This is a genomic window from Sphaerisporangium sp. TRM90804, from assembly GCF_029846175.1.
Classification (GTDB): Bacteria; Actinomycetota; Actinomycetes; order Streptosporangiales; family Streptosporangiaceae; genus Sphaerisporangium.
Genome location: NZ_JARWAC010000037.1, coordinates 1 through 105,542 on the forward strand (window position 1 = coordinate 1; position 105,542 = coordinate 105,542).

The window sequence follows — 105,542 nt, forward strand, 5'->3', positions numbered from 1 at the left end:
GACTTGAAGTCGCGGACCATGTTGTACACGCCCTGGGTCTTGGCCCAGGTCCAGTTGTCGATGTTGTAGTCGTTGTAGCAGAGCTTGGCGGCCGGGTCGGCGGCGCGCGCGGTGCGGAAGGCGACCTCGATCCAGTCGTTGCCGGTGCGCTGCAGGTTGGAGTCGCGCCGCCCACCGGAGTTGCCGTCGGCGAAGGCCTCGTTGACCACGTCCCAGGCGTAGATCTTGCCGCGGTAGTGGGCCATGACGCCGTTGATGTGGTCGTTCATCGCCTGGCGCAGCGAGCTGCCCGACAGCGACTGCATCCACCCGGGCTGCTGGGAGTGCCAGGCCAGGGTGTGGCCGCGTACCCGCTTGCCGTTCTGGACGGCCCAGTTGTAGACCCGGTCGGCGTTGGTGAAGTTGAACTGCCCGCGGTTGGGCTCGGTGGCGTCGATCTTCATCTCGTTCTCGGCCGTCACCATGTTGAACTCGCGGTTCGCGATGGTGGTGTACTGCGAGTCGCCGAGCTTGCCGGCGCTGATGGCGGTGCCGAAGTACCGCCCGCTCTGCGCGGCCGCCGCGCCGAGCGTGCTCGCCGCGGCGTTGACGGAGGTCGGGACCGTCAGCACCGAGATCACGCCCACCACGCCGACGGCGCCGGCGATCAGGGCCCGCCGGAAGACGTTGGGGGGCCGCCTGGTGCCGGGCGGGGGTATGTCGTTCGTGCCCATGTCTGAGCCTCCATAGGTGCAGCAACGGGAAAGACGGAAGCGGAGAGATGCCGGGACGCCTCGCAGGACCGATGCCGCGCCCCGTCGTCGGGGAACGCGCATCGCCGAGGTGTCGCGGACGGCGGCCCCTGCCCGGACCACCGACCTGACACGGCGACCGCCTAGGGCTCAGTGTGGAAATCATTACGAAACATGTCAAGCAGATCCGGAAACTTTCACCCCATCCACTGCCGTAACCCCCGCCCACCTGCTCCCATGTCGCTGAACACCCTCCGAAAGTTTCGGCCTCTTCTCCTTTCCATGGAACATTTCATTGAAATTTTCATTTCATCTCCATCACCGGCGGATGGCGGCACCCCATGAACCCAGGTGAGCCACTCGCCGCCGGCGGCCCCCCGCGCCGCCGGGCGTTCCGCTCTTGACGGCCCCTCGTCGCCTCATGTTTGCTCCGCTCTACCACCGCGACATTCGGCAGACTTCGGCAGAGGAGGAGAGCACCGACGAGGAGACTCAGGCCGGCCGTCATCAGAGCGAGCGGGCTCGTGATGACAGGCGCGGCAAAGGAATGAGGCGCGCCGATGAAGCAGTTCTCCCATTCCGGGATGAACCCGCCACCTCGCCGGCGACCCCTGGCCGTGAAGGCCGAACAGGCCGCCGTCGACACCGGCCCCCGCTACGCGGGGCCGGCACCTGCGCCTGTCGAGACGGCGGCCCCTCTCCGTCCGCGCCTCACCCGCGCTCGCCCCGGAGAACCCCGCTGACATGCCCGTCGACCGTGGAAAGCATCGCGCCGAAGGCGCCGCCGCCCAGCTCGACGACCCGCCCGGGGCCCTGGGCGCCGAAACCGACCTCGACGAGGTACCTCCCGTAGCGCGCGCGGAACGTCCACCGGGAGCACCCTGTGCTGAGGTCGAGCGGTGACCGGAGGCAGGCGACGTTGAAGGCGTCCGCCCGCAGCGGCGGCCTTTCGTACGGTTCGGGCGTGAGCCTGCCCATGTCGGGGTCGTTGTACGTCCTGCCATGGGGGGCGAGGCCGTACTCTCGCCTCGCCGTCTCGGTGGAGGGGTAGTCGAGGACCATCTGCGCGAAGGCCGGCCCGCTCTCCGACGGCCCCCAGGTTCTGAGGGCGAAGCCCTCCGCCCCGAAGAGGCGGGGAAACGGCGGCACGGTGACGTCCTTCTGCACCGCCGTGTACCCGGTGCTCGTCACGGAGCTCGGCAGGCCGGCCCCGCCGACGAGCAGCGAGACCGGAGGCACGTCCCTCGGCCTGCCGCGCCGGCGCCCTCCGTCCACAGGCGAGTGACGCCGAACGCGCCCAGCGCGACGGCCAGGATGGCCCCGGCCGAGGCGGCCAGGGCGGTACGTGACGTCACTGCTTCCTCACCCCGTCGCGCGTTGAACAGAACGCGGATCGATCGACCTGCCGCGGCGCCTCCTTGTAGGCGTCCGCCTTCGCGAGACTGCCGGAGACCGCTCGACATGTGAAGACGCGGAACCTCGCGCCGGTGGCCGCCGCCGCGGCGGGTACACGTCAGGCCGCTGCGTCGTAGGGTGAACGTCGTACGCGGTGGAAGGGGTACAGGGTGGCCGGGACGGCGCTGAGCGGGACGACGGTGGCCGAGGTGATGGCCGAGCTGGCCGGGCTCCAGGACCCCAAGGTGCGCGCGGTGAACGAGAGACACGGTGACGATCACGGTGTGAACCTCGGCAACCTGCGCGCTCTCGCGAAGCGGCTCAAGACGCGGCAGGAGCTCGCGTGCGGGCTCTGGGAGACGGGTGACACGGCGGCGAGACTGCTGGCGATGCTCATCTGCCGCCCCAAGGCGTTCGAGCGTGACGAGTTGGACGTCATGGTGCGCGAGGCGCGCGCACCCAAGGTGCACGACTGGCTCGTGAACTACGTGGTGAAGAAGAGCCCGCACTCCGAAGAGCTGCGCCTGGCCTGGGCCGCCGATTCCGATCCGGTGGTCGCGAGCGCCGGATGGGCGCTGACCACCGAGCGCGTGACGAAGAAGCCCGAGGTCCTCGACCTCGCGGGGCTGCTCGACGTCATCGAGGCGGAGATGAAGGACGCCCCTGATCGCCTGCAGTGGGCGATGAACCACTGCCTGGCCCAGATCGGGATCGAGCACCCCGGGCACCGCGCCCGCGCGATCGACATCGGCGAGCGCCTGGGGGTGCTCAAGGACTACCCGACCTCCCCCGGCTGCACGTCTCCGTTCGCGCCCGTCTGGATCACCGAGATGGTGCGCCGGCGGCACGACTAGCCGCCGTCGTGCGGTCCGCGCCCGGCGGGCAGGCGCGTGGAGCACGCGCGGCGGGCTCTGCTCAGCGGCCGGCCGAGGTGGCCACGAGCGTGGGATTCCATGACCAGGCGCACCTGACCCGGCGTCGGCACCGCACCCGCCCGCTACGCCTCCCGCGCCTGACGGGAGGAACCTGGTATCTCGGCGCCCGGGAGCGGGCGGCGTCGGGGGAGCCACGCGGGCGGGGCGACGTGGGGGACACGCGCCGCGTGAAGCCGGTCGGCGGCGCTGAACGATTCATCCGCCGGCCGCCAGGCGCGCCCTTCCCGGACCTCGAATGTGAGCGCCAACATTCGCGGGCGGGAGCCGGCCCGGACGAAGGGCGAGGGGCGCGACGCGCTGTTCGCGACCCTGACGAAGTGGCGGGGGAGTGGTGCTCGCGATCAGTGTGAGCGATCACATCCGACAGGTCAATGCTCCCGGGGCTCGGCGGAGTCGCGGTCGGATTTCTGGTGTCCCCTGTTGACATCGCTGATGGCTACGTAAACACTCGCTGGAAACATGGCGGAAACATCACCACGACGCTCGTCCTGGCTCGCGGAGGATTCCGTCCGGCTTGCCCCTGACCGACCGGCATAGTTGTTAGCGTTAACAATAGCGTCAGATGTGGAGGGCCGGCCCCGGCTGAAGTCGTACGACCCCCGACCGTCACATCGCGCGCGCACCACGTGCCGCGCGTCGGCTCCGGCTCCCCGGGCCGGCGGGGCGCCACCTCCCACCTCACGTACCAGGAGGCCGACAGACGATGAGAACCCTCTTGTGCCGGGTCGCCGCCGCCCTGCTGATCGCCGGCGCCCTCGTCGCCCAGCCCGCGGCGCCCGCCCAGGCCGCTCCGGGCACGATCACCAACGGGACGCAGTTCCGCGACACGGCCGGGAACGTGTTGCACGCGCACGGCGGCGGGGTCCTGAAGGTGGGCGCCTACTACTACTGGTTCGGCGAGAACCGCAACGCCGACAACACGTTCCGCGCCGTCTCCGTCTACCGGTCGACCGACCTGCTGAACTGGGAGTTCCGGCGGGACGTCCTCACGCGTACGTCCAGCGCCGAGCTGAACCTCTCCAACATCGAACGGCCGAAGGTCATCTACAACAGCTCCACCGGCCGCTACGTGATGTGGATGCACAAGGAGAACGGGCGGGACTACGGCGAGGCGCGTGCCGCCGTCGCCTCGTCGGCGACCGTCGACGGCGACTACGCCTACCACGGCAGCTTCCGCCCGCTGGGCCACATGTCGCGTGACATCACACTCTTCAACGACGCGGGCACGGCGTACATGATCTCGGCGGCGGACGAGAACTACGACCTGCACATCTACCGGCTCACCGCCGACTACCTGAACGTCGCCTCGCTGGTCGGCAACTTCTGGAACGACGCCCACCGCGAGGCCCCCGCGATGTTCAAGCGGGGCTCGACGTACTTCCTGCTGACGTCCGGGGCCACCGGCTGGAACCCGAACCAGGCGAAGTACGCGACGGCCACCGGCGTCTCCGGCCCGTGGAGCGGATGGACCAACGTCGGCGACGGCACGACCTTCGGCTCCCAACCGGCCTACGTCCTGCCGGTGCAGGGCACCTCGACGACGAGCTACCTGTACATGGGCGACCGGTGGGCGGGCGCGTGGGGCGGCCCCGTGGGCGACTCCCAGTACGTGTGGCTGCCGATCACGTTCCCGTCCGCGACGAGCATGAGCCTGAGCTGGCACCCGCAGGTCACGATCGACGCCGCCACCGGCGTGGTCACGGGCTCCGGCGCGGCGCCGTCGTACCGGGTCACGGCCCGGCACAGCGGCAAGGTGATGGACGTCGTCAGCGCGTCCATGGCCGACAACGCCGAGGTGAAGCAGTACCCGTGGAACGGCGGCGGCAACCAGAAGTGGCAGTTCCAGGACGCGGGCGGCGGCTACCTCCGGCTGGTGAGCCAGAACAGCGGCAAATGCCTGGACGTCGCCGGAGGCTCGACCGCCGACGGCGCGAACGTCATCCAGTACACGTGCGGCGGGGGCGCCAACCAGCAGTGGCAGTGGGCCGCGACCGGCGACCACTTCCTCTTGAGAGCACGCCACAGCGGAAAGTGTCTCGACGTCGTCAACGCCTCGAGCGCCGACGGAGCCGACATCCAGCAGTACACCTGCGGCGGCGGCGCCAACCAGCAGTGGACCCGCACCTCATCCTGACCATCCGCACACCGCTACGCGCAGCCGGCGGACGCCGGAACCCGCAAGGAGACCCTTTGATGAGTCATCAGCCGCCGTCGCGAGGAGACCGCCTGCCCGCCGCCGTGCGCGGGCCCGCCCCCGGCGGCGTCGCACGCGTGCTCGGCGTGCTCGGCCTGCTCGTCGCCGCGCTGCTCGGCGTGCTCGCCGTCCCCGCCCAGGCGAGCCCCGCCGTGCAGTACACCAACCCGATCGCCGCCCAGCGCGCCGACCCGCACGTCTTCCGGCACACCGACGGCTACTACTACCTCACCGCCACGGTCCCGGCCTACGACCGGATCGTGCTGCGCCGGGCCACCACCCTGCAGGGGCTGGCGAGCGCGCCGGAGACCACCATCTGGCAGCGGCACACCAGCGGCGACATGGGCGCGCACATCTGGGCTCCGGAGATCCACTTCATCAACGGCCGGTGGTACGTGTACTTCGCCGCGGCGCCCGCGAACGACGTGTGGCGGATCCGCATGTGGGTGCTGGAGAGCACGGCGGCCAACCCGCTCACCGGCTCCTGGACCGAGCGCGGCCGGATCGTCACCCCGTGGGACACCTTCTCGCTGGACGCCACCACGTTCGTCGCCAACGGCGTGCGCTACCTGCTGTGGGCGCAGGCCGAGCCGGGCATCGCCACGAACACCAACCTGTACATCGCGCGCATGGGCGCCGATCCGTGGACCATCACCGGCGCGACCACCCGGCTGACCGTGCCGACGCTGGCCTGGGAGACGCGAGGGCACGCGGTGGCCGAGGGCCCGGCGGTGATCCAGCGGAACGGGCGCATCTTCCTCACGTACTCGGCGAGCGCCACCGACGCCAACTACTGCCTGGGCATGCTCACCGCGTCGGCGTCGGCCAACCCGCTCAGCGCGTCGTCGTGGACCAAGAGCCAGACGCCGGTGTTCGCCAGCAACGCGGCGACCAGCCAGTACGGGCCCGGCCACAACTCGTTCACGGTGTCGGAGGACGGGCAGAGCGACATCCTCGTCTACCACGACCGCAGCTACCAGAACATCTCCGGCGACCCGCTCAACGACCCCAACCGGCGCACCCGCTTCCAGAAGCTGTACTGGAAGAGCGACGGCACCCCCGACTTCGGCATCCCGGTGCCCGACGGCGTGACGCCGGTCCGGCTGAAGTCGTACAACGTGCCGACCAGGTTCGTCCGGCACTACGACTACAAGGCCCGGCTCGACGCGGACGTGGCCCCGCTCGCCGACTCGCAGTTCCGGATCGTGCCCGGCCTGGCCGGCGGCGGCACCGTCTCGCTGGAGTCGACCAACTACCCCGGCTACTACCTGCGGCACAGCTACTACCTCGCCCGGGTCGACCGCAACGACGGCAGCGCGCTGTTCGCCGCCGACGCCAGCTTCACCCGGCGCGCCGGGCTGGCCTCCGCGAGCGGCGTCTCGTTCGAGTCCGCCAACCTGCCCGGTTACTACCTGCGGCACAGCGACTACCAGCTCCGGGTGGATCCCACCGGAACCGGCACCTTCGCGGCCGACGCCACCTTCATCCTGGAATGAGGTGGGCGCCCGGCGGGCTCGGATCGAGGTCGGCTTCTCGTCTCCCTCATCCCCGTTCGGGCGCCCACGACGGTGATCCCCGGCAAGGGTGGCCCCGTCCGGACGTCGCCTGGATACCGGGGAGTAACTTAGGTGGGGACAGAGTCCGTGCCCGCGCCGTGGTGGCCGGTCGTCCGATGGCCGACCGGCGGCCGCCGTCGTGCAGGCGGATGGCGCGGCCGGATCCCAAGCATGGGGAACAGTCGGGAGCCGTAGTCATGGCCGAATCGCACAGCCCCGCCGACGACATCGTCTACGACCTGGTCAGCATCCAGTACCACGCGCTCAAGGGCGCTCAGGTGTACGGGCAGTACCGCAAGGACGCCGAGGGCCACGACGACGTCGTGGCGTTCATCGAGCAGGTGCACGAGGAGGACACCCGCCGAGCCGAGCGCGCCCACGAGCTGCTGGGCAAGCTCACCGCGCAACGCGGCGGCCGCATCGGCTGACCCGTTCGCCGAGCCGGCCCGCGGCCCACGCGGCCTCGCCTGGGCTCGGGCGCCTGGGCCGGCGCCTGGGCCGGCTCCTGGGTTGGGCGGGGGCCTGGTGGGTAGATGCGGCCGGCATGACGGAGTATGGAATCCACGCCTCCCATGAGCAGATCCCGCCCGACGGGCTTCTCGCCGCGATGATCGCGGCCGAACGCGCCGGCTTCGAGACCGCCATGTGTTCCGACCACTTCTCCCCGTGGAGCGAGCGGCAGGGGCAGTCCGCCTTCGCCTGGTCCTGGCTCGGCGCTGCCCTGCAGGCGACCGGGCTCACCTTCGGGGTCGTGAACGCGCCGGGGCAGCGGTACCACCCGGCGATCATCGCCCAGGCGATCGGGACTCTCGGTGCGATGTTCCCGGGGCGGTTCTGGGCCGCGCTGGGCAGCGGTGAGTACAGCAACGAGCACATCACCGGCGGGCCGTGGCCGCGCAAGGAGGTGCGCGACGCCCGGCTGCTGGAGTGCGTCGACGTCATCCGCAGGCTGCTCGACGGCGAGGAGGTCACCCGCGACGGCCTGGTGACCGTGGACCGCGCCCGGCTGTGGACCCGCCCGGCGACGCCGCCGCCCCTGATCGGCGCGGCGGTGAGCACCACCACGGCGGCCCGGTGCGCGCAGTGGGCGGACGGCATGGTCACGGTCAACGCCCCCGAGGACCACCTGCGCCAGATGATCGCGGCCTACCGTGACGCGGGGGGACGCGGACCGGTCTGCCTGCAGGTCCACCTGAGCTGGGCGCCGACGGAGCGGGAGGCGGAGACCATCGCCCACGACCAGTGGCGCAGCAACGTCTTCCGCCCGCCGATCTGCTGGGACCTGGAGATGGTGGAGCACTTCGACGTGGTCTCCGAGCACGTGACCGTGGAGCAGGTGCGCGGCGTCGTCAACGTCTCCGCCGACCTCGACCGGCACGTCGAATGGCTGCGCGGCTACGCGGCCCTGGGCTTCGACCGCATCTACCTGCACCACGTCGGCCAGGACCTGTCGCCGTTCATCGACACCTTCGGCGCCAAGGTGCTGCCCGCGCTGCGCTAGGCGCGCTGATCCGGCCGCGCCGCGGGCATCATCGCGGCGCGGCCCGCCACGGGGAGGCGCGGCCGGCGCCGGGTGGCTTTGCGTCGCCGGGGGCGGCGGCCTACGGTGCGACTATGGCCACTGAAGCGGAACACCGGCGGGTCGGGCCCGAGTGCGGGAGGTTGCTGCTGCGGACGTCGCGGGCCGGGGTGGCCGCTCAGGCCGGGCACGACCTCACGCTTGAGGTGACGCGGTGGTCGGGCGACGTCGTGCTCGCCGGCGACTCCGCGGCCGGCACGGTGACGGTCACGGCCTTCACCGGCTCGCTGCGCGTGCTGGAGGGCACCGGCGGCGTCAAGCCGCTGTCCGAGCGCGACCGGCGCGACATCGTGCAGAACGCGCGGCGGCTGCTGGACGCCGACCGCCGGCCCGAGGCCGAGTTCACCGGCACCGGGATCGTCACCGACGACGACGGCGGCGGGGTCGTGGACGGCACCCTGACCCTGCTCGGCCGGCGGCACCCGCTGCGGCTGCGGGTGACCCGGCTGGAGGACGGCCGCTACCGGGCCACCGGCACCATCGTGCAGTCGCAGTACGGCGTGCGGCCGTACACCGCCTTCTTCGGCGCGCTCAAGCTGGCCGACCCTGTGGCGGTGGAGGCCGAGGTCGACCTGCCCGAGCCCCTGGGGCCGGGCGCCTGACCCCGCCCGCCCGGGGTGCCGGGACGGCCGCGCGGGCGGTTGGGACCATGCCGTGACCACTTGGGCGGTGAAACGACTTCGCGGGACGCTACCGTTTGCGGAGTGGAGGAGATCGACCGCCGGATCGTCACGCTGCTGGCCGCTGACGGGCGCATGAGCTTCACCGACCTGGCCAAGGAGACCGGCCTGTCGGTGTCCGCGGTCCACCAGAGGGTGCGGCGCCTGGAGAAGCGCGGCGTCATCCGGGGATACGCCGCGCTGGTCGACCACGACGCCATCGGCCTCGCGCTCACCGCCTTCGTCTCCATCAAGCCGATCGACCCCTCCGCGCCCGACGACGCCCCCGAGAAGCTCCAGCACCTGACCGCCATCGAGGCGTGCCACAGCGTCGCCGGCGACGAGAGCTACATCCTGAAGGTGCGCGTGCGCAACCCGAACGCGCTGGAGCACCTGCTCCAGCAGATCCGTGCCCTGGCGAACGTCTCCACCCGCACCACCATCGTGCTGAGCACCCCGTACGAGCACCGCACCCCCGACCTCACGACCGGCACCCCGTAGCCCGGCGGGCCGGTCAGGCGGGGGAGACGGCCCCGGCGAAGGTCGCGCGCAGGCGGGCGGTGGCGGCGGGGCCGGCGCCCAGGTGGTCCAGCCCGAGCAGGGCGGCGCCGACGACGGGCGGCACGTCGGCGATCACCAGCTCGGCGTGCGGGGCCAGTTCCGCGTAGCGCTTCTCCACCAGGGAGGTGAGCAGCGGGTGGCGGGCGGTGAGCACGCCGCCGCCGAGCACGACCTCGCACGAACTCTCCACCAGCCGCAGGCGGCGCAGCGCGACCACGCCCATGAGGGCCACCTCCTCGGCCTGGCGTTCCACCAGGGAGCGGGCGACGGCGTCCCCGTCGGCCGCCGTCGCGAGCAGGGCGGGGACCAGGGCGTGCAGCCGTTCGCCCGGCAGCTCGCCGAAGTGCAGGCCGAGGACGACCTCCTCGGCCAGGCGGGTGCCGAAGCACCGGCGCACGACGTCCAGCAGGGCGGTGGCCGGGCCCCGGCCGTCCTCGGCGCGCACCGCGTGCCAGAGCACCTCCTCGCCGAGCCCGCCGCCGCCGCCCCAGTCGCCGCTGAGTCTGCCCAGCGCGGGGAACCGGGCGACCTCGCCGGTGGGGGACACCCCGACCGCGTTGATCCCCGCCCCGCACACGACGGCGACGCCCCACGGCCGCGAGGCCCCGGCGCGCAGCAGCGCGAAGGTGTCGTTGCCCACCACGGCCTCCCGGCCGTACCGGCGGGCCATGATCTCCTCGCGGAGCCGGTCCTCCTCGATCGGCAGGTCGGCGCCGGCCACGTACGCCGCGACGCGGTCGGCGAACGGCGGCCCGGCCGCGGGGCCGAGCGCGCGCCGCGCGGTCTCGCCGATGACGTCGACGGCCGCGCCCACCCCCAGGCTCTGCGGCAGGAACGGCCCGCCCCGGCCGCGGGCCAGGACGGTGCCGTCCTCGGCGACCAGGGCGACGTCGGTCTTGCTGTTCCCCCCGTCGACGGCGAGGACCGTTCTCACGCCTCCACCGCCCCGTCGCCGGCCCAGGGGAGGTACCGGCGGTTGGCGGCCACCAGCCGCTCGGCCAGCTCCCTGGAGACCGACGCCTGGCCGATCAGCGGGTGGGCCAGCAGCGCGTCGGCGACCCGGTCGGCGCCGCCGTGCAGCGCCGCCTGTAGGGCCAGGTCCTCGTAGGCGGAGACGTGCGCGATGAGCCCGGCGTACAGGGGGTGCACCGGGTCGACCGGCAGCGGCGCGGCGCCGGAGGCGCCGATCCGCGCCGGCACCTCGATCACCGCGTCGTCGGCCAGGAACGGCAGGGTGCCGTCGTTGCGCACGTTGACGACCTGGGTGTCGCCCCGGTCGCCCGCCAGGGACGCGATCAGCGCGACCGCCGCCTCCGAGTAGTACGCGCCGCCCCGCCTTTCCAGCAGCTTCGGCTTGGTGTCGACCGACGGGTCGGCGTACAGGGTGAGCAGCGACTCCTCCATGGCGGCGACCTCGGCGGCCCGGGAGGGCTTGGTGCGCTGCTCGGCCACCACGGCGTCGTGCTCGTAGAAGTAGCGCAGGTAGTACGAGGGCACGACGCCCAGGCGGCGCACCAGGGCCGCCGGCAGGCCGATGTCGGCGGCGATCTTCTCGCCGTGCTCGGCCAGCAGCCGGGGCAGCACGTCTTCGCCGTCGAGGTACACGGCCCGCTCCCAGGTGAGGTGGTTGAGCCCGACGTGGCCGAGCGAGATCCGGCCCGGGTCCACGCCCAGGTGGCGGGCGAAGCGCCGCTGGAAGCCGATGGCCACGTTGCACAGGCCGATCGCGCGGTGCCCCGCCCGCAGCAGCGCCCGGGTGACGATGCCGACCGGGTTGGTGAAGTCGACGATCCAGGCGTCCGGCGCGACCTTCGCCGCGCGCTCGGCGATGTCCAGGACGACCGGCACGGTGCGCAGCGCCTTTGCCAGCCCGCCCGCCCCGGTCGTCTCCTGGCCGACGCAGCCGCAGGCCAGCGGCAGGGTCTCGTCGACGTTGCGTGCGGCCTGCCCGCCCACCCGCAGCTGCAGCAGCACGGCCTGCGCGCCGGCCGCCCCCTCCTCGATGGTGGTGGCCGTGCTCACCGCCGCGGGATGCCCGGCGCGGGCGAACATGCGCGAGGCCATCGCCGACACCAGCGACAGGCGCCGCTCGTCGGGATCGATCAGCGTGAGCTCCGACAGCGGCAGCTCCTCGCGCAATCGGGCGAAACCGTCGACCAGCTCCGGCGTGTAGGTGGAGCCGCCCCCCACAACGGCCAGCTTCATCACTTGACTCCCGTCAGCTTGACGCCCTCGATGAACGCCTTCTGGGCGAAGAAGAACACGACGATCACCGGTGCCATGGCCAGCAGGGTGGCGGCCATGGTGAGGTTCCACTGGACCCGGTGCACGGTTTTGAAGGATGCCAGGCCCAGCGACAGCGTCCAGTGGGAGGGGTCGGTTCCCGCGTACAGCAGAGGCCCGTAGTAGTCGTTCCAGCAGTAGAAGAACTGGAACAGCGCGACGGCGGCGATGGCGGGCCTGGCCATCGGCAGGATCACCCGCAGCAGTGTGCGCAGCTCGCCGCAGCCGTCCACGCGCGCGGCGTCGGAGTACTCCCGGGGGATGGTGACCAGGAACTGCCGCAGCAGGAAGATCGAGAACGCGTCGCCGAGCAGCATGGGCAGGATCAGCGGCCACAGGGTGCCGGTCAGGTCGAACCGGGCCCAGACGAGGTAGACCGGCACGGCCACGACCTGCGGCGGCAGCATCATGGTGGTGACCACGAGCAGGAACGCCGGCCCGCGGCCGCGAAAGCGCAGGCGCGCCAGCGCGTAGGCCACCGGCACGGACGACAGCAGCATGAACACCGTGGCCAGCCCGGCGTACATCAGCGAGTTGACGATCCAGGTGAGCAGCGGCGCCCGCTGGAAGATGTCGGCGAAGTTGCCCCACTCCCACCGCCGGGGCCACAGCTCGGAGGTGAGCGCCTGCTGGTCGGTCATCACGGCGGTCAGCGCGATGAACGCCAGCGGCCCGAGGAACATGAGGGCGGCGGCGACGGCGAGGGCGTGGGTGGCGATCCACGTCAGCGCGGTGCGGCGGCGGCGTGCGCGGGCACTCGCCGTGCGTGCTCCGGGCCGGGTGAGGGTCAGGGTCATGCCTCCTCCTCGGTGAGGCCGCGGAACTGCCGCAGGAGTATCAGGGTGAACACCATCGACACCGCGAACAGGATGAGCGCCAGCACGCAGGCGTATCCCATGGCGAAGTCGCGGAACCCCTGGTGGAAGAGCCATTCGGGGAAGGTGAGCGTCGACCCGTCGGGGTAGCCCGGGACGAACACCGTGCCGGCGGAGTCGGTGGCTCCCGAGGCCACCCGAGAGGCGACCATCGCCTGGGTGAAGTACTGGAGTGTCTGGATGACGCCGGTCACCGCCGCGAACATGACCACCGGCCGGATGACCGGCAGCGTGACGAGGAAGAACTGCTGCCAGGGGCCGGCGCCGTCCAGGGCCGCGGCCTCGTACAGCTGTTTGGGCACGTCGAGCAGCGCGGCCAGGAAGATGACCATCAGGTCGCCGACCGACCACAGCGCGAGCAGGGTGAGCCCGGGCTTGGCCCACGACGGGTCGCCGAACCAGTCGGGGGAGGGCAGGCCAAGGCCCGACAGGATGGCCGGCACCGGCCCGGTCCCGGGGTTGAGCAGGAACACGAACCCCAGCGTCCCGGCGACCAGCGGCACCAGCGACGGCAGGTAGAAGATCGTGCGGAAGAACCCGGTGCCGGCCTTCAGGCGGGTGACGAGCTGGGCCACGCCCAGGCCGAACGCCACCCGCAGCGGCACCATGACCACGACCAGCCACAGCGTGTTCCTGATCGCCGTCCACGCGGCCTCGTCCCGCAGGAGGTAGCGGTAGTTCAGCAGGCCCACCCATTCCAGGGTGAACAGGTCGTAGCGGTGGAAGGAGAAGTAGACCGTCGCGAGCAGCGGGTAGGCGAAGAAGACCGAGAACCCGATCAGCCAGGGGGACAGGAAGAGCAGCGCCGTGAGGCCGCCGCGGTTCCGGCCCCGCAGGCGGGCCGGCGCCGCGCCGCCGCGGCGCCCGAGCGCCGTGGTCGCCATGTGATCAGCCGCCCGCGGTCAGCTTGAGCTTCTCGTTGATGGTCGTGTCGACCTCGGCGAGCAGCTCGTCCAGGTCGGCGGCGCGTCCGGACTCCCACTTGATCTGCGCGTCCGACAGCGTCTGCTGGTTGAACACCGAGTTCAGGTGCGCGGGCAGGGTGCTGCTGGCGGGGTTGGCGAAGATGTCGAGGAAGGTCTGGAAGTTGGGGTCCTTCTTCAGCTTCGGCGACTTCAGCGCCGGCAGCGTGCTGGGCACGTTGCGCAGGGCGTTGGAGAGCGTCACCAGGGCGTCGGTGTCGGTGGTGAGGTACTTCACGAGCTGCCAGGCCGCGTCGGGGTGCTCGGCGCCGCGCGGTATGCCGATGACCGTGCCGGCGATGAACCCGGCCCCGTAGAGCTGGGGCTTGTCGTCGGCGACCGGGAGCGGCGCGGTGCCGTAGTCGAGGCCGGGCGCGTCGTGGGCGATCATCGCGTTGCGCCATTCGCCGTCGACGGCCATGGCGACCTTGCCCTTCATGAAGGGGTTGTCGGCCGACCACTCGTCGCCCAGGCTCTTGCGGAACTTCTCCAGCTTCTCGTGGCCGAACCAGCCGACGAGGTCCTTCTGCCAGTTCATGAGCTGCTTCCACGCCGGGTCGGCGCCGATGGCGGAGGTCCCGTCGGGGTTGATCCACTTGGCGCCGACCATGACGCCGGTGTGGATGGGGGCGTTCTCGTACATCTGGGTCGACGGGACGAAGCCCGCGACCTCGATGTTCCCGTCCTCGTCGCGCACGGTGAGCTTCTTGGCCAGCTCGGCGAGCTCGGAGAGCGTCTTGGGCGGCTGGGCGCCGTCCATCAGCTTCTTGTTGTAGTACAGCCCGTAGGCGTCGGCGAGCATGGGCATGACGCACCGCTTGCCCTCGTACTGCGTGTACTCCGCCACCACCTTGGGGAAGATCGCCTCGTCGACGCCGGAGGCCGCCAGGTAGGGCTTGAGGTCCTGGAAGAGCCCGGTCTTGCAGAAGGTCGCGACGTTGTCGGTGGTGAACGACAGCGCCACGTCCGGCGGGTTGCCGCCGCGGACCGACTGGATGATCTGGTCGTCCTGGATCGCCTTGGTGGTCTTGACGGTGATCCAGGGGTGCGCGGCCCGGAAGCCGGCCAGGGCGTCGTCGAACGCCTTGATCTCGCTGTCGGCGCTGAAACCGTGCCACATGGTGATGGTGACCGGTGTCCGGTCGGGTGTGCTTCCCGCCTGGGGGGCGGCGGGCCGGTTCTCGGTCCCTGCGGTGCAGGCGGCGGCGAGCAGGGCGAGGGCGGCGACGGCCACGGGCAGCAGACGTGATCTCACGGGGTTCCTCCTTCGGGCGGGCGGGGAAGGCGAGGAGCAGTAAAGGGATAAATGGGGATAAAAGGGGCACGGAATGGCGCGGTGAGCCGCCGCGGGGCGCTCACCGTGGTCAGGAGGGCGGAGGCGCGGCGGAGGCCGGGCGGTGCGCGGGCGTCGCCGGCGAGACGGTGGAGCTGAAGACCTCGTCGCGGGCGGTGGCGAGGGCCAGGCCCAGGGCGCCGGTCAGCACCGGGTTGCCGCCGACGGTGGAGACGCGCACGGGCGGCCGGGGGATGGTCAGGGCGTGCAGCTCCTTCTCCACCAGCCGGGCCAGCAGGTCGCCGCCGGCCAGCAGCGTGCCGCCGGTCAGCACCACGATCTCGGGGTCCACGACGGCGGTGATCGGGGCGACGCCCATGGCCACCCGGGCGGCGACCTCGCGCAGCGCCTCGGACGCGCGCTCGGCCCTGACCCCGCCGAGCCCGGCCTCGCGCACGGCCTCCCGCACGGCTTCGGCGGGGCCGCCGCCGCGCAGGCCGTGGGCGCGCAGCACCTTCAGCACGGCGGGGCCGCCGGCCAGGGCCTGGAAGCCGTGGTCGCCCCGCTTGCCGGTCTCCCTGGTGGTGGGGGCGCCGACGGTGGGCATGTACCCGACCTCGCCGGCGCCGCCGGTCGCTCCCCGGTGCAGGCGCCCGCCGAGCACGAGCGCGGCCCCGATGCCGTCCTCGGCCCACAGCAGCACGAAGTCGGCGTGTCCCCGGGCGATGCCGTGGGCCTGCTCGGCCAGGGCGACCAGGTTCACGTCGTTCTCCACGTCCACCGGCACGCCCCCCAGGCCGTCCCGCAGCGTCGCGACCAGGTCGGGGACGTGCCAGCCGGGGATGTGCGCGGCGTAGCCCAGGCGGGCGGTGGCCGGGTTGACCGCGCCCTGGATGCCGATGACCACCCGGTGCAGCGCCGCGGGGTCGACGCCCGCCTGCAGGCACGCGCCGCCGACCGCGGCGCGGACCCGCTCCACCACGTCGCCGGCCGCGCGGCCGGGGGTGGGGAGCCGGAACTCGCCGAGCGTGGCGCCGGTGATGTCGGCGGCCGTGGCCGCGATGCGCGCCGGGGTGACGTCCAGCGCCACGATGTGGGCGGCCGAGGGGTTGATCCGGTACAGCTCCGCGGTGCGGCCGGGCAGCCCCTCGCGGATGCCGTCCAGCACCACCAGCCCGGCCTGCTGCAGCCGCATGAGCAGCTGGGAGGCCGTCGGCTTGGACAGGCCGGTGAGCGCGCCCAGCTCAGGACGCGTCAGGGGGCCGCGCTCCAGCAGGACCCGCAGGGCGGCCTTGTCGTTGATCGCCCGTAGCAGGCTCGGCGTCCCGGGCTGGGTGTTGGCTGTCATGGCTCCCGCCGTCCACGGCGCTGGCACGGCCCGCGGCCGGGACGGGGCGTGTGCCGCACCGTGCCGTTCCCGCGAGAGTTAGGAAAGCTTCCTAACTTAAGGGCAAGGTACAAGGGCCGTCCGGGGTCGGGTCAAGAGGCGCGACCAAGCTGTGACCAGGCCGAGCCTGGCCGGTGCCGGGCTCTGGGACGCGATCGGCGCCCGGTCCTTCCCGAGGTGCTCCTCGGAGGAGAACGGTTGGGCGACGCGGGAGGGGAAGAAGACCCGTGAACTAATGTGCCCGGAAAGCCGGAACGCCGCCTCGTGAGGCGGCGTACAGCGCGGGCGACGCGCTAGTTGTCTGCTATTCTGGGACCTTGTCGTCACATTTCTCATAAAGGTAAAAGGTCCCGGAGTTTCACATTACTACCAATAATAATGAAGCAGGGCCTACCCGTCAAATCGAGCTCGCCAGGGAGCAGGAATACGTCACCCGGCTCTACGAAAGGCTCGACTTTCTGCGGGGCCGCACGCGGGCGCAGCTCGACGACGTGCTCGCCCAGGGCGGCGGAGGCACCCACCAGAACCGCTCCGAACGCGACACCTTCGCCGTCATGTACGCCGAACGGCTCGCGCAGCTCTGGGCCGTCGAGAGCGGCCTGTGCTTCGGGCGGCTCGACCTGGCCGAGGAGAAGCCGCTCTACATCGGCCGCCTGGGGCTGTCCGACGACGACCAGGCGCGGATGCTCATCGACTGGCGCGCGCCGGTCGCGCAGCCGTTCTACCGCGCCACGCCCCGCACCCCCATGGGCGTCACCCGCAGGCGCCACCTGCAGACCCGGGGGCGCCGCGTCATCGGCGTCGACGACGACCTGCTCGACTTCGACCGCCTGACCGACGCCGACCGCGCCACGCTCAACGGCGAGGCCGCCCTGCTGGCCTCCCTCGGCGAGAAGCGCACCGGGCGCATGCGCGACATCGTCGCCACCATCCAGGCCGAGCAGGACCGCATCATCCGCGCCGACCTCGGCGGCGTCCTGGTCGTCCAGGGCGGCCCGGGCACCGGCAAGACCGTCGTCGCCCTGCACCGCGCGGCCTACCTGCTCTACACCCACCGCGAACGCCTCGCGCGCAGGGGCGTGCTGATCATCGGCCCCAACCTCACCTTCCTGCGCTACATCGAGCAGGTGCTGCCCTCCCTCGGCGAGACCGACGTCCTGCTGTCCACCATCGCCGAGATGTACCCCGGCGTCAGGGCCCGGGCCCGCGAGTCCGCCGAGGCGGCCGCGATCAAGGGGGCCGTCCGCATGGGCGACGTGCTCGCGCGCGCCCTGCAGGAGTGGCAGCGCATGCCCCGTCAGGCCATCGACATCAACCTCGGCCGCTACACCCTCAGGCTCGACCAGGGCACCACCGAGGCCGCGAGAAGCCGGGCCCTGCGCAGCAGGCGCCCGCACAACCAGGCCCGCGCCGTGTTCGTCCGCCACATCCTGAACGTCCTGTCCAAGCAGGCCGCCAAGCAGCTCGGCCGCGGCATGCTCGACGAGGACGACATGGCCGACCTGCGCGAGGACCTTCGCACCGAGCCCGCCGTCAAGAGCGCGCTCAACCGGCTGTGGCCCTACCTCACCCCGCAGCGGCTGCTCACCGGCCTGTTCGCCTCCCACGAGCGCATGGGCCGCGCCGGGCTGTCCGCGGCCGAGAGCCGGGCCCTGTACCGCGAGGCGCCCCGCTCCGGCGCGCCCGCCTGGACCGAGGCCGACGTCCCGCTGCTGGACGAGGCCGCCGAACTGCTCGGCGACATCGACCCGGCCGTGGTGCGCGCCGCCGCGCTGCAGGCCGAGGAGGACCTCGCCGCCGCCCGCCGCGCCGAGGAGGACGAGCGCAGCTCCGAGCTCGCCTACGCCCGCGAGGTGCTGGAGCTCACCGGCATGTCGGAGATCGTGGACGCCGAGCGGTTCGCCGCCCGCCACCGCGACGACGGCCTCGACCTGACCACCGCCGAGCGCGCCGCCGCCGACCGCACCTGGGCCTACGGCCACATCATCGTCGACGAGGCCCAGGAGCTCTCGGCGATGGCCTGGCGGATGCTGATGCGGCGCAGCCCCAACCGTTCGATGACCGTCGTCGGCGACATCGCCCAGACCGGGTCGGCCGCCGGAGCCGCCTCCTGGGCCGAGGTGCTCGACCCCTACGCGCGGGGCCGGTGGCGCGAGGAGTCGCTGACCGTCAACTACCGGACCCCCGTGGAGCTGATGACGGTCGCCGCCGACGTCCTGGCCCTGGTCGGCCCCTCGCTCAAGGCGCCGGAGTCGGTGCGCGAGACCGGCGTGCGGCCGTGGGCGCGCCAGATCTCCGGGCCGCGCGAGATCGGCGGCGTCGTCACCGGGGAGATCGTGCCCGACGGGCGGCTCGTCGTGATCGTGCCCGCCTCCCGCGCCGAGGAGCTCGGCGCGGCGGTCACCTCCACGGTGCCCGGCGCGGTGGCCGGGCCCGGCGCCGGCGCGCTGGAGGCCCCGGTGGCCGTGCTCACCGTCGCCGAGGCCAAGGGCCTGGAGTTCGACGCGGTGATCGTGGCCGAACCGGGAGAGATCCTCGCCGAGTCGCCACGCGGAGCCGGAGACCTTTACGTGGCGCTGACCCGCGCGACCCGCAGGCTTGGTATCGTCCACACCGGCGAACTGCCCGCCGTCCTGTCGCGTTGCGAGCGGGTGCCGGCGGGCTGAACGGCCGCCCAGGCCGTCGCCGAGTGCCGCTTCGGGGCTGCTTGACCGCATTGCGGGCACTCACGTCACCTGTCCTAGCTGCGAAAACTTGGTGTTTCCGCTGATCGGGACACGGTTGACATCTGCCCGGAGGTCGGTAATTTGCTGGACAGTCCAGCACGGGACTGCCGGTTGGCCGTCTTCAGACATCGCCCAGTTCTGCGTCACGACGGAGCGCGACTCCGTCAGCCAAGCCAGTCGCAGGCCGGCGACCCGTCGAGACGGGGCACCCCAGCCGGATGGGGGGTTGGACCCGGGAGGGGCCCGGACACCCAGTAGACAACGGAATTCCGCGCCCGCCGCCGACGGGACGGATCCGGTCCGAAGGGTGCCCCGGGCCCTCTTCCCGCCCGCCCCCCGGCGGGCGGGCGCCGTCCCCCGTCGAGAAGACCAACGTCCCCCCGCGCCGAGAAGACCACCGTGGGGCCGCCGGGAGGGCCCCCGCCCGTGCCTCCGAAGGGTGCCCCGAGTCCTCTTCCCGCCCGCCCCCCGGCGGGCGGGCGCCGTCCCCGCCGAGAAGACCACCGTCCCCCCGCCGGGAGGACCACCGTGGCGCTGCCGGGAGGACCACCGTCCTCCGCCGCGCCGGGAGGGCCACCGTCCCCCCGCGCCGAGAAGACAACCGCGGCGCCACCGGGAGGACCACCGCCCCGCCGCGCCGGGAGGGCCACCGTCCTCGCGCCGAGAAGACCACCGTGGGGGCCGCCGACGGCTCGCCCGGGGCGCCGGAGGGGGCGACCCCGAGCCGCGTAACGTTCATCGGAGGCCGCCGCGCCGGTTCGCCCGCGGGGCGCACGCCAGGCCCGCCTGGCCAGGGCGCTCGCCGCCCGCGGCGTCGCGGGCGGGCATGCCGGGCGGCGGCGCGCTCGCGCGGCGGTTGGAGCCTGCTCCGGCGGGCGGTAGCGTTCTGGGGTCACCGAAGCGCTTCGGTGGCCGCCTCACGCACGCATCCCGTCGAGAAGAGACCCGCCCTGTGGCCCAGCGAACGGTGCAGGACACCCACCGGCCGGCACCGGCCGGCACCGGTGCCCGTTCCCGTCACGCCCTGCCACGCGCGGCCGCCTGCGTCGCCGGCGCGATCCTGCTCTACTTCGCCTTCCCGCCGGCCGGCCTGTGGTTCCTGGCCCCGCCCGGCGTCGCGCTGCTCACCCTGGCGGTGTACCGCCTGCCGGCGCGCCGGGCCGCCTGGCTCGGCTACCTCGGCGGCGCCGCGTTCCTGCTGCCCGCCCTGGCCTGGGTGCGCCCGATCGGCGTGGACGCCTGGCTCGTCCTGGTCGCCGTCGAGAGCCTGTTCTACGCCGCCATGGCCGCCGGGGCCGCCCTGGTCACCCGGCTGCGCGGCTGGCCGGTGTGGGTGGCCGCCCTGTGGGTGCTCCAGGAGTCGGCGCGCGGCGCGTTCCCGCTGGGCGGGTTCCCCTGGGTGCGGGTCGCGTTCAGCCAGGGCGACTCGGCGTTCACGCCCTACGCCGCGCTGGGCGGCGCCCCGCTGGTGACCTTCGCGGCCGCCCTCAGCGGCACGCTTCTGGCCCTGGCCGCCGTCCGCCTGGCGCCCCGCCGCCCGCCGGACGCGCCGTCCCCCCGAGGAGACGCGCCGGTCCCCCCAGGACAGGCCGGCCCCCGGTGGGTCGCGGCGGGCCGGGAAGCCCTGTGGTGGCCGCCGCGCGTCCCGGCCGGGGGCGCCCCGGCCTCCCCGTCGCGCCGGCGGGCGGCGGGGCTCGCCTGCCTGCTGGCCGGCGCCGTCGTGGTGCCGCTGCTCGGCCTCGCCGTGCCCCGCCCGGCCCCGGCCGTCGCCGGCGACCGCATGGTGCGCATCGGGGTCGTCCAGGGCGACGTGCCCGGCGAGGGCCTGGGTTTCCTGGGCGACCAGCCCGCCGTCGTGCTGCGCAACCACGCCGGCAAGACCCACGAGCTCGCCGCCGCCGTGCGCGCCGGCAGGGCCGCCCGGCCCGACCTTGTCGTCTGGCCCGAGAACTCCACCGACATCGACCCCTACCGCAGCGAGTACGCGCGCGGCGTCATCGACGCCGCGGTGCGCGACATCGGGGTGCCCGTGCTGGTCGGCGCCGTGGTGCGCACCCCCGACGGCGAGCACCGCCACACGCGCGCCATCGTGTGGGACCCCGAGGGCGGCCCGGGCGCCTACTACGACAAGCGCAAGCTCGTGCCGTTCGGCGAGTTCGTCCCGTTCAAGGAACTGCTGGAGAAGTTCTTCTCCCGCGTCGACCTGGTGGGCCTGCAGTCGCTGCCCGGCACGCGCGACGGCGCCCTGACGATGGGCCCGGTGACGGTGGGCGCGATCTCCTGCTACGAGGTGGCCTTCGACGGCATTGTGCGCAGCAACGTGGTGGCGGGCGGCACCCCGCTGGTGGTGCAGACCAACAACGCCACCTACGCCCACACCGGCCTGCCGCCACAGCAGCTCGCCATGACCCGCCTGCGGGCGGTCGAGCACGGCCGCGCGGTGGTCGCCGCCGCGACCACCGGCATCTCGGCCTACGTCGACCCCGCCGGCGAGCTGCGCTGGAGCACCGCCGAGGGGGTCGCCGACATGGCGGTCGTGGAGGTTCCCGTCCGCACCGGCCAGACCCTCGCGACCCGGCTGGGGGCGCTGCCGGAGTGGGCGCTGATGCTCATCGGTGCCGGCGCCCTGGCCGTCGCCCTCCTGCGCGGGCGCCGGGCGGCGCCGGCGGCCGTACGTCATGACACCACCGGAGAAGAGGACGGGTGATGGAGCGGTTGCTCGGGCGGGTTCTCGTCATCGTGCCGACGTACAACGAGCGCGAGAACCTGCCGATGATCGCCGGCCGGCTGCGGGCGGCGGTGCCCGAGGCCCACCTGCTGGTGGCCGACGACAACAGCCCCGACGGCACCGGCGCCGTCGCCGACGAGCTGGCCGCGGCCGACGACCACATCCACGTCCTGCACCGCCCGGGCAAGCAGGGCCTGGGCACCGCCTACATCGCCGGCTTCCGCTGGGGCCTGGCCGAGGGCTTCGACGTGCTGGTCGAGATGGACGCCGACGGCTCCCACCGGCCCGAGGAGCTGCCCGCCCTGCTGGAGGCGCTGGGCGCCGGCGCCGACCTGGTCATCGGGTCGCGCTGGGTGCCGGGCGGCAAGCTGGTCAACTGGCCGGTCCAGCGGGAGTTCCTGTCGCGCGGCGCCAACACCTACGCCCGCATCATCCTCGGCGTTCCGGTGCGCGACACCACGGCCGGCTTCCGGGCCTACCGGGCCTCGACCCTGGAGAAGATCGGCCTGGACGACGTCCAGTCGGAGGGGTACTGCTTCCAGGTCGACCTCACCCTGCGCACCGCCCGTCAGGGCCTGCGCGTGGCCGAGGTCCCCATCACCTTCGTCGAGCGCACGGCCGGGGCCAGCAAGATGAACCGCGCCATCGTCGCCGAGGCCCTGTGGCGGGTGACCGTATGGGGCGTGACCGGCCTCCCGCGCCGCCTGCGCACCCGCCTCCGCACCCGCCGCTGACCCGCCCACCGCCAGGCTGGTCGCCCACCGCCAGGCTGGTCGCCCACCGCCAGGCTGGTCGTCCATCGGGCCGCTCCACCATCGGGCCGGCCGCCCCCCAGGCCCCCCGGCCCCCCGGCCCCCCGGGCCGCCCCCCGTCCCCCGGGTCGGCCGTCGCCCGGGCCCCCGGGCCCCCGGGCCGGCCGTCCATCCGGCCTTGTCCGTCCATCCGGCCTTGCCCGTCTACTCGGTGTTGCCCGGGCACCCGGCCGGCCCACCTGATCCAGTGCCGTCCCGCGGGCGCCGGCCCGATCCGGAGGCGCTGGAACCCCGCCGCCCGTCCGGAAGCCGTCCGCCGCCCCCGGCCGTCCCCCGGTGCGCGCCTTCGGTGACCGGTAGGGCGGGGAGGGCGGGAACCCCCGGCGCGGTCCGGGCGTTGTACGTCGCGAGGTGATGGTGAAGCCATGCTGCGTGTGCTGCTCTTTCTGGCGTTCCTGGTCGTGCCCGTCCTGGAGATCTGGCTGCTGATCCAGATCGGTCAGGTGATCGGTGGCTGGCAGACCGTGGGCCTGCTCATACTCGACAGCCTGCTCGGCGCCTGGCTGGTGCGGGCGGAGGGCCGCAGGGCCTGGCGCGCGCTGCGTGAGGCGCTCCAGTCGGGCCGCATGCCCGAGCGCGAGCTGGCCGACGCCGCGATGATCGTCGCGGGCGGCACCCTGCTGCTCACCCCCGGCTTCCTCACCGACGTGCTGGGGTTCTTCCTGATCCTCCCGTTCACCCGGCCGCTCGCCCGGCGCGCCCTCGGCTGGTTCCTCGGCCGCCGCGTCCGCGTCCTGGCCGGCGGAACGCCCTTCGGCGTGATGTTCCCGCCGGGACAGGGCGGCCCCGGCTCTCCCACGGCCAGGTCGCCGTTCGTCCCCGGCCAGGTCATCCACGACGACGGCCCCGCCGCCCGCCGTCCCCGGAACGACGACCCCGCGGCCCCGCCGCCCATCCGTCCCCCCGGCGACGCCTAGGATCCCCGCTTCGGGCGTCGACGGCCGTGGGCGGGAAAGAACCCCGCCGGAACTGCGACCGGGCGCCCAGGAGGGCGCTGGGGCCCGAGGCGGCCCCGGTGATCGTGAGCCGTCCCGCGATGGGGTGCTCATGAGAACCGCTGAGGCTTGAGGCGGTCCCCGCTGCTCGTGATCGATCCCGCGGCGGGGCGCGGCGCCGCTCACCGCGCCCCGCGGGCGCGTCAGTGGTGGTAGGCGTGGACGACCGCGTGCCCCCGGCCCCTGCCGATGATCCACTTGTTGACCGGGGTGGTCACCAGGAAGGCCACCAGCAGCGCGAAGGCCAGGGCCCCCCAGAACAGTCCGCTGGTCAGGCCGGCGTTCATGGCGCCGGGCACGGCGAGCATCACGCCGTTGTCGACGATCTCCATCACCAGGATGGACACGGTGTCGGCGGCCAGCGCCAGCCGCACCGCGCGGCTCCAGCTCACCCCCGCCCTGCGCAGCGGCAGCAGGGTGAGCAGGTAGCCGAAGAAGAAGGCGAGCACGACGGCAAGGGCGATGGACGGCGCGGTCGCCCAGCCGAGGATCGTCGCGATCACCAGGCCGAGGACCTCGCCGATGGCGCATCCGGTGAGGCAGTGCAGGGTGGCCGACGCCGCGATGCCCCAGGTGGCGCCCCCGGCCCGCGCGCCGGCGGCCAGGTGCTCGGCATGGCCCGCGCCGGCGGCGTCCGGTGAGGCGTGGCCGTGGTGCTGCTCGGTCATGATCGACTCTCCATGGTCGTCGGCCGCGAGGCCGGTGGCGACGAGGGGGCCGGCGGGTGAGCGCCCGGGCCGCCCCTTCTGAGGTGAACGCGCTGGACCAGCCGGTCAGCTGAAGCGGCGCAGCCGGAGGCTGTTGCCGACGACGAAGACCGAGGAGAACGCCATGGCGGCCCCGGCGATCATGGGGTTGAGCAGGCCGGCCGCGGCCAGGGGCAGGGCGGCCACGTTGTAGGCGAAGGCCCAGAACAGGTTGCCCTTGATGGTGCGCAGGGTGCGGCGCGCCAGGCGGATGGCGTCGGCCGCCACGCGCAGGTCGCCGCGCACCAGGGTGAGGTCGGAGGCCTCGATGGCGGCGTCGGTGCCGGTGCCCATGGCCAGGCCCAGGTCGGCCTGGGCGAGCGCGGCGGCGTCGTTGACCCCGTCGCCGACCATGGCGACGACCCGGCCCTGCGCCTGCAGGCCCTTGACCACCTCGACCTTGCCTGCGGGAAGCACCCCCGCCACGACCTCCTCGATGCCGACCTCCGCGGCCACCGTGCGCGCCACCGCCTCGTTGTCACCGGTCAGCAGCACCGGGCGCAGCCCCAGCGCGCGCAGCGCGCGCACGGCCTCGGCGGAGGTGGGCTTGACGGTGTCGGCGACCACCAGCACGGCGCGGGCGGCGCCGTCCCAGCCGACCGCCACCGCCGTCCGCCCGCCGGCCTGGGCCGCCGCGAAGGCGCGCTCCAGCTCCGGGGGGAGGTGCTGGGACCACTCGGCCAGCAGCTCGGGCCGCCCGACGAGCACCGCGTGCCCGTCCACGACCCCCTGCACCCCCAGGCCCTCGACGTTGGCGAAGTCCTCCGGGACGGGCAGGGCGCCCACCCGCTCGGCCGCGCCCCGGGCGACCGCCTGGGCGACGGGGTGCTCGGAGGCGTGCTCCAGCCCTCCGGCCAGGCGCAGCACCCGCGCCTCGTCCTCGCCGTCGGCGGCGTGCACCCCCAGCAGGGTCATCCGGCCCTCGGTGACGGTGCCGGTCTTGTCCAGCACCACGGTGTCGATCTCGCGGGTGGCCTCCAGCACCTCCGGGCCTTTGATCAGGATGCCGAGCTGGGCGCCGCGGCCGGTGCCCACCAGCAGTGCGGTGGGCGTGGCCAGGCCGAGGGCGCACGGGCAGGCGATGATGAGCACCGCGACCGCCGCGGTGAACGCGGCCCCCGCGCCGTCGCCGGTGCCCAGCCAGAAGCCGAGCGTGCCCACCGCCAGGGCGATCACGATCGGGACGAACACGCCGGAGACGCGGTCGGCCAGCCGCTGCACCTCGGCCTTGCCGTTCTGGGCGTCCTCGACCAGCTTGGCCATCTGGGCCAGGCGGGTGCCGGCGCCGACCCGGGTGGCGCGCACCACCAGGCGGCCTCCCGCGTTGACCGTGGCGCCGGTCACCGGGTCGCCGGGCCGCACCTCGACGGGCACCGACTCGCCGGTCAGCATGGAGGCGTCCACCGCCGAGCTGCCGTCCTCGACCACCCCGTCGGTGGCGATCTTCTCGCCCGGCCGCACGACGAACCGGTCGCCGACGGCGAGCCGGTCGGCCGGGACGCGGGTCTCCACGCCGTCGCGCAGCACGGCGACGTCCTTGGCGCCCAGCTCCAGCAGGGCACGCAGCGCGGCGCCGGCGCGCCGCTTGGAGCGGGCCTCGAAGTAGCGCCCGGCCAGGATGAACGCCGTCACGCCGGCGGCGGCCTCCAGGTAGATGTTGCCCGAGCCGTCGGTGCGCTCGATGGTGAGCGCGAACGGGTGGGTCATCCCGGGGGTGCCGGCGGTGCCGAAGAAGAGCGCCCACAGCGACCAGCCCAGGGCCGCCAGGGTGCCCAGCGACACCAGGGTGTCCATGGTCGCCGCGCCGTGGCGCAGGTTGGTCCAGGCGGCCCGGTGGAACGGCCACCCGGCGTAGACGACTACCGGGGCGGCCAGGGTGAGCGACAGCCACTGCCAGTTGGTGAACTGCAGCGCCGGGACCATCGCCATCGCGACCACCGGCACCGACAGCACCACCGCCGTGACCAGCCGGTCACGCAGTGCCCGGACCTCGTCGGGGCCGCGCGGCGCCGCGCCCTCGCCGTCCTCGGGCGGGGCGGGGAGCGCCGCGGTGTAGCCGGCCTTCTCCACCTCGGCCACCAGGGCCTGCGGATCGGTGCCCCGGGGGAAGGTGACCCGGGCCTTCTCGGTGGCGTAGTTGACCGTGGCGGTCACGCCGTCGAGCTTGTTGAGCTTGCGCTCGATGCGGTTGGCACAGGACGCGCAGGTCATGCCGCCGATCGAGAGCTCGACCGAGCCTTCGGCGGCGGCCGGGGTCCTGTCATCGGTGACGGGGGACATCGTCTCTCCTCTCACGGGTCATGCCTGGCGTCAGTGGCCGTGGCCGCCGGGCGCGCCGGTGGCGACGGGGCTCGGCCGCGGGCCGGCCGCCGCGCCAGCGGTGGCGGTGAACTCGGCGGTCCGGACGACGCCGTCGTGCTGGAAGTCCAGGAACAGCCGGTGGTCGCCGGGGGCGGGCACCTCGGCCTGGAAGGTGATCTCCGGGCCGGAGGCGGTCGTGCCGTCGCCGGGTTCGCCTTCGGGATGCACGTGCAGGTAGGCCAGGTCGCCGGCCCGCAGGACCACCAGGTGGCCGTAGGCGCCGAGGTAGGGCTGCAGGTCGGTCACGGGCCTGCCGCCCCTGGTCACCTTCAGGGTAAGCCCGCTGGAGCGGCCGGGGAGCAGCTCGCCCTCCAGGGTGACGGTGTAGCCGTCCACGGTGGCGGTGCGGCTCGCGGCGGGCGGGGGCTGCGGGGCGTAGTCGCCGGCCGCGTGCAGGTCGGCGCCCAGCGTAACGCCGGCGCCGCCCTCGGGGGTGAAGTCGGCGAACATGCGGTACGCGCCCGCCCGCGGCACGGTGAGCCGGACCTCCCAGACGCCGCCGGGGGACAGCTCCGGGTGCAGGTGCTGGTAGCCGGACAGGTCGCGGGCGACCACGATGAGGTGCAGCTTCTTGTCGTGCTCCACCCTGTAGCGCGTCACCGGCGCGCCGTCGGGCCCGGTGACGGTGAAGCGGAGGCCGGTGGCCTTTCCCGGGGTCAGGCCCGTGGTGAGCGGGTTCAGCGTGTAGCCGTCCTGCGAGATCTGCAGCCCACCGGGCACCTGCTGGCCGGCGGCCGGCTCGCCGGGGGCGGCGTGGGGTGCCGGCTCGCCGGAGGAGGGGTGCTCGCCGGAGGCGGGGCCACCCACCGCGGAGCCCGCGGCGAGGGTCGCGCCGAAGAGCGCCGCCAGCGCCAGGACGTAGGCGCCGAGCCTCGCGGGAGTGTTCACGGATGCCCCACGACTTCGTACCCGGCCTCGCGGACGGCCGCCGCGACCGCGTCGCCGTCGGCGGGCCCGGCGACGGTCACCCGCCCGGTCGCCAGGTCGACCTCGACCCCGGTGACCCCGTCGACGGCGCCGACCTCCTCGGTGACGGAGCTGACGCAGTGACCGCAGGTCATGCCCTTGACGGTGTAGGTGGTGGTGATCACGTGACCACTCCTGTCTGGTGCGGTGTCTAAGGAAGGCACGGTGACGGGCGGGGCGATGACCTCGAAGAACTCCATGGTCGCGCCTCCCCGGCGGCGTGCCCCGGCCGGGGTCGTCCGCCCGTCCTCGCCTTCCGGGCCCTTGCCGTTGTCATACTACCCTACCCCCCTAGGGTACCTCCAGGCGCGGCGGGGGCGGGGCGCAGGGGGATCGCCGGCGTGACGCCGGGTCTGTTCGTGGAAACCGGAGCCGGGGGAGTGCCGCGTGATCGCGCGAGCCGCCCGGCCGGCGGCGCTCCCGCCCGCGCCGCCGCCACCAGAGCCGGGGCGGGTGTCCCCGCTCGCCCGCCACCGGCCGCCCGTCGTCCCGTGTGTCTCCGAGACCACGCGTTACCGGGAATCCGGACGAGATCCGGTAGCTCGATACTCCCACAAGAGGGGCATATACCTAGAAAAGGGTGCTGTCCTTATCCGGCCAGCTTTCCGCTTTTCCCTGGCAGACCGGCATATACCGACATGGGGTGCTGAAGCAGGTGGCGGGGGATCCCCTTCCGGCTTCTTTCCGTCCAGCGGGGGACGGGGTGGTCTACCGCTGGCGGAAAATCCGTAGGGTCTGAAATAGCGCTCAGGTGATTATGATCCCGGCGAAGGGAACATAAGGCGCGGTTGGCTGCGGCACCGGACTAGGCCGGGCCACCGGACCGGGGGAGTGGACGTGGAGAGGTTGGCGAGGCGCCTGGCGTGGGGCGCCGCGGGCGCGCTGGGGCTCGGGCTGGCGGGCTGGGTCGCGTGGCAGTCGTCGGGCACCGACCTCACGGGCCTGGCCCCGCAGCGGGTCGTGTCGGTCGACCCGGCGACGCGCGACTCCCTGCTGAACGCGGTCGACCAGTACCTGGAGACCGACCCCGAGCGGTCCCGGGGCATGCTCGACGCGCGGCCCTCCATGGAGTCCCAGATGTTCTGCCACGAGGAGCTCGTCGAGGTGCGGCAGAGCGGCCCCGACCGGCTGGTGGGCGTGGTGGCGCACTGCCAGGAGCTGGCGCCCTCCGGCGGCGACCTGGTCGCCGGCACCGGTTACGTCGCCCCGATGCTGCTGACCCTGGAGCCGCGCGGCGGCCGGTTCGCCGTCCGCGAGTTCCGCCAGGCGGGGGACGGCGCCGCGTACACCGACTCGGTGCGGGAGATGTTCTCGGCCGAGGGCGCGCCCCGGGCGTTCGACGTCCTGGCCACCGGGTCGCGCATGGAGGAGCGGATCCGCAGCGCGGCCCGCACCGCCTTCGGGCTGTCCCCGGAGGCCGAGGTCGTCCGCGAGTGACGCCCACTTCCTGATCTACTTTGTAAAGGCGCCGGCTCGGTGCCCTGCCGGCGGACCTCCGGCCGGAGCCGGCCGCGTCGACGCGACCGTGACGTCAGCCGTCGTCCGTGCCCGGGGCGGTGGCGGGCGGCGGGACGTGCGGGACGGCCCCGGGCAGCGCGGCCGCCATGACGCCGTGGACGGCCTGGCCGACGCGTTCGGCGGCCTGGCCGGGGTCGGGCTGCCCGGCGTCCAGCCAGGCGATGACGGCCTCGATGGTGAGCGCGGGGACCAGGCGCGAGGCCCAGTCGAGCCACGGCCCCGGCGGGATGGTCCTGGCGAGGCTGCGATGGGCGATGTCCCGGGAGGCGGCGGTGAGCTCGTCGACCAGGTCGCGGAAGTCGGGCTCGCGGACGGCGTGGCGGAACAGCAGGCGGAAGCCGTCGGGGTCGGCCGCGGCGGCGCGCACCAGGGCCGGGATGGCCCCGTCGTCGAAGTCGTCGGCGCCGGTGGCCTCCGTCAGCCGCACGCAGGCGCGGTCGAGCACGGCGCGGTACATGTCGGCCTTGGAGTCGAAGTGGCGGTAGAGCATGGCGCGGGTCAGGCCGGCCTCGGCGGCCACGTCGTCCAGGCCGGTGGCGGGGTAGCCGGTGCGCGCGAAGGCGCGGGTGGCGGCGTCCAGGAGCTGCTCGCGCCGCTCGGTGCGGCGCAGCCGGCGCACCCGGACCACGCTTTCCGTCGCCGGGGGCTCGGCCTGGCCCAGACCGGTCATGTGCTCATCCTTCCTCTGGTATCCGCCGAAGTCTATAATCCCGTTTATATACATCGAAGTGTACAAATCGGCGAGTACCGAGGAGGATGCCATGACCGCCCCAGTCGAGCTGCCGTTCGAGCAGGCCAATCCGATGGAGCCCGCGCCCGGGCTGCGCCGGCTCCAGGCGCAAGGGCCGATCCACCCCGTCCGCACCGCCGTCGGCGACCCCGCCTGGCTGGTGACCGGCTACGAGCAGGTACGCCGGCTGCTGGACGACAACCGGCTCGGCCGCGCCCACGCCGAGCCCGAGACCGCCTCGCGCACCGGGCTGTCGGCGCTCTTCGGCGGCCCGATGGGCGACTTCGCCACCGAGGAGGTCGACCATCGCCGGATGCGCTCGCTGATGCAGCCGTACTTCACGCCGAAACGCATGCGCGCGCTGAGCGGCCGGGTCGCGGAGATCACCGGCGGCCTGCTGGACGAGCTGGCCGACAAGGGGCCGCCCGCCGACCTGCACCAGGCACTCGCGCTGCCGCTGCCGATCACGGTGATCTGCGAGCTGCTGGGCGTGCCGTACGCCGACCGCGCCCAGTTCCGCGACTGGACGCAGGCCGCCGCCGACGTCACCGACCAGGCCCGCTCCGAGCAGGGGCTGGCCGCCCTGTTCGAGTACGGGCGCGGCCTGGTGGCCGGCAAGCGGAGCAAGGACCCCGCCGACGACGGGGACGACGTGATCACCGGCTACGCGCGGATGGCGGACGTCGACGACGACGAGGCCGCCTTGCTCAGCATGGGGCTGCTGTTCGCCGGGCACGAGACCACGGTGGTCGCGATCGGCCTGGGGACGCTGTGGCTGCTGCACAACCGCGACCAGTGGGAGGCGCTGGTCGCCGACCCCGCCCGGGTCGACACGGCGGTGGAGGAGATCCTGCGCTCGCCGGGCCTGGGTGGCGGCGGCACCGGGGGGATCACCCGGTACGCCCGCGTCGACCTGGAGATCGAGGGGGTGAAGGTGCGCGCCGGAGACCTGGTCGTGCTGGACCTCAACGCGGCCAACCACGACTCCGCCGTCTTCGCCGACCCCGACCGCTTCGACGTCGCCCGCCAGGGCGCCGGGCACCTGAGCTTCGGATACGGCGCGCGCTACTGCATCGGCGCCCCGCTGGCGCGGGTCGAGCTGCAGGTGGTGCTCAAGCAGCTCGTCGGCCGCTTCCCGACGATGCGGCTGGCCGTCCCCGCCGAGAGCCTGAGCATCAACCGGCACGTGCTGGCCGGCGGCCTGACCTCGCTCCCGGTCACCTGGTGATCGCCACCCCCGCCGCGCGAACCGGCGCGGCCGGGCCGTCCCGGAAGTGGCCGCACGGTGTGACCTGAATCACACCCGCGTGGTCATCGCTGCGTCAGCCCGACGTCAGCTCGCGCTCAGACCGGCGTCAGCGGCGGGACGACTCCGGGGCCGTGCCCGTCCGACCCGCCGGGCCGCGCCGCCCGGCCGCCGCGCACGGCCTCTGGCCCCCCGGCGGCATGGTCGGGGAACGCGACGGGCCGCCGCTCCCGGTGGGAGCGGCGGCCCGGCCGGCCTGGAAGGGAGGAGGTCAGCGAACGGGCGCGGCCTCCTCTTCGGCGGCCTGGCGCTCAAGGGCCTCGATGGCCTCCACCGACTCGTTGGCCTTGTCCTTGCGGTACTCGCGGACCGAGTACGCGATGGCGGCGGCCCACACGAGGGCGATGAGGATGTAGGCGGCGGTCTGCACACCGCTGGAGGCGTCGATCCAGTCGCTGCGCAGCAGGGTCCTGATGTTGGTCAGGACGATGAGCCCGCCCACGGCCGAGCCGAGGATGCGCGGCGGGATGTGCCTGACCAGCCACGCGGCGATCGGCGCCGCGATCACGCCGCCGACCAGCAGCACGGCGACCCACGCGAAGTTGATGTTCTCCGAGCCGATGCCGACGAAGAATCCGACGCTGGCGGCGATGGCGACGATGAACTCGCTGGCGTCGATCGAGCCGATCACCTTGCGGGGCGCCAGGCGGCCGCTGGCCAGGATCGCGGGGGTGCCGACCGGGCCCCAGCCGCCGCCGCCGGTGGCGTCGACGAAGCCGCCGACCAGGCCGAGCGGGGCGAGGAACCGCTTGCGCAACGGCTTGCCCAGGTTGCCCTTCGGCAGGCCGTAGGCGGTGAAGCGCACCAGGATGTACAGGCCGAGCGTCAGCAGGATGATCGACATGATCGGGGCCGCGGTCTCGGTGGAGAGACTCGACAGGAAGGTGGCGCCGGCGAAGGCGCCGACACCGCCGGGTATGCCGATCTTGGCGACGACTTTCCAGTCGATGTTCCCGAAGCGCCAGTGAGAGACGCCCGAGGCCAGCGTGGTGCCGATCTCGGCGAGGTGGACGGTGGCGGAGGCGGCGGCGGGGTTGGTGCCGACGGCCAGGAGGAGCGTCGTCGACGTCACTCCATAGGCCATCCCCAGGCTGCCGTCGACGAGCTGGGCGGCGAAGCCGACCAGTCCCAGCAAGATGAGCGCACGCACGGCATCAGCCTTTCCTGTTTTCCCTACTATGTCGAGTGGGAATATGGTTGAACAGGGGCTGGGATCCGTCAAGTCACGTTTCAGCTACCGAGAGCGCCCGAATCGTCCGGGCATGAAAAAAGGCGCTCGCGGGCCACTGTGAGGTGGCCCGCAGGCGCCGTCGGTCGGGTCGGCTCAGGCGCTCTTGCGCCGTTGGGCCCGAAGGATCGCCAGCCGCTCGTTGAGCACCTCTTCGAGATCCTCGATCGTGCGGCGTTCGAGCAACATGTCCCAGTGGGTGCGCGGCGGCTTGGCCTTCTTCTGCTGAGGCTGCTCGGCATCCACCCTCAGCGCTGTCGCGCCGCAGCTGCGGCACTCCCAGGTCGCCGGGATCTCCGCCTCGGCGGCGAGGGGCACGTCGAAGCGATGGCCCTTCGGGCAGGTGTAAGGCACCTCCTGGCGCGGGGCCAGATCGGTGTTGCGGTCGTTCTCGTAGCTGGTGGCTCCGAGCCGGGTACCGCGAAGTGCACGCTCGCCCATGTTCTAATGCCTCCTGAGGGCCCCGTTGAGAGGGGTGGGTCTCCACGGCTTACAACGCTTGATACCGTGGATGGATTCCCACCCTTGGGGTGATCCAATCGCGCTTTTCGCGTCGGTCCCTTCCCGTCACAAAGATGATCTTCGTGACGTTCCGGGCGAAAGGCGCCGCGGCGGCTAGATGTGGCGGGGCACCTCGTTGCCCGCCTCGCGCACGGCGCGGGGCATGTCGATCGTCAGCAGGATCACGAAGCCGATCACGAAGAAGATCACCAGGGACAGGATCGCCGTCCGGTAGCTGTCGGTGACCTGCAGGGCGAGCGTCAGCGTCAGCGAGCCGAGGAACGCCGACCCCTTGTCGCTCACCTCGAACAGGCTGAAGTACTCGGCCTCCTTGCCGGGCGGGATCACCAGCGAGAACAGCGACCGCGACAGCGCCTGCGTGCCGCCGAGCACGATCGCGATCGCGAACGCGATGGCGTAGAACTGAACCTCCGCGCCCTCCTGCAGGAAGTACGCCACGCTCACCACGGCCGTCCAGATCACCAGGCTGACCAGCACGGTGCGCTTTGTGCCGAACCGGAACGCCAGCCGACCGAGAAGCAGGGCGCCGCCGAAGGCCACGAACTGCACCATCAGGATCGCCGTGATCTGCACGCTCTTGCCCAGCCCGAGCTCCTGGTCGGCGTAGACGGCCGAGAAGGAGATCACCGTCTGCACGCCGTCGTTGTACACGAGGTAGCCCAGCAGGAACAGCAGGCTGCGCGGGTAGCGGCGCAGCTCGGCGATGGTGCGGCCGAGCTGGCGGAAGCTGCCGCTCACCGCCCGCCCGGCGGAGGCGTCGTGCGCGGCCCCCGGGCGGTTGCGCAGCCGCAGCATGGGGATCACGGTGAACACGCCCCACCACAGACCGGCCGAGGCCAGGCTGATGCGCACCGCCAGGCCCTCCTCGATGCCGCTGGCCTGGTACAGGAACAGGTTGATCGCCAGCAGGACGAAGCCGCCCAGGTAGCCGAATCCCCAGCCGTGCGAGGAGACCTTGTCGCGCTCTTCGGCGCCGGCGATCTGCGGCAGGAACGAGTGGTAGACGACCATCGCCGCGCCGAAGGCCACGTTGGCGACGATGAACAGCACCCCGCCCAGCACGTACGCCTGGCCGGAGACGAAGTAGAAGCCCAGCGTCGCGATCGCGCCGAGGTAGGCGAAGAAGCCCAGGATCTCCTTCTTGCGGCCGGTGTGGTCGGCCAGGGCGCCGACGATCGGCATGACGATGATCTGCAGGACCACCGAGATCGTCACGATCGCCGAGAAGTAGGCCTTGGCCCGGAAGTCGAACCCGAGGAAGCCGACGAAGCCGTTCTCCCCGCCGGCCGCGTTCTCGGCCAGCGTGGTCAGGTACGGGCCGAGGAAGACCGTGATGACCGTCGTGTAGAAGCCGGAGTTGGCGAAGTCGTACCAGTACCAGCCGCGCTGCTCGCGCCTGCGCGCCTGGGGAGGGTCCTCGGCGACGGTCGGGGTGATCATGGTTCTCCTGGCGATGAGGGGTGCCGCCGCCGGAGGCGGCAGGGGGAGCGGGGGGAGGCCGCCGGGGGTGCCCGGCGCGTGCGGAGGGGGTCCGGTGCGATGGGCTGGGAGTGCTCCTGCGTCATGTCTGATGGTTCGGGGGGCTGGGCCGGCGCGTGCGGTGCCTGTGGGTCAGGCGTGCGCGACGGGACGGCGGGGGTGCCACTGGCCCCGGGCGTCCAGGACGTCGCGCAGCCCGGAGATGTTGTCGGTCATGATGCCGTCCACCCCGAGGTCGAGCAGCGCCTCCATCGTGCGCTGGTCGTCGACCGTCCACACGTGCACCTGCATGCCCAGGGCGTGGGCGGTGCGGACCAGGGCCCGCGTGGTGACCCGCACGCCGCGGAACCCGAGCGGCACCTGGGCGCACGGCACGCCCTCGCGCGCCAGCCCGCCGAGCAGCCGCCCGTACCCCGACCCCATGGCCGCGGCCCGCAGCCGCGCCACGCCGCGCGGCCCGAGGGCCGAGCAGACGGGCCGGCCCATCGCCATGCGCGCCCTGGCCAGCCGCGTGTCGGAGAAGGAGGTCAGGCAGACCCTGTCGTAGGCGTCGGTGCGCCGGATCGCCTCGGCGAGCGGCGCGATCGCCGGCGCCTCCTTGACGTCGATGTTCACCCGCACGTCGGGCCAGGTGCCCAGCAGGTCCTCCAGCAGCGGGATCTCGTCCACGCCCCCGATGCGCGCCTGCCGCACCTGCCGGTAGGGCAGCGCGGCCACCCGCCCGTGCCGGTCGGTCACCCGATCGAGCGTGTGGTCGTGGAACGCGAGCAGCACGCCGTCGGCCGTGGCGTGGGCGTCGGTCTCCAGGTAGGTGTACCCGAGATCGACCGCCCGCGAGAACGCGGCCATGGTGTTCTCGCGACCCTCGGCCGCCCCCCCACGGTGCGCGAAGGCCAACGGACCAGGATGATCGAGAAACGCGAAGCGGTGCTGCACGACCAGGAGTATCCCCTGTCCACCCCCACCCCGTCAGCTCACCCCGACGAACATTTTCCCCCCGAACCCACCCACCCGGCACCCCGCCGACCACCATGCCCGCCGCCCGGCGCGGGTGGGCGCCGCCTTGGCACGGAACCGCCACCGTTCGCCGTACTCGGCCCTGCGCGCCTACAGCGCCGGCGACATCGTTTCCCACCAGGAACACGACTGGCAGGCGCTCCAGAGCACACCGTTCGTCGTTCCCGGCTCCGACGCCACGCGGTGGCGGGAGCGACATGGCGAGCGTGACCGACGCTGCGGGGACGGTGAAAGCCAAGTACTCGCCTGGAAGCGCGGCGGCAAGGGCGGTTCCACCAAGTCGCCGACGCGGAAGAAGAACGACACGTTGCAGGAGCTGATCGATCAGAGCAGGGGCGTGGATCCCTTGCACTCGGTCGGCGGTTCCACCCCTGACGGCTTCACCCGGGACGCCACCCCCGACTTGTGCGGCAGCCTGGCGGCGCGCGCCCGCGACGTGGTGGAGGACCTGGCCGAGGACGTGCAGGCAACTGAGCCGAACCGAACGGCATCTTGCGAAACGCGAATCGACGATCACAATTTGTGCGCAAGCGATGCCCAACGGTCAACAAACGGCGACGATACCCAGTGTGAACCGAAGCCGGATCCGCTGGATCGTCCCGGTCGCCGCGGTCATCCTCGCGCTGGCCGCGTTGGTGGCCGTGGTCGTGCGCGCGCTCGACCTGAGCGCCGAGATCAACGTCGCTGAGGCAGCCTCAGTCACACTCGCTGCACTGACCGCCGGTACCGCAGCGGTAATCTGGTTCCGCCGCAGAGCGACTGCGGCCACCCCACGCCGCGCCGAGGTGGACGCCGCTGCTGAGGTGCTGGCCGGTCTGGTCGCCAAGCAATGGCGCGACGAGCCCCGTGACCGGTTGCTGGACAACCCCGAGCCGATCCCGGTGCGCTGGCAGCTCACCGTCGATAAGTCCGTGATGAGCCCGCCCCGTCTGATCACCAACCAGGCCGAGTTGGTCTTCACCGGTCGCAGCGACGAAATCGCCTCCCTGGCGGCCGATTTTCGTGCTCTGGCCCGGCGGCGGCTGGTCATCACCGGCGGGCCCGGGATGGGCAAGACCACCCTGGCGGTGCAATTGCTGCTGCGTCTGCTGTCCACCCGCCAGGCTGACAGGGCCGGTGCCGTCCCGGGTGAGGTAGTGCCGGTGCCGGTGATGCTGCCGGTCTCCAGCTGGGATACCGGCGCCCACCCTCGGCTGCAGGACTGGCTCACCGTCCGGCTGACCGCCGACTACCCGGGGCTGTCCGCGCCCGAGCTCGGCGCGGGTGCCGCCGCGGCGCTGGTCGACGGCGGCCATATCCTTCCCGTCCTGGATGGCCTGGACGAAATCGGCGCACCGGCCCGCGCCGCGGTGATTCAGGCGGTCAACGCCTCGCTCACCGACCGGGACCAGCTCATCCTCACCAGCCGCACCACCGAGTTCACCTCGGCCATGAGCGATATCGGCCGGCCGGTGACCGCCGCCGCCGTCATCACCCCCAAACTGCTGTCCCCGCAGGCGGCCGCCGACTACCTGACCGCCTGCCTGGCCGCCACCCCCTCACTCGCATGGCAAACGGTCCTGGCCGCAGTAGGAACCCGCACCGCCCCCGGCTTGACCACCCTGGCAACCACCCCGCTGGGCCTGTGGCTGATCCGCACCGTCTATCTCACCGCCGACCCCACCCCGCTTATCGGACCACTCGGATCCGACACCGATACGTTGCGCGCCCACCTGCTCGACCGGCTCATCCCCGCCCTGATCACTGCCCGCCCACCCAGCACCGACCCTGCCGACCACTTCCGGCCCCGCCACCAGCTCAATCCGGACGCCACCCGGCGCTACCTGACCTACCTCGCCCGCACCTTTCCCCCCACCACCACCCGCGACATCGCCTGGTGGCACATCGCCCGCACGACACCTCACATCTGGTCGACGATCGGGCTCATGGGCGGCCTTGCTATGGCACTTGGTATTGGGTTTCTGGGACTGGTGCTTGGGGCGGGGCTCCTGTTCGGGCTCCTGCTCGGGCTCGCGGGCGGGATCATGGCCGGGCTCATGTTCCGGCTCGAGGTGCGCGAATCCTGGGCTGACGAAACACCTGGCTATGCCGACCTCCGGTTACGCGGACGAACGCTTCTGCTCCTCCGCAACAACAAGGTCGGGTTTGTGCTCACGGTTGGAACACCGCTCCTGGTCGTGCTTGTGACCGGCTTCGCGGGCGGGTACACAGGCAGGCTCGCGGGCGTCCTCGCCGAAGGGCTCGCGACGGCGCTCGCGCTTACAATGGCATTCGCGCTGATCGACTGGGCGCAACAACCTACCCTTACATCGATCAGCACGCCCCGCTCCAGTTGGAAGGCCGACAGAGCCCTCACCTTCGTCCGAATGATCACGTTCGGGCTCTTGTGGGGGCTCACATCCGGCCTCTGGCTCGCGTTCATGGCCGGGCCCGACTTCCAGCTCACTGAGCTCACGCTCAGACTCATAGTCGGGCTCGGAAGCGGGCTCCTCGCAGGGCCCGCGTTCGCCCTCGTGGGAGACCATCGTGCATGGCCGATCTACACCATTGCGGTGGCCGTGCTAACCCTCCAGCGCCGGCTTCCCTGGCGGCTCATGGACTTCCTCGACGACGCCCACCGCCTAGGGCTGCTGCGCACCGTGGGGCCGTTCTACCAGTTCCGGCACGCCGCCCTGCACGACTACCTCGCCGCCACCCACACACCCTCCTGGCCAGGCCGGAAAGAGGATGAGCGGTGAAGTCGTCATGAGGTGACCTCGATCAGTGCGTTTTGCCCGGAGGGCTGCGTAAAGTGCCGTGGAGAAGTCTTGCGACGTCGCGGCGAAAGGGCTGTGGCGCGTTCGCAGGGGCACTTGCACACCCACCGGCAGGGCCTCTGCCGTGGGAGATGCACGATCAGGGCGACCACGTAGCCGCTCTTGTCGGACCGCTCCGGCGTTGTTGTCGATTCGCGGCGGGTGTTGCCGGTGGACGCACAGGTCACAGCGGTGCGCCAGGCAGTTCCAGCAGGTGCCTCGCTGGCAGTCGCACCACCGGTGGAACCCGTAGGAGGCCGGGAGAAGCCGTGGGAAGTCAGGCCGCGAGCTCGACTTGTTGATCGTGGCTGTTGAGCCTTGGGTACCAGCGGGCAAAGTCGTTGGCGAGGTCGTTGTTGAGGACGCGGGTGCGGATCTGGAGGAGTAGGTGGGCGCCGCGTGGTGACCAGCGCATCTGTTGCTTCTTGACCATGCGGCGGCTGATGACGTGGTTGACGGTGGCTTCGGCAGTGGCACTAGAGATGGGCTCGCCGCAGCGGTGGCGTTCGCCGTAGTTGGGGATCTCGTCGCGGTTGCCTGCGATGTAGCCGCGGAACTCGCTGATCCGGGAGAAGAACGCGCGCTGCTTGTCGTCGGGCTGGTCGGCGCAGAGGAGTTCGAGGTCGTCGACAAGATCGTTCAGCAGGTCGAGGGCGCGGAAGGTGTTGCCGTGCCACAGGAAGTGCTTGATCCGCTCCAGGGTCTGGTCGGTTCGGTCAGGGCTGGCGGTGAAGGTCTCGAGGTCCTGGTCGTCGCCTGGGGTGGGCAGGGAGCGGATCATCTGGCGGAGCACGGTGAGGCGCATGGTGATGTGGAACCAGTCGAGGTAGTGCTCGGCTTGGGGGTTGAGGTAGCGGGGCAGGTCGCGGATGTCCTCTCCGCCGTCGGTGAGGAAGACGATCTGCTGGTTGTCGGGCAGGCCCTAAGACCGCAGGAACTCATACAGACGTCGTTTGGGTTTGTGATCGTAGGTCTGGACGAAGGCGAAGCATTTGGCGGGGCCGCCGCCGGTGGGGGTGCTCTTTCCGGTGACGGCCTCGAACCAGCCGTCACGGCGGGTGGTCTGGTTGCTGGAGTGGACGTAGCCGCCGTCCAGGGCGACGACCAGGGGCAGGTCCGGGCGGGGCATGGTCTCCAGGTCACGGGGGCAGGTGTCGATGAAGCTGAACCGCTCCTCACCGAGCTCATCTTCCAGCCGGGTCGCGGTGCGCTCGACGCGCTGGCGGACCGCGGTTGGCTGGAGCCGGCGTCCGAGGGGGAAGGTGTCGCTGAGCAGGGTGGCGGCCGCTCCGTAGGAGGTGAGCGCGGCGTACTTGGCCTCCCACAGCAGCAGCTCGGGAGGGGTCCGCTCAGGCAGCAGCGCGGCCACCGGGCTGAACGTCGCGGCATTGCCGTCCTGGTCGGCGGCGCACGGGCAGGATCTGAAGCGGGGGCTGTCCAAGCTCCGAGCGCCGCCGGTGCAGACGGGGTAGGGACGGTTCGGCACCCGGGCGGTGATCTTCTCCACCCGGATGTCGAGGCGCCAGCCGGCGAAGAAGTCGTAGTGGTAGGTGAACCGTTCACCGGCCCGCAGTTCGAACCGCGACAACCGCACTACGAAAGCACCGCAACACCGCAGATTAAGCCAGGCCTAACCGCCCATTCCCACGGTTTCTCCCGGTCTCGAAGTTTCACTACCATGAGGAAACTTGGTCAACAGATCCGTCTGGCCAATATTATGTAGATAATCGTGTCGTTCGAGTGCCTCTTCCAAAGAAATGAAGATAAGCGTAACAGAGACGTGGCTGCAAGGCGCGCTGACGTTAGTTCGGTTCCGGTGTAGCTACGGGCAGGGGTACGGGTTCTGGAGGGCCGAAGTCCACCCGGGCTCAACCACATATCATGTGGAACTGGATGTGGAGGAAGAACTAAGTTGGGGTGGTAGTCTCATTCCGGCGGGCCGCCCTGATCCCTCTGTCGAGGAGTGCGAAAGTGGCGTTCTCATCACCGGGGCCATTGTGGCTTTATATGAGGACAGAGTGGCCGGGTTTCGTGTCGGTGATTCAAGGTTCTTGGTCGAAGTGGATGCAAGCGTTTTGCCCGCATATATAGGGTTGCCGGTCACGCTGACCACCTCGCGACTATTCGTTTCCCCTTACTTCTTATAACGCGCCAATTCGAGTTCGCTTGCGATAGCGGGCACTGCTCCGGTCGGCGAAGATCACCGAACGGTGGGGAACCTGTCCGGCCACTCCTGACAGCGGGCCTCTCTCGGGGATTCCCCCGGCATGGACGACGCCTGTCCCGAGCGTCCGGATATCGACTGGACACCTGAAAGTCGGAGAGTGTGGGCTGCTTACGGGGAGCTTGAGAACCACGTCGTGGTGCAAGGCAGCTCTTTGAGGCATCGAAGTACGTGGTTCCCGTTCTCGTCTTCGCATTAGAGGAGGATCTTTCGCCTCCCTGCCTGGAAAGCCGTGCTCGAGTTGCTCTTTCAGTGCGTGTTCGGCGAGTCTGATCATGAGGAGATCGCAAATGGGGGCCCGATCTGGGGCCTGAGTGCAGAAAGTCGGCTCGCGAAGGGGTATGGACTCTCTACCCAGAGTTGTGCTCGGGTATCTATGAGCCGACTCGTGACATTTTTGAGGTAGTAGAGGATGACAAGGAGCGGTACGCGGCATTTCTTCAGGCGGTTCCACGTGTCGCCAGGAAGAGGCAGCGTGGAAGGCTCGGTTGGTGTTCCCCGGGCGGCACGATCTTGGGGGATACGCCGTCTCACCCGGAGGGCCGCTGGGTTCACGTTTCCGGGGTGGGGGTGTCCATGATCGGGCGTACCTCCACCGCGGCGAAGCGGGCGTCGGGGATGCGGGACGCGATCTCGTTCGCTCGTTCCGGGGTTTCGCAGTCGACCACGAGGTAGCCCGCCAGGTGCTCCTTGGTCTCGCCGTAGGGGCCGTCTGTTACGGCTGGGACGCCTTCGCGGACCTGGACGCTTCTGGTGGTCGACGGGGCGGCGAGTCCCTCACCCGTGATCAGCTCGCCTGACTCGGTGATCTCCCGGTGCAGGGCCTTGGACAGGGTGATCAGTTCGGCGCGGTCATCCGCCGGCATCGCCAGGAACTCCGGGTCGCGCAGGAACAGCGGGTGCTCCCAGTTCTCCGCGTTGCTGTAGATCAAGAGCAGGTATCTCATATCGACTCTCTCTTCGCGCACGATGTCCGGGACGGGTGAGACCCCGGCCCCCGCGCGTCCTGGCGATGCGCGGCGCCCCGATCAGGCCGACGGGCCGGCGACGCCGACGACGTTGCCCTCGGGGTCGGTGAAGCGGCCGACCGTGAAGTCCCCCGACTGTGGCTCGGGGCCCATCAGGCGCTTGCCGCCGAGGTCCTCGGCCTGGCGGAGCGCCGATGCGACGTCGGGAACGGCAACGTAGAACAGGACCCGCGGCTCGTGGTCCCGTCCGCCGCCGACGCCGCCGTTGATGCCGTCCCCCTCCCCGGTCGTGCTTCCGTCCACGAAGCCGTACGAACCCGGCTGCGAGACCTTGTCGGAGATCGCGTCGCCCACCTGGAACCGCCAGCCGAACAGCTCACCGTAGTAGCCGCGGAGCTTGGCGGGATCGCTTCCGATGATCTCAAAGTGCACCACGGGCAAACCCATGATCAGTCCTCTCCTCGCCGGCGTCCCGGCGCCTCGTCGGGCACCGCGGACGGGTGCCTCACAGGCTGGTCGGAGGAGAGGGCCCGATCTCTACATGCCGCCCCGGGGCTTCGCGGGACGAACCGACCCCGTCCGAGCCGCGCCGGACGTTCACCCGGCTCCGGGAGCCCGCGTCAGGCGTGGGCGCGCAGGGCGGCGATCGTCCAGGTGAAGGCCGGGATGACGGTGGGGGACGGGGGGCGGTCGTCGAGGGTGGACAGCAGGTGCCAGTAGCGCTCGGCCCGGGGGTCGGCGAGCAGTTCCAGGCGGTCGCGGAGGTGGTCGCGGGCCTGGGCGGAGGTTCGGGGGTCGACGACGCGGTCCAGGACGGGTCTGGCCTCGGGGGAGGCGGGGGCGATCTGGTCGGTCAGGGCCTGGCCGGCGTGGCGCAGGACTCGGGAGCGCAGGTCGAAGCCGGCGTCCGGGAGCGGGTCCGTCGTGCCGGTCAGGACGATGCGGCGCAGGCGGTCGCGGAAGTCTTCGTCGGCGACCAGCTCGGCCAGCTCCACCCAGGCGTCGACCTGGGCGGGGGACGGGTCGTCGGGGAGTTCGGCGGGCAGCTCGCGCATCCACCCGGCGACGGTCAGTGCGTCGTCGTCGGGGGTGACGCCCGCGAAGACGTCGTCGACGAAGCGGTTGATGATCTGCTGCCGCTCGGTGGCGGACAGGCGGGCGAGTCTGTGCATGATCAGGGTCTCCTCGGGTGTGCCGCCGCGTTCGGCGATCGTGCGCAGCACGGCGCGGCGCAGCTTCAGGGTGCGGATCTCCGCGTCCAAGGCCTGGGCGTGCGCGTCGGCCACCTCGGCGACCGTGACGTGCCGCGCCAGGACGTCCTGCACGGTGTCCAGGGGGATGCCGAGCTCGCGCAGGCTCTGGACCAGCTCCAACCGGGCGACGGCCGCCGCGTCGTACAGCCGGTATCCGCCCGCCGAGCGGCCGGCGGGCGGCACCAGGCCGCTGTCGGACCAGAAGCGGATCGTGTGCACCGACAGGCCGGTGCGGCGGGCGAGCCGTCCGATCGTGTAGAGCTCCGCGCTTTCACTCACGGGGACGAATCTGCACCCTCGAGCCACTCGAAAGTCAAGCCGCGATCGGGCCCGGTGCGTCCGTCAGGCGGAGGATGGGGCGGCGGTGGTGCCGGCCGTCGGGCCCGGTGCGTCCGTCAGGGGGAGGAGGGCGCGGAGGGGGTCGTCGTGCGGGTGGCCCGGAGCGGCTCCGGATTCGCGGTCCCGCCGGTCTTCCTGCCGGGCAGCGCGCCCCGGGCCACGAGTACGGCGATGACGGCGAGCATGACCAGCCAGCCGGGCCAGCCGCTGAGGCCGATGGTCCACGGGTTGGACCGCGCGATGAGGTCGCCGGAGCCGAACACGGCGTTGACGAAGCCGGTGATCAGCGTGTTGTTGACCGCGTGGGCGATCACACCTGGCCAGATGAGCCCGGAGGCCAGGCGCAGCCAGCCGAGCAGAACGCCGAAGAACACGGCGGTGATCATGAAGGGGATCGTCCGGGGAGCGGCCTGCGACCCGATGAAGCCGGGCAGGTGCCACAGGCCCCAGATCAGACCGCTGAGCAGGAGCGCGGGCCACAGGCCGAACGGGCGGAGCACGGGTAGCAGGTAGCCGCGCCAGGCCCACTCCTCGCAGAAGGCCAGGGGCAGCAGGATGAGTAACAGGCCGACGTTGATTGCCAGCGCGGACAGGATCAGGCCGATCGGCATGCCCTGCTCGTCGACCGTTCCGGGGGCGAACGTGCTGCGAAGGGCGCCGAAGCCGGTCAGGTCGAGTGGGTAGACGCCCGCCAGGGCGCCGATGCCGATCGAGGCGAAGCCGAACGCGAGCGGCAGCAGCAGCCCGATCAGGCAGTAACGCAGCAGCGGGCGGGCCGGCCTTAAGGGCGCCATGGCGGTCTCGCGCCGGATGTCACGGGAACGGCGCACCCAGCGGACGGCGACGAAGGTGGCCAGGCCAGCCGCGAGCATGCCGCCGGGGGCGATGGCGTCGACGCCGGTCAGCCGGCGCAGCACCCACAGCAGCCAGGGGATCCCGAAGGCGAGGATCACGAAGACCGCGATCTCGCGGCGGCGAGGTACGACGGCTGTCTCGGGGAGCATGATGAAGTCCTCTCTGTCATCTGTTCTATTACTTATATATCAGATAGAGTAGGTCTGTGCTTCTGACGATCGACCTAGACAGCGACGTGCCGATCTACCAGCAAATCCGTGACCGGGTGGTCGAGGCCATCGCCGACGGCGAGCTGCGGGAGGGGTCGGCGCTGCCGTCCACCCGGCAGCTCGCCGCCGACCTGGCGATCAACTTCCACACCGTGAACAAGGCTTACGACCTGCTGCGACGACAGAACGTCATTCGCATCAACCGCAAGAGCGGAGCCGTGGTCCGCCGTGACGCCGCCTCGGGCCCTCCCGGGCCCGGCTTCGCCGACGACTGGGAGCCCCGGCTGCGCACGCTGTTCGCCGAGGCGGCCGTGCACGGCATGGATCCGCAGGAGGTGCTGCGACGCAGCGCCGGAGTGCTCGACTCGTTCGCCCCACGAAGGGAGACCCCCGTATGATCACCGACCTGCCGCTGGTCGCGCTGGTCACCGTCGCGGCATGGGCGCTGCCGGTGCTGAGCCGCCCGACGCTGCCGTTCGGCGTGCGCGTGCCCGGCGACCGGGTGACCGCACCGGAGATCACCGCGCAGCGCCGCCGCCACGCCCGAGGGGTGCTCGTGCTCGGCGCGATCGCCGCCCTCGCGGTGGTGCTCGGCGCCCCCTCCGGCGCCCTCCTGATCTTGGGCGCGGCCGACATGGCGCTCTACTACACCGCCCACCGCGCGGTCGCGGCGGCCAAGCGGCGCGGCGACTGGTACGCCGGCACCAAGCAGGCCACCAGCACCGACACCGCGTTCCGCACCGATCCGGTACGGGTGCCGTGGCCGTTGCTGCTTCCCTCGCTGCTGCTGGTGGCCGTCACCGCCACGATCGGGGTCTGGCGGTACAGCGACCTGCCCGCCAACCTGGCGACCCTGCGCGGCCTCGGCGTCGACGCCGCTACCCGGGTGCCCACCACGCCCGCCTCCGCCTTCGCGACCGTCGCCGCCCAGGTGGCCGTCACGCTGGTGGCGCCGGTCGTGATCGCGGCGCTGCTGCGGTCCCGGCCCGACCTCGACGCGGAGTACCCGGAGGCCTCCGCCTACCGCTACCGCGTCTACCTGCGGGGCATGTCGCGCCTGCTGCTGCTGGTCGCGGCCTGCCTCAACCTCACCCTGCTCCTGCTCGCCCTGCGGCAGTGGCAGGTCCTCGCGCCGTCGGCGGGAGTGACCGTCGCCACGTGGCTGCCGCCGATCGCCGCCGGGATCGCCATGCTCGTCTTCGGTGTCCGGGTCGGCGAGGCGGGTCACCGGCTGCCCGTCGCCGGCCCGGAAGCGGGCTCCGGCTACGTCCAGCGCGACGACGACCGCTACTGGCGCCTGGCCGGGATGGTCTACGCCAACCGGGACGACCCCGCGATCATGGTCCACCAGCGGGTCGGCGGCCGGTGGACGCTCAACCTCGGCAACCCGGTCGTCTGGATGGGCATCGCCGTCGTCGCCTTCGTCGCCGGGCTGGCCATGACACCGTGGCCGCACTGACCCCCGGGCGCACGATCGCCGGGAGACGGCCTCGGGACAGCCGCGAGGCCGAGTGACCGCCGAGGTGCGGCGCCGGGGGTCGCCGCGAGGTCAGGTGACCGATCGTCGCGTGCGGGGCCGGGTCAGGGCTGGGGGTCGCCGGTGGGGGTGGGCTTGGCCGACCATTCCTGGCGGCGGGCCTCGGCCAGGACGATGGCGGCGGCCACGCCGACGTTGAAGGAGCCGACGCGGCCGACCTGGGGGATGTAGAGGACCTCGTCGGCGGCTTCCAGCAGGGCGGGGGAGCAGCCGTGGTCCTCGCTGCCGACGACCAGGCACACGTCGCGGTCGAGGCGGGACTCGTGCAGGGGGACGGCGTCGCCGGTCAGCTCGATGGCGATCACGGTGTAGCCGTCGTCCTTGGCGGCCTGGACGGCCTCCAGGGCGGGGACGGCCGGGTGCCAGGTGACCAGGCGGTCGGTGCCCAGGGCGGTCTTCTGCACCTTGGGGTTGGTGGGCGGGGTCGCGTTGCCGGCCAGCCAGAGCTGGTCGGCGCCGAACGCGGCGGCGGTGCGGAAGATGGACCCGACGTTGAAGGGGCCGGTCACCGACTCCAGGATCAGCGACAGCCGGTTCTCTGTGCCCCGGCGCCAGGTGCGGTTCAGCCGCTTGACGTCGGTGGGGCGGAGCTGCCTGCGAGTGCCTGTGCTCATCGGGTCCTCAGCGGATGTCGTCGGTGCGGGTGGAAGTCGGTGCGGGAAGGCGGGCCGTCCCCGGAGCCGCCGGGGTGTCCGTGACGGGTCACTGCGTGCGGCCGGAGGCGTCGGTGCCCCGCGGGCCCCGGGCGGGCGGCGCCTCCGGCGTGCCGCCGGCGGGGTGCGGGGTGGGGCGGGCGGCGACGCGCAGGACGCGGTAGGCCGAGCGCGCGGCCTCGCGGGTGGTGGGCCAGCCCTGGTCGTTCAGCCAGCGCTGCAGGGAGTCGGAGCCCAGGTGCTTCTGGACGACCAGGTAGGCGGCGCCGTCGGGGGTGAGGCGGTCGAGCCAGCGGGTGAGCATGGCGTGCAGGGCCGGCTTGCCGATGCGGATCGCGGGATTGGACCAGATGGCCGAGAACCGCACGTCGCTCGGCACCTCGTCGGCGTGCGCGGTTCTTACTTTGTAAAGGCCGGCGGTTCGCGCATTCTCGGCGCACAGCTCCAGCGAGCGCCGGTTCACGTCCACCGCCCACACCGTGGCGTCGGGCGCCCGGGAAGCCATGGTCAGCGCGATCGGCCCGTACCCGCAGCCGAGGTCGAGAAGCTCGCCTCGCGGCGGGGGCGCCGGGACGGCCTCCAGCAGCACGCGGGTGCCGGCGTCCAGGCGGCCGGGGGAGAAGACGCCGCTGTCGGTGGCCAGGCGCAGGTGCAGGTCGGGCAGGATCACGTCGACCGTGCCCGGCCGGGCGGCCGCGCCGGGCCGCTCCTCGAAGTAGTGCCCCCCCTTGGACGTCACGACGGAAGACGTTACCAACCGCACGGCGGTGCTCGTGATCCGGCGCGTCCCGCACCCCTCACTCGCGGGGGGCGTGGGACGCCGGGAAGGTCAGATCGTCCGGCGGGCCGGGGACCGGACGTCGGAGGGCCGGGCTCCCGGCGCCTCCATCTCGTGAGGCCCCGGGAACCCGGTGTGCCGGGCCCGGACGTGAGCGGGCGGGCCGATCGGGACCCTGTGGCGGGCCCGGGGGCCGGACGTCAGAGACCGGAACCGGCACCTTTCCTCGGGGCGGCGGCACGCGTGAGAAGTCCGGGCCGTTCAGGCGCTCCGAGGCCCGCCCGGCGGGTGGTCAGGGGATGCGGGTGCCCAGCAGCATGGCGGCGCCGGCGACCAGCAGGCCTATCAGGACGCCGGCGACGGTGAACCACTGGCCGATCTCCTGGTGGACGACGCGGTAGCCCAGGGAGCTGCCGATCTGGCTGTAGACCTCGCGGAGCTGGTCGCCGGACTCGGCGCTGTAGGCCCGGCCGCCGGTGCCGTCGGCCAGCGACTGCAGGGTGGCCTTGTTGACCGGCACCTGCACGTCGCGCCCGTCGATGCTGACCGTGCCCTCGGGCGTGCCGTAGGCGATGGTGGAGACGGGCACGCGTGAGCCCACGGCCGCCTGGACGGCCTCGTTCACCGACCGGCCCGAGGTGTTGTCGCCGTCGGACAGCAGCACGATCGCCGACGGCGGCGGGTCGGTGACGGCGCGCTGGTCGAACGAGCGCAGCGAGTCCAGCGAGCTGAACACCGCCTCGCCGATCGCGGTGCCCGGGCGGGTGGCCAGGCTGCCGATCGCGGTCGCGGCGGCCAGGTGGTCGGTGGTGGGCGACACCACCACGGCGGCCGACCGGGCGAAGGCGACCAGCCCGACGTTGAAGCGCTCGGGCAGGTCGCGGACGAACTGCTGGGCGGCCTGCTGGGCGGCGACCAGCCGGGTGGGGGAGACGTCGCCGGCCTCCATGGACAGCGAGACGTCGACCGCCACGATGATCGTCGCCCGGTCGCGCGGCACGCGGGTGGCGTCGGCGGGCCGGGACGCGCCCACCACGAGCAGGCTCATCATCACCAGGAACAGCGCCGCCGGGATGTGCCGCCGCCAGCCGGGCCGTTCGGGGGCCACGTAGCTCAGCAGCGCCAGGTTGGTGAAGCGCATGGCGTAGCGGCGCCGGGTGAACTGCACGGCGACGTACGCCGCGACGACCAGCGCGAGCGCGGCGAACAGCCAGAGCCACCCGGGAGAAAGGAAGATCACGTGCCCGCCCTCCAGCGCCGTGACGAGGACGGACGGACGGCCGGCCGGGCCAGACGGCCGGCGCGCCCCGGGGGCCGGGGGTGACCCGGGCGCGGCGCGCGGGACGGCCGGCGGGCGTGTGGCGGGCGCGGCGGGTGGACGGCGTGCCGCCGGCGAGCCTGACGGTGGGCGTGCCGGCGGCGAGACGGAGCGGTGCCCGAGCGCGTTCGCCGGGGTGGCCGATGGGCCCGGTGCGGTGGGTGGCCGGCCTCCGGCGCCGGTGGAGACGACAGGTGGTTCACGCGCCCGCCCTTCTGGTGGGATGCCGGCCGGCGAGGTGGGCCGTGCGGCGGTGCCGGAGAGTGAACTGGGCGATGTCGTACACCCAGTCGCGGTCGGTGCGCAGCACCAGGTGGGCGGCGCCGGAGCGGCGCAGCGCCACGCGGGTGGCCTCGCGCTGGCGCGCCGCCGCCTCGGCGTAGTCGCGGCGGATCTTGGCGGACAGGTGGATGAGCCGGGTGCGCCCGGTCTCGGGGTCGGTCAGGGCGACCGTCCCGACGTCGGGCAGCTCCAGCTCGCGCGGGTCGATGACCTCCACGGCCAGCACCTGGTGGCGGGCCGCCAGGCGGCGCAGCGGACGCTCCCACTCGCGCCGGCTCTCGGGGTCGCCGCCGGCGCCAAGGTCGAGGAAGTCGGAGACCACCACGCGCAGCCCGCGCTTGCGCCGGGCGGACGCCAGCAGGGCGATCGCCTCGCCCAGCCGGGTGGGCCCGGTGGCGGGCGTGCCGCGGGGGGCGTCCAGCAGGGTGTGCAGCAGCGCGTACATGGCGGGCCGGCCGGTGCGGGCGGCCAGGCGGTGCACCTGGTCGCCGTGGATGACGTAGGCGCCGAAGCGGTCGCCGACGCGGCTGCTGAGGAACCCGACGGCGCCGACGGCGGCGATCACCAGGTCGCGTTTCTCCATGTCGGCGGTGCCGAAGTCCATGCTGGGCGACAGGTCGGCCAGCACCCAGGTCTCCAGCTCGCGGTCGGCGATCAGGTCGCGCACGTGCGGCACCTGGGTGCGTGCGGTGACCGCCCAGTCCATGCGCCGCACGTCGTCCTCGCCCGGGACGTACACCCGGCTGTCGCCGATCTCGCTGCCGGCGCCGGGCAGCAGGCCCTGGTGCCGGCCGTGCAGCAGGCCGTCCAGGCGGTGCAGGACGGTGAGCTCCAGGCGGCGCAGGGCGTGCTCGGGGCCGCGCTCGGGTGCGGGTTCGTCCACGGCGGGGGCGGCGTTCACCGCTGGGCCTGGTTCCAGACGACCAGCGGCGGCGGCACCGAGGCCAGGATGCGCCGCACCACGTCCTCGGGGTCCACCCCGTCGGCCAGGGCGTCGAAGGTGAGCATGAGGCGGTGGCCCATGACGTCCACGGCGACGTCGCGCACGTCGTCGGGCAGCAGGTAGTCGCGGCCGCGCAGCAGCGCCAGGGCCCGCCCGGCGGCGACCAGGCCGAGGGTGGCGCGCGGGCTGACGCCGATCTCGACGGCCTCCTCCAGGTCGCGCAGCCCGTACTCGGCGGGGGAGCGGGTGGCCATGACCAGCCGCACCACGTAGTCGGCGACGAGCTGGTGCACCGAGACCTGGTCGGCGAGCTTCTGCAGGGCCATCAGCCGCTCGGGGTCAAGGACGCGGCCGGGCAGCGGCGGGGAGACGCTCATGCGGTGCAGGATCTCCAGCTCCTCCCCGGCGGTGGGGTGGATGACGCGCACCTTGAACAGGAACCGGTCGCGCTGCACCTCCGGCAGCGGGTACACCCCCTCGGACTCGATGGGGTTCTGGGTGGCCAGCACGATGAAGGGCCGGGGCAGCGGGTGGGTGCGCCCGGCCAGGGTGACCTGCCGTTCGGCCATGACCTCCAGCAGCGCCGACTGCACCTTGGCCGGGGCGCGGTTGATCTCGTCGGCGAGCAGGAAGTTGACGAACACCGGCCCCAGCTCGATGTCGAAGCTCTCGCTGGAGGGGTGGTAGACCCGCGTGCCGACGATGTCGCTCGGCACCAGGTCGGGGGTGAACTGGATGCGCGCGAAGGTGCCGCCGACCACGGTGGCCAGCGTGGAGGCCGCCAGGGTCTTGGCGACGCCCGGCACTCCCTCCAGCAGGCAGTGGCCGCGGGCCAGCAGGGCCACCAGCAGTCGCTCGATCATGTGGTCCTGCCCGACGATCACGCGCCGGACCTCCGACAAGGCCTGCTGGAGCAGGCCGAGGTCGGCGTCGACGCCCTCGCCCGGTCCGGGGCCGTCACTGCGTTCTTCGGCAACGGTCATGCGGCCATTTCATCAAACAGCACGCAATGGTGCACGGCACCGTCGCGGTGAGCCGAAGGTCAAGGTGTGCTTTCATGTCACGGTGGCAACTCCGCTGCAGTACGGCGACCCACCCCGGCTGGGGCCCTACGCCGTGCAGGCGCGGTTGCGGGCACTGCCCACGGGGTTCGTCTACCTGGCGCAGGACGCCGGCGGACGCCCGGTGTCGGTCGCGCTGCTGACCCGCGGCGCGGCCCTGGACGCCGCGGCGCGCGAGCGGTTCCTGGACGCCGCCAGGCAGGCGGCGCCCGCGCGCGGCGGCGTGCGCGGCTGGGTGGCGCGGGCGCGTGGACGCGCCCCGGCCGGGGCGCCGCAGGTCATCGCGCTGGACGACGGTCCGGCGCCGTGGGTGGCGGTGCCGTACGCGCCGGGCGGGCCGGGCGCCGAGTGGTTCCTGACCTCGGTGCTGATCACCGGCACGCTGATCGGCGAGATCCACGGGCCCGACTTCGTGCCGTACTGGCTGGGCGACCGCGTCCCGGCGATCCCGCTGCCGCCGCCGCCCGCGCCGCCGCCGACCGAGACCCGGCGCGCCGTGCTGGTGGCCATGTCGGCGCTGGTGGTGCTGGTCGTGCTGACCGGCGTCATCGCGTGGCTGCTGCTGGGCCGGGGCGAGGAGCTGCCGCCGCCCACGCGCCCGCTGCCGCCGACGATGTTCGTGCCGACCCCGCCGCCGCAGCCCTCGCCCAACGACACGCTGAAGCCCTCGCCGTCCCCCTCGCCGGGCGACAGCGGCACGGCGCCGCCGCGGCCGACCCTGCCCGGCGACGAGGACTCCGGCGATCCCATCTGAGCACTCGCGTCACCGCGGCGCGGGGGCGGGCAGCGGCGCGGGGGAGGGGACGCGCAGCGCCGTGGCCGTGAGGGCGACGAACAGCGCGAGCACGGCCGGGATGGCCAGGGCGCGGGGCAGGCCGATCAGCTCCGAGACCGCGCCGATCAGCACGGGGCCGAGCAGCATGCCCAGGTACCCGGTGCTGGCGACCCGGGCCAGCGCGCGCCCGGCCCGGGCAGGGTCGCGGTTGCCGGCGGCGGAGAACACCTGGGGCACCGTGCACGACAGCCCGGCGCCGAAGCAGGCGAAGCCGATCACCCCGGCCACGGGGTGGTGGACGAGCAGCGCGGCGCCCAGGCCCGCGCCGGCCAGGACGCCGCACCAGCGGACCAGCCGGACGGGCCCCAACCGGGCCGCCAGGCGGTCGCCGACCAGGCGCCCGGCGGTCATGGTGATCGAGAAGGCGGCGTAGGCGGCCGCGGCGAACCCGTCGGAGCTGCCCAGGTCGCCGCGCAGGTACACCGAGCTCCAGTCGGCGGCGGCGCCCTCGCCGACGAAGCAGCAGAAGGCGAGCGCGCCCAGCAGCAGCACGCCGCGGTTGCGGTCCCACTCGCCGCGCAGGGAGCGGCGGCGCCCGCCGTCCCGGGGTCCGGGCGCGGCCGGGACGCCGTCGCGCGGCGCGGGCCCGGGGGTGGCGGCGGCCGGGAGCGGCGGCCTCGCCCACAGGCCGGCCCACGCCGACAGGACGATCAGGGCGGCGCCGGCGGCGGCGAACGTGGGCAGCGGGCCGGCCCCGGCCCAGGCGAACAGGCCGCCGGTGGCCGCGCCCAGGAAGCCGCCGATGCTGAACACCGCGTGGAAGGAGGACATCAGCGGGCGCCGGTAGGCGCGCTCGACCTCCACCGCGTTGGCGTTCATGGACACGTCCATCACGCCGTGCACGATCCCGAACAGGGTGAGCGAGACGACCAGGGAGGCCAGGGTGGGCATGGCGGCGGGCAGCACCAGGACCGCGCCCTGGGCGAGCCCGGCGGGGATCATGACGCGGACGGTGCCGTACCGGTCGACCAGGCGGCCGACGAACTGCATGCCGGTGAACGCGCCCGCGGCGATGGCCAGCAGGGCGATGCTCAGCTCTCCCTCGCCGAGCTGCAGCCGGTGCTGGATCGCGGGGATCCGGGCGGTCCACACGCCGATGGAGACCCCGGCGACCAGGAAGAGTAAGGAGACGGCGACACGGGCGCGGCGCGGGCCGCCTTCGCGGCTCATCCGGCGACTCGGACGGCGACGCCGGCGGCGGTGAACGCCTCGTGCTGGTCGCGCGGGATGCCGGAGTCGGTGACCAGCACGTCGATGCGGCCGGGCGGGCACACGGTGGCGAAGGCGGTCTGGCGGAACTTGGCGGAGTCGGCGGCCACGACGACCCGGCGGGCCGAGGCGATGGCCGCCTGCTTGACGGCCACGTCGTCCAGGCCGTGGGCGGTCATGCCGTGCTCGGCCGACAGGCCGCAGCAGCCGATGACCGCGGTGTCGAAGCGCAGCGTCCCGATGGTGCTGACGGCCAGGGGGCCGGCGATGTTCTGCTCGCCGTGGCGCACCTCGCCGCCGGGCAGCACGACGCGGACGCGGGGCGCGTCGGCGAGGGCGTTGAGGGTCTGCAGCGACAGCGGCAGGACGGTGAGCCTGCGGTCGCGGACGGCGCGGGCGACCTCCAGCGCCGTGGTGCCGCCGTCGAGCACGACCGCCTCGCCGTCGGCGAGCAGCGCGGCCACCTCGGCGGCGATGAGGCGCTTCTGCTCGGCGGCCTCGTGCTCGCGCACCCCGAACGGCGGCTCCTCGCCGCGCAGCAGCAGGCTCTGCGCGCCGCCGCGGATGCGCCGGGCGACGCCCTGCTGGGCCAGCTCGTCCAGGTCGCGGCGGATGGTCATCTCCGAGACGCCGTGCTGGGCGGCGAGCTCGGCGACCGACACGCTGTCGGCGGCCATCAGCGCGTCGATGATTGATTTCAATCGATCCATGCGTTCATATGAACATTTGTGGTGTTCGTTTGGCAAGTCGGACACACTAGGGGGCATGCGTGCGAGCCGTCTGCTGTCCCTGCTGCTGATGTTGCAGGCGCGTGGCCACATGACGGCCACCGAGCTGGCGCGGGAGCTGGAGGTCTCGGTGCGCACGGTGTACCGCGACGTGGAGGCGCTGTCGTCCTCCGGCGTGCCGGTCTACGCCGACCGGGGCCCGGCCGGCGGGTACCGGCTGCTGGACGGCTATCGCACCCGCCTGACCGGCCTGACCGCCGAGGAGGCGTCCTCGCTGTTCCTGGCCGGACTGCCCGGCCCGGCGGCGGAGCTGGGCCTGGGCGAGGTGGCCGCCGCCGCGGAGCTGAAGCTGCTGGCGGCCCTGCCGCCCGAGCCGCGCTCGCAGGCCTCGCGCATGCGCGAGCGGTTCCTGCTGGACGTGCCCGGCTGGTACCGGGAGGCCGACGACGTGCCGCACCTGGGGCAGGTGGCCGACGCGGTGTGGGAGGCGCGGCGCATCCGCATGGTCTACCGCCGCTGGGGGCCGGCCGAGGTGGAGCGGCGGGTGTGCCCGTACGGGCTGGTGCTCAAGGGCGGCTCCTGGTACATGGTGGCCGCGCCCGACGGGGAGCGGCCGCGCACCTACCGGGTCGCGCGCATCGTCTCGCTGGAGGTGCTGCCCGGCCGCTTCGCCCGGCCGGACGGGTTCGACCTGCACGCTTTCTGGCGCGAGTACGCCGCCGGCTTCCGTGAGCGCATGTACACCGCCCACGCGACGGTGCGGCTGGCGCCGGGGGGCGAGGAGCGGCTGCGGCTGGCGATGGGCGTCCGCCCGGCCGACGAGGCCCTGGCGGCGGGGGGTCCGCCGGAGCCGGACGGGTGGCGGACGCTGCGCGTGCCGGTGGAGTCGGTCAGGCACGCCTGCTGGCTGCTGCTGCGCATGGGCCCCTGCGTCGAGGTGCTGGAGCCGCCCGAGCTGCGCGAGATGATGGTCGCCGCCGTGGCGGGGCTGTCGGCCATCTACGGCACCGGCGCGCCCTCCGCCTGACAGGCCGGCGCGTCACCGGGTGGGCGCCCCGGTGAGGGTGACGTCGTAGGAGGGGAACGCGGCGGCGGCGGGCACCTCGTGGGGGGAGATGACCACGACGGGGCAGCGCGCCCCGGTGATGCAGGCGGCCAGCACCGGGTTGGCGGCCGGGGCGCCGGTGTCGCTCCTGCGGACCCCCAGGACGAGCATCTCGGCCTCCTCGCAGTGCGCCAGCAGCACCTGGGCCGGGGGGCCGTGGGCCACGACGGGCGCCAGCGTGCGGGAGACCTGGGCGACCAGGCGCCGCGTCCGCTCCCTGATCGCCTCGTACTCCTCCTCGTGGGAGCGCCAGCTGCCCATGGGGGCGTACGAGGCCCGGTGCTGGCCCGACCACTGCCAGGCGTGCACGGGCTGGACCACCGCCTCGCGCAGCCGGGCCTCGGCGATGGCCCAGCGCAGCGCGGCGACGGAGACGGGGGAGTGGTTGACGCCGACGACGATGCGCGGCCGGATGCTTTTGCGGGTCACGGAAACCTCCTCCACCGAGCATCGCTCCCGGGTGGTGAGGCGGCGTCAAAGCCCCTGGAAAAAAATCACACTAAATGTCGTATAGCGCGTACGGGTGGTAACCCGTCCCGGTGAACGGCCGGTGGACGCGGCACCGGGCGGGGGTCACGCCGTGCCGCACCGGTACTCCTGATCTACAATGTAAAGCCGGTGGCTGTGGACACCATTCCCGTCCGCACACCTGTCACAACCCACACCGACCGGGGAGGCCTCCGGGTCAGTGGACGGAGAAGCCGCCGTCGACGTACATGACCTGGCCGGTGATGTAGGCGGCGGCGTCGCTCGCCAGCAGGACGGCGGCGCCGGCGAAGTCGCCGGGCAGGCCGTTGCGGCCGGTCATGGAGCGGGCCGCCATCGCCTCGACGCGGCCGGGGATGGCCTGCGCGGGGGCGGTGAGCGGGGTGAGCACGAAGCCGGGCAGGATCGTGTTGCAGCTCACGCCGCGGGCCGACCAGGCCTCGGCCTGTGAGCGGGTGAGGCCGGCGAGGGCGGCCTTGCTGACGCCGTAGGCGCCGCTGTCGCCGAAGGCGCTGATCGACTGCTGGGAGCCGACGTTGATGACGCGGCCCCAGCCGCGCGCGGCCATGCGCGGCCCGAAGTGCTGACCCAGGCGGTAGGGGGCGGTGATGTTGACCCGCATGGTGGTCTCGTAGTCGTCGTCGGTGAGCTCGGCCATCGGGCGGCGGATGTTGTTGGCGGCGACGTTGGCCAGGATGTCGATCTCGCCGAGCGGGCCGGCGGCCCGCGCGCAGACGTCGCCGACGGCGGCGGGGTCGCCCAGGTCGGCGCTGATCGTCGCCACGCGCACGCCGTGCCCGCGCAGCCGCTCGGCGGCGGCGTCGAGTTCCGGGCGCCTGCGGGCGACCAGGACGACGGCCGCTCCGGCGCGTCCGAGGGCCTCGGCGACGGCGTAGCCGATGCCGGAGCTGCCGCCGGTGACCAGGGCGGTGCGCCCGGCGAGGGAGAACAGCTCGCGCAGGTAGGCGTCGGGGGAGGCGGGCGCCGGGCCGCCGTGTTCGTCCGGGGCGTGCATGGGGGTGGAGGTTATCACCGCGCCCCGGTGCCGCGATCAGCGGCGGGCGCCGGGCGGGCGGCGCGGGGCGGCGGGGTCAGCAGGCGTCGTAGAGCTCGTCGGCGGCGACCAGCAGCGCGCGCATGACGTGGTCGGCCTGGCGCAGGGTGTCCAGGTCGAGGCGGCCGAGCAGCTCGCGGAACCTGCTCAGGCCGGCGTCGGCGAACTCCTCGGTCATGTGCCGGCCGGCGTCGGTGAGCTCGACCCTGCGGATGCGGCGGTCGTCGGGGTCCTCGCGGCGGGCGACCAGGCCCTGGGCGACGAGGCGGTCGACGATGCCGGTGACGGTGCCGAGCCCGGTGCCCAGGGCGTGCGCGAGCTCCTGGCCGGAGACCGAGCCGCGGTGGGCGAGGATGAGGGCGACCTTCAGCTGCTGCATGGTGAGGCTCAGGGCGAGCAGCGGCATGGAACGGTCGTGGGCGAAAAAACGCCCCAGGGCGTGCTGTGCCTGGGTGATGTTTCCGACCAGCGCGTCTCTCTCGTCCACATCCGCCTTTCGACTGCCCTGATCAGGTTACCAGGAGTTCATACGCTCACTAAATATTCGTATCATGCGAAGTGTTAGCATTGCCGGAAAGTCTCCGCGTCGCGCACATCCCCCGACGCAACGATCCCCCTTGGAAGGTCACGTCTATGACCGCATTGGCCAGGCTGAGCCTCGCCAACCGGAGCCTCGTCATCATGATCGCGCTGGTGATCAGCGCGTTCGGCGCCTATGCGATTCCCTCGCTCAAGCAGCAGCTGCTGCCGTCGCTGTCGTTCCCGGGGGCCTTCGTGATCGCCCCCTACGCGGGGGCCTCGCCGGACATCGTCGAGGAGCAGGTCGCCGAGCCGATCGAGAGCAGCTTCCAGGGCATCGCCGGCGTGACGGAGATCACCTCCACCTCCCGCGAGGGCGGCGCCCAGATCCAGGTGTCGTTCGAGTACGGCACCGACGTCGAGGGAGCGGTCGCCAAGCTGCAGCAGGCGGTCGGCCGGCTGCAACTGCCCGGCGGGGTGGAACCGACGGTGGTGGCGGGCAACACCGACGACATCCCGGTGATGGTGCTGGCGGTGGGCGACGGCGGCGACGCGCGCGCGATGTACGAGAAGCTGCGGCGCATCGCGGTGCCGGAGCTGCAGGGCATCACCGGGGTGCGCGAGGCGGCCGTGACCGGCGCCCGCGAGGAGACGCTGGTCATCACCCCCGACCTGGGCAAGATGCTGAGGCTGGGCGTGTCGCCGGCGGCCATCCCCGACCTGTTGCGCGCCAACGGAACGCCGGTGCCCGCGGGCACGCTCGTCGAGGACGGCAGGTCGCTGACCGTGCAGGTCGGCCGGCGCGTCGACTCGGTGGAGGACCTGAAGAACCTGTACCTCACCCCGCAGGCCCCGGCGCAACCGGCGCAGCCGGCGCGCCCGCAGGGCCAGCAGGGCCAGCAGCCCGGCCAGGGCGGGGCGGCCGCGCCGCAGAGCCCGGCGGGCCCGGCCCAGCAGGCGGCTCCGCGGCCGGTGAAGCTCGGTGACGTCGTCACCGTCGAGCAGCGGCAGGCCGAGGCCACCACGGTCACCCGCACCAACGGCCAGGCGAGCCTGGGCGTGTCGGTGACGATGACCCCCGACGGCAACGCCGTGCAGATCTCCCACGACGTGCGCGACAAGCTGGCGGGCCTGACCCGCGCGCTGGGCGACGCCTCGGAGATCACCGTGGTGTTCGACCAGGCCCCCTACGTCGAGCGCTCCATCGAGGACCTGACGACCGAGGGCCTGCTGGGCCTGGCGTTCGCGGTGATCGTCATCCTGGTGTTCCTGCTGTCGATCCGCTCGACGATCGTCACGGCGGTGTCCATCCCGCTGTCGGTCGTCATCGCGCTGATCGCGCTGTGGATCGGGGACTACTCGCTCAACCTGCTCACGCTGGGCGCGATGACGATCGCGATCGGCCGGGTTGTGGACGACTCGATCGTCGTGCTGGAGAACATCAAACGCCACCTGGGGTATGGCGAGGCCAAACGCGACGCGGTGCTGACCGGCGTGCGCGAGGTGAGCGGCGCGGTGACCGCCTCGACGCTGACCACGGTGGCGGTGTTCCTGCCGATCGCGTTCGTGGGCGGCCTGGTGGGCCAGCTGTTCGCGCCGTTCGCGATCACGGTGACGGTGGCGCTGCTGGCGTCGCTGCTGGTGTCGCTGACGGTGATCCCGGTGCTGGCGTACTGGTTCCTCAAGGCTCCCAGGCTGTCGCCCGAGCAGACGCGGGCGGTGCGCGAGGAGGCCGAGGCCAAGGAGCTGCGCAGCCCGCTGCAGCGGGCGTACCTGCCGGTGCTGCGGTTCGCGACCCGGCGGCGCCTGGTGACGCTGCTGGCCGGGGTCCTGGTGTTCGTCGGCACGCTGGCGCTGGCGCCGGGCCTGAAGACCAACTTCATCGACTCCTCGGGCAACGACTCGATCTCGGTGACCCAGAAGATGCCCCCGGGCACCGACCTGGCGACCACCGACGAGGCGGCCAAGAAGGTCGAGCAGGTGCTCGCCTCCACCACCGAGGTCGCGTCCTACCAGGTAAACGTGGGCTCCGGCGGCACCTTCGCCGGCGGGGTCGGCGGGTCGGCCGACCGGGCGTCGTTCTCGGTGACGGTCGCCGAGGGCGTCGACACCCCGGTGCTGGAGCAGTCCCTGCGCGACCGGCTGGGCGCGCTGCAGGGCGCCGGACAGGTGACCGTCGGCGGTCAGGGCGGCGGCGGGTTCGCCTCCGACCGCGCCGAGGTGATCCTGCAGGGCGCCGACCAGGACGCGCTGGAGTCGGGCGCCGACACCGTGCTGGCCGCGCTCAAGCAGATCGACGGCCTTCGGGACGTCACCTCCAACCTGCAGGCCAGCGCGCCGCGCATCGACGTGCGGGTCGACCGCCGCAAGGCGGCGGCCAAGGGCCTGACCGAGGCGGGCATCGGGCAGCTGGTGGCGCAGTCGTTCCGCGGCGCGCCGATCGGGCAGATCACCCTGGACGGGCAGGCCAGCGACATCATCCTGCGGACCGGCGGGGGCGCCCCGGCCGACCTGGGCGAGGTACGCGACCTGACGCTGCCCACGGCGGCCGGCGCGGTCAAGCTGTCCAGCGTGGCCGAGGTGCGCCAGGTGGACGGCCCGTCGCAGATCACCCGCAAGGACGGCGACCGCACGGCGTCGGTGTCGGCCGCGGCCACCGCCAGCGACCTGGGCACCGTCACCGCCAAGATGACCGAGAAGATGGAGTCGCTGACCCTGCCCGCCGGGGTGAGCTACAGCATCGGCGGCGTCAGCGCCGACCAGGACGAGGCGTTCGGACAGCTGGGCCTGGCCATGCTGGCGGCCATCGCCATCGTCTTCATGATCATGGTGGCGACGTTCCGCAGCTTCGTGCAGCCGCTGATCCTGCTGGTGTCCATCCCGTTCGCCGCCACCGGCGCGATCGGCCTGCTGCGCCTCACCGACACCCCGCTGGGCGTGCCGGCGATGATCGGCATGCTGATGCTCATCGGCATCGTGGTGACCAACGCGATCGTGCTGATCGACCTGATCAACCAGTATCGCGAGCAGGGGCTCGGCGTGGTGGAGGCCGTGCTGGAGGGCGGCAGGCGGCGCCTGCGGCCCATCCTGATGACCGCCATCGCCACGATCTGCGCCCTGACGCCGATGGCGGTCGGGCTCACCGGGTCGGGCGGGTTCATCTCCCAGCCGCTGGCCATCGTGGTGATCGGCGGCCTGGTGTCCTCGACGCTGCTGACGCTGGTGCTGGTGCCCACCCTGTACACGCTCGTCGAGCGCGCCAAGGAGCGGTTGCGCCCCCGCCCGAAGCCGCCGGCCGAGCCGGAGGACGTCACCGTGTACGACACCGAGGCGATGGCCGCGCGCTGACGGCGCGCCGCCCCGCGGACCGGGCCGCCTCGACGGCGGCCCGGTCAGCGGCGCGCCGGGCGCGTGGGCGGGTTCGCGGGGTGCGAGGCCGGGGTGTGCGCGCGGCGGGGCGGCCCTTCTACACTGGGGCAACGTGACCGCCAAGCCTCGCATCCCCAACGTCCTCGCCGCCCGTTACGCCTCTCCGGAGCTGGCCCGCGTGTGGTCGCCCGAGCACAAGGTGGTGGCCGAACGGCGGCTGTGGCTGGCCGTGCTGCGCGCCCAGGCCGAGCTGGGCGTGCCCGTGCCGCCCGGCGTGGCCGACGACTACGAGCGGGTCGTCGACAAGGTCGACCTGTCCTCCATCGCCGCGCGCGAGCGGCTGACCCGCCACGACGTCAAGGCCCGCATCGAGGAGTTCAACGACCTGGCCGGGCACGAGCACGTCCACAAGGGCATGACCTCGCGCGACCTGACCGAGAACGTCGAGCAGCTTCAGATCCGCGACAGCCTGCTGCTGGTGCGCGACCGCACCGTGGCGCTGCTGGCCCACCTGGCCGACCTCGCCGAGCGCCACTCGGGCACGGTGATGGCCGGGCGGTCGCACAACGTCGCCGCGCAGGCCACCACGCTGGGCAAGCGGTTCGCCACCGCGGCCGACGAGCTGCTGGTGGCGTTCACGCGCCTGGAGGAGCTGATCGGCCGCTACCCGCTGCGCGGCGTCAAGGGGCCGGTGGGCACCGCGCAGGACATGCTCGACCTGCTGGGCGGCGACCGCGCGGCGCTGGCCGACCTGGAGGGGCGGGTGGCGCGGCACCTGGGCTTCTCTGCGGGGCTGACCAGCGTGGGGCAGGTGTACCCGAGGTCGCTGGACTACGACGTGCTGACGACCCTGGTGCAGCTGGCCGCCGCGCCGTCCAGCCTGGCCAAGACGATCCGGCTGATGGCCGGGCACGAGCTGGTCACCGAGGGCTTCAAGGAGGGCCAGGTCGGCTCCAGCGCCATGCCGCACAAGATGAACACCCGCTCCTGCGAGCGGGTCAACGGCCTGACGGTCGTGCTGCGGGGCTACGCCTCGATGGCCGGGGAGCTGGCCGGCGACCAGTGGAACGAGGGCGACGTGTCGTGCTCGGTGGTGCGCCGGGTGGCGCTGCCCGACGCGTTCTTCGCCTTCGACGGGCTGGTGGAGACCATGCTCACCGTGCTGGCGGAGTTCGGCGCCTTCCCCGCGGTCATCGCCGCCGAGCTCGACCGCTACCTGCCGTTCCTGGCCACCACCAAGATGCTGATGGCGGCGGTGCGGGCCGGGGTGGGCCGGGAGACCGCCCACGAGCTGATCAAGGAGCACGCGGTCGCCTCGGCGCTGGCGATGCGCGAGAGCGGCGCGCCCAACCGGCTGCTGGAGCGCCTGGCCGCCGACGAGCGGTTCCCGCTGGACGCCGCCGCGCTGGAGGGCCTGCTGGCCGACCCCGCGCCGTTCACCGGCGCCGCGGCCGCCCAGGTGGACGAGGTGGTGGCGCGGGTCGGCGCCGTGGTGGCGCGCCACCCGAGGGCGGCGGCCTACCGCCCGGGCGCCATCCTGTGATCCGCGAGCTGAGCACCCTGGGCGACGTCCTCACGGCGGCCGGGGACGATCTGACGATCGTGTGGGCGGCGCAGGACATGCGGCCGGGCACCCGCGCGTTCGCCCTGGGCGAGGCGGTCGCGGTCGCCGCTCCGGCCCTGGCCCGCCGCGACCGGCTGGTGGTGGCCGGCCCGCTGGACGACGTGGCCCCGCTGGTGCGGCACGCGCTGGCCGAGGTCGGGCCGGCGTACCGGCCGATGGGGGACGAAGGGCTGGTCCGCGCCCTGGCCGAACGCGTCGAGCGGGTGCGTTTCGAGGCGGCGTTCCTGTGGATGCAGACCGCCGCGCCCGCGCCGGGCGAGGTGGGCAAGACCGTCTGGCTGGAGGACGCCGACACCGCGCGCGTGAGCGAGCTGCTGGCCGTCGCGGCCCCCGGCTCCTACGCCGTGCCGGGGGTGCCCGGGGTGCGGCGGTGGGCGGGGATGCGCGCCGACAGCGGAGAGCTGGTCTCGGTGGCCGCCGACGCCTGGAGCTGCTCGTCCGTCGGGTTCATCGCCGGGGTGGCCACCGCCGGGGCGCGGCGCAGGCGGGGCCACTCCGAGGCGGTGTGCCGGTTCGTGCTCAACGACCTGATGGCCGCGCACGGGCGGGTGGCGCTGATGGCCGACTCCTGGAACGGCTCGGCCGTCGGCGTGTACGAGCGGCTGGGCATGAGCCTGCGGAACGTCGCCGCCGCGCACGCCGACTGATGGCCCGCCGCGCCGGCTGACCGCGCGCCCACGGTGATTGACCGCACCCCCGCGGCGTGCTTGAGGGTAAGCCCGTGCTCCCCCTCCGGTCACGTGATGTGATCGCGGAGGTGTGATCTGTCACAAGGCGGGTGTGACGGCGGGGCGGCGGGGGATACGGGGCGGTGACCCGGGGCCCGGCCGGCGGGCCCCGCCCGTTCGAAGGAGCAGCGCAGATGAGCCGAACCCCCGCCGTCGCACGCCGGACCGGCCTGGCGGCCGTCCTCGGCCTGGCCGCCGTCCTGGGAGCCGCCTCTCCCGGCGCCGCGGCCGGCACGCGGGACCAGGTGGGCGAGGTGGCCTACTTCGAGTTCGAGGACGTCACCCGCGAGCGGTTCGTCGTCAAGCTCACCGACGCCGAGAGGATCAAGGAGGCCAGGGACATCGTCGGCGCCGGCAAGCCCGACCACGTCATGGGCCGGATCGTCAAACGGGCCGTGCCGTACAACGCGCGCTGGAGCTACCACCTGGACCCGGCGACGGTCCGGTTCTTCCACGTCGCCATCGAGGTGTGCGACGCGACGATCCCCTACGTCGAGCGGCACCTGGACGAGGCCGGGGGCGCGTTCCTGCCCGGCTCGGTGTGGTGCCCCTGGACCTCCACCCTGAAGCGGGAGGTCGCCGCCCCCTGAACACCCTCGCGGCGGCCGTTCCCGGCGTGCGGACCGGCCGCCGCGGGGCGCGGGGGAAAACCAGGTGAAGCGCGACGCCACGCCAGGCACAGTGATGAAGTGATGTCCGATTTCGCTTCCGGGTTCGTCCCCGGCCGTGAGCTGTCGCGCGCGTTCTACGCCGAGGTGGTCCGCCCGCTGCTCGGGCGGCTTCCGCATGGGGCGGCGCTCATCGGCCCGGGCTCTGAGGTACTGGCCTTCGACACCGAACGTTCCACCGACCACGACTGGGGCCCGCGCGTGCTGGTGTTCGTCGACCCTCCCGAGGTGGCGGGGCTGGCGGCACGGCTGGAGGGCGCCCTGCCGGACCGGTTCCATGGATATCCCACCGCCTTCGGGTCCGACCGCGCCCCGGCCCGGCACGGGGTGGTGGTCGCCGGGTTCGGGGCGTGGGCGCGCGACCGGCTCGGCTTCGACCCGCGCGGGCCGATCGGCACGGCCGACTGGCTGGGGGCGTCCTGGCAGCGGCTGGCGGAGGTGACCAGCGGCGAGGTGTACCACGACGATCTGGGCGAGCTGGGGCGGGCCCGCGCCAACCTGCGCTGGTACCCCGAGCCGGTGTGGCGGTACGTGCTGGCGTGCCAGTGGCGGCGGGTGGCCCAGCTGGAGAGCTTCCCCGGCCGGTGCGGGGAGGTCGGCGACGAGCTGGGGTCGGTGCTGGTCACCGCCCGCCTGGTGGAGGACCTGATGCGGCTGTGCCTGCTGATGCGCCGCCGCTACCCCCCGTACGCCAAGTGGCTGGGCAGCGCGTTCGCGCGCCTGTCGGGGTCGGCCGAGCTGGCGGAGCGGTTCACCGAGGCGCTGGCGGCCCGGCGCTGGCGCGAGCGTGAGCGTCACCTGTCGGCCGCCTACGAGGGCGTCGCCGCGCTGCACAACCGGCTGCGGCTCACCGCGCCGCTGGACGCGGCGGTGCGGCCGTTCTTCGACCGCCCGTTCCAGGTGATCGGCGCCGGCCGTTTCGCCGACGCGCTGCTGGCCGGGGCCGACCCGGCCGTTCGCGACCTGCCGCCGGCCGGGGCCGTGGACCAGATCTGCGACAACACCGCCGTCCTGGCCGATCCGGCCCTGTCCTCGGCGGTGACCCGCGCCGTCCACCCCGGGTAGCCGCGAACGTCCTGCCCGCCCCGGGGCGGGGGCGAGGTCGTCGACGGCGGGTGGCCGCGGGGCCCGTCGCCGCGATCGGTCAGCTCGGCAGGAGCCGGATCGTGACCGGGGCGGCCTCGGCGCCGACGACGGTTCCGACGATCTCGGGCCCGTGGCGGTCGTACTTGGCGTGGTAGGCCTGGTCGATGTCGCCGTGGACGTCCGGGGCGGCCTCGGCGAACGTGACGTCGCGCTCCACGCCGCCGGCGCGGACGCGTCCGGCGCCGCTCGCCGTGGCGCGCCCGTACCAGGGGTTGGTCGAGCCGTAGGCGCTGCGCACGTACAGGTCGTCTTCGACGCGGACGACCCAGATCGTCACGTAGGGGCGCAGCGTGCCGTCGGGTCGCCGCGAGCTGATCTGCAGTTCCTCCGCCGCCCCGATCCGGGTGAGGTCCTCGGCGGTCCACGAGCTCATGGCCGGTTCCGTTCTCGTCAGGTCTGTGTGAGGTCGTCGACGACGGTATCGAAGGCGGTCGCGCCGGCCGCGTCCGGTCCGCTTCGGCCGGCCGTGGAGGGGCGCCGGCCCGGTCCGCGCCCCTACCGCGGGGCGGGGCCGGTGGTGAAGGCGTCGCGGTGGGCGGCGACGAACCGGGCGAACGATCGTGGCGGGCGCCCGGTGACCTCCTGGACGGTCGCGGTGACGCGGTCCTCGGCGCCGTGCCGGATGTCCTCCTCCATGCCGGCCAGGATGGCGGCGAACTCCTCGGGGACGCCGGCGGCGGTCATCCGGGCGGCCATGTCGGCGGTGCCGACGGCGTGGTGGCGGACCGCCAGGCCCGTGGCGTCGGCGATGAGGGCGGCGGCGTCGTCGTAGCCGAGCGCCTGCGGGCCGGTGATCAGGTGTTCGGCGTCGTGCGGCACGGCGTCCAGCAGGGCGTGGGCGGCGACCGCGGCGATGTCGTCCGGGTCCACGAACGCCACCCGGCCGGTCCCGGTGGCGGTGACGATCTCCCCGGTGGCGCGGATGCCGTGGGCGAGGGGGTGATCGCCGACGAAGTTCTGCATGAACCACGACGGGCGCAGCACCGTCCACTCCGGCATGCTGGTGCGCACCAGGCGGTGCAGGGCGCCCAGCCCCGCCGGACCCTCGGGGGTGGCCGAGGAGCTCAGCAGCACGACCCGGCGCACCCCGGCCCGCAGGGCGGTGCGCAGGAACGGCTCGACCACGGGCGCCGGTTCGGCCGCCCCGATCGGGGCGACCAGGTAGACCCGGTCGGTCCCGGCCACGGCCGGTGCGTGGGTGGCCGGGTCGGCCCATTCGAAGCGGACGTGCCCGGGGGCGGCGCCCGGGGTCCGGGTGGCGATCCGCACCGCGGCCCCCCGCTCGCGCAGCAGGGCGGCGACGCGGCCGCCGGTGGTGCCGGTTCCGCCGGTGACCAGCACGGCGGGGCGGCCGCTCACGCGCCGGTCTCCCCGCCGGCGGCGGCGCCGGTGAGGGGGGCGGTGAGGGGGGCGGGGCCGCCCAGGATCTCGGCGGCGGCGGCCGGGGACCAGTAGTCGCGGTAGCGGGCGATCTCGCCGTCGCGGGCGGTGACCACCGCGACGTAGCCCATGCGGTAGGGCAGCCCGGTGGCGGTGACGACGCCGTCGACCTCGAACTCCACCACGGCCACGGCGGGGTCGGCGGTGTCGTGGACGGTGCACGACGCCAGCGCCCGGGGGAGCACGAGGTCGTTGTAGTGGCGCAGGTACTCCCGCACGGCGGCGCGGCCGTCCAGGCGCCGGGGGGAGCCGGGCGCCGCGAACGGGAACTCGATGACCCCGTCGGCGGCCCACAGACCGGCGAACCCGGCCATGTCCCGGTCCAGGAGCAGGCGCAGCGCCTCCCGCACGAGGTCGCGGACGGTACGGGTGGGTTGGGACATCAGGCCCTCCTCAGATCGGGACGATACGGTACCGTCCCATCCATGACCCTACCCCGGAACAGAACGGGACGGGCCCGGCCCGTCCCTGCCTATGCTGGTGCCATGACCGAGAACCCGCGGCGTGCGCCGACCGGCGCGGCCGTCCTGCGGCCGCAGATCACCTCCGCCATCAGCGAGGCCGTCTTGGAGGAGCTGGCCGAGCGCGGCTACGCGCGGCTGTCGATGGAGGCGGTGGCCCGGCGGGCCGGGGTCGGCAAGAGCGCCCTGTACAGGCGGTGGCCGTCCAAGCAGGACATGGTGCTCGCGGTGCTGGCGGAGTTCAGCGTCTCGCCCGAGGAGGTGCCCGCCACCGGGTCGCTGCGCGCGGACCTGCTGGTCATGGTCCGCTCCGTCCACGGGTGGCTGACCCACCCGCTGTTCGCGACGATCCTTCCCGACCTCACCGCCGAGGCCGTGCGCAACCCGGTGCTGGCCGCGGCGATCCGCGCCGCCATCGGGGAGCCGCGGCGCGGCCTGGCCGCGCGGGTCCTGCGCCGGGCCGTCGCGCGGGGCGAGCTGCCCGCCGACCTTGACGTCGACCTCGCGCTCGACCTGCTGGCCGCGCCCGTCTACTGGCGGCTGAGCGTCCGCCACGCCCCGGTCGAGCCCGATTACCTGGAGCGTCTGGTCGAGCTCATCCTGCGCGCCCTGGACGCCCGGCCCGCCCCGGGTGGCGGCTCCCCGGGGTGAGCCGCCACCGCCGTCCGGGCCCGATCCGCCGCCGGACGCCGCGGTCGGGCGTGAACGCCCGCCCAGGCGAGGACCATCGCCTGAAGCGATTGACATGATCGAGGATCATCGCTTTCACCGATGGGGCGCCCGGCCTAGCGTGGGACCCATGAGCGATCACGTCTCCCGCGGCTCGTCCGACCGGATGCGGCCCGACTCCGAGCCGGCCGCCGGTGGTGAGCGCGGGGCCGCGCAGGCCGATCTGTTCGACTACGACGCGGAGTTGCGTGCGCACAACGAACTCTTCCGCGCCGCGGCCGATGTCGGCTCCCGTGACCGTGTGCTCGACATCGGCTGCGGCACGGGCCAGTCCACCCGCCAGGCCGCCCGCGCCGCCGTCGCCGGAAGCGCCGTAGGCGTGGACGTCTCGGCGCGCATGCTCGAACGGGCCCGCCGGCTCACCGACGACCAGGGCCCGCCCAACGTCACCTACCAGCGGGCGGACGCCCAGGCGCACCGCTTCCCGGCGGCGTGCTTTGACCTGTGTATCAGCAGGTTCGGGGCGATGTTCTTCACCGACCCGGTCGCCGCGTTCACCAACATCGGGCGCGCCCTGCGCCCCGGAGCGCGCCTGGTGCTGCTGGTCTGGCAGGACCGCGACCGCAACGAATGGGCCCGCGCGATCCGCGAGAGCCTCACCGCCGCACCCGCCGCACCCGCCTGCGGTCCGGGCCCGTTCTCCCTGGCCGACCCGGCCGTCACCGAAGACGTCCTGGCGGCCGCGGGCTTCGCGGAAGTCGGCTTCACCGACGTGCACGCGCCCGTCTACTACGGCCCGGACGGCGCAGGCGCCTACGACGCCGTGCTGCGCCTGTGGGAGGTCGAAGACCTGCTGGCCGGCCTCGACGCCGCGGCGGCCGAGCAGGCGCGCGCGCGGCTACGCGCCACCCTCGCCGCCCACGACACCGACGACGGGGTGTACTTCGACTCGCGCGCCTGGATCGTCACGGCCCGCCGTCGCTGACCACCGCACCCGATCTGTCCCGGCCGGCCGGTGCCCGGCCGCCGGCCGCACGACAGCGTGCTCGAAGCGCCGGGCCGGGCGGGGGAGGGGCTACCAGTGGGCGGGGCGGGCGAGGGCGGGCGGCAGCAGGGTCGCGGCGTCGCCCCTGGCCGCGTTGAGCTGGGCCTGGGTGAGGAAGATGCTGCCGGTGAGGTCGGCGCCGCCCAGCGCGGTGTCCCGCAGGTCGGCGCCGATCAGGTCGGCCGTGCGCAGGTCGGCGCCGGTGAGGTCGGCCGCGATGAGGTGCGCGCCGCGCAGGTTGGCGCCCCGCAGCCCGGCTCCCTTGAGGTCGGCGCCGATCAGGTCGGCGCCGCGGTGGTTCCGCTTGCGGCCCGGCACCCGGGCCCGCACCAGCTCGCTGACGCGCACGAGCAGGGTGTTGACCTCGGCGCGGTGCCCGGGCAGGTCCATCTCCACCAGCTCGGGCACGCCGCCGCGGGTCAGGCGGTCGGTGCGCTCCAGGGCGCGGCGCAGGTCGTCGCGCACGGGCCGGGCGGGCGGCAGCGCCAGCGCCTCGGTGAGGTACCACAGCAGTTCGTGCAGGTGGCGCATGACCGGGAACACCTGGAACATGCGCCGGGCGGTGCGCGGGTCACCGCGCCAGTCGCGGCCGGCGAAGGTGACCTGGGAGACCTTCTGGCCCGCGCCGAAGCAGTCGAAGACGGTGCACCCGGCGAAGCCCTCCTCGCGCAGCCGGGCGTGGATGCCGCAGCCGAAGTCCTCGCGCAGGTTGGGGCAGGGGCGCTCGGCCTCCTTGGTGATCGCGAAGTCGGCGGAGGCGGAGAAGGGGAGGGCCACGCAGCACAGCCCGAAGCAGCTCCCGCAGTCGGCCCGCAGCTCGCGCAGGCCGTCGCCGGCGCGGCCGGGCCCGGGCTCCGATGCCAACGTGCCTCCCCCAAGTCTTGTGATCTACATTGTAAAGCCGACAGCTTGGTGAACCCCACCCTGTACTTCAATACAACACCCTCGCCTGGTGAGAAGGGCGAGGCTCGCGGGTGGGATGTGCGCGGCCCGCGAGCCTCGCCGGGGGCGGCCTAGGCGCCCGGCCGGCGGGGATTCTTCGCGGGACGGGCCGGTTACCAGCGGTCGTGGACCAGGGGGCGCACCAGGTCGTCGTAGACAGCGGTGACCGCGGCCCGGGTCTGGTCGTCCAGCGGGGGGAGCCCGGCGGCCGCGGCGTTGGCGGCGGCCTGGCGCTCGTTGCGGGCGCCGGGGATGACCACGCTCACACCGGGCTGGTCGATGATCCAGCGCAGCGCGAACTGGGCCATGGTCATGCCGTCCGGGACCAGCGGCTTCAGACGCTCCACGGCGGCCAGGCCGGTGGTGTAGTCGACGCCGGAGAAGGTCTCCCCGACGTCGAAGGCGTCGCCGTGGCGGTTGTAGTTGCGGTGGTCGTCCTGGCCGAACCGCGTCTGCTGGTCGTACCGGCCAGACAGCAGGCCGCTGGCCAGCGGCACGCGGGCGATGACGCCGACGCCGGCCTGGGCCGCGGCGGGCAGCACCTGCTCCAGCGGCTTGAGGCGGAAGGCGTTGAGGATGATCTGCACGGTGGCGACGTTGGGCCGGGCGATGGCGGTCAGCGCCTCCTGGCAGGTCTCCACGCTGACGCCGTAGGCGGCGATGCGGCCTTCGTCGACCATGGTGTCCAGCGCGTCGTAGACGGCCTGGTCGGAGTAGACCGGGGTCGGCGGGCAGTGCAGCTGCACCAGGTCGAGGGTGTCGACGCCGAGGTTGGCCCGTGATCGGTCGTTCCAGGCGCGGAAGTTGTCCAGCGTGTAGGCCTCGGGCTCCTGGGCGACGCGGCGGCCCATCTTGGTGGCCACGGTGAGGCCGGGCCGCTCCTTGATCAGCCGCCCGACGATCTGCTCGCTGCGTCCGTCGCCGTACACGTCGGCGGTGTCGATGAAGCTCACCCCGGCGTCGACGGCCGCGTGCAGCGTCGCGAGCGCCTCCTCCTCGCTGACCTGGCCCCAGTCGGCGCCCAGTTGCCACGCGCCGAGACCGACGACCCCGACCTGCCTGCCTGTCCTGCCCAGTTCTCGGTTCTCCACATCCCCGATCGTAAGGGGCGTCGCGGAGCGGCCGTGCCGTGGCGGCGGGCGGCGGGTCAGCGTTCGCCGCCGGTGGCGGGGCGGCGGAGCAGGGGGTGGGCGCGCATGGCGACCTCCAGCTCGCCGGGCAGCTCGTCGCGGTAGCGGCCCAGGGTGGACAGGTCGCTGTGGCCCAGGACCCGGCGGACGGCGTCCATGTCGACGGCGTCGGCGAGCAGGTGAGTGGCGGTGGTGTGCCGCAGGCCGTGGGGGGTGACGGTGCGGCGCTGGGCGGGGTCGACGTGGCGTTGCACGCGGTCGATGACGGCCTGGACGTCGCCGCGCGCCAGGCGCCGGCCGCGCCAGGACAGCAGCAGGGCCTTGTCGGCGGCGGCGGGACGCGCGGTGGTGAGGTAGGTGTCCAGGACGTCGGTGACGTCGCGGGGGAGCGGCACGTCGCGGGTTCTGCCGCCTTTGCCGAAGATGCGCCAGTAGCGGACGCCGTCGTTGGTGTAGAAGTCCTCGACGTTGGCGCGGACGAGCTCGGAGACGCGGGGGCCCAGGGTGGACAGCAGCAGCACGATGAGGGCGTCGCGAACCTGGGTGCGCTGGTCGCGGCGCCCGGCGTCGGGTTCGGCGGCGGTGAGGTCGCGGGCGGCGCCGACCAGGCCCTGGGCCTGCTCGCGGGTGAGGGCGCGGCGTTCGGGGCGCAGGCCGCCGCGTTCTCGGGCGGTGACGGTGGCGGCGGTCATGGGGTTGAGCTGGACCCAGCCGGCGAGGGTGGCGTGCTTGAAGAACGCCGAGACCGAGCGGCGGAAGCGTGACTGGGAGGAGGCGCTCTGGGTGCCGCTCTCGGGGTGGGTGCGGCGGCCGTCGGGTTTGCGGGCGAAGGCGAGCAGGACGGCGTCGACGTCCTCGCCGGTGAGGTCGTCGAGGACGAGGCCGGGGCCGGCGAGGTCGGCGAAGGTGGTGACGTCGCGGGCGTAGACCTCGGCGGTGGCGGGGGAGAGCGCGCCGGTGACGGTCTTGGCGCGGACGAGGTCGAGGTATCGGTCGGCGCACTGCTGGACGGACAGGCGGTTCAGGTGTGCGGGCCGCATCGCTGGGTGTGATCCTTTCCCCGAGGGTCGGGCCGAACCTACCCCGTGGGGCCGACATTTCCGCGCCCGGCCCGGCGGTCACGCCGCCCGGGCGGGCTGGGCGGGGTCCGTCTCGGGGCCGCCCGGGCGGCGAGGTGCGGGAGGCGGCGAGGCCGCTCGCCCCGGTGCGGCCCTCGGTGCCGCCTGGGCGAGGCGGTGGGGGAGAGCGTGAGGGGTCGGCGCCGCCTGGGCGGCGCGGGTGAGGGAGACCGGGCAGGGTCGATGCCGCCCGGGCGGCGCGGGTGGGGGGAGGCCGTGTGGGGCGGGAGGGGAGGTCGTCGCGGGGAGGGGAAAAGGAGGTGACACCTGGCGGGGGTGCGGTCATCATGGGCGCGATCGGGTGCCGGTGCGTCGTGCGGGGGGTTCGTGATGGTTGTTCGGACGGTCGTGCCGGGGTTGTTCCCGCCGCCGGGGTACGCGCACGCGGCCGTGGTGGAGGCGGGGGAGCGGCTGGTGTTCATGGCGGGCGCGGTCCCGCTGGACGCCGAGGGTGTGCTGGTGGGGCCGGGTGATGCGGTGGCCCAGGCGCGGCAGGTGCTGGCCAACCTGGGTGAGGCGCTGGTCGCGGTCGGCAGTGGGTTGCGGCATGTGGTGGCCAGCACGGTGTACGTGGCCGGGCCGGAGCGGGCTGATCTGGTGCGGGTGTGGGAGGTGGTGCGCGCGTCAGGGTTGTCGGACGGCCCGCACACCTCGACATTGCTGGGTGTGGCGTTCCTCGGTTACACGGGGCAGTTGGTGGAGATCACCGCCACCGCCGTGGTGCCCGAGGGGGGCGCGAGGGCCGTCGGCGCTCTGGGCTGAGTGCCGGTCGCGGCGGTCACCGGGGCGCGCGGGAGCGGGCCCTGTCCTGGGCCCTGTGACCGGTGGGCGCTCACGGGCGCGCAGACGAGGCCCGCCGGCTCGCGGGCCCGCCGAGACGCCGGGTCGCACACGCAGGCGAGACCTCGGGGCCGTGGCCGCGGCGTGGTCTGGAAGTGGCCGGCGGCGTCGTGTCTGGAAGAGGGACGACCGCGCCTCTGGCGGGCGGGCACCGTGGCCCGGGGGGAGGCGGCCCGGCGCCGGGGCCGGTCGGCGTCAGGGCTGGGCGCCGAGTCAGGCCTAAGCGCCGGCGAGGGGGGTGACCGGGGCCGAGAGGCCGGCCTTGACCACTCGGCTGAGCTCGTCGGCGAGGATCTCGGCGGCGCCGGTGGCGAGGGCGTCCAGGGCGGTGGCGGCGACGAGGGCGGGGTCGGTCTTGGCGTCGGGGGCGACGTAGGAGGCCATGTCGGTGTCCATGTAGCCGACGTGCAGGGCTGCGACGTCGATGCCCTTGGGCGCGAGCTGCCGGCGGGTGGCGTCGGTCATGGCCCAGGCGGCGGCCTTGGCGGCGCTGTAGGCGCCGTAGTCGGCCGGGTGCAGCCATGACAGCACCGACAGCACGTTGAGGACCGCGCCGCCGCCGTTGGCCTCGATGACGGGGGCGAAGGCGCGGGTGACGGCCAGGGGGCCGAAGAAGTTGGTCTCCATCTCCAGGCGGATGCGGTCCGGGTCGCCGTCGAGCAGGGGGGTGCGGGTGGAGATGCCGGCGTTGTTGATCAGCAGGGTGGCGTCCGCGGCGGTGCGGGCCGCCTGGGTGATCGAGGCGGGGTCGGTGAGGTCCAGGCGCAGCGGGACGGCGCCGGGAATGTCGACGGCGGCGGGGTTGCGGGCGGCGGCGTAGACGGTGGCGCCGCGCCGCAGGAGCTGGGTGGCGAGGTGGCGGCCGAGGCCGCGGTTGGCGCCGGTCACGACGGCGACGGAGTTCTCGATCTTCATGGTGGTGCCTTTCGTCGCGTGGGCGGGCGGGTCCCGCCCACCCTCAATAGATTATGACCGTCATCTATTTATGTCCAACCGTCCCTCGAAGGACCCTCCCCGGCGCGGCCAGGTCACGTGCCGGGGCCGCGCCCGGTGAGGCGCCGCGTGACCTTCAGCAGGTAGTGCTCGCGGTTGAGCGGGTCGTGGTCGGTGCGGGCCCGCGCGGGGGCCGGGCCCTGGACGGGCTCGTAGTGGTCGAAGGCCGACTCCAGCAGGCCCTCGCCGCGGGTGAGGCCCGGCAGCCGCCGCTCCAGCTCGTGGACCCGGGCGGCGGGGATGTCACCCTCCAGCACACAGGAGCCCGCCTGCGTGGTGGTCGTGCGCGGGATCGCGCGCAACCCGGCCAGCACCGGCAGCACCGCGCCGAGGGTGTCGCCGGGGATATCCAGGCGCAGGTGGTGCACCGGCTCCAGGACGCGGGTGCCGGCCCGCTTGAGCGCGGCCATCAGCACCAGCGGGGTCAGGTGGCGGAAGTCGGTGGCGGTGCTGGACATGCTGGGGTCGAAGCCGGCCCCGGCGTGGCTCTGGCGGGCCCAGTACCCGGCGTGGGTCATGGTGACCGCGCAGTCGACGACCTGCCAGCCGCGCAGGCCCTGGCGCAGGGTCGCGTGCACGGTCTCCTCGACGGCGGCGAAGAAGGCGTACGGCATCGAGCCCAGGTCGACCCCCAGCCGGAACAGGACGCCGGCGCCGGCCGGGGCGGGCTCGACGCGCAGCCCGACGGTGGCCAGGAACGGGTTGGGCGCCGTGTCGATGATCTCGGCGGCGGCGCCGCCGCCCACGGGCCGCTCCACGCAGACGGTGGTGGTCGGGCGGAAGGCGACGTCCAGGTGGTAGTCGGCGGCGAGGGTGGCCTGGATGACCTCCTTCTGCACCTCCCCGTACAGGGAGACCGACACCTCCCGGCGGTCGTCGTCCTGGCGCAGGTTGATCAGCGGGTCCTGCTCGGCGAGCTGGGTGAGCGCCAGGTGCAGCGCGCTCCTGTCGCCGGGGTGGCGGGGGACGACGACCGTCTCCAGGGTGGGCGGGGGGAAGTGCCGCTGGGCGACGGTCGTGGCGGGCGGCGGGCCGATCGGGTCGCCGATGCGCACCTGGCCCAGGCCGCGGAGCCGGCCGATGCGCCCGGCGGTGAGCGCGGGGGCCGGGACGTCGCGGCCGTGGTCGAAGACGCTGATCGCGGTGACCCTGGCCTCCCGGCCGTCGCGCAGTGCCAGCCTGTCGCGGGTTCGTATGGTGCCGGAGAACAGGCGGACGTAGGCGACGCGCTCGCCGGCCGGGCCGCGTTCGACCTTGAAGACGGTGCCGCGGGGCGGGCCGCCGGGGTCGCCGGCGGCCGCGGGCAGCAGTTCGGCGATGCCGTCGATCAGCGCGTCCACGCCCGCGCCGGTGACGGCCGAGCCGCAGTAGACCGGGTGGACGGCCGTGCGCCGGGTCTGGGCGGCCAGTTCGCGGCGCAGCCGGGGGTAGGAGGCGGTGGTCTCGTCCTCCAGGTAGGCGGCCAGGAGGGTGTCGTCGGCCTCGGTCAGCAGGTCGGCCAGGCGGGCGGTGAAGGCGGGGTCGTCGCCGGTGCGGGCGGCGCACCGGGCGGCGGGGGTGCCCGGTGCGCGGACGGAGGTCATGGGGACGATCGCGGGGGTGAGCCGGTCGGCGATGCCGCGCAGGACGCGTTCGTGGTCGGCGCCGCGCCGGTCGATCTTGTTGACGAAGACGAGGGTGGGGATGCGCAGGCGCCGCAGGGTGCGCATGAGCACGCGGGTCTGCGCCTGGACTCCTTCGACGGCGGAGACGACCAGCACCGCGCCGTCGAGCACGCCGAGCACGCGTTCGACCTCGGCGATGAAGTCGGGGTGGCCGGGGGTGTCGATCAGGTTGACGGTGACGTCGCCGACGGTGAAGGACACGACGGCGGACTTGATGGTGATGCCGCGCCGGCGTTCGAGCTCCAGGGTGTCGGTCCGGGTGTCGCCGTCGTCGACGCTGCCGATGCGGTCGATGACGCCGGCGGCGTGCAGGAGCCGCTCGGTGAGGCTGGTCTTACCGGCGTCTACGTGCGCCAGGATGCCGAGGTTGAGGGTTTTCACGGAGCGTCATGTCCTTTGGATGGAGGAGGGTTCCTTTCTCGGGGGACATGAACGCTGCTCGCATCGTGCTGCTCCTCATCGGCCGGGTGCTCGGGTCGTCGTCGTGGCAGTCCAGCAGAGGTTGATCCCCGGGGGCAACCGAATTGCCGCCGGCGCGCCGGGGCGCGGCGTTCGCCGGCGGCCGGCGCGCGGGGTCAGGTGGTGCTCGCCAGGTAGGTGCTGACGCGGCGCAGCCAGGCGATGTAGGCGGCGGTGACCAGGCGGCCGGGGAGCAGGCGGGTCAGGGACTGGGCGCGGTGGCTGTCGGTCATCTCGGTGGCGGCCAGGTTGGCGGCGCGGGCGGCCCGGCGGGAGCGGGCGCGCTCGTAGCGGCGCAGGCGGTCGGCGACCGGGCCGGGGCCGTCCAGCTCGCGGGCCAGTGTCCAGGCGTCCTCCAGGGCCTGGTTGGCGCCCTGGGCCATGGTCGGCGGCATGGAGTGGGCCGCGTCCCCGGCCAGGGTGGCGCGCCCGCGGCCCCAGACCTTCGGCACGCGGTGGCGGTGGTGGCGGAACAGGTCGGCCTCGCCGATGCGGGCGAGCACCTCGGGCACGGGGGAGGCCCAGTGGCCGAAGCGTTCGGTCAGGGCGGCGGCGGGGGAGGCGGGCGGGGGTTCGCGGTGGTCGGTCCGGTGGTCGAACCACCACAGCAGCCGGCCTTCGCCGGCGGGGATCAACCCGCACAGCCCCTGGGGGCCGACGACCATGAGGGCGCGGTGCGAGCCCGCCAGCTCCGGCGGGCCGGTGGTGTATCCCTGCCAGGTGATCCAGCCGGTCATGCGGCCGGGGTCGGCGCCCCACAGCAGGTCGCGCACCACCGAGGCGCGGCCCTCGGCGCCGACGACGACGTCGCCGCGCGCGGTGCCGCCGCCGGCGAAGGCGAGCTCGCCGCGTTCGGGGTCCACGTGGGCGCAGGTGTGGCCGAAGCGCAGCACGCCGTCGGGCAGGCCGGCGGCGAGGCGCTGGATGAGGTGGCGGCGCGGCAGGTGGACGTTGGGGGTGCCGTAGCGGCGGGCCACGGCGGCGACGTCCACGGTGAGCAGGCGCCGGCCGCGGTGGTTCCAGGTCTGCATGGTGTCGATGCGGCGTCCGGCGCCGGTCAGGTCGACGCCGAGGTCGGCCAGGATGCCGGTGCCGCCGCTCCACAGGGTCACCGAACCGCCCTCCAGGCGCGGGGAGGGCGCCCGCTCGTAGACCTGGACCTCGTGGCCGGCGTTGAGCAGGGCTCGGGCGGCGGCGAGTCCGGCGACGCCCGCGCCGGCGACCAGTACTCTCATGACGTCACTCCAATATTGATACTCCCAGTATCGGATACGGAAAGTATCACATATGTCGACCAGTCCGACCCCCCGGGGCCGCCGGCCCGATCCCGCCGTCGACGCCAAGATCCGCGCCGCCGTCGCCGAGCTGCTGACCCGGCGCGGCCTGGAGATCACGATGGACGAGGTGGCCGCCCACGCCGGCGTGGGCCGGGCCAGCGTCTTCCGCCGGTACGCCACCAAACGCGACATGCTGCTGGACGCGCTGGGGCAGCTGCTCGACGTCCACGTCGCCATCCCCGACACCGGCTCGCTCGCCGGGGACCTGCGGCAGGTGGTCCACGACACCCTCGCGGTGTGGCGCGACGAACGACTGGCCACCCTCAGCCGGCAGATGCTGGGCGAGGCCGGCCGCGACCCCCGGGTGGCCGACCTGATCCGCACCAGCATGCGCGACCGCATGACCCGCACCTGGGCGGTCTACGAACGCGGCCTCGAACGCGGCGAACTGCGCCCGGGCAGCGACCTGTGGCTGCTGACCGACCTGTTCGCCGGGCTCGTCGCCTACCGGGGCCTGCTCAGCCTCGACCCGCCCGACCCCGACGACGTCGTCCGCGCCCTGCTGCACGGCTTCGCCCCCGCACCCTGAACGACACCGGCGGCCCGCGCCCGCCGCGCGCCCGCCTCCGCCCGGCGCGGGCGAGCCCGTCATCGGCGCCCGGCGCCGCCGGGCGGAGGCGGGCAGGTCACCGATGCCCGGCGCCGCCCGGCGCCGTCGCCTCGCGCAGGTGGGCCAGGACGACCTCGGTCTGTCCCAGCACCGAGTGCCCGACCCCCGGCAGCAGGCGTACCTTCGCGTGCGGGACCGCGTCGGCCAGCCGCCGGGCGGTCTCACCCGAGTCGAGCATGGCGTCACGCTCACCGGCGATGACCAGCACCGGCATGCTCAGCCCCCGCAGTGCGGCGTCGGAGAACACCGGCAGCCGCTCCGTGCGCGGCCGGAACCGCCCGAACGTCACCGCCATGCCCTCCAGGAACCGCTCGGCGCCCGGCATGTCGAGCCCCGCGACCTTCCTGATCGTCCTGCGCGCCCCCCGGAGCCCGAACGGCTTCAGCAGCAGAGCCCGCACGACCCAGCCGTACTTCTGCCTGCCGACGCCGCCGGGGCACAGCAGCGCCAGGCAGCTCACCCGGCTCGGTCGGCGGATGGCGTAGTCCAACGCCAGCCAGCCGCCGAGCGAGGCGCCGACCACCGACGCCCGCGCCACCCCCAGCCCTTCCAGCACGTCGTCCAGCCAGTGCGCGTACGCCTCGCCGTCCAGCGGCGGACGGGAGGGGGCGCTCAGGCCGGGCTCGCCGATCATGTCGACGGCGTAGACGCGGAAGTGCCCGGCCCAGGAGGCGACGTCGCCGATCCACATCGCCGCGTTGGTGCCCGAGCCGTGCAACAGCAGCAGGGGCGGCGCGTGCTCGGGGCCGCAGGCCACCACGAACGTCTCACCCTCGCGGGTCGGCACGCGCCGGTGCTCCCCGGGGACGGGCCAGGCGCGCAGGGCCTGCACGTACCGCTCGCGGACCTCCCGTCCGCCGGCCTCGGTCTTGTAGATGGCGCTCACGGCTCCACCACCGTGGCGATGTACTCCAGCAGCCGCGCGCTGTCACCCAGGCCGCCCAGGACGATGACCTTCATCCGACCCCTCTCCTCGTCGTAGGCCGTCTCCACCCGCAGCCGCGGCTCCCCGGGGCGGCGACTCCCGGCGGCGCCCATGAGAAGGCTGGACACCCGACCGGCCGTCTCGGGGCTGATCGCGTCGATCTCGACGATGCTCGACACCTCCACGTGCCGGTGCCGCCGTACCGGCTCGGCCGCCGGGACCGGACGGCCGATGAACGCCTCCAGGTCCTGCTGGGCGATGCGGTACTGCTTGCCGATGCGCACGGCCGTGAGCTTGCCCTCGCGCACGTAGCCGCGCACCGTGCGGACGTGCAGGCCGAGCAGGTCGGCGACCTGATCGACGGAGTAAAGACCTGCTTCCATAAAAGCACCTTAACACCCCTACTGTTGGGAGTGATAGGGAAGGATGGGTAATCGAGGGGTGCCGAACCCCCACACGCCGGAAAGGACCAGACGAATCGGCACGCCACACCCGCCCGACGGGACACGGCCCCGGCACAGGGGCACGCTCCACCCCGCCCCCGCCCCCGCACACCCGCCACACAACGGCCCGAGGAGCCGGAGAACCACGGGAGCAGGAGAACCAGGGGAGAGGGGAAGCCAGGGGAGCCCGGGTGTAGACAACCGGCGCAGACGGGCCGCGGGTCAGGCGCCGGACAGGCGCGCGGCCCTGGCGTGCAGGTAACGCTGCTGCGGGAAACTGGCGGTACGCCGGGCCGCCTCCTCGTAGCAGGCGCGAGCGGCCGCGTGCTCACCGGCCATCTCCAGCAGGTGGGCGCGCACCGCCCGCAGGCGATGGTCGCCCGCGATCCGCCCGTCGGACTCCAACGGCCCCAGCAGCTCCAAGCCCGCACGCGGCCCGCTCGCCATGGCCACCGCCACGGCGTGGTTGAGCGCCACCACCGGGTTGCCCGCGATGCCCATCAGCACCTCATACAACGCCACGATCTGCGCCCAGTCGGTCGCCTCCGCGCTCGGCGCCTCATCGTGCACCGCCGCGATCGCCGCCTGCAGCTGGTACGGCCCGGTCGCCCCCCGGGGCAGCGCCTCGGTGACCAGCGCGACCCCCTCGGCGATCTGCGCGGCGTCCCACAGGCCCCGGTCCTGCTCGGCCATCGGGATCAGCGCGCCGTCGGGCCCGGTGCGCGCCAGGCGGCGCGCGTCGGTGAGCAGCATCAACGCCAGCAACCCCGCCACCTCGCCGTCACCGGGCAGCAGCCGGCGCACCAGGCGGGCCAGCCGGATCGCCTCGGCCGACAGCTCGGCCCGCTGCAGGCGCGGCCCGGACGTGCTGGCATACCCCTCGTTGAAGATCAGGTACAGCACGTGCAGCACCGCGCCCAGCCGCTCGGCCAACTGCGCGCCCGCCGGCAGCGCGAAGCGCACACCGCTGTCCTTCACCCGCTGTTTGGCCCGGGTGATGCGCCGGGTCATCGTCGCCTCCGGCACCAGGAACGCGCGCGCGATCTCGGCGGTGCCCAACCCCCCGACCGCCCGCAGGGTCAGCGCGATCTGCGACGCCGGCGACAACGACGGGTGACAGCACATGAACAGCAGGATCAGCGTGTCATCGGACGCCGGCCCCGGCCGCCCGGCGTCCGCCCCCCGATCGGGCAGGGCCCACCGGGCCACGGTGTCCTCCCGGCGGCGCCGCGCCTGCTCCTCACGCAGCAGGTCGGTCAACCGGCGCGAGGCGACGGTGATCAGCCAGCCGCGCGGGTTGTCCGGCACCCCGTCGCGGGGCCACTGGACGGCGGCGGCCAGCAGCGCCTCCTGCGCGGCGTCCTCGGCGGCGGCGAAGTTGCCGTAGCGGCGAACCACCGCGCCGAGGACCTGCGGCGCCAGGCCGCGCAGCAGGTCCTCGACGTCGGCACCGGGCATCGGGACGCTTCAGAGCTCCAGTTCGGCCCCGGGACCGGCGATCGGCCGCACGTCGGCGTACCAGTCGCGGCCCAGGTCGGTGCCCGCCGGGTACGGGGTGCCGCCCAGGCGGGCGGCGATCTCGGTGGCCCGGTCGAAGCCGTCGCACTCCACGATCGTGTACCCGGCCAGCACCTCCTGCGTCTCGGGGTAGGGGCCGTCGGTCACCACCGGCACGCCGTTGTCCAGACGGACCCGCCTGGCGTGCACGGGCGCGGTCAGCCCCTGCGCGTCGACGAACTCCCCGGACTCCACCAGGTCGTTGTTCCACTTCTCCATGAACGCGTGCATCTCGGCGACGTCCTGCTCCGACCAGGCCGGCCCGTCGCCGGGCTTGCCGGTCAGCATGTCGTAGTCCTTCTGCGACCCGTACAGCAAGATCATGTACTTCACGGTCCACTCCTTCCGGCGGGCACCACGGCGGCGCCGCTCACCGGGGACGTCGAAGCCGCCGCCGCGTTCCGGACACCCGCCGCGGCGCGAACCTAAGCCCGGCCGGCCGACACCGCGCCGCGGGCCGCGGCCAGGATCTGATCCGACAGCTCCGACCCGGCGGTGGCGCGGGCGAGCACCAGCGCGCCCACCAGCGTACAGACCGTCGCCAGATCCTCCTCCCGGCCGCCCGACAGCCACCGGGCGAACTCGCGCACCCCCTCGGCGTACGGCGCCCGGGCCGGCGCGTCACCGTCGTCGCGGGCCATGTCGGGCCCCAGCCCGGCGGCGGCGCACCCGCCGCCCGGATCGTCACGATGGCCGGGGGACAGGTAGTACTCCACCAGCGCCCGCCGCGCCGCCTCCCGGTCGCCGGGGTGCTCCAGGTCGCGCTCCTCCATCAGCTGCCGCATCCCGGCGAAGGCGTGCTCGGTCGCCTCGGCCACCAGCGCCTCCTTGGAGGCGAACTGCCGGTAGAACCCGCCGTGGGTCAGCCCCGCCTCGGCCATCAGATCGGCGACGCTGACCTGCTGCACGCCGCGCTCGCGGAACAGGCGCCCGGCCGCCGCCACCACCTGCTCCCGGTTCTGCCGCGCCTGCGCCCGTGACACCCGGCCCATCCCGCCACCTCCGTCGATCCCGAACGATAGATTATAACCGTCATCTACCGTGGCGGCGGTGAACGCGCGCCGCCCGCCCGGAAGGGGACCGTCACAGAGGAACGGCCAGACGCTCGCTCGCCGGGGGACCGTCAAGGGGGCACGGCCAGACACCCGTCCGCCGGGGGGATCCGCCAGGGGTGACGGCCGGACACCCGCTCAACGGGGAACGGTTGAGGGAGCACGGACAGACGCCCGCCCGCCGGGGAGTCAGGTCGCCGGGCCCGCGCCGTCCGGCCGCAACCCGTCCAGCACGCGATACGCCGGATTGCCCCGCGCGGCGGCACGCACCTCGCGCGCCGTCGAGGCCACGTAGGCCTGACCGGTCACGATGGAGGAGTGGCCCAGCAGCTCCATCAGCTCATGCGCCGTGGCGCCGCGCTCGGCCAGCCGCGTGGCGAACTCGTGCCGCAGCGCGTGCACCAGCGTGCCCTTCTGCACCCGGTCGTGGATCCCGGCGTACCGGTAACACTGGCGGACCAGGTACTGCAGGCCGCCGCGCCGCAACGGCAGGCCGGCGTTGTCGACCAGCAGCGGCGCCGACCTCGGCAGCGAGGCCAGCTCGAAGCGGCGCAACCGGCTGTCCAGATAGTCCTCGATCAGATACTCGATCGGCGGCTCGATGGGCAGCGACCGCGTCTTGCCGCCCTTGCCCAGCACCTGGATGCGCCGGTCGCCGGGGGAGCCGCCGATCGACCCCAGGCTCACGCCCAGCAGCTCGGCCGAGCGCATGCCGGTGACCAGCGCCAGCGCCAGCACCACCAGGTCACGCTCCACCCACGGGTCGCGGGCCTTGCGGGCCCCGGCGGCGATGCGCTCCAGCAGCGTCGCCGAGGCCGAGCCGTCGCCCAGCAGCGGCTTGGGCGCCTTGGCCGGCTGCTTGGGCCGGGGCACGGCCGCCATCGGGTTGCCCTCCAGCATGCCCTCGGCCACACAGAAGGTCAGGAACTGGTTCCAGGCCGACCAGGCGCGGTTGACGCTGGCGGGGGAGCGGGGGTCGGCGAAGTCGGCGAACGCCTCACGCACCAGGCGCCCGCTCAGGTCGGCCACCTTCAGCTCCTCGGCCGGCACCCCGGCCTGCCCGGCGGCGATCGCCGTCACCAGGTGCAGATCACGCTGGTAGGCGGCCAGGGTGTGCGGGGACAGCTTCTTGGCCCGCAAAGAGGCCAGGAACTGCGAGGCGGCCCGCGGCAGGCGCGTCAGCGCCGGCGGCTCGTGATCGTGCATGGCGGCCTCCGCTCCCGCGCGGGAGCAGCCTCGAAACGGTGCCCGGGTCCTGCGATTATGCACGGCATACAGGCGTATCGTCCCGCGACACGCCGAACCCGCCGCACATCCCACCGCGCGAGCCCGGCCCGAGGCGTGACGCACTTCGGAGCCCCTTCGGCGAAAGCCGGCATCGGGAACGCGCTGAACGTCGACGCCAGCCGAGGTGAACGCCGCCCGTGAGGCGACCGGAACCGGCAGGGGACCCGCTCCGGTAATTGCAGCATAAGTGCGATTATGCATGAATCGCGAGGGTCACGGCCGAGAGGGGCCGCATCGGACGTCGTCCAGACGCGTACACGTGTGACGCGGCGAACGCGCCATCGCGGGCATCGCCGGCGATGGCGCGCACCGCACGGCGCGCGTCGCCACACATCCCGGCGTGCCGAAGTCCGGCGACGGATCGCGGCGGATGATCTACCTCGCGGGATGATCTTCGGTCGGGGCTCACGGACGCCTGGACCGGCCTGTTCGGCAAGGCGGCTCTCCGCGACGCGAGGCGCCGTGCGCCGTCCGGATCGCGGGTGGGCGTCGCCCCGGGCGGCGCGGGTCACGGGCAGGGATCGTTCGTAGGCACCCGCACTGCCCGGTGTGCCGAAGATGGTCGAATACTCCTATACCGTACAGAAGGTCAATTCTGTCTTGTATCCGATTCATAGACGGGTAGTGCCAGACGGGTCGTGATCTCTGCGGCTGCTCGTCTGGCCGAAGCGATCCGCCTGAGCACCGTGTCCGTCTCGCTTGATCCGCGCGCTCGATCGGTCGCCTGATCCGCGCGGTGGAGGCCGCTTCGCGCATCCGAGGGGGCCACTCCCCCGGCCGGCGATGCCGGGTCAGGGCTCGGGCAGCAGCGGCAGGACCGTGTAGCGGGTCGTCGCCCAGGCCGCGTACAGCAACGGAGCGAGGGCCAGCAGGACGCCGACCAGCGGCTTGACCAGCACCACCGCGACGGCGAGCGCGAGAATCGCCAGGGTCGGCGCCATCAGGTACCAGCGCCGCGCGACCAGGTACAGGCACGGCCGGATCAGGGGGCGTACCTTGGACGGCGACTCGGCCACCACGACCAGCATGGCCACCGTCGCCGCTACCGCCAAGCCGGCCGCGGTCACGAAGAACGGCACCAGTGCCGGCCCCCACGCGGTACGTGCGACGATCACGGCGTCCACCGCGAGCACGCTCACGACCGTCGTGCCGCCCAGCCATGCGGCGAGCGCTCGCCCGAAAGCGCGCCGGTAGCCGTCCCGGAAGGCCGCGAACACGGCGGTGGATCCCTCCCCCGCCAGCGTGAAACAGCGGAAGGCGCCCGTCAGCGCCGGTGCGCACACCGCCGACAGCACGGCGAAGAACGGCCACGTCGCCAGGGGGTCTCGCACGACGGCCAGCGCCAGCAGCAGCGGCGCGCACGACAGGGCGAGCAGCAGGTTCGTCATCAGCGCGACGTACACCATGCCGAAGACCTTCTCGTAGGTCTCCTGCCGGGCCGGGCGCAGCAGGCCTCGCACCGCGTTCACCCTTTCAGTCCGCTCGTGGCGATGCCCTGGATGAAGTAGCGCTGGCCGAACAGGAACAGGACCAGGATCGGCAGGACGGACAGCACGGCGCCGGTCATGATCATGGCGTATTCGGCCTCGTACTGGCCGATGAAGGAGCGCAGGCCGAGCTGCACGGTCCACAGCTCGTTGCTGGTCAGGTAGATGAAGGGCCCCATGTAGTCGTTCCAGGTGTTGACGAACGTCAGCAGGGCCAGGCTGGCGAGCGCCGGCTTGGACAGCGGCAGCATGATGCGGCGGTAGATGCCGTAGTCGCTGAGTCCGTCGATCTTGGCGGCCTCGCACAGCTCGTCGGGGATCGACATGTAGTACTGGCGCATGAGGAACACGCCGAACGCGCCGAAGGCCTGCAGCAGGATGATCGACCAGTGGGTGTCGGTCAGCTCGGCGCGCTGCATCATGATGTACTGCGGCACCATGTAGGCCTGCCACGGCACCGCGATGGTGGCCAGGTAGCCCAGGAACAGGGCGTCGCGTCCGGGGAAGCGCACCTTGGCGAATCCGTAGGCGGCGAAGCTGCCGGTCAGCACCTGCAGGAACGTGATGGTGAGTGACAGGAACAGCGAGTTGCCCAGGTAGGTGGCCAGGGGTATGCGCTGCCAGATCTCCACGAAGTTCGACCAGCGTAGTTCGTCGGGGATCCACTGGATCGGGATCGCCAGCACCTCGGCGTCGCGTTTGAGCGAGGCGGACAGCATCCATGCCAGCGGCATGAGCGTCAGCGACGTCATCGCCGTGAGTCCGGCGTAGGTCAGGGTGCGGCGGGCGCGGGGGTGCCGGGAGCCCGCGGGGTCCGTCGGTGCCGCGTGCCGGGGTGGTCGTCGGGTGTCGGCCGGCGGGTCGTGCAGCGCGGTCATGTCGCGTTCCTCCGTTCGTTGATCCGGAACTGGACGATGGTCACGGTGAACACGATGAGGAACAGCACGAGCGCGATCGCCGAGGAGTAGCCGAACTGGCCCTCGGTGATGCCCTCCCGGTAGACGAGCTGGGCCAGTACCAGGGTGCTGCGGCCCGGGCCTCCCCCGGTCATGACCACGATCAGGTCGAGAACCTTGAAGCTCTGGATGGTCAGCATGACCAGGACGAAGAAGGTGGTGGGGCGCAGCGAGGGCAGTGTGATGCCCCAGAACCGCTGCCAGGGGCCGGCGCCGTCGACCTTGGCCGCCTCGTAGTACTCCTTGGGGATGGTCTGCAGGCCGGCCAGGTAGAGCACCATGTAGTAGCCCATGTCGCGCCACACGCTGGTGATGATCACCGCGGGCATCGCCCAGTCGGTGCTGGACACCCAGCGCGGGGGGTCTTGGACGCCGATCGCCTCCAGGAGCAGGTTGACCGGTCCGGCCGTCGGGTTGAACAGCATGTTCCAGACGATGGCGACCGCTACGAGGGAGGTGATGTAGGGGAAGAACGCGGCCGTGCGGAAGAAGTTGACCGCGCGCAGCCTGCGGTTGAGGGCCATCGCCAGGCCGAGGGAGGCGAGCAGGGTGAGCGGGATGTGGCCGGCCGCGTAGTAGAGGGTGTTGCGCAGGGCGACGTGGAAGTTCTCGTCTCCCCACAGTCGCTGGAAGTTGTCCAGCCCTGCCCATTCGGGTGTTCCGTAGGAGTCCCAGTCCATGAACGCCAGGCCGAACGCGGCGATCACCGGGACGAGGGTGAACAGGGCGAAGCCCAGGAAGTTGGGCAGGATGAAGCTCCACCCGATCAGGGTGTCGCGCCAGAGCCGTCGGCGGCGCGGGCGGCCCGGCGTGATCGGCGCCGGGCGCGTCGTGGCAGAGGCCATGCTGATCCTTGGTCGTGGAGAGGCGGCGGGGGCGGCTGCCGCGCGATGCCTCTAGTTGAGGACCTCGTTCTTGACCCGTTCGTTCATGGAGCGGATTCCGTCGGGGACGGACTTGTCGCCGACCATGATCAGCTGGTGTTCCTCGTTGAGGATGGTGTCGATGTCGGAGGCCTTCTCGCTGACCGGCATCTCCAGTACGACCTCGCCGGGGGTGAACGCCTTCTTGGACAGCTCGTCGGTGGGCATGCCGGGCAGCTTGAAGTAGGCCTCGGTGATCGCGGGGTCCTGTAGCGCCGGTACGACGCCGACTTGGGTGATCGCCTCCGCGCCGGTCTTGCCGGCGGCGAACTGGACGAACTTCTTGGCCAGGTCGGCGGAGCGGCTGCGTTTGTTGACCGCGAAGGCGGTCGGGGAGCCGAAGGTGACGGTCTGGGTGGAGCCGGCGCGTTGGGGCATGGGGGCCAGTGCCCAGTCGACCTGGCTCTCGCCTTTCTTCTTGGCTTCCAGGATGCCGGAGATGTACCAGGTGCCCATGGGCATCATCGCGGTCTTGCCGGTGCCGAACATGTTGCGGTAGTCGGCCTGCTGTGCGCTCGCGGTGCCGAAGTCGAGCGTGGCTCCGTTCTTCTGCAGGCCGGACGCCATCGTGTACTGGTCGGTGAAGAAGGTGTAGTCGCCGCCGAGTTGGTCGCCGCCGGTCTGGGCGGCCGAGATGGCCTGGACCACCGAGCGCCAGGTGTGGTGGTAGGTGCCGTAGACCTTGTCGTTGCCGGTGCCGGAGGTGAGGCGCTGGGCGTAGGTGGCGTAGTCGTCCCAGGTCAGGGTGTCGGTGAGCTTGATGCCGGCCGCGTCGAGCAGGGTTTTGTTGTAGTACAGCAGCCAGAAGTCCTGCCGGTAGGGCAGTGCGTAGTAGGCGCCGCCGCCGACCTTGAAGGCGTCCAGGCCGGCCAGTTTGCCGGCGTCGGTGGCTGTGGCCAGGTCGGTGAGGTCCAGGAGCTGTCCGCGGCTGGAGTAGCGCGAGTAGTCGATCACGTTCTTCATCGTGATCACGTCTGTCTTGTCGCCGCCGGCCAGCATGGTGGTGACCTTCTCGGGATAGTCGTCGGCGAGGATGTCCACCGGCTTGACCTTGACGCCGGGATTCGCCTTCTCGAACGCCTGGAACAGCGCGGTGAACTCGGGCGTCTTGGCCAGGTTCCACACGGTGACGGTGAGGGTGGTGCTCCCCCCGCCGCCGCTGGTCTCGCCTGCGCCGCCGCCGCACGCGGTGACCGCCAGCGCGAGGAGGGCGGCCCCGAGGATCTTCGTGTGCTTCCTGAGGGGGGTGATGGCAGTGGACATCGATCCGGTCTCCTTTCGGTGAAGCCGGTTCAGGCGATCACGGGGGGTTCGTCGGCCGTGGGTGCCGCGCGCGGTGCCCGGCCCGGCCGGTTGGGTGGCGGTCGGGTTCGGCGCGGGCGCTGGTGGGTGCGGTCGGTGGGGCTGGACGCCGAGGTGGGCGGGGTCCGTCTGCGGCAGAGCCTGCGGTCGTCGGACTCGCACACCGGTCCTTTCGCCAGAAACCCGTGGGCAGTGCGCTGATCATGTCCGATCGGTTCAATCAGGTCAAGGGAATGTCACGGTAAATACGATCATTAATGATCAGTGTTAGGGCGAACATCGATCGTTGTGAACGATTGTGATTCATGCGCTCTTGACGCGATCTAGGGTGCGGTGCCAGCATCGCGACGGTTCGCCCGCCGAGATCGCGACAGGAGGCCCGATGCGCCCGTTGCGGGAGTCGCTGAGGGAACTGGACGACCGGACGCTGTCGCCGTACACGGGCTGGACCAGGGATCACTGGGCCGCGCTCGCCGACCACCTGCTGCTGTCGGCCCGCCGGCACGCCTCCGCGGAGCACGCGAGGATCCGCTTCCCCGGTGAACCGGGAGGTTACGGGCCCGACGTCGATGCGCTGGAAGGGTTCGCGCGCACCTTCCTGGCCGCCGGTTTCCGGGTCGCGGGCGAGGGCGGCCGCGACCCGCACGGCCACCTGGAGTGGTACGCGCGCGGCCTGGCCGCCGGCACCGACCCCCGCTCGCCCGAACGCTGGGTGCGCCTGGACGAGCACGACCAGGCCAAGGTGGAGGCCGCCTCGATCGCGCTGGTGCTTCACCTGACCCGGCCCTGGCTGTGGGACCGCCTGGACGAGGGGGTGCGCGAGCGGGTCGTGGCCTACCTCTCCCCCGCCGTCGGGGGCGCGTACCCGCCGATCAACTGGATCTGGTTCCAGATCGTCGTCGAGCAGTTCCTCGCCTCGGTGGGCGGGCCGTACGCGCGGCGAGACATCGAGGCCGGGCTGGCGCTGAGCGACGGGTTCGCCCGCGAGGAGGGCTGGTACGCCGACGGCGAGCGGCGCGGCTACGATCACTACGTCGGCTGGGCCCTGCACTTCTACCCGCTGCTGTGGACCGAGATGGCCGCCGGCGACCCGGCCGCCGGCGCCCGCCGGGCCGGTTACCTGTCGCGGTTCGAGCGCTACCTCGACGACGCCGTCCACCTGGTCGGCGGGGACGGCTCGCCGTTGCTGCAGGGCCGCAGCCTGACCTACCGCTTCGCGGCCGCGGCCCAGTTCTGGGCCGCGGCGCGGGCCGGGATCACGACGCCCGCGCCCGGCCTGCTGCGCCGCGCGGCCTCCGGCGTGGCCCGTCACTTCGTCGAGCACGGCGCCCCCGACGACGACGGGCTGCTCAGCCTCGGCTGGCACGGGCCGTGGCGGCCGATCGCGCAGTCCTACTCGGGCACCGGGTCGCCGTACTGGGCGGCGAAGGGGCTGTACGGGCTGGTGCTGCCCGCCGGTCATCGGGTGTGGACGGCGGCCGAGGAGCCGCTGCCGGTCGAGCGGGCCGACTTCCAGCGGGTGATCCGCTCCCCCGGCTGGCTGGTGTCGGGCACCCGCGCCGACGGCGTGGTGCGGGTCGTCAACCACGGCACCGACCACGCCACCCCGGGCGACCACCGGACGGACTCGCCGTTGTACGCCCGCCTGGGGTACTCCACCGCCACCTCGCCCGTCCTGGCCGGTCCGCACGCCGGGGACCCCGTGGACCAGTCGGTCACGCTGCTCGGCCCGGACGCCCGGCCCAGCCACCGGACCGGTTTCGACACCCTGCTGCTCCGGCGCCTGCCCACCGGCACGGTCGTGGGGGCCTCGCGGTGGCGGGCCCACTGGGTCGACCCCGATCCCGGCGCCGCCGACCACGGTTACGGCCGTACGGGCCGGGTGGTGCCGGGGCCGTGGATCACGGTGCTGTCGGCGGTGCGGGGCGCGTGGGAGGCGCGGCTGGTCCGCATCGCGCCGGAGTGCGGTTTCCCGCTGCGGGTGGGCGGCTGGCCGGTCCCCCGCGACGGCGCCGTGACGTCCCTGGTCGTGCCCGGTCCGGGCCTGGAGCTGACGGGCGAGGTCCTCGCCGAGGACGCCACCCCGCTGGCCGGGCCGACCGTCGTCCCCTGGTGCGGTACCACCGGGGCCGCCGACCCGCTGCGGTGGTACGCGGCGGCCCTTCACCTGGGCGCGGGCCCGGTGCCGTCCGCGCCGGTGATCGCCTGGGACGGCGACGCCGCCCGTGTGCGGTGGGCGGACGGCGCCGAGGACGTGCTCACGACGACGACGATCGCACGATCAGCCGGGGCTCGATGACGACGTGGTGGGTGGGCCGGCAGGGGTCGGGGTCGGTCAGCCGCTCGGCCAGCAGCGTGAACGCCGCCCGTCCGATCGACCTGCGGGGCGGGCGCACGGCCGTCAGCGGCGGGTCGCACAACTCGGCCACCTCGTCGTCGTAGGTGACGACCGCCAGGTCGGCGGGCACCCGCAGGCCCCGCTCCCGGCAGCGTTCCACGAGGCTGATCGCCTCGGGGTCGGAGTGCACGAGCAGGGCCGTGGTGCCCGTCTGGCGGCACGCGGCGAGGATCCGGTCAAGTTCGGCGGGCCAGGCGGGGTCGCGCTGGTCGACGGTGGTGACGTCGGGGGCCGCGTCCGGTTCGAGGCCGAGTTCGGTGCACGCGTGCGACCAGCCGCGCCGTATGTGCGGGGTGGTGGGGCTGTGCAGCGTGGTGATCACCCCGATGCGCCGGTGCCCGAGCACGGCCAGGTGGCGTACGGCCATGGCCGCGCCCAGCGTGTGGTCGCTGACGACCGACTCCATGGCGTCGTGGGCCCCGGTGGCGGCGGCGCGTTCGATGAGCACGACCGGGACGGGCGCCTGCCGCAGCCAGCTCATCAGCTCCTCGCCGTCGTCGCCGGTGGTGGTCGGCGCGACGAGCAGGCCGTCCACGCCGGCGGAGTCCATCAGCTCCGACAGCTGGCGTCGCTCGTCGGCCGCCTGGTAGGTGGCGCCACGCAGCACGATCTTGATTCCGGTCGCCGCCGCGGCCTCCCGTACGCCGCGGATGACCTCGGGCCAGTAGTAGTCGAGCGACGGCACGACCATCCCGACCGTGAGCCGCCGCGGGGCGCCGGCGCTCTGCTCGGCCGTCGCGCGGGGTGCCGGTTCGTCGGCGGGCGCCGCGCCGTGGTCCTGCGCGGGCGCGACGGCGGGCGGCATGGCCCCGCCGCGCACGCGCCGGATCAGTCCTTGCGAGGCGAGGAGGGCGATGTCGCGGCGGATCGTGATCGCCGAGACGTCCAGCGCCTGGGCCAGGTCGGCGACCCGGACGGGCCCTCGGCGTCGCAGCAGTTCCACCACCTGGGCGCGGCGCTCCTCGGGCATCGGGGCCGGTGAACCGGAGGCGGTCATGCGCGCGCCTCCACCCGCACCGGGAGGGTTCCCCGGCCGGTGGCGCAAGGCTCCGGCCGGGTGGGTGGCGCCGGCGCGCCGGCGGGGCGGGGCAGGGCTCGGGCCGGGGCGTGGGGCGAGGCGGCCTCGCCCGATCGAGCGGGCAGCGGGCCGGTCGCCGTGTCGGTCATGGTCCTCCTCGGGGTCCCCCCATCCTATCGATCGAAGGTGATCGAAGTTGATCCGCGGGTGTGTCTTCGGGGCGGATCGATCGGGCGGGCTCCGTCGTGATCGGAGAACGTTTCACAGGGTGGGCACGACCGGGCGGATGGCGCCGCCGGCGTCGAACTCCAGCCGGTCGAGGGCCACCTCCCGGTTGGTGCCGTTCCCCGCCGGTACGGCGAACCGGTGGTAGGCGATGTACCAGGTGTCGGTGCCGGGCGCCTGGACGACCGAGTGGTGCCCGGTGCCCTTGATCCCGGCCTCCAGCCGCTTCTGCAACACGACGCCGCGCCGGGTCCAGGGCCCCGTCGGGCTCGTCCCGGTGGCGTACGCCACCCGGTAGTCCTCGCTTCGGGTGTCGTTCTCCGACCACATGAGGTAGTAGATCCCGTTGCGCTTGAACACGAACGGCGCCTCGTTGTAGCCGGAGGGGGTGATCACGCGTACCCGTGCGGGATCGAAGGAGGTCATGTCGTCGTTCAGCGGCACGACGCGGGCGGCGCCCTGTCCCCAGTACAGGTAGGAGCGGCCGTCGTCGTCGGTGAAGACCATCGGGTCGATCGCCTGGCCCGAGAACTGGCCGGCGGTGACGAGCGGCCGGCCGAGCGCGTCGCGGAACGGCCCCGTGGGCGAGTCCGACACCGCGACCCCCAGGTGCTTGGCGGTGTTGCCGGAGGCCGCGCCGCCGCTGAAGTAGAGGTAGTACCGGCCGTGGGCGGTCGCGACCGCGGGCGCCCAGGCCGAGTCGTCGGCCCATGACACGTCCGGGCCGTGGTCCAGCACGACGCCGTGGTCGGTCCAGTTCACCCGGTCGGCGGAGGAGAACGCCTTGTAGTACGTGCCGCCCCAGCCCGCGTAGCCGTCGGTCGTGGCGTACAGGTGGTAGCGGCCGCCCGCGACGATGACGTGCGGGTCGGCGAACAGGCCGGGGATCACCGGGTTGCGGTTCGTCTTGGGCGCCCAGGGCGCGGTGGTCGTGAACGAGCTGTCGGCGCGGAAGGCCGCGGTGTCCTGGTAGGGGTCCAGCCAGAGCGCGAAGTCGCGGTGCCTGATCCGCCGGTTGGGGTTGTTGTAGGAGGTCAGGGAGATCGAGCCGGGGACCGACCCGTCCACGGCGCAGAAGGTGGCGTCGGCGCGGAAGGTCGCGTCGCCGGTGTTGGCGTCGACGCGCAGCCGCCAGTCGCGATGCCGCAGGAACAGGCCGTCCTTGGTCTGGAAGGAGTGACAGGACGGCGTGGCCAGGCCGTTGACCACGGTGAACGTGGCGTCGAGCCGGGTCTGGGCCGGGCTGGCGGAGGTCACCGCGTCCAGGCGGCCCAGCGCGTCGGCGTGCCGGAGGTAGCGGCCCGGGTAGTTGACCGACTCCAGGGACAGGGCCCCGGTCGCGAGCGTCGCGGCCTGCGCCGGAGCGGCCGTCGTCACCAGGGCGGAGCCCACGAGCACGAGCGCGGCCGTCCGGGCCGCCCGTCTGCCGACCGTCACGCGGACCTCTTTCCGAGCGCTCTGTTTTCCGAGCGCTCTGTTAGCGCTAACATCCGTCGGCGGGAAACCGTCGCGCCAGGGGGACGCCGGGAGGCGGAACGCGCCGCCTGTGACCGCCGTGGGACGGCGGGCCGGCTCGGCGTCACATCAGTGTGTGCGCCCACATTCGATCGGTCAAGCCTGTGAACTCGGCCGATCCGCGTTCTTCGATTCCCCCCGGGTGGAGCTGTCGGCGTCCGCCCTCGCCGGCGTCAGACCTCGACGAGTACCTGGTCCAGGGACTTGCGGACCAGGTCGGGGACCTCGCAGTCGTCGGCGGGGCGGCCGACCGGGATGACCGCGAAGGCCTTCTCGTTGCGCGGGCGGCGCAGGATCTCGGCCAGGAAGCGCATGGGGCTCGGGGTGTGCACCAAGGCGGCCAGGCCGGACAGGTGCAGCGCGCTCAGCAGCATGCCGACGGCGATGCCGACCGACTCGTCGACGTAGTAGTGCTTGCGGATCCTGCCGTCGGGGTCCAGGGAGTAGCGCTGCTGGAAGACCACGATGAGGTGCGGGGCGTCGGTCAGGTGCGCCTTGTGGTGGTCGGTGCCGATGGGGCGCAGCGCCTGCAGCCACTGCTCCCCCAGGCGGCCCGCGTAGGCGCGGCGCTCCTCGCGTTCGGCGGCCTGGCGGATCCGCCTGCGGATCTGGGGGTCCTTGACCAGGACGAAGGTCCACGGCTGCTGGTGGGCGCCGGAGGGGGCGGTGGCGGCGACCGCGATGGCGTCGCGGACGGCCTGCTCGGGGACGGGGGCGCTGGAGAACCGGCGCACGGTGCGGCGTTCGTCCATGCGGCGGCGCAGGAAGGCCGCGGTTCGCAGTGCCTGGGCGTCGGTGGTGGGGCGCGGCCGGTAGGGCACGCCCCGGTAGTCCTGTCCGTGAACGGGGGTCCAGGTGGTGGTCGCCATGGCCCCAAACCTAACCGCGCCCCCGGTGAATGGGAATCGGTTCATGAATGTGAGACGGTTCACGGTTGCGAACGCGTCCATGGGGATGAACGCGTCCAAGAATGTGAAACCGTCCACAGGTGCGAACGCCTTTCGCGGCCTTCTCGCGACCGGAGCCGCAGGCGGTAAAGCGCCTTTCCGGCGAGCCGTGGGCGCGTCTCCCCTGGTCTGCGGTGCCCTGGCCGATCGAGGGGGCTTCGGGGCCGCGTTATATCGGTATTCACTGATGGCTTTACTCACGACTTCACCGTTGACACCAGGTGATTGTTAACTTAGGTTCTGCCGTCACGGATCGCGTTTTCGCCGATGGTTTCGGCCGGGAATTCGAAGGAGCGGACGCACTTATGCCAGTCACACGAGCACCCGACGTCCCCGAGCCCGGCCGCCCGCCGGGCGCCGGATACTCCCCCGGGCGTGCCCGGCGCCGGTCGCCGGCCGTGCGCGCGGCCGCGCTGGTGGCGCTGGCCGTCCTGGCGGGCGGCGCGGGGCCGCACGCGGCGCAGGCCGGTGCGGCGCCCGGCCAGGCGGGGGGCGCGGCGAGGGCGGCCGATCCGGTCGACCGGATGGTGGGGTTCGCCACCGTCAACGCCCTGGGGCAGAACGGCACGACCGGCGGCGCGGGCGGGCCGGTGGTCACGGTGAGCACGACGGCGCAGTTCCTGGACTACATCTCCCGGCCGGGGCCGTACGTGATCCGGGTGAGCGGGCGGATCACGCTGCCCACCGGGTCCTCCGACGGGATGCACGACGTCACCTCCGACAAGACGATCGTCGGGGTGGGGTCGGGGTCGGGGCTGGTGGGCGGCGGGCTGAACATCGGGCTGCCGGTGGACGACGACGTGACCTCCCCGCCGGCGAACGCGGTGCACAACGTCATCATCCGGAACCTGTCGCTGTCCGGCGCCAGCGACGACCTGATCAACGTGCAGATGTTCAGCCACCACGTGTGGATCGACCACAACGACTTCTCCGACGGCGACGACGGCGCGGTCGACATCAAGCGCGGCTCGGACTTCGTCACCGTGTCGTGGAACCGGTTCCACGACCACGACAAGACGTTGCTGCTGTCGCACGACGAGGACGCGGGGCCGCAGGACATCGGGCGGTTGCGGGTGAGCTACCACCACAACTTCTTCGACGCCTCCGACCAGCGGCACCCGCGGGTGCGGTTCGCCGAGCTGGTGCACGTCTACAACAACTACTACCGCGACAACAGCTACGGCATCGCCTCCACGTACGACGCGGGGGTGCTGGTGGAGGGCAACTACTTCTACAGCGTGAACAACCCCGGGCGGGTGGAGTTCAGCGGCGACCTGGGGCGGCTGGTGCAGCGCGACAACATCCTGGTCGACTGCAACCACCCGATCCAGACGCGCGGCAGCGTGACCGAGCCGCGCGCGTACTACTCCTACAGCGCCGATCCGGCCTCCAGCGTGCCGGCGATCGTGCCGGCGGGCGCCGGCGTCGGGAAGGTGACACCGTGACGCGAGCTCAGACGACGACGGCGGCGATGACGGCGGCCGGTGGCCGCCGGTGGCGGGCGGCCGCGGCAGCGGCCGTGATGCTGGTGGCCGGGTGGCCCGCCCTGGCCGGCGGGGCCCCGGCCGGCGCCCGCGCGGGCGTCCCCGCGGAAGTGCCGGTTGCCGAGACGGCGCCGGTCGGGTTCGCCTCGGTGAACGCGCTGGGGCACAACGGGACGACCGGCGGCGCGGGCGGCGCGACGGTGACGGTGACGACGGGCGCGCAGCTGGAGGACTACGCCGGGCGGCGCGAGCCGTATGTGATCCGGGTGTCGGGGCGCATCACCGTGGACGACATGGTGACGGTGGTGGCCAACAAGAGCATCCTGGGCGTGGGGTCCACCGCCGAGATCACCGGCGGCGGCCTGCAGATGGGGTCGACGACGCGTCCGGGCGACAACGTGATCGTCCGGAACATCAGGTTCACCGGGGCCGAGGACGACTCGGTGAGCGTGACCAACAAGGCCCACCACGTGTGGATCGACCACAACGACTTCTCCGACGGGTACGACGGCCTGCTGGACATCAAGCGGGAGTCGGACTACGTGACGGTGTCGTGGAACCACTTCCACCACCACAGCAAGGCGGCGCTGCTGGGGCACTCCGACGGCTACACCGCCGACGTGGGCAAGCTGCGGGTGACCTACCACCACAACTTCTTCGACGGCACCGACCAGCGGCACCCGCGGGTGCGGTTCGCCGAACCGGTGCACGTGTTCAACAACTACTACCGCGACAACGCCCTTTACGGGGTGGCCTCGACGGAGAACGCGGGCGTGCTGGTGGAGGGCAACTACTTCCAGAACGTGGCGCACCCGATCCACGTGGGCTACGACAAGAGCGGCCCGGGCCGGGTGGTCGAACGGCAGAACGTGTACGTGAACTCCGGTGTGCCGCAGACGGCGGGCACGGTGGTCGAGCCGCGCACGTACTACCCCTACACGCTGGACCCGGCGGCGTCGGTGCCGTCGATCGTGCAGTCCGGCGCGGGTGTCGGGAAGATCGGTCTGTAGCGGTCTCGAACTGCGGGCGGCCGGTGGCCGCCCGGGAAGGCAGGCGCGCATGTCCCCCACTGACGGCGGCGGCCGGGTGCGGCGTCGGGCGTTTCTCGCCGGGGCGGCCGCAGCCGCCCTGGGTGGTGTGGTGGCCGGTCCGGGGGGTGCGGCGCGGGCCGCGGCTCCCGGGCGGGCGCTGGCGCCGATCGGGAGCCCGGTCGGGTTCGCGTCGGTGAACGCGCTGGGCCAGAACGGGACGACCGGCGGCGCGGGCGGTCGTACGGTGACGGCGACCGACGCCGGCCGGTTCCTGGACTACATCGACAGCACCGAGCGCCTGGTGATCCAGGTGGCCGGGCGGATCGAGATCAGCAGCAAGCAGGGGGTGCGGCCCAACAAGACGATCATCGGGGTCGGCACGTCCGGGCACATCACCGGTGGCGGGCTGGACTTCTACCGGTCCTTCAACGTGATCGTGCGCAACCTGCGGTTCACCGCGGCCGAGGACGACGCGGTGAACGTGGGGCAGCAGTCGCACCACGTCTGGATCGACCACAACACCTTCTCCGGCGCGGTGGACGGGTCGATCGACGTGGTGCGGGGCGCCGACTACGTGACGGTGTCGTGGAACCACTTCGACCACTCCGACAAGTCGATGCTGATCTCCCACTCGGACGGGGCGGCGGGCACCGACGCCGGGCACCTGAAGGTGTCGATCCACCACAACTTCTTCGACCACAGCCGCCAGCGGCATCCCCGGGTGCGGTTCGGGGAGCCGGTGCACGTGTTCAACAACTACTTCCTGGCCAACGAGCTGTACGGGGTGGCCTCGACGGAGGACGCGGGCGTGCTGGTGGAGGGCAACTACTTCCAGGACGTGCCGTACCCGCTGTTGTCGGCGAGCGGGTACGCCGACAGCGGCCCGGGCCGGCTGGTGGAGCGGCAGAACGTCTACCTCGGCTCCGGCCCCCGCGAGACGGCGGGCACGGTGGTGGAGCCGCGCACGTACTACCCCTACACGCTGGACCCGGCGTCGTCGGTGCCGGCGGCGGTGCGCGCGGGCGCGGGGGTCGGCGCCCGGTGGGGGCCGTGAGCCGTCCCGCGCGGGGTGAGGGCGCGTCAGGGATGGGGCGGCCGGTCGCTTCGGCCGGTCACCGGACGCGCGGGCGGCGGACCCCGGGCGCGCCGGCGGCGCCGGTGCCTGGCCGCGCCGGAGGCGTCATGGGCGGGCTGGCGCCTTCTCGGCGAGAGGCGGTCAGCGGAAGCGTCGTCCTTCGTCGCGGTGGTAGCCCCACACCGTGAGCGCGCCCAGGGCGGCCGTCCAGACCGCGAGCATCGTCAGCGCCGTGGGGTCGGGCCGATGGTCGATGAGCGCCTTCAGCACCAGGTCGGTGGCCCCGCGGGTGGGCAGGTACGGCGCGATGGCCGCGATCAGGCCGGGCGGGGCGGCGGGGTCGGTGAACATGCCCCCGCCCACGGCCAGGGCCAGCACGGGAACGCTGTTGGCCACGACGGTCGCTCGCACCGACATCGTGTACCCGATCGCCAGCCCCAGGAGCGTGAACACGACCACCGCCGCCAGCAGGGCCGCCACCGCGCCGGGCACTCGTGCCGGCGGCACGCCGCCCGCGGCCGACAGCACGCCGACCAGGGCGATCGGCACGACCGCGGTGAGGACTACCACCATTCCGGTGAGCAGGTGGCCGAACGCGAGCGGTGCCAGCCCGGCCGGCAGGGTGCGCTGGTAGTCGCCCCAGGGGGACTCCCGCATCGCGGCGACCGTCGCGCTGAACTGGCCGACGCAGGCCAGCAGAGTCGCGAAAACGACCATGGTGGCGGTGGCGCCGATCACGGCCGTCGGGTCGCCGCCGAGATTGGGCAGGATGAAGAACACCATCACGGCGAGCGGCATGAGCGTGATGACCAGGAGGGAGACCGGCGCGCGCAGTGTGTCCAGGAGCCCGTACCTGGTGTAGAGGAGGGTGAGCGGCATGGTGCGGCTCCGGTGGCCGGTGCCGGTCATGAGGCGGCCCTGGCCGTGAGCGCGAGGAAGGCGTCCTCGAGCGAGGCGGTGCTGACCTGCAGGTCGTGGAACGGGGCGCCCGAGGCGGTCAGGTCGCGGACCAGCTTGTCGGCGTCCGCGGTGAGCAGGTGCGTGCGGTCTCCGTCGCGTTCGAGGCCCGCCACCCCGGGCAGGGCGGGCAGCGCCGCGCAGGTGAGGCTGACGCGTTTGAGGCCGACCAGGCCGCGGACGTCGGCGAGCGGCGCGTCGGCGATCACCCGGCCGCGGTTCAGCACCACCACCCGCCGGGCGAGAGCCTCGATCTCCTGCAGGTAGTGGCTGGTGATCAGGACGGTTCCGCCGTCGGCGTGGTAGGCCCGGATCCCCTGCCACAGGCTGTGGCGCGCCTCGACGTCCAGGCCGGTCGTCGGCTCGTCCAGGAACACCACCCGGGGCCGGCCGGTGAACGCCAGCGCGACGGCGAGGCGGCGCTGCTGCCCGCCGGACAGCCCGCCGACCTGCCGGTCGCGCAGGTCGCGCAGGTCGAAGCGGGCCAGTACCTCCCCGCGGTCAAGTGGGCTCGGGTAGTGCGCCGCGACGAAGTCGACCAGTTCGCCGACCCGCCACTGCTCGGGTAACGCGGTCTGCTGCGGGGTCACCCCCATGATCTGCCGGGTGGCGCGCTCGCGCGGGTTGCCCCCGCCCAGTTCGACGGTGCCCGATCGCGGGCGGCGCAGGCCGGTGAACATGTTGATGAGGGTGGACTTGCCGGCGCCGTTGGGGCCGAGCAGTCCCACCAGCTCGCCGGCGTGGACGTCCAGGGACACCTCGTGCAGCGCGAGGATGTCGCCGTAGCGGCGGCTGACGCGGTGTGCGCGTACCAGGGGCGTGATCATGGTGGTCGCCTCGCTCGGGTCGGTGGCGGTCGGTCATGGGGTGTTCCGGGTGGCCAGGTGGAACAGCGTGGTGAGCTCTCGCGCGCAGGCGTCGAGGTCGAGGTCGGGGTCGGACGCGTGCGGTGACACGCTGTCGACCACGGCGCGGACGGCGCGCGCCATCGTCAGGGGGTCGAACCGCCGGAACTCGCCGGCGGCCTGCCCGCGCTCGAGCACCTCCACCAGCGGTCCGAGGGCCTCGTTCTCCGCCGCCACCGGGTCGACGCCCATCTCCCCCAGCGCGCCGCTGCCGATGATCTCCACGAGCGCGGTGACGCGGCTGCGGTACAGGGCCATGTACTCCAGGTTCGACTGGATGTAGGCCCGCAGCTGGTCGGCCGCCGTGACCTGGGCCGCCACTCGCGGGCCCATGTAGGCGCCGACGTCGGCGAAGACCGTGAGCAGGACCTGTGCGATCAGCTCCTCCTTGCCGGCGAAGTGGTAGGAGATCAAGCCCCGGCTGATCCCGGCCCGCTCGGCGATCCGCGCCGTCGAGGCCTGGGCGTACCCGGCCTCGGCGATGACCTCGATCGCGCTCTCCACGATCTGCGAACGGCGGGCGGCCTCGATGAACGATCGGCGCTCTCGGCCGTCCGGGTTGTTTCCTGGCACCATGGCCAAAAATTAGGCCATGGTGCCAGTTTGGGCAAGCATCGCACGTCGGAGCTCCGCCTCGGCGGCGCGTGCATCAGGGCCTGTGTGCCGGCGGGCCGGCGACCGGGGGGCGCCGGTCGGGGCCTTCGACCGCCGGAGCCCGGCGGTGTCTACGGGGCGTGAGGGGTCACGGCCGCGACTGTGGCGGCGCGAGGGCGCGTTGCATCAGCAGGGTGTCCACCCAGCGGCCGTGTTTGCGGCCGACGGCCTTCAGGAGGCCGGCTTCGGTGAAGCCGGCGCGCAGGTGGAGGCGGTGTGAGCCGGGGTCGCCGGTGTCGGCGATGACCGCGACGACCTGCCGCATGCCGGCCTGGGCGCATCGGGCGAGCAGCTCTTCCAGCAGCGCCCGGCCCAGGCCCTGACCGGTACGGCCGGGGGCCAGGTAGATGGAGTCCTGGACGGTGTGGCGGTAGCCGGGTCGTTCGCGCCACAGGTCGGCCAGGGCGTATCCGTCGACCCGGCCGGGCGGGCCGGCCACCAGGAACGGCAGGCCGTGCTCGCGCAGGGCGTCCAGCTTGGCGCGCCATCGGTGCACGTCGGGCGGGTTTTCCTCGAAGGTGGCCACGCTGGTGGCGACGTAGTGGGCGTAGATCTGGGTGACCGCTTCCATGTCGTCATGGTGGGCGGGTCGTACGGTGGCGTGCACGCCGGCCTCCGATCTTGTCAGGAGGCATTTTAGGACGAGGCCTGGGGGCCCCTCAGGGCGAGGGCTGCGGGCGCCCGCCGTGCGGCCCGGCGGGGGCGGGCGGGGCCTGGGGGAAGAGGGCTTCGGCGAGCAGGCGGCCGATGTGCGGCCCGCGGGCGCGGTACAGCATGCGGCGGCCCTCGCGCCGGGTGTCCACCAGGCCGGCCAGGCGGAGCTTGGCCAGGTGCTGGGAGACCGAGGGGCGCGCGACGTCCAGGGCGCCGGCGAGGGAGCCGACGTCGTGCTCCCCCGACGACAGCCGCCACATCAGGCGCAGGCGGGTGGCGTCGCCGAGCATGCGGAACGCCTCGGCGGCGGCGCCGATCTGAGCGGCGGTGGGTTGCACCTGCGACGGGGTGGCACCTGACTTGTTGTCGCGTGCGTACATGTCTACGTATGCTCCCTGGTAGGGCTGCCGACCGCAAGTGAGGGACCCATGACCGAGCAGCGGCACGGCGATCCTCCCCCCGGCCAGGGCCGGGGCCCCGAACACGGGCACGACCGCGAGCCGCCGCCCGGGGAACAGGCCCACGATCACCAGGACGGGCACGGCCACGGGCACCAGCCGGTCGCCGACGCCGACGCCGACGGGCACGACATCGGCCACGGGCACGGCCAGGAGTGGCCGCCCGGTGAGGATTCCGGCGAGCACCACGATGAGCCCGGGCACGGGCACGGGCATGGCCACGGGCACGGGCAGGCGCGCGGGGGCGTCGCCGGGCGGGTGGCGGGCAGGGTGCGGCACCTGCTGACCCCGCACGGTCATGACACGGGCGACAAGACCGACGCCGCGCTGGAGGCCAGCAGCCTGGGCATGCGGGTCGTGGTGGTGTCGTTCGCCGCGCTCATGGCGACCGGGGTGGTGCAGGCCGTCATCGTGGCGCTGTCGGGTTCGGTGGCCCTGCTCGGGGACACGTTGCACAACTTCGCCGACGCGCTGACGGCGGTCCCGCTGGCCATCGCGTTCTCCCTGGGGCGGCGCGCGGTGAACCGCCGGTTCACCTACGGGTACGGGCGCGCCGAGGACATCGCCGGGGTGGTCATCGTGGTGATCATCGCCGCCTCGGCGGCGCTGGCGGGGTACGAGGCGGTGCAGCGGCTGATCCGCCCGCAGGAGATGCGCTACGCCGGGCTGGTGGCCGCCGCCGGTGTGGTCGGGTTCCTGGGCAACGAGTGGGTGGCGCGGTACCGCATCCGGGTGGGGCGGCGGATCGGCTCGGCCGCGCTGGTGGCCGACGGCCTGCACGCGCGCACCGACGGGTTCACCTCCCTGGCGGTGCTGCTGGGCGCCGGGGGGTCGGCTCTGGGGGTGCCGCGGGCCGACCCGGTGGTGGGATTGGTGATCACGGTCGCGATCCTGCTGGTGCTGCGGGACGCCGCTCGGGAGATCTACCACCGGCTGATGGACGCGGTGGATCCGGCGCTGGTGGACCGGGCCGAGGAGGTGCTGGCCGGTACTCCGGGCGTGCTGGGGGTGGGGGCGGTGCGGTTGCGGTGGATCGGTCACACGTTGCGTGCCGAGGTGGACATCCGGGTGAGCCATCTGCTGTCGGTGGTGCAGGCGCACGCGATCGCGGTGGAGGCCGAGCACCGGCTGATCCACCAGATCCCCCGTCTCAACGCCGCCACCGTGCACGCCGACCCCGACGGCCCATCCCAGGACGACCACCACGCCCCGCTGTCGACCCACCGCTGACCGACGCCGACAGCGGACCACCCGCGCCGCGGCCGGTGGCACGGGTGAGACACCCGCCCAGCCCGACGGCGAGCGGATTGACCCCTCGGCCCCGCGCGTGCCCGTGACAGAGGGCACTGCTACAGCCGCTCGGCCCCGATGTGCCGGCTGAGGACGGCGTCGACGAGTGTGTCGGTGAACTCCGGGGACGGGTTCTGGCCGGTGACCAGGACGCGATAGTAGATGGGCCCGACGATCTGGTCGACGGCGAGGTCGACGTCGAAGCCGGGATCGAGTGCGCCGCGGGCGATCGCGCGTTCGAAGGGCAGCCGGTCGTAGCCGCGTTGCTTGCTGAGATGCTCGAAGCGCAGCCGGGCGGCGAGTTCGGGGTCGTGCTGGGCCTGCGCGGTGAGCGCGCGGAAGACCGCGCCGGCGTCGGACTCGGACAGGAAGTGGGCGATCTCGCGGGCGTGGGCACACAGATCCCGCCGGAGGTCCGCGGTGTCGGCCGGGATGAGAGCCTCGGCGGCGTCCTGGACGAAGGCGTCCATGAGAATGTCGTTCTTCGAGGACCACCAGCGGTAGATCGTCTGCTTGGCCACGCCCGCGCGTCCGGCGATGCCCTCGATGGTCAGCCGTGCGTAGCCGACCTCCACCAGCAGGTCGTCGACGGCCTCCAGCACGCTCTGGCGGGCTTCCTCGCTGCGGCCGTGCCTGTTTCCGCGGTGCCTGCTCGCGGCTTTGCCGGCGTCAGCGCTCATGGGTCCGTTCCCTTCGACTACGCGACCTTAGCACCTTGCGTAGACGCAACGGTGCGTCTAGCGTAGCGGCCGTGAACACACTGACGACGCCAGGCACCGCCGCCGTCCTCGAGCGGCTGTTCGCGGCCGCCGACCTCCAAGAGCTGAACCCCGCGCCGTGGCCGCTGGACACTCCCTACGCCGACGCGTCGGCCAAGCAGCGTGCCGATGCGCTGGCGGGGGAATACATGCCGATCTCCCGATCGGGCGGCCGGCTGCTGTACGCGCTCGCGCGCCACGGCCGCCCCGAGACGATCGTCGAGTTCGGCACCTCCTACGCCATCTCCACGATCCACCTGGCCGCCGCGGTCGCCGACAACGGCGTCGGCCACGTGTGGACGACCGAGCTCAGCCAGACCAAGGTCGACGCCGCGCGCGAGAACCTGGCGCGGGCCGGCGTCGCCGAGCACGTGACGATCCTGGCGGGCGACGCTCTGTCGACTCTGGCCGAGGTTCGCGGCCCCATCGGCCTGCTGCTGCTCGACGGCTGGAAGGACCTCTGCCTCCCGGTGCTGCGGCTGCTCGAGGACCGCCTCGCCCCGGCCGCCCTCATCGTCGCCGACGACACCACCTTCGCGAGCATGGCCGACTACCTCGCCTACGTCCGCGACCCCGCACACGGATACGTCACCATCACGTTTCCCGTGGAGGACGGCATGGAGATCAGCTGCCGAACCTGACGCCGCGTCCTTCCGCCCGTGGCCACGTCTTCGTGCCGGGTCTGCGTGGACGCGGCGGCCGACACAGGTGGACGAATGGTAAAATTTCGGCAGGCTTGATCGGGTTCCCCGGCTGGACGGCTCGTCTCGTCCCGGGGCCGGGCGCACCCGGGCCACCTCACGCGGTCCGCTCCCCCACCGGTGACGCTCCTTCGCCGGTCGCCCGGGCCGCCGCCGTCCTCGCGGGCCGCCTTCTTCGACGGGTCCCGTCGCCCCTCCCACAGCTCCCGGTTCTCATCGTCGAAGGCTGCCCTTATGGATATCGACGAGTTCCCCCGCCAGATCGCCCGCACCCAGCGCTTCACCCTCGGGGTGCCGCGCGCCTTCACCCTGTCCCCCGACGGCCGTCGTCTGCTGTTCCTGCGGACGCGCGGCGGACAGGACCGGACGAGCTGCCTGTGGCTGCTGGAGGGCGGCAGGGAGCGGCTGCTGGCCGACCCCGGCGCGCTCGGCGCGGGCGGGCCGGTTCCTGAGGCCGAGCGGATCCGGCGTGAGCGGGCGCGGGAGCGGGCGGCGGGCGTGGTGGCCTACGCGGCCGACGCCGCGCTGCGCACCGCCGTCTTCGCCGTCGACGGGCGGTTGTGGGCGGTGGACACCGGTGGCGGCGACCCCCGCCCGGTGGACACCGCGGGGCCGGTGACCGACCCGCGTCCCGACCCCGCCGGTCGCCACGTCGCCTACGTGAGCGGCGGCGCGCTGCGCGTGGTCCGGCTGCGCGACGGCGAGGACCGGCTGCTGGCCGCCCCGGATGGGCCGGAGGTGAGCTGGGGGCTGGCCGAGCACGTGGCGGCCGAGTCCATGCACCGGGCGCGGGGCCACTGGTGGTCGCCCGAGGGCACCCGGCTGCTGGCGGCGCGGGTGGACACCACCCGGGTGCGGCGCTGGTGGGTCGCGGACCCGGGCGATCCGTCCCGGCCGCCGCGCCGGATCGCCTACCCGGCGGCCGGGACGCCCAACGCGCTGGTCTCGCTGCACGTGCTGGGCCTGGACGGCGGCGCGGTGGAGGTGTCGTGGGACCGGGAGGGCTTCGAGTACCTGACCGCCGCCGCCTGGGACGCCCACGGGCCGCTGATCGGCGTGCAGAGCCGCGACCAGCGCACCCTGCTGGTGCTGTCGGCCGACCCCGAGACCGGGGCGACCACCGTGCTGCACCGCCAGCACGACACCGCCTGGGTGCACCTGGTGCCGGGCACCCCGGCGCGAACCGCGTCCGGCACCCTGGTGCACACCACCGACACCACCGACACCACCGACACCGCCCACACCGACACCGCCGAGAACGACGTGACGGGCGGCACCGTTCCCACCGGTCGAGGCCGCGAGGACGACCCCGCCCGGCACCCGGGCGCCGTCCCGGCCGGCGCGACCGGGGGCGAGACCGAGGGCGGCCGGGGTGACACCCGGCGGCTGCTGGTCGGCGGTCGGGCCGTCACGCCGCGCGGGCTGCAGGTGCAGGCGGTGGTGGAGGTGTCGGGCGAGTCGGTGCTGTTCACCGCCGTCGACGACCCCACCGGGACCGGCCTGTGGTCCTACGACCCCGGGCGCGGCCCGGTGCGGCTGAGCCGGGGCCCGGGGGTGCACACCGGGGCACGGGCGGGCGGCACGCTGCTGCTGGCCTCCCACACCGAGGACGGGCACGCCTTCCGGCTGCTACGCGAGGGCGAGCCCGACGCCACCGTCGCCTCGCTGCAGGCCCGGCCTCTCCACGACCCGCGCGTCACCTGGCTCTCCCTCGGGGAGCGGGAGATTCGCACCGCGCTGCTGCTGCCGTCCTGGCACCGCCCCGGCCGCTCCCTGCCGGTGCTGATGGCCCCCTACGGCGGCCCGGCGATGCGGCTGGTGACCCGGGCCCGGCACGCGTGGCTGTGCGAGGCGCGGTGGTTCGCCGAGTCGGGGTTCGCGGTGGTGGTCGCCGACGGCCGCGGCACTCCCGGGCGCGGCCCGGCCTGGGAGAAGAGCGTGCACGGCGACTCCCTGACGGCGCCGCTGGAGGACCAGGTGACGGCGCTGCGCGGCGCGGCCGCGCACTGCCCGGACCTGGACCTGGGGCGGGTGGGCATCCGCGGCTGGAGCTACGGCGGCACGCTGGCCGCCGCCGCGGTGCTGCGCATGCCGGAGGTGTTCCACGCGGCGGTCTCCGGGGCGGCGCCCAGCGACCAGCGGCTGTACGACACGCACTGGCGTGAGCGGTTCCTGGGCCACCCGGACCGGGAGCCGGGGAACTACGAGCGGTCCTCGCCGATCGGCGACGCGGCGCGGCTGCGGCGCCCGCTGCTGCTGGTGCACGGCCTGGCCGATGACAACGTGGTGGCCGCCCACACCCTGCGCATGTCGGCGGCGCTGCTGGCCGCCGGCCGCCCGCACCAGGTGCTGCCGCTGCCCGGCGCCACCCACATGCCGACCGACGAGGCGGCCGTGGCGGGCCTGTTCATCCACCAGTTGCGCTTCCTGCGCGAGGCCCTGGACGTGGCCCCCCCCCCCCCGCAAAACCCCCCCCCCCCCCCCCCCCCCCCCCCCCCCGGGGGGGGGGGGGGGGGGGGGGGGGCCCCCCCCCCCCCCCCCCCCCCCGCGCCCGGTGCCGGGGCCGCCTGCGAGCCCGGCGGGCCGCTACGCCGTGAACTCGGCGGCGAGCAGCTCGGCGAT

The 105,542-nt window shown here is 73.1% G+C and carries 96 protein-coding genes; 35 read left to right on the plus strand and 61 right to left on the minus strand.

The genetic code is table 11. The annotated features are described in order from the left end of the window. On the minus strand, window positions 1-713 hold a 713-nt coding region (locus PYR91_RS34255), incomplete at its 3' end, for an endo-1,4-beta-xylanase (protein WP_279786795.1). A gap of 729 nt (window positions 714-1,442) precedes the next feature. Beyond that, window positions 1,443-1,970, minus strand: coding sequence for a hypothetical protein (locus PYR91_RS34260; RefSeq protein WP_279786797.1), 528 nt, complete (start codon window positions 1,968-1,970; stop codon window positions 1,443-1,445). Window positions 1,971-2,338: 368 nt separating this feature from the next. On the opposite strand from PYR91_RS34260, the gene PYR91_RS34265 reads away from it, so the two are divergent. The 7 genes from PYR91_RS34265 to PYR91_RS34295 all read left to right on the plus strand — a co-directional run bounded on the left by PYR91_RS34265 (window position 2,339) and on the right by PYR91_RS34295 (window position 9,550). Further along, entirely contained in the window at window positions 2,339-2,980 is a 642-nt protein-coding gene (locus tag PYR91_RS34265) for a DNA alkylation repair protein (RefSeq protein WP_279786976.1), read from the plus strand. A 784-nt stretch (window positions 2,981-3,764) separates the two neighbouring features. Next, on the plus strand, window positions 3,765-5,195 hold the full coding sequence (locus tag PYR91_RS34270) for an RICIN domain-containing protein (RefSeq protein WP_279786799.1): 1,431 nt from the start codon (window positions 3,765-3,767) through the stop codon (window positions 5,193-5,195). Between the two features lie 59 nt (window positions 5,196-5,254). Then, complete coding sequence (locus PYR91_RS34275; protein WP_279786800.1) at window positions 5,255-6,751, plus strand: family 43 glycosylhydrolase; 1,497 nt, start codon at window positions 5,255-5,257, stop codon at window positions 6,749-6,751. 257 nt (window positions 6,752-7,008) lie between these two features. Beyond that, complete coding sequence (locus PYR91_RS34280; protein WP_279786802.1) at window positions 7,009-7,239, plus strand: hypothetical protein; 231 nt, start codon at window positions 7,009-7,011, stop codon at window positions 7,237-7,239. Window positions 7,240-7,355: 116 nt separating this feature from the next. Beyond that, window positions 7,356-8,312: a TIGR03885 family FMN-dependent LLM class oxidoreductase gene (locus PYR91_RS34285; RefSeq protein ID WP_279786804.1), complete on the plus strand. Its 957-nt coding sequence runs from the start codon at window positions 7,356-7,358 to the stop codon at window positions 8,310-8,312. A gap of 113 nt (window positions 8,313-8,425) precedes the next feature. Further along, complete coding sequence (locus PYR91_RS34290) at window positions 8,426-8,992, plus strand: YceI family protein (protein WP_279786806.1); 567 nt, start codon at window positions 8,426-8,428, stop codon at window positions 8,990-8,992. Window positions 8,993-9,094: 102 nt separating this feature from the next. Continuing rightward, entirely contained in the window at window positions 9,095-9,550 is a 456-nt protein-coding gene (locus PYR91_RS34295; protein ID WP_279786808.1) for an Lrp/AsnC family transcriptional regulator, read from the plus strand. A gap of 13 nt (window positions 9,551-9,563) precedes the next feature. Here PYR91_RS34295 and PYR91_RS34300 read toward each other — a convergent pair whose 3' ends face one another. From PYR91_RS34300 to PYR91_RS34325, 6 genes are all read right to left on the minus strand, one after another. After that, window positions 9,564-10,544: a BadF/BadG/BcrA/BcrD ATPase family protein gene (locus PYR91_RS34300; RefSeq protein WP_279786810.1), complete on the minus strand. Its 981-nt coding sequence runs from the start codon at window positions 10,542-10,544 to the stop codon at window positions 9,564-9,566. Further along, window positions 10,541-11,815 (minus strand): 6-phospho-beta-glucosidase, encoded by a 1,275-nt coding sequence (locus PYR91_RS34305; protein WP_279786812.1) that lies wholly within the window; start codon window positions 11,813-11,815, stop codon window positions 10,541-10,543. Before PYR91_RS34305 ends, PYR91_RS34300 begins: the two co-directional genes overlap by 4 nt. Further along, the gene (locus PYR91_RS34310) at window positions 11,815-12,690 is read right to left on the minus strand and encodes a carbohydrate ABC transporter permease (protein ID WP_279786814.1); all 876 of its coding nucleotides are present in this window, start codon (window positions 12,688-12,690) and stop codon (window positions 11,815-11,817) included. The genes PYR91_RS34305 and PYR91_RS34310 overlap by 1 nt, the downstream gene beginning before the upstream one ends. Continuing rightward, a complete protein-coding gene (locus PYR91_RS34315; protein WP_279786815.1) occupies window positions 12,687-13,652 on the minus strand; it encodes a sugar ABC transporter permease in 966 nt (321 codons plus the stop codon). Before PYR91_RS34315 ends, PYR91_RS34310 begins: the two co-directional genes overlap by 4 nt. 4 nt (window positions 13,653-13,656) lie before the next feature. Continuing rightward, complete coding sequence (locus PYR91_RS34320) at window positions 13,657-14,985, minus strand: ABC transporter substrate-binding protein (protein WP_279786817.1); 1,329 nt, start codon at window positions 14,983-14,985, stop codon at window positions 13,657-13,659. Between the two features lie 109 nt (window positions 14,986-15,094). Further along, window positions 15,095-16,351, minus strand: a complete 1,257-nt coding sequence (locus tag PYR91_RS34325) for an ROK family transcriptional regulator (RefSeq protein ID WP_279786819.1) — start codon at window positions 16,349-16,351, stop codon at window positions 15,095-15,097. Window positions 16,352-16,881: 530 nt separating this feature from the next. Between PYR91_RS34325 and PYR91_RS34330 the strand changes: the two genes are divergently transcribed. From PYR91_RS34330 to PYR91_RS34345, 4 genes are all read left to right on the plus strand, one after another. Next, entirely contained in the window at window positions 16,882-19,056 is a 2,175-nt protein-coding gene (locus PYR91_RS34330) for an AAA family ATPase (RefSeq protein ID WP_279786821.1), read from the plus strand. 1,012 nt (window positions 19,057-20,068) lie between these two features. Next, window positions 20,069-21,823 (plus strand): apolipoprotein N-acyltransferase, encoded by a 1,755-nt coding sequence (lnt, locus tag PYR91_RS34335; RefSeq protein ID WP_279786823.1) that lies wholly within the window; start codon window positions 20,069-20,071, stop codon window positions 21,821-21,823. Continuing rightward, window positions 21,823-22,578: a polyprenol monophosphomannose synthase gene (locus PYR91_RS34340; protein WP_279786825.1), complete on the plus strand. Its 756-nt coding sequence runs from the start codon at window positions 21,823-21,825 to the stop codon at window positions 22,576-22,578. Before lnt ends, PYR91_RS34340 begins: the two co-directional genes overlap by 1 nt. Before the next feature lie 443 nt (window positions 22,579-23,021). Continuing rightward, window positions 23,022-23,573, plus strand: coding sequence for an FxsA family protein (locus tag PYR91_RS34345; RefSeq protein WP_279786827.1), 552 nt, complete (start codon window positions 23,022-23,024; stop codon window positions 23,571-23,573). A 221-nt stretch (window positions 23,574-23,794) separates the two neighbouring features. Here the strand turns inward: PYR91_RS34345 and PYR91_RS34350 are convergent, their stop codons facing one another. The 4 genes from PYR91_RS34350 to PYR91_RS34365 form a co-directional block, all read right to left on the minus strand. Continuing rightward, window positions 23,795-24,319, minus strand: coding sequence for a DUF4396 domain-containing protein (locus PYR91_RS34350; protein ID WP_279786829.1), 525 nt, complete (start codon window positions 24,317-24,319; stop codon window positions 23,795-23,797). A 105-nt stretch (window positions 24,320-24,424) separates the two neighbouring features. Then, window positions 24,425-26,677, minus strand: coding sequence for a heavy metal translocating P-type ATPase (locus PYR91_RS34355; RefSeq protein ID WP_279786831.1), 2,253 nt, complete (start codon window positions 26,675-26,677; stop codon window positions 24,425-24,427). A 30-nt stretch (window positions 26,678-26,707) separates the two neighbouring features. Further along, entirely contained in the window at window positions 26,708-27,646 is a 939-nt protein-coding gene (locus PYR91_RS34360) for a hypothetical protein (protein ID WP_279786833.1), read from the minus strand. Continuing rightward, window positions 27,643-27,849: a cation transporter gene (locus PYR91_RS34365; RefSeq protein ID WP_279786835.1), complete on the minus strand. Its 207-nt coding sequence runs from the start codon at window positions 27,847-27,849 to the stop codon at window positions 27,643-27,645. The genes PYR91_RS34360 and PYR91_RS34365 overlap by 4 nt, the downstream gene beginning before the upstream one ends. A 712-nt stretch (window positions 27,850-28,561) precedes the next feature. Between PYR91_RS34365 and PYR91_RS34370 the strand changes: the two genes are divergently transcribed. Then, window positions 28,562-29,161 carry a hypothetical protein gene (locus PYR91_RS34370; protein ID WP_279786837.1) on the plus strand — a complete coding sequence of 200 codons (600 nt, stop codon included), beginning with the start codon at window positions 28,562-28,564 and terminating at the stop codon, window positions 29,159-29,161. Between the two features lie 94 nt (window positions 29,162-29,255). Here PYR91_RS34370 and PYR91_RS34375 read toward each other — a convergent pair whose 3' ends face one another. Then, entirely contained in the window at window positions 29,256-29,912 is a 657-nt protein-coding gene (locus PYR91_RS34375; protein ID WP_279786838.1) for a TetR/AcrR family transcriptional regulator, read from the minus strand. A 91-nt stretch (window positions 29,913-30,003) separates the two neighbouring features. Between PYR91_RS34375 and PYR91_RS34380 the strand changes: the two genes are divergently transcribed. Beyond that, a complete protein-coding gene (locus tag PYR91_RS34380) occupies window positions 30,004-31,200 on the plus strand; it encodes a cytochrome P450 (RefSeq protein WP_279786840.1) in 1,197 nt (398 codons plus the stop codon). 289 nt (window positions 31,201-31,489) lie between these two features. On the opposite strand, the gene PYR91_RS34385 is transcribed toward PYR91_RS34380, so the two are convergent. The 4 genes from PYR91_RS34385 to PYR91_RS34400 all read right to left on the minus strand — a co-directional run bounded on the left by PYR91_RS34385 (window position 31,490) and on the right by PYR91_RS34400 (window position 35,443). Then, on the minus strand, window positions 31,490-32,428 hold the full coding sequence (locus PYR91_RS34385; protein ID WP_279786842.1) for a sulfite exporter TauE/SafE family protein: 939 nt from the start codon (window positions 32,426-32,428) through the stop codon (window positions 31,490-31,492). Window positions 32,429-32,602: 174 nt separating this feature from the next. Beyond that, window positions 32,603-32,947: an RNA polymerase-binding protein RbpA gene (locus tag PYR91_RS34390; protein ID WP_184981820.1), complete on the minus strand. Its 345-nt coding sequence runs from the start codon at window positions 32,945-32,947 to the stop codon at window positions 32,603-32,605. A gap of 174 nt (window positions 32,948-33,121) precedes the next feature. Then, window positions 33,122-34,468, minus strand: a complete 1,347-nt coding sequence (locus PYR91_RS34395; RefSeq protein WP_279786846.1) for an MFS transporter — start codon at window positions 34,466-34,468, stop codon at window positions 33,122-33,124. A gap of 171 nt (window positions 34,469-34,639) precedes the next feature. Further along, a complete protein-coding gene (locus PYR91_RS34400) occupies window positions 34,640-35,443 on the minus strand; it encodes a glycerophosphodiester phosphodiesterase (protein WP_279786848.1) in 804 nt (267 codons plus the stop codon). Window positions 35,444-35,570: 127 nt separating this feature from the next. On the opposite strand from PYR91_RS34400, the gene PYR91_RS34405 reads away from it, so the two are divergent. After that, entirely contained in the window at window positions 35,571-36,212 is a 642-nt protein-coding gene (locus tag PYR91_RS34405) for a hypothetical protein (RefSeq protein WP_279786850.1), read from the plus strand. Then, complete coding sequence (locus tag PYR91_RS34410; RefSeq protein WP_279786852.1) at window positions 36,094-38,262, plus strand: hypothetical protein; 2,169 nt, start codon at window positions 36,094-36,096, stop codon at window positions 38,260-38,262. The genes PYR91_RS34405 and PYR91_RS34410 overlap by 119 nt, the downstream gene beginning before the upstream one ends. A gap of 334 nt (window positions 38,263-38,596) precedes the next feature. Here the strand turns inward: PYR91_RS34410 and PYR91_RS34415 are convergent, their stop codons facing one another. The 6 genes from PYR91_RS34415 to PYR91_RS34440 all read right to left on the minus strand — a co-directional run bounded on the left by PYR91_RS34415 (window position 38,597) and on the right by PYR91_RS34440 (window position 44,107). Beyond that, on the minus strand, window positions 38,597-39,124 hold the full coding sequence (locus tag PYR91_RS34415; RefSeq protein ID WP_279786855.1) for a hypothetical protein: 528 nt from the start codon (window positions 39,122-39,124) through the stop codon (window positions 38,597-38,599). Window positions 39,125-39,241: 117 nt separating this feature from the next. After that, on the minus strand, window positions 39,242-39,907 hold the full coding sequence (locus PYR91_RS34420; RefSeq protein WP_279786857.1) for a hypothetical protein: 666 nt from the start codon (window positions 39,905-39,907) through the stop codon (window positions 39,242-39,244). A 1,187-nt stretch (window positions 39,908-41,094) separates the two neighbouring features. Beyond that, complete coding sequence (locus PYR91_RS34425) at window positions 41,095-41,490, minus strand: YciI family protein (protein ID WP_279786859.1); 396 nt, start codon at window positions 41,488-41,490, stop codon at window positions 41,095-41,097. A gap of 81 nt (window positions 41,491-41,571) precedes the next feature. Further along, window positions 41,572-41,958 carry a VOC family protein gene (locus tag PYR91_RS34430; RefSeq protein ID WP_279786861.1) on the minus strand — a complete coding sequence of 129 codons (387 nt, stop codon included), beginning with the start codon at window positions 41,956-41,958 and terminating at the stop codon, window positions 41,572-41,574. Between the two features lie 173 nt (window positions 41,959-42,131). Beyond that, on the minus strand, window positions 42,132-43,043 hold the full coding sequence (locus PYR91_RS34435; protein ID WP_279786863.1) for a MerR family transcriptional regulator: 912 nt from the start codon (window positions 43,041-43,043) through the stop codon (window positions 42,132-42,134). Between the two features lie 116 nt (window positions 43,044-43,159). Further along, window positions 43,160-44,107 (minus strand): CPBP family intramembrane metalloprotease, encoded by a 948-nt coding sequence (locus PYR91_RS34440; RefSeq protein ID WP_279786865.1) that lies wholly within the window; start codon window positions 44,105-44,107, stop codon window positions 43,160-43,162. A gap of 56 nt (window positions 44,108-44,163) precedes the next feature. Between PYR91_RS34440 and PYR91_RS34445 the strand changes: the two genes are divergently transcribed. Then, the gene (locus PYR91_RS34445) at window positions 44,164-44,565 is read left to right on the plus strand and encodes a GntR family transcriptional regulator (RefSeq protein WP_279786867.1); all 402 of its coding nucleotides are present in this window, start codon (window positions 44,164-44,166) and stop codon (window positions 44,563-44,565) included. Beyond that, window positions 44,562-45,626: a DUF5808 domain-containing protein gene (locus PYR91_RS34450; protein ID WP_279786869.1), complete on the plus strand. Its 1,065-nt coding sequence runs from the start codon at window positions 44,562-44,564 to the stop codon at window positions 45,624-45,626. Before PYR91_RS34445 ends, PYR91_RS34450 begins: the two co-directional genes overlap by 4 nt. Window positions 45,627-45,748: 122 nt before the next feature. On the opposite strand, the gene PYR91_RS34455 is transcribed toward PYR91_RS34450, so the two are convergent. The 5 genes from PYR91_RS34455 to PYR91_RS34475 all read right to left on the minus strand — a co-directional run bounded on the left by PYR91_RS34455 (window position 45,749) and on the right by PYR91_RS34475 (window position 50,661). Then, window positions 45,749-46,318, minus strand: a complete 570-nt coding sequence (locus PYR91_RS34455) for an RNA methyltransferase (RefSeq protein WP_279786871.1) — start codon at window positions 46,316-46,318, stop codon at window positions 45,749-45,751. A gap of 88 nt (window positions 46,319-46,406) precedes the next feature. After that, the gene (locus PYR91_RS34460) at window positions 46,407-47,096 is read right to left on the minus strand and encodes a methyltransferase (protein ID WP_279786872.1); all 690 of its coding nucleotides are present in this window, start codon (window positions 47,094-47,096) and stop codon (window positions 46,407-46,409) included. 331 nt (window positions 47,097-47,427) lie between these two features. Next, window positions 47,428-48,375 carry a VWA domain-containing protein gene (locus tag PYR91_RS34465; protein WP_279786874.1) on the minus strand — a complete coding sequence of 316 codons (948 nt, stop codon included), beginning with the start codon at window positions 48,373-48,375 and terminating at the stop codon, window positions 47,428-47,430. A gap of 277 nt (window positions 48,376-48,652) precedes the next feature. After that, entirely contained in the window at window positions 48,653-49,636 is a 984-nt protein-coding gene (locus tag PYR91_RS34470; protein WP_279786876.1) for a DUF58 domain-containing protein, read from the minus strand. Continuing rightward, window positions 49,633-50,661 (minus strand): AAA family ATPase, encoded by a 1,029-nt coding sequence (locus PYR91_RS34475; RefSeq protein WP_279786878.1) that lies wholly within the window; start codon window positions 50,659-50,661, stop codon window positions 49,633-49,635. The genes PYR91_RS34470 and PYR91_RS34475 overlap by 4 nt, the downstream gene beginning before the upstream one ends. 82 nt (window positions 50,662-50,743) lie before the next feature. Between PYR91_RS34475 and PYR91_RS34480 the strand changes: the two genes are divergently transcribed. Then, complete coding sequence (locus PYR91_RS34480; protein ID WP_279786880.1) at window positions 50,744-51,493, plus strand: hypothetical protein; 750 nt, start codon at window positions 50,744-50,746, stop codon at window positions 51,491-51,493. A 9-nt stretch (window positions 51,494-51,502) separates the two neighbouring features. Here PYR91_RS34480 and PYR91_RS34485 read toward each other — a convergent pair whose 3' ends face one another. Continuing rightward, complete coding sequence (locus PYR91_RS34485) at window positions 51,503-52,744, minus strand: MFS transporter (protein WP_279786882.1); 1,242 nt, start codon at window positions 52,742-52,744, stop codon at window positions 51,503-51,505. Further along, window positions 52,741-53,493: a DeoR/GlpR family DNA-binding transcription regulator gene (locus PYR91_RS34490; protein ID WP_279786884.1), complete on the minus strand. Its 753-nt coding sequence runs from the start codon at window positions 53,491-53,493 to the stop codon at window positions 52,741-52,743. Before PYR91_RS34490 ends, PYR91_RS34485 begins: the two co-directional genes overlap by 4 nt. 55 nt (window positions 53,494-53,548) lie before the next feature. Here PYR91_RS34490 and PYR91_RS34495 point away from each other — a divergent pair, with 55 nt between their 5' ends. After that, window positions 53,549-54,538 carry a transcriptional regulator gene (locus tag PYR91_RS34495; protein ID WP_279786886.1) on the plus strand — a complete coding sequence of 330 codons (990 nt, stop codon included), beginning with the start codon at window positions 53,549-53,551 and terminating at the stop codon, window positions 54,536-54,538. Window positions 54,539-54,550: 12 nt separating this feature from the next. Here PYR91_RS34495 and PYR91_RS34500 read toward each other — a convergent pair whose 3' ends face one another. The 3 genes from PYR91_RS34500 to PYR91_RS34510 all read right to left on the minus strand — a co-directional run bounded on the left by PYR91_RS34500 (window position 54,551) and on the right by PYR91_RS34510 (window position 56,643). After that, a complete protein-coding gene (locus tag PYR91_RS34500; protein ID WP_279786888.1) occupies window positions 54,551-55,045 on the minus strand; it encodes a universal stress protein in 495 nt (164 codons plus the stop codon). 256 nt (window positions 55,046-55,301) lie between these two features. After that, a complete protein-coding gene (locus PYR91_RS34505) occupies window positions 55,302-56,117 on the minus strand; it encodes an SDR family oxidoreductase (RefSeq protein WP_279786890.1) in 816 nt (271 codons plus the stop codon). A 76-nt stretch (window positions 56,118-56,193) separates the two neighbouring features. Further along, window positions 56,194-56,643 (minus strand): MarR family transcriptional regulator, encoded by a 450-nt coding sequence (locus PYR91_RS34510; RefSeq protein WP_279786892.1) that lies wholly within the window; start codon window positions 56,641-56,643, stop codon window positions 56,194-56,196. A gap of 146 nt (window positions 56,644-56,789) precedes the next feature. Here PYR91_RS34510 and PYR91_RS34515 point away from each other — a divergent pair, with 146 nt between their 5' ends. The 5 genes from PYR91_RS34515 (at window position 56,790) to PYR91_RS34535 (ending at window position 64,129) form a co-directional block, all read left to right on the plus strand. Then, on the plus strand, window positions 56,790-60,023 hold the full coding sequence (locus tag PYR91_RS34515) for an efflux RND transporter permease subunit (protein WP_279786893.1): 3,234 nt from the start codon (window positions 56,790-56,792) through the stop codon (window positions 60,021-60,023). Between the two features lie 133 nt (window positions 60,024-60,156). Continuing rightward, window positions 60,157-61,587, plus strand: coding sequence for an adenylosuccinate lyase (gene purB, locus PYR91_RS34520; protein ID WP_279786895.1), 1,431 nt, complete (start codon window positions 60,157-60,159; stop codon window positions 61,585-61,587). Next, window positions 61,584-62,315 (plus strand): hypothetical protein, encoded by a 732-nt coding sequence (locus PYR91_RS34525; RefSeq protein WP_279786897.1) that lies wholly within the window; start codon window positions 61,584-61,586, stop codon window positions 62,313-62,315. The genes purB and PYR91_RS34525 overlap by 4 nt, the downstream gene beginning before the upstream one ends. Before the next feature lie 215 nt (window positions 62,316-62,530). Beyond that, entirely contained in the window at window positions 62,531-62,986 is a 456-nt protein-coding gene (locus tag PYR91_RS34530; RefSeq protein WP_279786899.1) for a calmodulin-binding protein, read from the plus strand. A gap of 102 nt (window positions 62,987-63,088) precedes the next feature. Beyond that, window positions 63,089-64,129, plus strand: a complete 1,041-nt coding sequence (locus tag PYR91_RS34535) for a DUF4037 domain-containing protein (protein WP_279786901.1) — start codon at window positions 63,089-63,091, stop codon at window positions 64,127-64,129. A gap of 79 nt (window positions 64,130-64,208) precedes the next feature. Here the strand turns inward: PYR91_RS34535 and PYR91_RS34540 are convergent, their stop codons facing one another. The 3 genes from PYR91_RS34540 to PYR91_RS34550 form a co-directional block, all read right to left on the minus strand. Continuing rightward, window positions 64,209-64,583, minus strand: a complete 375-nt coding sequence (locus tag PYR91_RS34540; protein WP_279786903.1) for a DUF2255 family protein — start codon at window positions 64,581-64,583, stop codon at window positions 64,209-64,211. Window positions 64,584-64,705: 122 nt separating this feature from the next. Continuing rightward, on the minus strand, window positions 64,706-65,569 hold the full coding sequence (locus PYR91_RS34545; protein WP_279786905.1) for an NAD(P)H-binding protein: 864 nt from the start codon (window positions 65,567-65,569) through the stop codon (window positions 64,706-64,708). Next, the gene (locus PYR91_RS34550; RefSeq protein WP_279786906.1) at window positions 65,566-66,033 is read right to left on the minus strand and encodes a nuclear transport factor 2 family protein; all 468 of its coding nucleotides are present in this window, start codon (window positions 66,031-66,033) and stop codon (window positions 65,566-65,568) included. The genes PYR91_RS34545 and PYR91_RS34550 overlap by 4 nt, the downstream gene beginning before the upstream one ends. Window positions 66,034-66,135: 102 nt before the next feature. Between PYR91_RS34550 and PYR91_RS34555 the strand changes: the two genes are divergently transcribed. Continuing rightward, window positions 66,136-66,762 (plus strand): TetR/AcrR family transcriptional regulator, encoded by a 627-nt coding sequence (locus tag PYR91_RS34555; protein WP_279786908.1) that lies wholly within the window; start codon window positions 66,136-66,138, stop codon window positions 66,760-66,762. Window positions 66,763-66,910: 148 nt separating this feature from the next. Then, on the plus strand, window positions 66,911-67,765 hold the full coding sequence (locus PYR91_RS34560; protein ID WP_279786910.1) for a class I SAM-dependent methyltransferase: 855 nt from the start codon (window positions 66,911-66,913) through the stop codon (window positions 67,763-67,765). 90 nt (window positions 67,766-67,855) lie between these two features. Here PYR91_RS34560 and PYR91_RS34565 read toward each other — a convergent pair whose 3' ends face one another. The 3 genes from PYR91_RS34565 to PYR91_RS34575 all read right to left on the minus strand — a co-directional run bounded on the left by PYR91_RS34565 (window position 67,856) and on the right by PYR91_RS34575 (window position 70,937). After that, window positions 67,856-68,689 (minus strand): pentapeptide repeat-containing protein, encoded by an 834-nt coding sequence (locus PYR91_RS34565; protein WP_279786912.1) that lies wholly within the window; start codon window positions 68,687-68,689, stop codon window positions 67,856-67,858. 191 nt (window positions 68,690-68,880) lie between these two features. Beyond that, complete coding sequence (locus PYR91_RS34570) at window positions 68,881-69,858, minus strand: aldo/keto reductase (RefSeq protein WP_279786914.1); 978 nt, start codon at window positions 69,856-69,858, stop codon at window positions 68,881-68,883. A gap of 56 nt (window positions 69,859-69,914) precedes the next feature. Then, complete coding sequence (locus tag PYR91_RS34575) at window positions 69,915-70,937, minus strand: tyrosine-type recombinase/integrase (protein WP_279786916.1); 1,023 nt, start codon at window positions 70,935-70,937, stop codon at window positions 69,915-69,917. Between the two features lie 408 nt (window positions 70,938-71,345). On the opposite strand from PYR91_RS34575, the gene PYR91_RS34580 reads away from it, so the two are divergent. Further along, entirely contained in the window at window positions 71,346-71,777 is a 432-nt protein-coding gene (locus PYR91_RS34580; protein WP_279786918.1) for a RidA family protein, read from the plus strand. 297 nt (window positions 71,778-72,074) lie between these two features. On the opposite strand, the gene PYR91_RS34585 is transcribed toward PYR91_RS34580, so the two are convergent. From PYR91_RS34585 to PYR91_RS34595, 3 genes are all read right to left on the minus strand, one after another. Continuing rightward, complete coding sequence (locus tag PYR91_RS34585; RefSeq protein WP_279786920.1) at window positions 72,075-72,770, minus strand: SDR family oxidoreductase; 696 nt, start codon at window positions 72,768-72,770, stop codon at window positions 72,075-72,077. Between the two features lie 113 nt (window positions 72,771-72,883). Beyond that, window positions 72,884-74,893 carry a TetM/TetW/TetO/TetS family tetracycline resistance ribosomal protection protein gene (locus PYR91_RS34590; RefSeq protein WP_279786922.1) on the minus strand — a complete coding sequence of 670 codons (2,010 nt, stop codon included), beginning with the start codon at window positions 74,891-74,893 and terminating at the stop codon, window positions 72,884-72,886. Window positions 74,894-75,087: 194 nt separating this feature from the next. Continuing rightward, the gene (locus PYR91_RS34595; protein ID WP_279786924.1) at window positions 75,088-76,206 is read right to left on the minus strand and encodes an FAD-dependent monooxygenase; all 1,119 of its coding nucleotides are present in this window, start codon (window positions 76,204-76,206) and stop codon (window positions 75,088-75,090) included. Window positions 76,207-76,258: 52 nt separating this feature from the next. On the opposite strand from PYR91_RS34595, the gene PYR91_RS34600 reads away from it, so the two are divergent. Further along, window positions 76,259-76,837 (plus strand): TetR/AcrR family transcriptional regulator, encoded by a 579-nt coding sequence (locus PYR91_RS34600; protein WP_279786926.1) that lies wholly within the window; start codon window positions 76,259-76,261, stop codon window positions 76,835-76,837. A gap of 97 nt (window positions 76,838-76,934) precedes the next feature. Here the strand turns inward: PYR91_RS34600 and PYR91_RS34605 are convergent, their stop codons facing one another. The 10 genes from PYR91_RS34605 to PYR91_RS34650 form a co-directional block, all read right to left on the minus strand. Further along, window positions 76,935-77,804: an alpha/beta fold hydrolase gene (locus PYR91_RS34605; protein WP_279786928.1), complete on the minus strand. Its 870-nt coding sequence runs from the start codon at window positions 77,802-77,804 to the stop codon at window positions 76,935-76,937. Beyond that, entirely contained in the window at window positions 77,801-78,226 is a 426-nt protein-coding gene (locus tag PYR91_RS34610) for a helix-turn-helix domain-containing protein (protein WP_279786930.1), read from the minus strand. The genes PYR91_RS34605 and PYR91_RS34610 overlap by 4 nt, the downstream gene beginning before the upstream one ends. 282 nt (window positions 78,227-78,508) lie before the next feature. Beyond that, entirely contained in the window at window positions 78,509-79,744 is a 1,236-nt protein-coding gene (locus PYR91_RS34615) for a DUF6596 domain-containing protein (protein WP_279786932.1), read from the minus strand. Window positions 79,745-79,753: 9 nt separating this feature from the next. Further along, window positions 79,754-80,167, minus strand: coding sequence for a YciI family protein (locus tag PYR91_RS34620; protein ID WP_279786978.1), 414 nt, complete (start codon window positions 80,165-80,167; stop codon window positions 79,754-79,756). A gap of 101 nt (window positions 80,168-80,268) precedes the next feature. Beyond that, window positions 80,269-80,835, minus strand: coding sequence for a TetR family transcriptional regulator (locus PYR91_RS34625; RefSeq protein ID WP_279786934.1), 567 nt, complete (start codon window positions 80,833-80,835; stop codon window positions 80,269-80,271). 249 nt (window positions 80,836-81,084) lie between these two features. Further along, complete coding sequence (locus PYR91_RS34630; protein ID WP_279786936.1) at window positions 81,085-82,101, minus strand: tyrosine-type recombinase/integrase; 1,017 nt, start codon at window positions 82,099-82,101, stop codon at window positions 81,085-81,087. An 872-nt stretch (window positions 82,102-82,973) separates the two neighbouring features. Continuing rightward, a complete protein-coding gene (locus PYR91_RS34635) occupies window positions 82,974-83,651 on the minus strand; it encodes a hypothetical protein (protein ID WP_279786938.1) in 678 nt (225 codons plus the stop codon). Further along, window positions 83,648-84,547 (minus strand): carbohydrate ABC transporter permease, encoded by a 900-nt coding sequence (locus PYR91_RS34640; protein WP_279786940.1) that lies wholly within the window; start codon window positions 84,545-84,547, stop codon window positions 83,648-83,650. The genes PYR91_RS34635 and PYR91_RS34640 overlap by 4 nt, the downstream gene beginning before the upstream one ends. Further along, window positions 84,544-85,470, minus strand: a complete 927-nt coding sequence (locus PYR91_RS34645; protein WP_279786942.1) for a sugar ABC transporter permease — start codon at window positions 85,468-85,470, stop codon at window positions 84,544-84,546. Before PYR91_RS34645 ends, PYR91_RS34640 begins: the two co-directional genes overlap by 4 nt. Window positions 85,471-85,521: 51 nt before the next feature. Continuing rightward, a complete protein-coding gene (locus tag PYR91_RS34650) occupies window positions 85,522-86,811 on the minus strand; it encodes a sugar ABC transporter substrate-binding protein (protein WP_279786944.1) in 1,290 nt (429 codons plus the stop codon). Window positions 86,812-87,232: 421 nt separating this feature from the next. Between PYR91_RS34650 and PYR91_RS34655 the strand changes: the two genes are divergently transcribed. After that, window positions 87,233-89,149 (plus strand): DUF2264 domain-containing protein, encoded by a 1,917-nt coding sequence (locus PYR91_RS34655; RefSeq protein WP_279786946.1) that lies wholly within the window; start codon window positions 87,233-87,235, stop codon window positions 89,147-89,149. Here PYR91_RS34655 and PYR91_RS34660 read toward each other — a convergent pair. From PYR91_RS34660 to PYR91_RS34670, 3 genes are all read right to left on the minus strand, one after another. Continuing rightward, a complete protein-coding gene (locus tag PYR91_RS34660; RefSeq protein WP_279786948.1) occupies window positions 89,109-90,245 on the minus strand; it encodes a substrate-binding domain-containing protein in 1,137 nt (378 codons plus the stop codon). The genes PYR91_RS34655 and PYR91_RS34660 overlap by 41 nt on opposite strands. A 282-nt stretch (window positions 90,246-90,527) precedes the next feature. Further along, on the minus strand, window positions 90,528-91,928 hold the full coding sequence (locus PYR91_RS34665) for a family 43 glycosylhydrolase (RefSeq protein WP_279786950.1): 1,401 nt from the start codon (window positions 91,926-91,928) through the stop codon (window positions 90,528-90,530). A gap of 251 nt (window positions 91,929-92,179) precedes the next feature. Then, window positions 92,180-92,875, minus strand: a complete 696-nt coding sequence (locus tag PYR91_RS34670; RefSeq protein ID WP_279786952.1) for a nitroreductase family protein — start codon at window positions 92,873-92,875, stop codon at window positions 92,180-92,182. Window positions 92,876-93,258: 383 nt separating this feature from the next. Between PYR91_RS34670 and PYR91_RS34675 the strand changes: the two genes are divergently transcribed. From PYR91_RS34675 to PYR91_RS34685, 3 genes are read left to right on the plus strand one after another with little or no spacing between them, the layout of a single operon-like run. After that, complete coding sequence (locus PYR91_RS34675) at window positions 93,259-94,398, plus strand: pectate lyase (protein ID WP_279786954.1); 1,140 nt, start codon at window positions 93,259-93,261, stop codon at window positions 94,396-94,398. Continuing rightward, window positions 94,395-95,447 (plus strand): right-handed parallel beta-helix repeat-containing protein, encoded by a 1,053-nt coding sequence (locus PYR91_RS34680; RefSeq protein WP_279786956.1) that lies wholly within the window; start codon window positions 94,395-94,397, stop codon window positions 95,445-95,447. Before PYR91_RS34675 ends, PYR91_RS34680 begins: the two co-directional genes overlap by 4 nt. Window positions 95,448-95,496: 49 nt before the next feature. After that, entirely contained in the window at window positions 95,497-96,522 is a 1,026-nt protein-coding gene (locus PYR91_RS34685) for a right-handed parallel beta-helix repeat-containing protein (protein WP_279786958.1), read from the plus strand. Window positions 96,523-96,684: 162 nt separating this feature from the next. Here the strand turns inward: PYR91_RS34685 and PYR91_RS34690 are convergent, their stop codons facing one another. The 5 genes from PYR91_RS34690 to PYR91_RS34710 form a co-directional block, all read right to left on the minus strand. Then, on the minus strand, window positions 96,685-97,422 hold the full coding sequence (locus tag PYR91_RS34690; protein WP_279786960.1) for a hypothetical protein: 738 nt from the start codon (window positions 97,420-97,422) through the stop codon (window positions 96,685-96,687). Between the two features lie 26 nt (window positions 97,423-97,448). Beyond that, window positions 97,449-98,327, minus strand: a complete 879-nt coding sequence (locus PYR91_RS34695) for an ABC transporter ATP-binding protein (RefSeq protein WP_279786961.1) — start codon at window positions 98,325-98,327, stop codon at window positions 97,449-97,451. 33 nt (window positions 98,328-98,360) lie between these two features. Next, window positions 98,361-98,981, minus strand: coding sequence for a TetR/AcrR family transcriptional regulator (locus PYR91_RS34700; protein WP_279786963.1), 621 nt, complete (start codon window positions 98,979-98,981; stop codon window positions 98,361-98,363). Window positions 98,982-99,147: 166 nt separating this feature from the next. Beyond that, the gene (locus PYR91_RS34705) at window positions 99,148-99,666 is read right to left on the minus strand and encodes a GNAT family N-acetyltransferase (protein WP_279786965.1); all 519 of its coding nucleotides are present in this window, start codon (window positions 99,664-99,666) and stop codon (window positions 99,148-99,150) included. Between the two features lie 52 nt (window positions 99,667-99,718). Next, window positions 99,719-100,471 carry a metalloregulator ArsR/SmtB family transcription factor gene (locus tag PYR91_RS34710; protein ID WP_279786967.1) on the minus strand — a complete coding sequence of 251 codons (753 nt, stop codon included), beginning with the start codon at window positions 100,469-100,471 and terminating at the stop codon, window positions 99,719-99,721. Here PYR91_RS34710 and PYR91_RS34715 point away from each other — a divergent pair. Then, entirely contained in the window at window positions 100,442-101,401 is a 960-nt protein-coding gene (locus tag PYR91_RS34715) for a cation diffusion facilitator family transporter (protein WP_279786969.1), read from the plus strand. The two genes, PYR91_RS34710 and PYR91_RS34715, sit on opposite strands and share 30 nt — an antisense overlap. 119 nt (window positions 101,402-101,520) lie before the next feature. Here the strand turns inward: PYR91_RS34715 and PYR91_RS34720 are convergent, their stop codons facing one another. After that, the gene (locus PYR91_RS34720) at window positions 101,521-102,141 is read right to left on the minus strand and encodes a TetR/AcrR family transcriptional regulator (RefSeq protein WP_279786971.1); all 621 of its coding nucleotides are present in this window, start codon (window positions 102,139-102,141) and stop codon (window positions 101,521-101,523) included. Between the two features lie 71 nt (window positions 102,142-102,212). On the opposite strand from PYR91_RS34720, the gene PYR91_RS34725 reads away from it, so the two are divergent. Continuing rightward, window positions 102,213-102,860, plus strand: a complete 648-nt coding sequence (locus PYR91_RS34725) for a class I SAM-dependent methyltransferase (protein WP_279786973.1) — start codon at window positions 102,213-102,215, stop codon at window positions 102,858-102,860. A 294-nt stretch (window positions 102,861-103,154) separates the two neighbouring features. After that, window positions 103,155-105,542: prolyl oligopeptidase family serine peptidase (locus PYR91_RS34730; RefSeq protein ID WP_279786974.1), on the plus strand; the 2,388-nt coding region annotated here is incomplete at its 3' end.

Coding starts and splice junctions, on each gene's coding strand:
- PYR91_RS34610 (WP_279786930.1), bottom strand. CDS start 78,226: ATGGAAGCAGGTCTTTACTCCGTCGATCAGGTCGCCGACCTGCTCGGC.
- PYR91_RS34720 (WP_279786971.1), bottom strand. CDS start 102,141: ATGAGCGCTGACGCCGGCAAAGCCGCGAGCAGGCACCGCGGAAACAGG.
- PYR91_RS34280 (WP_279786802.1), top strand. CDS start 7,009: ATGGCCGAATCGCACAGCCCCGCCGACGACATCGTCTACGACCTGGTC.
- PYR91_RS34620 (WP_279786978.1), bottom strand. CDS start 80,167: ATGATCTTGCTGTACGGGTCGCAGAAGGACTACGACATGCTGACCGGC.
- PYR91_RS34560 (WP_279786910.1), top strand. CDS start 66,911: ATGAGCGATCACGTCTCCCGCGGCTCGTCCGACCGGATGCGGCCCGAC.
- PYR91_RS34455 (WP_279786871.1), bottom strand. CDS start 46,318: ATGAGCACAGGCACTCGCAGGCAGCTCCGCCCCACCGACGTCAAGCGG.
- PYR91_RS34415 (WP_279786855.1), bottom strand. CDS start 39,124: ATGCGCCTCACCGTGCTCCGCCAGATGATCCGCTCCCTGCCCACCCCA.
- PYR91_RS34540 (WP_279786903.1), bottom strand. CDS start 64,583: ATGAGCTCGTGGACCGCCGAGGACCTCACCCGGATCGGGGCGGCGGAG.
- PYR91_RS34645 (WP_279786942.1), bottom strand. CDS start 85,470: ATGGCCTCTGCCACGACGCGCCCGGCGCCGATCACGCCGGGCCGCCCG.
- PYR91_RS34355 (WP_279786831.1), bottom strand. CDS start 26,677: ATGTCCCCCGTCACCGATGACAGGACCCCGGCCGCCGCCGAAGGCTCG.
- PYR91_RS34390 (WP_184981820.1), bottom strand. CDS start 32,947: ATGGGCGAGCGTGCACTTCGCGGTACCCGGCTCGGAGCCACCAGCTAC.
- PYR91_RS34550 (WP_279786906.1), bottom strand. CDS start 66,033: ATGTCCCAACCCACCCGTACCGTCCGCGACCTCGTGCGGGAGGCGCTG.
- PYR91_RS34305 (WP_279786812.1), bottom strand. CDS start 11,815: ATGAAGCTGGCCGTTGTGGGGGGCGGCTCCACCTACACGCCGGAGCTG.
- PYR91_RS34505 (WP_279786890.1), bottom strand. CDS start 56,117: ATGCACGCCCCGGACGAACACGGCGGCCCGGCGCCCGCCTCCCCCGAC.
- PYR91_RS34585 (WP_279786920.1), bottom strand. CDS start 72,770: ATGAAGATCGAGAACTCCGTCGCCGTCGTGACCGGCGCCAACCGCGGC.
- PYR91_RS34485 (WP_279786882.1), bottom strand. CDS start 52,744: ATGAGCCGCGAAGGCGGCCCGCGCCGCGCCCGTGTCGCCGTCTCCTTA.
- PYR91_RS34440 (WP_279786865.1), bottom strand. CDS start 44,107: ATGCTCCCCGAGACAGCCGTCGTACCTCGCCGCCGCGAGATCGCGGTC.
- PYR91_RS34695 (WP_279786961.1), bottom strand. CDS start 98,327: ATGATCACGCCCCTGGTACGCGCACACCGCGTCAGCCGCCGCTACGGC.
- PYR91_RS34380 (WP_279786840.1), top strand. CDS start 30,004: ATGACCGCCCCAGTCGAGCTGCCGTTCGAGCAGGCCAATCCGATGGAG.
- PYR91_RS34670 (WP_279786952.1), bottom strand. CDS start 92,875: ATGGCGACCACCACCTGGACCCCCGTTCACGGACAGGACTACCGGGGC.
- PYR91_RS34275 (WP_279786800.1), top strand. CDS start 5,255: ATGAGTCATCAGCCGCCGTCGCGAGGAGACCGCCTGCCCGCCGCCGTG.
- PYR91_RS34285 (WP_279786804.1), top strand. CDS start 7,356: ATGACGGAGTATGGAATCCACGCCTCCCATGAGCAGATCCCGCCCGAC.
- PYR91_RS34395 (WP_279786846.1), bottom strand. CDS start 34,468: ATGATCACCCCGACCGTCGCCGAGGACCCTCCCCAGGCGCGCAGGCGC.
- PYR91_RS34675 (WP_279786954.1), top strand. CDS start 93,259: ATGCCAGTCACACGAGCACCCGACGTCCCCGAGCCCGGCCGCCCGCCG.
- PYR91_RS34535 (WP_279786901.1), top strand. CDS start 63,089: ATGTCCGATTTCGCTTCCGGGTTCGTCCCCGGCCGTGAGCTGTCGCGC.
- PYR91_RS34270 (WP_279786799.1), top strand. CDS start 3,765: ATGAGAACCCTCTTGTGCCGGGTCGCCGCCGCCCTGCTGATCGCCGGC.
- PYR91_RS34595 (WP_279786924.1), bottom strand. CDS start 76,206: ATGAGAGTACTGGTCGCCGGCGCGGGCGTCGCCGGACTCGCCGCCGCC.
- PYR91_RS34325 (WP_279786819.1), bottom strand. CDS start 16,351: ATGACAGCCAACACCCAGCCCGGGACGCCGAGCCTGCTACGGGCGATC.
- PYR91_RS34615 (WP_279786932.1), bottom strand. CDS start 79,744: ATGCCCGGTGCCGACGTCGAGGACCTGCTGCGCGGCCTGGCGCCGCAG.
- PYR91_RS34555 (WP_279786908.1), top strand. CDS start 66,136: ATGACCGAGAACCCGCGGCGTGCGCCGACCGGCGCGGCCGTCCTGCGG.
- PYR91_RS34630 (WP_279786936.1), bottom strand. CDS start 82,101: ATGCACGATCACGAGCCGCCGGCGCTGACGCGCCTGCCGCGGGCCGCC.
- PYR91_RS34710 (WP_279786967.1), bottom strand. CDS start 100,471: ATGACCGTGCGGGGTCAGCAGGTGCCGCACCCTGCCCGCCACCCGCCC.
- PYR91_RS34290 (WP_279786806.1), top strand. CDS start 8,426: ATGGCCACTGAAGCGGAACACCGGCGGGTCGGGCCCGAGTGCGGGAGG.
- PYR91_RS34475 (WP_279786878.1), bottom strand. CDS start 50,661: ATGACCGTTGCCGAAGAACGCAGTGACGGCCCCGGACCGGGCGAGGGC.
- PYR91_RS34345 (WP_279786827.1), top strand. CDS start 23,022: ATGCTGCGTGTGCTGCTCTTTCTGGCGTTCCTGGTCGTGCCCGTCCTG.
- PYR91_RS34450 (WP_279786869.1), top strand. CDS start 44,562: ATGATCACCGACCTGCCGCTGGTCGCGCTGGTCACCGTCGCGGCATGG.
- PYR91_RS34580 (WP_279786918.1), top strand. CDS start 71,346: ATGGTTGTTCGGACGGTCGTGCCGGGGTTGTTCCCGCCGCCGGGGTAC.
- PYR91_RS34660 (WP_279786948.1), bottom strand. CDS start 90,245: ATGACCGCCTCCGGTTCACCGGCCCCGATGCCCGAGGAGCGCCGCGCC.
- PYR91_RS34515 (WP_279786893.1), top strand. CDS start 56,790: ATGACCGCATTGGCCAGGCTGAGCCTCGCCAACCGGAGCCTCGTCATC.
- PYR91_RS34310 (WP_279786814.1), bottom strand. CDS start 12,690: ATGACCCTGACCCTCACCCGGCCCGGAGCACGCACGGCGAGTGCCCGC.
- PYR91_RS34650 (WP_279786944.1), bottom strand. CDS start 86,811: ATGTCCACTGCCATCACCCCCCTCAGGAAGCACACGAAGATCCTCGGG.
- PYR91_RS34375 (WP_279786838.1), bottom strand. CDS start 29,912: ATGACCGGTCTGGGCCAGGCCGAGCCCCCGGCGACGGAAAGCGTGGTC.
- PYR91_RS34530 (WP_279786899.1), top strand. CDS start 62,531: ATGAGCCGAACCCCCGCCGTCGCACGCCGGACCGGCCTGGCGGCCGTC.
- PYR91_RS34700 (WP_279786963.1), bottom strand. CDS start 98,981: ATGGTGCCAGGAAACAACCCGGACGGCCGAGAGCGCCGATCGTTCATC.
- PYR91_RS34640 (WP_279786940.1), bottom strand. CDS start 84,547: ATGACCGCGCTGCACGACCCGCCGGCCGACACCCGACGACCACCCCGG.
- PYR91_RS34655 (WP_279786946.1), top strand. CDS start 87,233: ATGCGCCCGTTGCGGGAGTCGCTGAGGGAACTGGACGACCGGACGCTG.
- PYR91_RS34495 (WP_279786886.1), top strand. CDS start 53,549: ATGCGTGCGAGCCGTCTGCTGTCCCTGCTGCTGATGTTGCAGGCGCGT.
- PYR91_RS34315 (WP_279786815.1), bottom strand. CDS start 13,652: ATGGCGACCACGGCGCTCGGGCGCCGCGGCGGCGCGGCGCCGGCCCGC.
- PYR91_RS34425 (WP_279786859.1), bottom strand. CDS start 41,490: ATGAGATACCTGCTCTTGATCTACAGCAACGCGGAGAACTGGGAGCAC.
- PYR91_RS34265 (WP_279786976.1), top strand. CDS start 2,339: ATGGCCGAGCTGGCCGGGCTCCAGGACCCCAAGGTGCGCGCGGTGAAC.
- PYR91_RS34350 (WP_279786829.1), bottom strand. CDS start 24,319: ATGACCGAGCAGCACCACGGCCACGCCTCACCGGACGCCGCCGGCGCG.
- PYR91_RS34625 (WP_279786934.1), bottom strand. CDS start 80,835: ATGGGCCGGGTGTCACGGGCGCAGGCGCGGCAGAACCGGGAGCAGGTG.
- PYR91_RS34685 (WP_279786958.1), top strand. CDS start 95,497: ATGTCCCCCACTGACGGCGGCGGCCGGGTGCGGCGTCGGGCGTTTCTC.
- PYR91_RS34340 (WP_279786825.1), top strand. CDS start 21,823: ATGGAGCGGTTGCTCGGGCGGGTTCTCGTCATCGTGCCGACGTACAAC.
- PYR91_RS34600 (WP_279786926.1), top strand. CDS start 76,259: ATGTCGACCAGTCCGACCCCCCGGGGCCGCCGGCCCGATCCCGCCGTC.
- PYR91_RS34490 (WP_279786884.1), bottom strand. CDS start 53,493: ATGGATCGATTGAAATCAATCATCGACGCGCTGATGGCCGCCGACAGC.
- PYR91_RS34575 (WP_279786916.1), bottom strand. CDS start 70,937: ATGCGGCCCGCACACCTGAACCGCCTGTCCGTCCAGCAGTGCGCCGAC.
- PYR91_RS34690 (WP_279786960.1), bottom strand. CDS start 97,422: ATGCCGCTCACCCTCCTCTACACCAGGTACGGGCTCCTGGACACACTG.
- PYR91_RS34430 (WP_279786861.1), bottom strand. CDS start 41,958: ATGGGTTTGCCCGTGGTGCACTTTGAGATCATCGGAAGCGATCCCGCC.